The 82329-nt window shown below is 67.9% G+C and carries 69 protein-coding genes (2 of these 69 only partly in view); 33 read left to right on the top strand and 36 right to left on the bottom strand.

The genetic code is table 11. The features are described 5' to 3' along the window. Positions 1-383, bottom strand: the start of a protein-coding gene (locus tag B9N97_RS11690; protein ID WP_085086470.1) for a transketolase-like TK C-terminal-containing protein. The gene continues 2029 nt to the left of window position 1, outside the view; 383 of the gene's 2412 nt are visible here — the first part of the coding sequence; it begins with the start codon at positions 381-383; its stop codon lies off the left edge, out of view. Positions 384-516: 133 nt separating this feature from the next. On the opposite strand from B9N97_RS11690, the gene B9N97_RS11685 reads away from it, so the two are divergent. Then, the gene (locus B9N97_RS11685) at positions 517-999 is read left to right on the top strand and encodes an Lrp/AsnC family transcriptional regulator (RefSeq protein ID WP_085086468.1); all 483 of its coding nucleotides are present in this window, start codon (positions 517-519) and stop codon (positions 997-999) included. Between the two features lie 4 nt (positions 1000-1003). Here the strand turns inward: B9N97_RS11685 and B9N97_RS11680 are convergent, their stop codons facing one another. Both B9N97_RS11680 and B9N97_RS11675 read right to left on the bottom strand, forming a co-directional pair. After that, a complete protein-coding gene (locus B9N97_RS11680; protein WP_085086466.1) occupies positions 1004-2284 on the bottom strand; it encodes an MFS transporter in 1281 nt (426 codons plus the stop codon). 28 nt (positions 2285-2312) lie between these two features. Further along, positions 2313-3092: a glucose 1-dehydrogenase gene (locus B9N97_RS11675; RefSeq protein ID WP_244560681.1), complete on the bottom strand. Its 780-nt coding sequence runs from the start codon at positions 3090-3092 to the stop codon at positions 2313-2315. Between the two features lie 707 nt (positions 3093-3799). On the opposite strand from B9N97_RS11675, the gene B9N97_RS11670 reads away from it, so the two are divergent. The 7 genes from B9N97_RS11670 (at position 3800) to B9N97_RS11640 (ending at position 13522) form a co-directional block, all read left to right on the top strand. Next, positions 3800-7906: a Pls/PosA family non-ribosomal peptide synthetase gene (locus B9N97_RS11670; RefSeq protein WP_085086464.1), complete on the top strand. Its 4107-nt coding sequence runs from the start codon at positions 3800-3802 to the stop codon at positions 7904-7906. Positions 7907-8151: 245 nt separating this feature from the next. Beyond that, positions 8152-9777 (top strand): fumarate hydratase, encoded by a 1626-nt coding sequence (locus B9N97_RS11665; RefSeq protein ID WP_085086462.1) that lies wholly within the window; start codon positions 8152-8154, stop codon positions 9775-9777. Positions 9778-9902: 125 nt separating this feature from the next. Beyond that, a complete protein-coding gene (locus B9N97_RS11660; protein WP_085086460.1) occupies positions 9903-10142 on the top strand; it encodes a type II toxin-antitoxin system CcdA family antitoxin in 240 nt (79 codons plus the stop codon). Beyond that, positions 10142-10459: a CcdB family protein gene (locus B9N97_RS11655; protein ID WP_085086458.1), complete on the top strand. Its 318-nt coding sequence runs from the start codon at positions 10142-10144 to the stop codon at positions 10457-10459. Before B9N97_RS11660 ends, B9N97_RS11655 begins: the two co-directional genes overlap by 1 nt. 7 nt (positions 10460-10466) lie before the next feature. Then, a complete protein-coding gene (locus B9N97_RS11650) occupies positions 10467-11147 on the top strand; it encodes an RluA family pseudouridine synthase (RefSeq protein WP_085086456.1) in 681 nt (226 codons plus the stop codon). A gap of 108 nt (positions 11148-11255) precedes the next feature. Beyond that, the gene (locus B9N97_RS11645; RefSeq protein WP_244560680.1) at positions 11256-12704 is read left to right on the top strand and encodes an ATP-binding protein; all 1449 of its coding nucleotides are present in this window, start codon (positions 11256-11258) and stop codon (positions 12702-12704) included. Positions 12705-12823: 119 nt separating this feature from the next. Continuing rightward, on the top strand, positions 12824-13522 hold the full coding sequence (locus B9N97_RS11640) for a pirin family protein (RefSeq protein WP_085086452.1): 699 nt from the start codon (positions 12824-12826) through the stop codon (positions 13520-13522). Between the two features lie 7 nt (positions 13523-13529). Here B9N97_RS11640 and B9N97_RS11635 read toward each other — a convergent pair whose 3' ends face one another. From B9N97_RS11635 to B9N97_RS11570, 15 genes are all read right to left on the bottom strand, one after another. Further along, the gene (locus tag B9N97_RS11635) at positions 13530-14546 is read right to left on the bottom strand and encodes a TIGR01620 family protein (RefSeq protein WP_085086451.1); all 1017 of its coding nucleotides are present in this window, start codon (positions 14544-14546) and stop codon (positions 13530-13532) included. Continuing rightward, positions 14543-15925, bottom strand: coding sequence for a YcjX family GTP-binding protein (locus B9N97_RS11630; RefSeq protein ID WP_085086449.1), 1383 nt, complete (start codon positions 15923-15925; stop codon positions 14543-14545). The genes B9N97_RS11635 and B9N97_RS11630 overlap by 4 nt, the downstream gene beginning before the upstream one ends. 267 nt (positions 15926-16192) lie before the next feature. Next, on the bottom strand, positions 16193-16654 hold the full coding sequence (locus B9N97_RS11625; RefSeq protein WP_085086447.1) for a hypothetical protein: 462 nt from the start codon (positions 16652-16654) through the stop codon (positions 16193-16195). After that, positions 16651-18030 (bottom strand): exopolysaccharide Pel transporter PelG, encoded by a 1380-nt coding sequence (gene pelG, locus B9N97_RS11620; protein WP_085086445.1) that lies wholly within the window; start codon positions 18028-18030, stop codon positions 16651-16653. Before pelG ends, B9N97_RS11625 begins: the two co-directional genes overlap by 4 nt. Before the next feature lie 95 nt (positions 18031-18125). After that, the gene (locus tag B9N97_RS34920; RefSeq protein ID WP_143266613.1) at positions 18126-19448 is read right to left on the bottom strand and encodes a hypothetical protein; all 1323 of its coding nucleotides are present in this window, start codon (positions 19446-19448) and stop codon (positions 18126-18128) included. Positions 19449-19528: 80 nt separating this feature from the next. Next, positions 19529-21058, bottom strand: coding sequence for a GT4 family glycosyltransferase PelF (gene pelF, locus B9N97_RS11615; protein ID WP_244560679.1), 1530 nt, complete (start codon positions 21056-21058; stop codon positions 19529-19531). Beyond that, on the bottom strand, positions 21055-22182 hold the full coding sequence (locus B9N97_RS11610; RefSeq protein WP_244560678.1) for a hypothetical protein: 1128 nt from the start codon (positions 22180-22182) through the stop codon (positions 21055-21057). Before B9N97_RS11610 ends, pelF begins: the two co-directional genes overlap by 4 nt. A gap of 134 nt (positions 22183-22316) precedes the next feature. After that, complete coding sequence (locus tag B9N97_RS11605; protein ID WP_085086443.1) at positions 22317-23747, bottom strand: GAF domain-containing protein; 1431 nt, start codon at positions 23745-23747, stop codon at positions 22317-22319. Positions 23748-23760: 13 nt separating this feature from the next. Next, positions 23761-24393 carry a hypothetical protein gene (locus B9N97_RS11600; protein ID WP_085086441.1) on the bottom strand — a complete coding sequence of 211 codons (633 nt, stop codon included), beginning with the start codon at positions 24391-24393 and terminating at the stop codon, positions 23761-23763. Positions 24394-24434: 41 nt separating this feature from the next. Then, a complete protein-coding gene (locus tag B9N97_RS11595; RefSeq protein WP_085086439.1) occupies positions 24435-25970 on the bottom strand; it encodes a tetratricopeptide repeat protein in 1536 nt (511 codons plus the stop codon). Positions 25971-26154: 184 nt separating this feature from the next. Continuing rightward, positions 26155-29133, bottom strand: a complete 2979-nt coding sequence (locus tag B9N97_RS11590) for a tetratricopeptide repeat protein (RefSeq protein WP_085086437.1) — start codon at positions 29131-29133, stop codon at positions 26155-26157. 7 nt (positions 29134-29140) lie between these two features. Then, positions 29141-31333 (bottom strand): polysaccharide deacetylase family protein, encoded by a 2193-nt coding sequence (locus tag B9N97_RS11585; RefSeq protein ID WP_244560677.1) that lies wholly within the window; start codon positions 31331-31333, stop codon positions 29141-29143. 244 nt (positions 31334-31577) lie between these two features. Further along, a complete protein-coding gene (locus tag B9N97_RS11580; RefSeq protein WP_244560676.1) occupies positions 31578-32468 on the bottom strand; it encodes an endo alpha-1,4 polygalactosaminidase in 891 nt (296 codons plus the stop codon). A 33-nt stretch (positions 32469-32501) separates the two neighbouring features. Next, positions 32502-33428, bottom strand: a complete 927-nt coding sequence (locus B9N97_RS11575; RefSeq protein WP_085086431.1) for an NAD-dependent epimerase/dehydratase family protein — start codon at positions 33426-33428, stop codon at positions 32502-32504. A gap of 77 nt (positions 33429-33505) precedes the next feature. Beyond that, positions 33506-33892 carry a response regulator gene (locus tag B9N97_RS11570; protein WP_085086429.1) on the bottom strand — a complete coding sequence of 129 codons (387 nt, stop codon included), beginning with the start codon at positions 33890-33892 and terminating at the stop codon, positions 33506-33508. A 403-nt stretch (positions 33893-34295) separates the two neighbouring features. On the opposite strand from B9N97_RS11570, the gene B9N97_RS11565 reads away from it, so the two are divergent. From B9N97_RS11565 to kdpC, 4 genes are read left to right on the top strand one after another with little or no spacing between them, the layout of a single operon-like run. Next, positions 34296-34385 carry a K(+)-transporting ATPase subunit F gene (locus tag B9N97_RS11565; protein WP_085086427.1) on the top strand — a complete coding sequence of 30 codons (90 nt, stop codon included), beginning with the start codon at positions 34296-34298 and terminating at the stop codon, positions 34383-34385. Between the two features lie 13 nt (positions 34386-34398). Beyond that, entirely contained in the window at positions 34399-36108 is a 1710-nt protein-coding gene (kdpA, locus tag B9N97_RS11560) for a potassium-transporting ATPase subunit KdpA (protein WP_085086425.1), read from the top strand. A gap of 11 nt (positions 36109-36119) precedes the next feature. Continuing rightward, a complete protein-coding gene (kdpB, locus tag B9N97_RS11555) occupies positions 36120-38165 on the top strand; it encodes a potassium-transporting ATPase subunit KdpB (protein WP_143266611.1) in 2046 nt (681 codons plus the stop codon). A gap of 13 nt (positions 38166-38178) precedes the next feature. Further along, the gene (gene kdpC / locus B9N97_RS11550; protein ID WP_085086423.1) at positions 38179-38772 is read left to right on the top strand and encodes a potassium-transporting ATPase subunit KdpC; all 594 of its coding nucleotides are present in this window, start codon (positions 38179-38181) and stop codon (positions 38770-38772) included. Between the two features lie 87 nt (positions 38773-38859). Here the strand turns inward: kdpC and nirK are convergent, their stop codons facing one another. The 6 genes from nirK to B9N97_RS11520 form a co-directional block, all read right to left on the bottom strand. Beyond that, positions 38860-39927, bottom strand: a complete 1068-nt coding sequence (nirK, locus tag B9N97_RS11545) for a copper-containing nitrite reductase (protein ID WP_085086421.1) — start codon at positions 39925-39927, stop codon at positions 38860-38862. A gap of 147 nt (positions 39928-40074) precedes the next feature. Beyond that, entirely contained in the window at positions 40075-40623 is a 549-nt protein-coding gene (gene mog, locus B9N97_RS11540; protein WP_085086419.1) for a molybdopterin adenylyltransferase, read from the bottom strand. Positions 40624-40643: 20 nt separating this feature from the next. Next, positions 40644-42563, bottom strand: coding sequence for a nitric oxide reductase activation protein NorD (locus B9N97_RS11535; RefSeq protein WP_085086417.1), 1920 nt, complete (start codon positions 42561-42563; stop codon positions 40644-40646). Positions 42564-42670: 107 nt separating this feature from the next. Continuing rightward, positions 42671-43498, bottom strand: coding sequence for a CbbQ/NirQ/NorQ/GpvN family protein (locus B9N97_RS11530; RefSeq protein ID WP_085086415.1), 828 nt, complete (start codon positions 43496-43498; stop codon positions 42671-42673). A gap of 65 nt (positions 43499-43563) precedes the next feature. Beyond that, the gene (locus B9N97_RS11525) at positions 43564-44913 is read right to left on the bottom strand and encodes a cbb3-type cytochrome c oxidase subunit I (protein WP_085086413.1); all 1350 of its coding nucleotides are present in this window, start codon (positions 44911-44913) and stop codon (positions 43564-43566) included. A 13-nt stretch (positions 44914-44926) separates the two neighbouring features. Next, the gene (locus B9N97_RS11520; protein WP_085086411.1) at positions 44927-45379 is read right to left on the bottom strand and encodes a c-type cytochrome; all 453 of its coding nucleotides are present in this window, start codon (positions 45377-45379) and stop codon (positions 44927-44929) included. A gap of 237 nt (positions 45380-45616) precedes the next feature. Here B9N97_RS11520 and B9N97_RS11515 point away from each other — a divergent pair, with 237 nt between their 5' ends. Genes B9N97_RS11515 through B9N97_RS35600 form a run of 3 tightly spaced genes read left to right on the top strand, consistent with a single transcriptional unit; the run spans position 45617 to position 46707 of the window. Continuing rightward, a complete protein-coding gene (locus tag B9N97_RS11515) occupies positions 45617-46216 on the top strand; it encodes a cytochrome c oxidase subunit 3 (protein ID WP_085086409.1) in 600 nt (199 codons plus the stop codon). An 11-nt stretch (positions 46217-46227) separates the two neighbouring features. Next, a complete protein-coding gene (locus tag B9N97_RS11510) occupies positions 46228-46530 on the top strand; it encodes a cytochrome C oxidase subunit IV family protein (protein ID WP_244560675.1) in 303 nt (100 codons plus the stop codon). Positions 46531-46551: 21 nt separating this feature from the next. Next, positions 46552-46707 carry a hypothetical protein gene (locus tag B9N97_RS35600; RefSeq protein ID WP_167393274.1) on the top strand — a complete coding sequence of 52 codons (156 nt, stop codon included), beginning with the start codon at positions 46552-46554 and terminating at the stop codon, positions 46705-46707. A 6-nt stretch (positions 46708-46713) separates the two neighbouring features. Here B9N97_RS35600 and B9N97_RS11505 read toward each other — a convergent pair whose 3' ends face one another. The 3 genes from B9N97_RS11505 to kynU are packed head-to-tail and all read right to left on the bottom strand — an operon-like array spanning position 46714 to position 49585. Further along, positions 46714-47547: an alpha/beta hydrolase gene (locus tag B9N97_RS11505; RefSeq protein WP_085086407.1), complete on the bottom strand. Its 834-nt coding sequence runs from the start codon at positions 47545-47547 to the stop codon at positions 46714-46716. Then, on the bottom strand, positions 47544-48395 hold the full coding sequence (kynA, locus tag B9N97_RS11500; RefSeq protein WP_085086405.1) for a tryptophan 2,3-dioxygenase: 852 nt from the start codon (positions 48393-48395) through the stop codon (positions 47544-47546). The genes B9N97_RS11505 and kynA overlap by 4 nt, the downstream gene beginning before the upstream one ends. Next, complete coding sequence (gene kynU / locus B9N97_RS11495) at positions 48392-49585, bottom strand: kynureninase (protein ID WP_085086403.1); 1194 nt, start codon at positions 49583-49585, stop codon at positions 48392-48394. Before kynU ends, kynA begins: the two co-directional genes overlap by 4 nt. A gap of 183 nt (positions 49586-49768) precedes the next feature. On the opposite strand from kynU, the gene B9N97_RS11490 reads away from it, so the two are divergent. Together B9N97_RS11490 and B9N97_RS11485 are read left to right on the top strand one after the other, a co-directional pair. Continuing rightward, on the top strand, positions 49769-50941 hold the full coding sequence (locus tag B9N97_RS11490) for an amino acid aminotransferase (protein WP_085086401.1): 1173 nt from the start codon (positions 49769-49771) through the stop codon (positions 50939-50941). Positions 50942-50955: 14 nt separating this feature from the next. Continuing rightward, entirely contained in the window at positions 50956-51585 is a 630-nt protein-coding gene (locus B9N97_RS11485) for a YitT family protein (RefSeq protein ID WP_085086399.1), read from the top strand. Between the two features lie 27 nt (positions 51586-51612). Here B9N97_RS11485 and B9N97_RS11480 read toward each other — a convergent pair whose 3' ends face one another. After that, positions 51613-52086, bottom strand: coding sequence for a YchJ family protein (locus tag B9N97_RS11480; protein WP_085086397.1), 474 nt, complete (start codon positions 52084-52086; stop codon positions 51613-51615). Between the two features lie 185 nt (positions 52087-52271). On the opposite strand from B9N97_RS11480, the gene B9N97_RS11475 reads away from it, so the two are divergent. Further along, positions 52272-53663 carry an HD-GYP domain-containing protein gene (locus tag B9N97_RS11475; protein WP_244560674.1) on the top strand — a complete coding sequence of 464 codons (1392 nt, stop codon included), beginning with the start codon at positions 52272-52274 and terminating at the stop codon, positions 53661-53663. Between the two features lie 6 nt (positions 53664-53669). On the opposite strand, the gene B9N97_RS11470 is transcribed toward B9N97_RS11475, so the two are convergent. Then, positions 53670-54266 carry a TetR/AcrR family transcriptional regulator gene (locus B9N97_RS11470; RefSeq protein ID WP_244560673.1) on the bottom strand — a complete coding sequence of 199 codons (597 nt, stop codon included), beginning with the start codon at positions 54264-54266 and terminating at the stop codon, positions 53670-53672. Between the two features lie 126 nt (positions 54267-54392). Here B9N97_RS11470 and B9N97_RS11465 point away from each other — a divergent pair, with 126 nt between their 5' ends. The 3 genes from B9N97_RS11465 (at position 54393) to B9N97_RS11455 (ending at position 60918) form a co-directional block, all read left to right on the top strand. Continuing rightward, positions 54393-55511, top strand: a complete 1119-nt coding sequence (locus tag B9N97_RS11465; RefSeq protein ID WP_085086393.1) for an efflux RND transporter periplasmic adaptor subunit — start codon at positions 54393-54395, stop codon at positions 55509-55511. After that, positions 55508-58630, top strand: coding sequence for an efflux RND transporter permease subunit (locus tag B9N97_RS11460; protein WP_085086391.1), 3123 nt, complete (start codon positions 55508-55510; stop codon positions 58628-58630). The genes B9N97_RS11465 and B9N97_RS11460 overlap by 4 nt, the downstream gene beginning before the upstream one ends. A gap of 272 nt (positions 58631-58902) precedes the next feature. After that, positions 58903-60918: a protein-L-isoaspartate(D-aspartate) O-methyltransferase gene (locus tag B9N97_RS11455; RefSeq protein WP_085086389.1), complete on the top strand. Its 2016-nt coding sequence runs from the start codon at positions 58903-58905 to the stop codon at positions 60916-60918. Between the two features lie 5 nt (positions 60919-60923). Here B9N97_RS11455 and B9N97_RS11450 read toward each other — a convergent pair whose 3' ends face one another. The 5 genes from B9N97_RS11450 to B9N97_RS11430 all read right to left on the bottom strand — a co-directional run bounded on the left by B9N97_RS11450 (position 60924) and on the right by B9N97_RS11430 (position 67368). Continuing rightward, positions 60924-62078, bottom strand: coding sequence for an acyltransferase family protein (locus B9N97_RS11450; RefSeq protein ID WP_085086387.1), 1155 nt, complete (start codon positions 62076-62078; stop codon positions 60924-60926). A gap of 189 nt (positions 62079-62267) precedes the next feature. Then, on the bottom strand, positions 62268-63758 hold the full coding sequence (locus B9N97_RS11445; protein WP_085086385.1) for a sodium:proton antiporter: 1491 nt from the start codon (positions 63756-63758) through the stop codon (positions 62268-62270). 128 nt (positions 63759-63886) lie between these two features. Then, on the bottom strand, positions 63887-64264 hold the full coding sequence (locus tag B9N97_RS11440; protein WP_085086383.1) for a DUF1850 domain-containing protein: 378 nt from the start codon (positions 64262-64264) through the stop codon (positions 63887-63889). Positions 64265-64277: 13 nt separating this feature from the next. After that, positions 64278-66368: a TRAP transporter permease gene (locus B9N97_RS11435; RefSeq protein ID WP_085086381.1), complete on the bottom strand. Its 2091-nt coding sequence runs from the start codon at positions 66366-66368 to the stop codon at positions 64278-64280. A 25-nt stretch (positions 66369-66393) separates the two neighbouring features. Beyond that, positions 66394-67368 (bottom strand): TAXI family TRAP transporter solute-binding subunit, encoded by a 975-nt coding sequence (locus B9N97_RS11430; RefSeq protein WP_085086379.1) that lies wholly within the window; start codon positions 67366-67368, stop codon positions 66394-66396. 345 nt (positions 67369-67713) lie between these two features. Here B9N97_RS11430 and B9N97_RS11425 point away from each other — a divergent pair, with 345 nt between their 5' ends. From B9N97_RS11425 to B9N97_RS11390, 8 genes are all read left to right on the top strand, one after another. Then, positions 67714-68214: a (2Fe-2S)-binding protein gene (locus B9N97_RS11425; protein WP_085086376.1), complete on the top strand. Its 501-nt coding sequence runs from the start codon at positions 67714-67716 to the stop codon at positions 68212-68214. A 67-nt stretch (positions 68215-68281) separates the two neighbouring features. After that, positions 68282-70684 (top strand): xanthine dehydrogenase family protein molybdopterin-binding subunit, encoded by a 2403-nt coding sequence (locus B9N97_RS11420; RefSeq protein WP_085086374.1) that lies wholly within the window; start codon positions 68282-68284, stop codon positions 70682-70684. Positions 70685-70712: 28 nt separating this feature from the next. Continuing rightward, positions 70713-71504 carry an FAD binding domain-containing protein gene (locus B9N97_RS11415; protein WP_085086372.1) on the top strand — a complete coding sequence of 264 codons (792 nt, stop codon included), beginning with the start codon at positions 70713-70715 and terminating at the stop codon, positions 71502-71504. 189 nt (positions 71505-71693) lie between these two features. Next, the gene (locus tag B9N97_RS11410) at positions 71694-72617 is read left to right on the top strand and encodes an AAA family ATPase (protein ID WP_085086370.1); all 924 of its coding nucleotides are present in this window, start codon (positions 71694-71696) and stop codon (positions 72615-72617) included. A 7-nt stretch (positions 72618-72624) separates the two neighbouring features. Next, positions 72625-73839, top strand: a complete 1215-nt coding sequence (locus tag B9N97_RS11405) for a vWA domain-containing protein (RefSeq protein WP_085086368.1) — start codon at positions 72625-72627, stop codon at positions 73837-73839. Continuing rightward, positions 73836-74165, top strand: a complete 330-nt coding sequence (locus B9N97_RS11400; protein ID WP_167393273.1) for an XdhC family protein — start codon at positions 73836-73838, stop codon at positions 74163-74165. The genes B9N97_RS11405 and B9N97_RS11400 overlap by 4 nt, the downstream gene beginning before the upstream one ends. After that, on the top strand, positions 74162-74878 hold the full coding sequence (locus tag B9N97_RS11395) for an XdhC family protein (protein WP_085086366.1): 717 nt from the start codon (positions 74162-74164) through the stop codon (positions 74876-74878). The genes B9N97_RS11400 and B9N97_RS11395 overlap by 4 nt, the downstream gene beginning before the upstream one ends. A 233-nt stretch (positions 74879-75111) precedes the next feature. After that, complete coding sequence (locus B9N97_RS11390) at positions 75112-76779, top strand: NTP transferase domain-containing protein (protein ID WP_085086364.1); 1668 nt, start codon at positions 75112-75114, stop codon at positions 76777-76779. Here B9N97_RS11390 and B9N97_RS11385 read toward each other — a convergent pair. Continuing rightward, positions 76736-77434 carry a type 1 glutamine amidotransferase gene (locus B9N97_RS11385; RefSeq protein WP_085086362.1) on the bottom strand — a complete coding sequence of 233 codons (699 nt, stop codon included), beginning with the start codon at positions 77432-77434 and terminating at the stop codon, positions 76736-76738. The genes B9N97_RS11390 and B9N97_RS11385 overlap by 44 nt on opposite strands. Before the next feature lie 174 nt (positions 77435-77608). Here B9N97_RS11385 and B9N97_RS11380 point away from each other — a divergent pair, with 174 nt between their 5' ends. The 4 genes from B9N97_RS11380 to B9N97_RS11365 all read left to right on the top strand — a co-directional run bounded on the left by B9N97_RS11380 (position 77609) and on the right by B9N97_RS11365 (position 82095). Next, on the top strand, positions 77609-79135 hold the full coding sequence (locus B9N97_RS11380; RefSeq protein ID WP_085086360.1) for a bifunctional metallophosphatase/5'-nucleotidase: 1527 nt from the start codon (positions 77609-77611) through the stop codon (positions 79133-79135). 110 nt (positions 79136-79245) lie between these two features. Next, positions 79246-80289 (top strand): hypothetical protein, encoded by a 1044-nt coding sequence (locus B9N97_RS11375; protein WP_085086358.1) that lies wholly within the window; start codon positions 79246-79248, stop codon positions 80287-80289. 5 nt (positions 80290-80294) lie between these two features. After that, entirely contained in the window at positions 80295-81293 is a 999-nt protein-coding gene (locus tag B9N97_RS11370) for a hypothetical protein (protein WP_085086356.1), read from the top strand. Positions 81294-81372: 79 nt separating this feature from the next. Further along, positions 81373-82095 carry a protein tyrosine phosphatase family protein gene (locus B9N97_RS11365; protein WP_085086354.1) on the top strand — a complete coding sequence of 241 codons (723 nt, stop codon included), beginning with the start codon at positions 81373-81375 and terminating at the stop codon, positions 82093-82095. A gap of 17 nt (positions 82096-82112) precedes the next feature. Here B9N97_RS11365 and B9N97_RS11360 read toward each other — a convergent pair whose 3' ends face one another. Continuing rightward, on the bottom strand, positions 82113-82329 hold the final stretch of the coding sequence (locus B9N97_RS11360) for a YitT family protein (RefSeq protein ID WP_085086352.1). It continues 440 nt past the right edge of the window; the window shows 217 of its 657 coding nt (coding positions 441-657); its start codon lies beyond the right edge, outside the window — the gene reads right to left on this strand; its stop codon occupies positions 82113-82115.

Here is an 82329-nt window from a genome sequence, read left to right as displayed (position 1 = left end):
AGACCGACCGACCCGGTGGAGAAATCGACGTCGTCCACGTCCTTGGTGCGGGACGGATAGGACTGGGCGCCCTTGTAGCCGCGGAAATTCTCCAGCTTCTCCCGCGTCTGGTTGCCCAGCAAATACTGGATGGCATGGAAGATCGGACTGGCATGGGGCTTCACCGCCACCCGGTCCTCCGGCCGCAGGGCCGAGAAATAGAGCGCCGTCAGGATGGTCGACATCGAGGCGCTGGAGGCCTGATGGCCGCCAATCTTCAGCCCGTCCAGGTTGGGACGGACATGGTTGGCGTTGTGGATGGTCCAGGACGCAAGCCAGAGTACCTTGCGCTCCAGCTCGGCCAGGCAGGCGAGATCGGCGGAGGACGGCTGGATCGCGGTCATGGGTCTGCTCCCGAACGGGGTGTTATGGTTCGAAGAACTTATCATTTGTGATCCGGCAGATGCTTGCGAAGTGGCGCCGGCCGCGGTTCCGCTTTAGCATCCAATGCCAGGATTATATGGGAAACAGCATTCGATGCCAAAGCACTCCCTCGACCGCATCGACCGCAGGATTCTGGCAGCCCTTCAGCAGGACGGCCGGCTCCCCAACAATGAGCTGGCCGAGCGGGTCGGGCTGTCGCCCTCCCCTTGTCTGCGGCGGGTCAAAGCGCTGGAGGAGGCGGGGGTGATCGCCCGCTATGTGGCGCTGGTCGACCCGGCCTCCGTCGACCTGCCGGTCAACATCTTCGTCAATGTCAGCCTGGAACGGCAGGTGGAGGCACGGCTCGACGGATTCGAGGCGGCGGTGATGGCGCGGCCGGAGGTGCTGGAATGCTATCTGATGACCGGCGACGCCGATTACCTGCTGCGGGTGGTGGTGCCGGACCTTGCCAGCTACGAAAGGTTCCTGAAGGAGCACCTGACCCGCATCCCCGGCGTCGCCAGCATCCGCTCCAGCTTCGCCTTGAAGCAGGTGCGCTACCGCACCGCCCTGCCGCTGGAGCATCTGCGGGAATAGAGCATCATGCTTTGGCGGTTACCGGCTTGGCGCGGCTGCCGATCATCGGCACCAGCACTGCCGCGAGCAGGCAGAGAGCGCCGGCGGTGGCGAAGGCCGGCAGATAGCTCTGGAGAGCCGTGCGTGACAGCCCGGCGCCGAAGGCCGCGACTGCAGCGCCCAGCTGGTGACCGGCGAAAACCCAGCCGAAGACGAGGTTGGCACGCTCCCGGCCGAAGCGCTCCGCCGTCAGCCGCACCGTCGGCGGGACGGTGGCGATCCAGTCCAGGCCGTAGAAGACGGCGAAGAGCGACAGGCCATAGAGCGTAAAGTCCGAGTAGGGCAGATAGAGCAGCGACAGGCCGCGCAGACCGTAGTACCAGACCAGGAGCCAGCGGTTGTCGTAGCGGTCGGACAGCCAGCCCGACCCGACCGTGCCGATGAAGTCGAAGATTCCCATCAGCGCCAGCAGACCGGCCGCCTGGACCTCCGGCACGCTGAAATCGACGCAGAGCGGGATCAGATGGGTCTGGATCAGGCCGTTGGTGCTGGCGCCGCAGATGAAGAAGGTGGCGAACAGCACCCAGAAGGTCCGCGTGACCGCGGCCTCGCGCAGTGCCCCCAGCGCCGCCGACAGAATGGCGCCAGCCGGGGCGGCAGGCGGGGCGCCCCCGACCTCGCCGAAGGCCGACAGGCCGAGGTCGGACGGACGGTCGCGCATCAGCGCCAGCATCGCCAGGGCCGCCACCGCGATCAGGCCGCACAGCAGGGCGATGGCGCTGCGCCAGCCATAGGCTTCGGTCAGCATCGACAGCAGCGGCATGAAAACCAGTTGCCCGGTGGCGGAACTGGCGGTCAGCAGCCCGATTACCAGCCCGCGGCGGGCTACGAACCAGCGGGTGGCGATGGTGGCGCCCAGCACCATGGCGGTGAGGCCGGTGCCGAAGCCGACGACGAAGCCCCACAGCAGGATCAGTTGCCAGACTTCCCGCATCGCCAGCGAGGCGAGCAACCCGCCGCCGACCAGCGCCAGGGAGGACAGCACCATGCGGCGGACGCCGAAGCGGTTGATCATCGCTGCGGCGAAGGGGCCCATCAGTCCGAACAGCAGCAGGCGGATCGCCATGGCGAGAGAGATGTCGGCGGTGTCCCAGCCGAATTCCCGCTGGAGCGGCAGCAGAAGGACGCCGGGCGCGCCCACCGCTCCGGCGGACACCAGCATCGATAGGAAGGTGACGGCGACGACGACCCATCCATAATGGATGTCGCGGCGGGCCAGGGTGGCGGCGAGGGGGGTGGACAGCATCGGCTCGTAACTCCGGTAACCAGCCTGGTTATTGCGCGGTCACGCCGCCGTCGATGTTGATCGACTGGCCGGTGACGAAGCCGGCGGCGTCGGAGCAGAGCCAGAGCACGGCTGCCGCCACCTCTTCCGGACGGCCCACACGGCCGATGGGATGGCGGGGGCCCAGCACGGCTTCCACCCGGTCGGCACCGCCGAAGGAAGCCTGAGTCATCGGGGTCTGGATAATGGCCGGGCAAACGGCGTTGACGCGCACGCCGAAGGCCGCGACCTCGATGGCCGCGGTGCGGGTCAGCCCCTCCACCGCCGCCTTGCTGGCGGAATATGCGGCGTTGCCGGCCATTCCGATCTGCCCCAGAACCGATCCGGTGTTGACGACCGCACCGCGGCCCTGGCGGCGTATGATCGCCAACTCATGCTTCAGGCAGAGCCAGACGCCCTTCACGTTGACGGTCAATATGCGGTCGAAGGCGGCTTCCTCCATGTCGGTCAGCGGCGCCACCTGATGGATGCCGGCATTGTTGAAGGCGGCATCAAGGCGGCCATGGTCGCGCTCGATCCGCGCGAACAGTGCGGCGACTTCCGCCGCGTCGGCGACATCGGCGGCAACGAAACGGCCGGTGCCGCCTGCACGGTCGATCAGGTCCACCGTCTCCAGCCCCTCAGCCTCGCGCCGGCCGGTGACGATCACTGTCGCACCCGCTCCGGCGAAGGCCAGTACCGTCGTGCGGCCGATGCCGGACGTGCCACCGGTGACCAGGGCGACCCGCCCGTTCATGTCCGCCCCTGTGGTGTTCATTGCAATGCTCATTACCCTCTCCTGTCCCGGAACCGGTTCACAAGGCCCGCTCATGTCCGCCACTTTCATGACGATCATCATCATTGCAGTCTTTAATGATGTCCATCATGAAAAAGAAGCCGAAGCCTGGAATCCCGGAAGCTCAGCCATGCATCGGCTGAATGGCGCGGCTTCGCAGGCGACACCACATCAGCGCGGAGACGGACAAGGGCTGCGACATGCAGGCTGCCACCCGTCGTCGACCTGCCATTCCGGAGGCCTATTCTGGTCCTGGTTGCAATTCCGCCGAACCCTGGCAGCCATCACGACGCATGGCGCCCTTCACGGCGAAGGTCACGGATCCGGGGACCTTGTGGTGAGGCCGACACACGGCCCTCCCCTTCGATCCGGCACCTCGAGGATAAGCTTGACCGCTGCCGCGCAACGGATCATGAAGGCGCGAACATGCTGCTCCATGTATCCGCATGTATCGGGTGCCGTCGGGTCTTCCTCTTTCTTTCGGTCGGGCGAATGTTGCTTTCGCAGCGCTTGGGCAGCCCAAGACTTGACATCTCCCATCGGCACAGGTGCCTCCAAGCCGGATGGCAAGCATTCGTTAACCATAAAGCACCACAACTAGCGAGCGGCCCATCGCCGCGTTCAGCCGACCGCCGAGACCGTATGACGAACGGGTCCGTTTGGCGCCACCGCGCTGATTCCTTTTGGAAGGCTGACACAGCGTGACCTTGCTGACTGCGCGGGCCAACGGCCCGACCGATGTTTCCCCGGCCGGTCAATCGACGATCTCCGCTCCGTGGAACGCCACTCCCTTGGTGCCGACCCTGAGCGGCCTGATCGATCCCTCCCTTCTCCGCGACGAGCTGCTGTCCGACATTACACAGGCGACCGCCGCGGCGCATCCGGACCGCACCGCGATCGTCTATGAAGGCCGCCGCGTCAGCTATGCCGAGTTGGACGCGCGCGCCAACCGCGTGGCCCGCGGCCTGCGGGCGCGCGGGATCGGCCCCGGCTGCTTCGTCGGGCTGTGGATGGCGCGGTCGCTCGACCTGCATGTCGCGCTGCTGGGCATCCTGAAGGCCGGGGCCGCCTATCTGCCCTTCGACGCCGATGCCCCGGCGGAGCGCGTGGCGGTCAGCCTGACCGATTGCGCCGCCCCGGCGATCCTGATCGATCTGGTGACCGGAACGAAGGCGGCGACGCTGGCCGAAGCCGGCGCGAACGTCCAGGTCCTGCGCATCGGCGATGTGCTGAGCGATGATGAGCGGGCGTTCGACCTGCGCGCCGACGGTGTGACGCCGGACAGCCCGGCCTACGCCATCTACACCTCGGGCTCGACCGGCAAGCCCAAGGGCATCGTCATCAGCCACCGCAACATCTGCCACTATCTGCGTGCCGCCAACAGCGTCTATGGCATCACCGCCGACGACGTGGCCTTCCAGGGCGCGTCGGTGGCCTTCGACCTGTCGCTGGAGGAGATCTTCGTCCCCTATTTGGCCGGCGCCACCCTGTGGGTCGCCAGCCGGCAGGTGCTGGACGAGGTGGACCGGCTGGCCGACGTGCTGAACGAGGCCGGCGTCACCGTTTTGGACACCGTCCCCACCCTGCTGGCGATGCTGCCGAAGGACGTGCCGTCGCTGCGCATCGTCATCCTCGGCGGCGAGGCCTGCCCGCCCGCGGTCGCCTCGCGCTGGTGCCGGCCGGGCCGGCGCCTGTTCAACAGCTATGGCCCGACCGAGGCGACCGTCGTCGCGACGGTGGCCGAGGTGCTGCCCGACACCCCCGTCACCATTGGCCGCCCGATCCCCAACTATACCTGCTATGTGGTGGATGAGGCGCTGCAGCCGGTGGCCGCCGGCACCCAGGGCGAACTGCTGATCGGCGGTCCCGGCGTGGCCCAGGGCTATCTCGGCCGTCCGGAACTGACGGCGGAGAAGTTCATCGCCAATCCGTACCGCACCGGTGCACACGATTCGCTGCTCTACCGGTCCGGCGATGCGGTCAGCGTCGACGCCGACGGCAACCTGCGTTTCCATGGCCGCATCGACGATCAGGTGAAGATCCGCGGCTTCCGGCTGGAACTGGGCGAGATCGAGGCCAAGCTGACCGACCTGCCGGGCATTGCCCAGGCCACGGTTGTGCTGCGCAACGACAACGGGCTGGACCGGCTGGTCGCCTTCCTGGTCGCCCAACCGGGCGCTTCCCTGGAAAAGACGGCGCTCCGTGACGCTCTGCGTGCGCAGCTGCCCGCCTACATGGTGCCCGCGCATTATGAACAGGTGGCGGAGCTGCCGCGCCTGACCTCCGGCAAGGCCGACCGCAAGACCCTGCAGGCCATGGCGCTGACCGAGGATGCCGGTTCGGGCGAGCAGGAGGAGCCGCGCAGCCCGACCGAGGCCGCGCTGCTGGAGGCCGCCCGCCGCGTCTTCCCCGGCCAGTCGATCCCATTGGAGGCCGACTTCTTCCTGGATCTGGGCGGCCATTCGCTGCTGGCCGCGCGCTTCGTCTCGGCAGTGCGCGAGACTGCCGGGCTGGCCAGCTTGACCCTGCAGGACGTCTATGGCGCCCGCACGCTGCGCGCCATGGCCGAGAGGCTGGACGCCAAGGCGCCCGCCGGCCAAGGCGCCGCACCCGCCGACCTGTCCTTCGATCCGCCGCCGCTCGGCCGCCGCCTGCTGTGCGGTCTGGCCCAGGCCGCGGCTCTGCCGATCATCCTGGCGCTGATGACGGTGCAGTGGCTGGGCGTCTTCGTCAGCTACATGCTGCTGTCCGGCGAGGATGCCGGGCTGCTGGGCGAGATCACCACGCTGTTCGGCGTCTATGTCGTCATCAACATCGCCACCGTCGCCATCGCCATCGCGGCGAAGTGGCTGATCATCGGCCGGACCAAGCCGGGTCGCTATCCGCTGTGGGGCGTCTATTATTACCGCTGGTGGCTGGCCCAGCGCTTCATCGCCCTGGTCCATCTGAAGTGGTTCCAGGGATCGCCGGTGATGCGGCTGTTCCTGCGCGCCCTCGGCGCCAAGGTCGGCGCCGACGCGATGATCGGCGAGTTCGAATCCGGTGCCATCGATCTGGTCAGCATCGGTCGCGGCGCCTCCACCGGCGGCAAGGTGAAGCTGGCCAATGCCGAGGTGATCGGCAACGAGCTGGTGATCGGCACCATCGAGATCGGCGAGGACGCCTATATCGGCACCTCCTGCGTCATCGGCCATGATGCCGTGGTCGGCAAGGGCACCGAGTTGGCCGACCTGACCGCGCTGGCCGCCGGCACACGCACCGGCGACCATGAATCCTGGGACGGTTCGCCTGCCCGCAAGATCGGCACCGTCGACAGCGCCGCCCTGCCGCAGGAGCCCCGCGCCGGCATCGTCAAGCGCGCCACGCAGGGGCTGATCTATCTGGTCGCCCTGGTCGGCCTGCCGCCGGTGGCGCTGATCCCGATCTTCCCGGCCTTCTACCTGTTCGACAGGCTCGACGCCTGGATGGGCGGAGTGTTCAAGGTCAACTACCTTTACTATGTCCCCGCCATCGCCTGGCCGACCGCCATGTTCCTGGTGGCCTTCACCGTCCTGCTGATCGCCGCCATGCGCTGGATCGTGCTGCCGAAGGTGGAGGCCGGTTCCTACTCGGTCCACAGCTGGTTCTATGTCCGCAAATGGGTCGTGGCGCTGGCAACCGAGGTGATGCTGGAAACCCTCAGCTCGCTCTACGCCACCGTCTACATGCGGGCCTGGTACCGCCTGATGGGGGCCAAGATCGGCCGCGACGCCGAGATCTCGACCAACCTCGCCGGCCGCTACGATCTGGTGGAGATCGGCGAGAAGTGCTTCATCGCCGACGAGGTGGTACTGGGCGACGAGGACATCCGCCGCGGCTGGATGCATCTGCAGCCGGTGAAGACCGAGGCCCGCGTGTTCGTCGGTAACGACGCCGTGGTCCCGCCGGGTTCCTGCATTCCCACCGGCACGCTGATCGGCATCAAGTCCAAGCCGCCGGCGAATTCCGAGATGCAGGCCGGCGACACCTGGTTCGGCAGCCCGCCGATCAAGCTGCCGGTGCGCCAGAAGTTCGACAACGTGTCGGCCAACTGGACGTTCGAGCCGTCGCGCGCCCGCCGTCTCGGCCGCGCCGTGTTCGAAGCCTTCAGCCTGTCGATGCCGTCGATGCTGTTCATCACCTTCGGTACCTTCGCGGTGGAGTTCTTCGCCAAGGCCATTCTGGATCAGCGCTGGGGCGCCTTCGCCTGGCAGTTCCTGGCGGTCAGCGTCGCCATTCCCATGGCGATGGTGCTGATCGTGGCGCTGGTGAAATGGGCGATCATGGGCCGCTATGCCCCCACCATGAAGCCGATGTGGTCCTGGTGGGCCATGCGGACGGAGGCGGTGGCCGTGCTGTACTGGGGTCTGGCCGGCAAGGTCCTGCTCGACCACCTGCGCGGCACGCCGATGCTGCCCTGGGTGCTGCGCCTGTTCGGCACCAAGTTCGGCAAGGGCGTCTACATGGACACCACCGACATCACCGAGTTCGACTGCGTGTCCGTCGGCGACTATTGCGCCATCAACGCCCTGTCGGCGCTGCAGACCCACCTGTACGAGGACCGCGTGATGAAGGTCGGCCGGGTTTCGGTCGGGACCGGCGTCACCATCGGGGCCGGCGCGACGGTGCTGTACGACACCCATGTCGGCGACTTCGCCCGTCTGGGTCCGTTGACCCTGGTGATGAAGGGCGAGGAAATCCCCGCCCACGGCGACTGGGTCGGCGCACCGGCCGAGCCGGCGGTTCATGCCCATGCCACGGTCGATGGACAGGTGAAGGCGGCGGCATAAACAGCCTGCGCGCGTGACGAAAAGACGAGGCTGGTCATACCATTGCGGTGTGCCGGCCTTTTCTTTTGCCCCTACTTCGGCCGACGACAAACCGCCGCGCCGCCTTCCGCCTTGCCGATGGTTGTCTCCGCCCCGCAGCGGTGTATAAGGGGGGCCGAGCGCGGCCTGCCCCCTTCGCGCGCCCGGCCGGGCGCGTACCGCGGAGGCGAGCGGACGCCATTGGATCGCCACGAAGGAACGCCCCAATGCCCGACGACATCGCCTCAGCCCGCGGTCTCTTTCCGCTCGCCAAGGACGACACGACCTACCGCAAGCTGACCTCGGACCATGTCTCGGTCGTCGAATTCGACGGCGAGCAGATCCTGAAGGTCGAGCCGGAGGGTCTGCGCCTGCTGGCCGAGGCTGCCTTCTCCGACATCAACCATCTGCTGCGTCCGGGCCATCTGGCCCAGCTCGCCAAGATCCTGGACGATCCGGAGGCGTCGGCCAACGACCGCTTCGTGGCGCTCGACCTGCTGAAGAACGCCAACATCGCCGCCGCCGGCACCCTGCCGATGTGCCAGGACACCGGCACCGCCATCATCATGGGTAAGAAGGGCCGCCGCGTCTGGACCAAGGGCGGCGACGAGACCGCCCTGTCGGAGGGTGCGCGCGACGCCTACCTGAAGCGCAACCTGCGCTACAGCCAGCTGGCGCCGATCTCCATGTATGAGGAGAAGAACACCCGGAACAACCTGCCGGCCCAGGTCGACATCTATTCCGAGGGCGAGGACTATTACAAGTTCCTGTTCATGGCCAAGGGCGGCGGGTCGGCCAACAAGACCTTCCTGCACCAGGCCACGCCGTCGGTGCTGGCGCCCGACCGGCTGCTGAAGTTCCTGGAAGACAAGATCCGCTATCTCGGCACCTCGGCCTGCCCGCCCTACCACCTCGCCATCGTCATCGGCGGCCTGTCGGCGGAGCAGAACCTGAAGACGGTGAAGCTGGCCTCGGCCCGCTATCTCGACAACCTGCCGACCGAGGGCGGCGAGGACGCGCACGCCTTCCGCGATCTGGCGATGGAGGCAGAGGTCCACAAGTTGACGCAGAACATGGGCATCGGCGCCCAGTTCGGCGGCAAGTATTTCTGCCACGACGTCCGCGTCATCCGCCTGCCGCGCCACGGTGCCTCCATGCCAATCGGCATTGGCGTGTCCTGCTCGGCCGACCGTCAGGCGGTGGGCAAGATCACCAAGGACGGCATTTTCCTGGAGCAGCTGGAGACCGATCCGGCCCAGTATCTGCCGGAGATCGGGGACGAGCATCTGTCGGGCGAGGTCGTGAAGATCGACCTGAACCAGCCGATGGAGCAGATCCGCGCCACGCTGAGCCAGTATCCGATCCGCACCCGCCTGTCGCTGACCGGCCCGCTGATCGTCGCCCGCGACCTGGCCCATGCCAAGCTGCGCGCGCGCCTGGACGCCGGCGAGCCGCTGCCGGACTATTTCAAGAATCACCCGATCTACTATGCCGGCCCGGCCAAGACGCCGGAAGGCTACGCCTCGGGCTCCTTCGGGCCGACCACGGCGGGCCGCATGGACAGCTTCGTCGACCAGTTCCAGGCGGCGGGCGGTTCCATGGTCATGCTGGCCAAGGGCAACCGCAGCCCCGAGGTGACGGCGGCCTGCAAGCAGCATGGCGGCTTCTATCTCGGCTCGATCGGCGGCGCCGCCGCCCGTCTGGCCCAGGACTGCATCAAGAAGGTGGAATGCGTCGAGTATCCCGAACTCGGCATGGAAGCCATCTGGCGCATCGAGGTCGAGGACTTCCCGGCCTTCATCATCGTCGACGACAAGGGCAACGACTTCTTCAAGGAGTTGAAGCTCGCCTGATCCGGGCGAACCGGGCGTGAAGGGGGCGCGGCGCCTTGCGGGGGCCGCGCCCTTTTCCTGCCTGCTTGCCGGACGGCACCGGGGACGCCTATCTTCAGTGCATCGGGATCGGTGGAGGGCTTCCAATGGACGGTGTCTGTGACCGGCGCGCGCCGAAGCGGGACGTCACCTTGTCGCTGGACGAGGACATCCTGCAGCGCGCGCAGTCCCGTCCCGGCGACCTGTCCGAGCGCGTCGAGAAGCTGCTGGCCGACGAGGTGGCGAAAGCCGACCGTGAACGTCGCCTGGATGCCACGATTGCGGCGCTGAACGACTTCGACGCCAGATATGGCTCTTTCGCCGACGAACACCTCGATCATCTGTGATGGCTCAATTCGATGTGCATCGGAACCGAACCGCGACGCGCTCGGGCATTCCGTATCTGGTGATCGTCCAGTCACAACGTTTCGACGCATCTGCACGCAGGGTGGTCGCACCGCTGCTGCTGGCTGACAAGCTTCAGAGCACGGAACCCTCCTTGACCCCGAGTTTCGTGATCGAAGGCCATGACGTCGTTTTGAACCCGCTTCAGCTCGCCTCCGTTCAGATGGACCAGCTGGGCGAGAAAGTCTCTTCGCTCGCCGACGACAGCGACCGCATCATCGCCGCCATCGACCTCCCGATTTCCCGCGCCTGGGGATGAGTAGCCCGTGACACCCGCCCAAATCCAAGACCGCATCCTGTACCGCGACGGGCTGATGCTGATTCTCGACAAGCCCGCCGGACTGCCGGTCCATGCCGGCCCCGCCGGCGGGCCGAACCTGGAGCGGCATTTCGATGCGCTGCGTTTCGGCTTCCCCAAGCCGCCGTCCCTCGCCCACCGGCTGGACCGCGACACGTCGGGCTGCCTGATCCTCGGCCGCCATGCCAAGGCGCTGCGCAAGATCGGCATCCTGTTCCAGAACGGCAAGGTCGACAAAACCTATTGGGCCTTGGTCGCCGGCACTCCGCCGCAGGAGTCCGGACGGATCGAGCTGCCGCTCGCCAAGGTCTCCAACAAGACCGGCGGCTGGCGCATCGTCGGCTCGCCGGACGGGCAGGCGGCGGTCACCGACTATGTCGTGCGCGGGCAGGCGGAGGGGCTAACCTGGCTGGAGCTGACCCCGCACACCGGCCGCACCCACCAGATCCGCGTCCATTGCGCCTCCATCGGCTGTCCGCTGGTCGGCGATCCGCAATATGGCGGGCCGGAGGGCAAGCCGCTGCATCTGCACTCCCGCGCCATCTCGCTGCCGCTCTACCCGAAGCGCGATCCGGTCGGCGCGGTGGCACCGGTCCCGCCGCACATGCAGGCGGCGCTGGCGGCTTGCGGCTTTACCGAGGCTTCATAGCTTCACCGCTACCCTCCGTCCTTGCTGCAATGCGGCAGGCTGCCCCATGATCGTCGATGGAGATGGGGCGATCACGGCAGGCGGGACGAGCGCATGATACCGATCGGCATGACGGCAACCCAGCATGTGGCGACCCGCTGGATGACCCTGCGCTATGCCCTGGCGCTGACGCTGATCGCGCTGGGCACGCTCGCGGGATTCGTCATGACCGAGCGGGTCATCGGTCAGCACGAACGCATGCTGGAGGTCGTCAACGTTTCGGGCCGGCAGCGCATGCTGTCGCAGCGGACGGCCCTGCTGGTGGAGCAGTTGAAGACAGCGACCGATCCCGCGACGCGCGTCCACCTCGCCCGGCTGCTGGATGACGCCACGGACATGTTCGAAGCCGCCCATCGGCGGCTGAGCGGCCAGGCCGGACCGGAGGAAGGCCCGCCGATGGGTCCGCCGCCGCAGGATTTGTTCTACGGCGGACCCGACCCGCTGGACCCGGTGGTGACCGAACATATTGCCGCCCTGCGCCGCGTCATCGCCGCCGCATCCGCCGGTCAGTCGCCGGATCCAGCGGAGGCGGACCGCATCACCGCCCAGGCGCTCGGCCCGCTGCTGGACCGGCTGGAAGAGGTGGTGGCGCTCTATCAGGAAGAGGGGGAGGAGGGCTTCCAGACCCTGCATCGGCTGGGGCTGGCGGCGCTGCTGATCACCTTGCTGATCCTGGCGGTGGAGGCGCTGGCGATCTTCCGACCGATGACCCGGCAGGTTCGCCGCCAATTTTCCGAGATCCTGCGCATGGCGGAAGCCATCGAGCGCGCCAACGCCACGCTTGAACAGCAGGTCCGCGAACGGACAGCGGAACTGCACGCCGCCAAGACCGCCGCCGAGCAGGCCCACCGCGCCAAGTCCCGCTTCCTCGCCCATGCCAGCCATGACCTGCAGCAGCCCCTTCAGGCCATCGGCATGTTCACCGGCATTCTGGAGCGCCAACCGCAGAGCGGCAAGACGGCGGCCCTGCTGACGGATCTGAAGGCGGCGCAACGGTCGATGCGCGACCTGCTGAATGCCATTCTCGACATCTCCAAGCTGGAATCGGGGGTGGTGACACCGAAGCCGGCCGACCTGCCGCTCTCCCCCCTGCTCGACCAGTTGGAAGCGGAGTTCGCCGGGCAGGCGGAGGCGAAGGGGCTGCGCCTGCGCGCCATCCCGACCAACGCGGTGGTGCGCAGCGACCCGGCCCTGCTGGAGCGCATCCTCCGCAACCTGATCGCCAACGCCATCCGCTATACCGAAACCGGCGGCGTTCTGGTCGGCTGCCGGACCCGCGGCGACACGCTGTGGATCGAGGTCTACGACACCGGCCGCGGCATCGCCGAACCCGACCGCCGGCGCATCTTCGAGGAGTTCGTCCAGCTCGACCGCCCCGACCGCGACCGCAGCGAAGGGATCGGGTTGGGGCTCGCCATCGTCGAGCGGCTGGCAAGGCTGCTGGGCCATCCGGTGACGGTGCGTTCGGCGGAAGGACGCGGAACCGTCTTCGCGGTGGGGGTGCCGCTGGCGGGGTGAGATTGTCCCTCTTGCAGGAACGATCTGGTGCAAACGCACTGGATTGTTCCGCGAGGCGCTGGGTGCCAAATTCCCCTCCAGACAACGACACACACCCCAACGGTACGGAGGGTTCCACCATGATCACCATTCGCCATCGCGACGAGCGTGGGGTTGCCAACATGGGTTGGCTGAACAGCAACCACAGCTTCTCGTTCGGCCACTACTTCGATCCCGGCCATATGGGCTTCCGCGCCCTGCGGGTCATCAACGAGGATCGGGTGATCCCCGGCGCCGGCTTCCCCACCCATGGGCATGCCAACATGGAGATCGTCTCCTACGTGCTGAACGGCGCGTTGGAGCATAAGGACTCTATCGGCACCGGGTCGGTGATCCGTCCGGGCGAGGTCCAGGTGATGAGCGCCGGCCGCGGCATCCGCCACAGCGAGTACAACGCGTCGGACACCGAGCCGGTGCATTTCCTCCAGATCTGGATCCTGCCGGAAGCCAACAGCCTCGCCCCCGGCTACCAGCAGGCGGATTTCCCGGCCGAGCAGAAGCGCGGCACGCTGAAGCTGGTCGGATCGCGGGACGGGCGGGACGGCAGCGTCACCATCCATCAGGATGTCGACCTGTACGCCGCGCTTCTGGACGGCGAGGAAAGCGCCACCTTGCCGCTGCGCCCCGGCCGGCACGCCTGGGTCCAGGTCGCCCGCGGCCGGGTCCATCTGAACGGCACGCTGCTGAAGGCCGGCGACGGCGCCGCGCTGACGGATGAGGAGGCGGTGACGCTTGACCGGGCGGACGAGGCGGAAGTGCTGGTCTTCGACCTCGCCTAGGGTCACGTCACAGCACCTGCTTGGGCACCGACAACAGCTCCTTCCTGATGCGGTTCATGCTGGGGCGGTTGTCGGGGCCGAAGGCGATGGGGCGGCAGAGGTGCATGGCGGTCAGCCCGACCCGCGCGGTCAGCAGGCCGTTGATCACCCCCTGCCCCATCCGGGTGGAGATGGCGGCGGCCAGCGAGCCGCCCAGCGCCTCCACCGCCACATGATGGGCACTTTCGGTCACGCCCGCGACGGCGATGTTGGCGAGCATCCGGCGCAAGAGCCGGAGCGAGCCGACATAGCCGGGCCGGGCGCCATAGAGGCTGGCGATCTCCCGAACCAGCTTCAGGTTGCGCCAAAGAACCACCGCGAAATCCAGCAGCGCCGCCGGGCTCAGCGCCGTGGCGATGGCGGTGTCCCGCGACGCGCGCAGAACCCGCTGATAGGCGGCGCGGTCGAGCGGGCTCAGCACCTCGCGGTCGAGCAGCCGCACCACCTCATGCTCGTCATGGGCGTCGGTGACATGATCGCGCACGCGGGCCAGCGCCGGGGCCAGTTCCCGCCGGTCGGCATAGAGCGCCACCAGCGATCCGGCAAAGCGGTCGGCCCGGCCGCCGGGGGCGTCGACTTCCAGCCGGCCGGCCTCGGCCCGCAGTTCCTCGATCCGGCGCAGGCGGCGAAGCGACAGCAGTTCGGTCACCAGCATCGCGATTGCGGCAATGCCGGCGGTGGCGGCGAGCAGGGCGACCAGGACGCCAAGGGCCAGGCTGGTGGCGAAGGCGCGGGCCAGCAGGTCGGCGGTGTCGAAGCCAAGCGCCACCAGAACCAGCGCCGCCAGCGCCCCGAACAGCCAGCGGCCGAGCCGGCGCGTTGTCCGCACCGGCGTAGCCGGGGCCGGCAGCAGGTCGGCCGGTTCGCCGGAACCGGTCAGCAGGGCGGCTTCCTCCTCCGCCGGGACGGGTGCTGCGCGGTCGAGGTCCAGTTCCATCGGCGGAACCCAGCCCGGTGAAGCTTTGCGGGTCTCGCGCTCCGTCACGTCAGATAATCCCCGAGAAGGAATTGCAGGGCCTGATCGACGCGAATGTGCGGCAGGCCGCGCGGGTCGCGGCCGAGGTCGTCGGGCGGCCGGAAGGGCAGGAAATTATAGGGACGGTCGCGGCCGGGCGGGAAGGCCTCGGCATCCTCCGGAATCTCGCCGGGGAACAGCACAGTCGGACGGTCGCGGCCGACGGGAACGCCGCGGACACAGCGCAGTTGCCGGCCCTCATGCTCCGTCACCACGCTTTCAGTGCATTTCAGCGCGGCGATGGCCATGGTCTCGACCTGGGCGCCTTCGAAACGGATGGCGTTGCGGGCGTCGCCGACCAGCCGGTCGAGCAGTGCGCGCAGCTGGGCATGCTGGTGGGCGGCGATGTGGTCGGCCTTGGTCGCGGCGAACAGCACGCGGTCGATCTTGCTGCCGAACAGCCAGTCGAACCAGCCGGAGGCACCATGGCGGAACGGCTCCAGGCTCAGCTCCAGGGCCCGCTTCATGTCGGCCATCCCGGCGGGGCCGGCGTTCAGTGCGCCCAGCACGTCGATCAGCACGATCTGGCGGTCGAGCCGGGCGAAATGCTCGGCGAAGAATCGGCGGACGACATTGGTCTTGTAAGCCTCGTACCGCTCCTCCATCAGCGCCCACAGGCTCCCCCTGCCCCGCTGTGCCCCATGCAGCGGGCAGAAGGTCAGAAGCGGCGCGTCCTTCATGTCACCGGGTTCGACAAAGCGGCCGGGCTGGATCAGGCTGAGCAGCGTGTCGGCGCGGCGGCAGGCGTGGAGATAGTCGGTGTAGAGCGCCGCCCCGCGCCGCGCCGTCTCCTCCTCCGCCGGGGCGGCCGGATCGATGGTGGCGAGCCAGCCGCGCCAGGAGGCCGACAGCTCGTCGCGCGGCGGACGGGCGGCGAGTTCCAGGGTCTGCGCGCTCCATTCCGCGAAGCTCTGGCGGAGCAGCGGCAGGTCGAGCAGCCATTCGCCGGGGTAATCGACGAGGTCGAGGTTCAGCGTCGCCATCGGTTGCACCGTGCGCTTCAGCGCCGAATCCGGCCGGTAGCGCAAGGAGACGCGCATCTGGCCGATGCCGCGCGTCGGCTCCGGCCAATGGGGATCGGGGCCGGTCAAAGCGGCGAGATGGCCTTCGAAATCGAAGCGCGGCACGTCGGGATCGGGCTGCGGCCGCAGCCGCGCCGCCTGGAAGCGGCCCGACGACATCACGTCGAGGAAGGGCAACCGCCCGGCCTTCAGCAGATTGTCGACGAGGGCGGTGACGAACACGGTCTTGCCCGCCCGCCGCAGTCCGGTGACGCCGACGCGCACCGTCGATTCCAGAAGAAGCCGGCTGCCGGCGTCGTACAGGCTGTTCAGGTCGGGAATGCGCACGGGCGGACGTTCACCTCTGGCCGATGACCGGCCCTATATGGGGTTGAGCCGGCGCGATGCGAGGGGCCGGATGCGACGTTTGGAACAGCGTGAAACAGTTTTCGGGGGTGTGTTCACTGTTCCATCTGCAGGGCATCGGCGGGGACCTCCGCGGGTGGGGACCGGGGGTCATTCGTATCATGGATGCGGGGGAGCGGGTAACGGTGGGATGGAAAAGTCGGTGAGACACATGCGGAAACCGCCCTCTCCCGCCCCGGGAGAGGGAACCTAGCCGCCGATGTAATGCGGCATCAGCTTCGCCTGATCGCCGATCCATACACTGCAGCGGCTGTCCTGGTTGCGGAAGAAATAGGCCTTGCCGGGCTGGCGGCGGTTCTGCGGGTCGATCAGGTTGGCGCCGCCGGAAAAGGCGACGCCATAGCGGTAGTCCGGCGTCGATGCCCAATAGAGGCCGTCGATCTGCTGAAGGAAGGCGCCGCGCTGACACAGGTGCGACAGGGTGCGGTCGAAGGTCGCGAGGCCCTTCAGGCCGTCGGGCAGGCTGTAGACGGCACGGCTTTCGGTGCGGCGCAGGCGCGGCTGGTGGCCGGGCGGCGGGGGTTCGTAGGCGCGGAACAGCGGTCGCAGATGGCCGGGGTCGGTGCGGTCGGTGCGCAGAACCTCCTGCGCGCCGGCGGCGGCCGGAAGCAGGAGGGAGACCACAAACAGGATGGTAAGGCGGCGGGTCATCGCACCGACGGGTTGTTGGCGACGAAGGCGAAATAGGGCAGCCGCCGCACCGCGTCGGCCACCATCAGATAGGCGACCGCGAAGGCCAGCAGCGAACTGAGGAAATAGCCGTATCCATACCACGGAAAGCCCATCCGGCTGAACAGCAGGGTGAAGCCGGCGTTGGTCGCCAGATAGACCAGTTGCACCGTCAGGTTCCGCGCCCGCAGGTCGAAATAGGCGAGGATCACCGTGCAGAACAGGAACATCACCTGGAAGAAGGCGCCCAGCACGCCGAAGCGGAACATGCCGATCTGCTGGTACTGCAGGCCGATGGCGCCGACGATGGCCGGGGCCAGGAAGATGCAGACGGCGCAGACGGCGCCCTGGAGGATGACGAGGTTGCGGCTGCTGTCGAGCAGGGCGGCGATGATGGCGCGGTGGTTGCGGGCGATCTGGTCGAAGGTCGCGTGCTTCTGGATGTCGCGGTAGAAGGCCTGGTAATGCTCGAAGAAGCGGGTCTCGATGTTCACCGTGAACAGGGTCAGCGCCGGCAGCGTCGTCAGATAGGCGATGAACATGGCGCCGTCATAGGCGCTGTAGATCGCCATGGCGCCGGAAACCAGCTCGCGCTCCGGCGCGAACCACATGATCCACTTGTCGGTCCAGACGGCGGCATTTGCGAAGAACCCGATCAGCGCCAGATCGGCGTATTTGCGGAAGTAGGACAGGAAGTCGAACAGCCGGCCGACCGGGTAGGGATATTCGGCCAGCACCCGCGCGATCAGCCCGAACTGGATCACCGCCAGCCCGGCGGAGAATCCCCAGATCATTCCGGCGGCGCCGAAGCGGTCGCCCAGCAGCACCGCCCCCACCATGCCGGTGGTCATGCCGACGCCGAAGGCGATGGTGACCGCCAGATAGTCCTTCAACGCCGACAGGAAGATCGACACCACCCATATGCCGCAGACCAGGAAGAAGTTCGCCAGCCCGCCCAGCATGATCGGCAGCGGCAGGCCGCTGAACAGCGGGTAGAAGGGGCCGGCGGTCAGGCCGGCGATGGCATAGGCCAGCCCAAGCGTCGCCAGCAGCATGCCGGGCGCCGCCTCCACCTCCTTGGCATAGATGGCGTCGGCGAGATAGCGGGTGGCGACCAGCACCAGCGGCCCGGTGAACACCACCGAGAAGCAGAAATTGTAGATCACCACCACGCGAAACAGCGTCAACTGCTCCGGCCCCACCAGATCGCGGCCGAACAGCGTGATGCCGGCCAACGCCAGGATGGTGAACATCCAGGGACCGGAGGTGATGAAGGCGGAATGGGCATAGCCCTGCAGCACGCCCAGCAGATCGTCGCGCCGGGCCAGCCGGCGGAGCGCGAAGCCGATGCCGGCCATGTCACGTTTCCGTTCTTGTAGATAGACGCACTAAACCCCCAATTGAAACAAAACATTCCATCATTTTTACAACATAACATTGGCAAAACTTCACATCACTTTTCTAGCCTGAATTGTCTCCTCACCCCCGAAAAAGATATTGCTAGCGCAGCAATCGATATGAAGGATGTCAAGTTAATCCACAAGTGTAATACGATATTTGTCGCCCTCACCGGAGGATCTCCACCGATAATTCCGAAAGGATTTATTATGGTCTGCGCAGACAAAAAGAAAGACCTCGCCAATCCATTTAAATAATAATCGCCGCATAGCTGAGCCTGCCAACTCTCTATCACACTTGACTTTGAGCAGTCCAAGGACGTCATCGCCCAATTATTTGCATAAATCATTAAAACATTAAATATGAACAGAGAGATTGTCCACGCTAGCGGCCTGTATGGTTTACCGCCAAAATCAGAAATTGCATCGTAACAAAAGCTCACCACCTTCAAGAAAGTATCTTGCTTGATACGCTCTATCCGCATTTCATTCGAACGAACAACAGCAAGCGCAGACAACTCTCCGCGCGCTTCAAGGTGACCCCTAAAATTTCTCAATGCCTGCATATCTTCGGAATACACGCCAAAATAACCCCCATCCTCATTAATGCGTGGACTGAGAATTTGGGAGTCGTTAGAGATTGTTATCTCCCTGAATGGAGACCTATGTTCAGATCCCTTACAACGGAGATTGCATATAACAGATCGATCAATGATAAGGCTCCCCACAGATTCTGGATTAATCCTCATCATGCCAACATGGCATCCAACCAAAAACAAGCGATGCACATCAATATCAGCATCTATGGGTTCCGACTTTAATTCTATATTAACAATCCAGCAATTACGAAACGTAATAATTCCTCTAGGCGCACTTATCACCACATTTAAAATAATTAAATCAGAAAATCCCGTGAAATCGAAGCATTCTTTTATTTCAATGCAATCAACCATATACCGTCCGGCTACGAAACGCTTATTATTGGATATCGGCTTTTCCTCCGGCGCAATTCCGCTAGTTATGTGAGATGAGAAGTCATTACTATCGACTATTAATTTCGTTGACATTCCTCGCTTTAATGACTCCCTGGTCGCACCAACGATATAAGACGACGCCGACTCGAAATAACTTTGCCCATTTTCATTGAAATACTTGTAGGTCACTCCTTCCCTATCTCGATAAGCCTTTACGAAATTAGAGTATTTTATGACAACCTCATGTTCTGCTCCAAAAGAAGTCCTCATAATCCAGCAAAATTCATGAGGAACATCCTTGAGCTTAACGGCACTAGATATTCTCAACACCAACAACACCGCCGATACAATAAAAACAAGCCAGAATCCACCCTGAGCATAATCATGGAATGAATGCGTGTTCATCAGGTCCACCATTGTTTCAGAAAATACTCACGGCGTCTTTTAATCCAATCAACGGCAAGGAATACACCTTGAAATAAAATCTACCCTGCCGCTCCAATTTTGATGTGCTCGTCATAGATGGCGCGATAGACGCGGTCGATGGTGACCTTGTCGTAGGACTGGGCGACCCGCCGGGCGATGGCCTGCGCGCAGCGCTCCCGCCAGGGGCGGTCGAGCAGCAGGGCGCGCAGCTCCCGCGCGGTGTCGAGCGGACTGGCCAGCGGCGTCACCGCCCCGCCCGGCCCCAGCGGCGGAACCTCGTCCGGCCGGCCCATCAGCAGTTCCGAACAGGAGCCGACATCGGTCGCCACCGTCGGCACGCCGGACGCCCCGGCTTCCAGGATCACCAGCGGCTGCGCCTCGCTGACGCTGGTCAGCGCAATGGCGTCGATCTTGCCCAGCCAGTCGGTCAGCTTGACCCGGCCGGCGAAGATCACCGTCTGTTCCAGCCCCAGATGCTTCACGATGGTGCGGCATTCCTCGACATAGCCGGGGTCCTCCTCCAGCGGGCCGAGGATCATCGCCTTCAGGTCGGGGATGTCCTCGCGCAGGATGCCGGCGGCGCGGATGTAGGTCTTCACGTCCTTGATCGGCACGACGCGGCCGATCAGGGCGATGGTCGGCGGGCGCGGCGCGGGGTCGCGCCGGACCTGCGAATAGCCGGCATAGTCGATGCCGTTGGGCACGATCATCAGCTTGGCCGGGTCGGCGCCCTGACGGCGCTGGAACTCCTGGTTTCCGCCGTACAAGGTGATGATGCGGTCGCAGGCGTCGTAACAGGCCTTGGAGTAGCTGGCGAAGGTGTCCAACCACAGATCGCGCAGGTCGCGCTTCTTGCGGTCGAGCGCCAGGGAGGTGTCGGCCCCCTCGAACAGCCATTCGGCCATCAGGATCTCGATGCGCCGTTCGTTGGTGTAGATGCCGTGTTCGGTCAGCAATGCCGGCCGGCCAGTCTCCAGCCGCGCCCGCGCGGCGAACAGCCCGGCATAGCCGGTGGAGATGGCGTGATAGACCGACGCCTGCGGCATCGGCACCAGCAGGGTGGCGAACAGCCCGCTCATCAGCGCGCGGCTGCCCCAGAAATATTCGAGGAAGGAGGCGTCCGGCAGGGCGGCCCTGCACATGCGCACCACCATCTGGAAGGCGTCCTCGGAGTTCAGCAGCGCCCGCTTGCCGATCCGGCCGCGCCGCGGCGCCAGCAGGCGCAGAACCTCGGCGACCTCGGCCAGCCCTCCCCCCTGCTGCAGGCGGGCGAGCGGTTTTTCCAGGGCCGCCACCAGCCGCCCGGTGCCGGGCTGCCAGCGCCAGCCGGCGGGCGGGTCCTGCAGATAGACGTGGGTCAGGCCGGTGACGTTGGGCGGCAGTTCATAGGCGAGCTTGCGGGCGCCGCGGTCGGCGACCAGTGCCACGATGTGGAAGGTCAGGTCCGAATGGGAGCGGATCAGGTCGTGCGTCCAGGTCGACACGCCGCCGGCGACATAGGGATAGGATCCCTCCATCAGCAGGCAGACGTCGGCCTTGGGGGCGTGGGGCGCTTCGGGCGGCAGCGGTTGGGACGGGGAGCGGCTCATGCGGCCAGCTCCTTCGCGGCGGTCTCGGCGACGGCCGTTTCGTCGTCGCGCCACAGGGCGAAGACGTCGCGCAGCGCATCGGGCAGTGCCGCCCCGTCGCCCAGCAGGTCGGGCCGGCGCAGGGGCAGCGCCCGCAGGTCGGTGAAGCGGCCGAGCCGGAACAGGCTCTCGGCATACCAGAACAGGATGCGGCTGTCGGACGTGCGGTCGACCAGCGGTTCCAGCCGCGCCGCCGCCTCCGCCGCCAGCCCGCAGCGCAGCAGCAGCCGGCCGAGGTCGAGGCGGATGGCGTCGTCGTCGGGCGCCAGCTCCAGGCTGCGGCGGTAACCGTCCAGCGCCTTCTCGCGGATCTCCGCCTCGCGGTTGGAATCGAGCAGGCCGCAGAAGGCGTAGTCGTCGAGGTGGCGGGACAGGGCGGCCAGGGCACCGGCATCGTCCGGATGGGCGCGGGCCGCATGGTCGAGCGACTGCCAGCGCTCGTTGAACTCATGCTCCACCCGCGCGGTGGCGGTGGCGGCCTGGACGCGGACGGACGGGTCGGCATCGGCGAGACCGGCCTTCAGCGCGGGCGTGAAGGCGGGACGGAAATGGCGGGCGACCAGGGCGATCACCGCCTGCTTCTGCTGCGGCGTGCCCATCCACATCATGTCGGTGAAGGATTCGCCCGCCACCAGATGGGCGTTCTCGCGGCCCGACACGATCAGCTCGTACAGCTCCTGCGCCGGGCCGGTCTCGCTTTCGGGGAAGAGGGAGAGATACCAGTCCTGGAAGCCGGTGGCATAGCGGCTGAACAGCGCCAGCAGCGCCGCGGTCACCAGCGTGCAGGCGGCGCCCAGCGGACCCAGCGGCACCATGGTGACCAGCAGAAGCCCGGCCAACCGCAGGTCGCGGCCGCGCCGCGCCCGGCTGCGCAGCCACAGCCCGACCAGCCCGCAGAGCATCAGGTGCAGCGCCGCGGCCGACGCCGCGGCGAAGGGAACGCCGGACAGGCCGAACGCCAGCGCCCCGGCGTCGAGCAGGCCGGCGCCGAGCGTCGCCGCCACCAGTTCGGCGGTGCCGGCGGCCGGGCGGTCGCCCGCCAGTGTACCGGCAGAATCGGTCAAGTCGGGGGACAGGGCGGTCATCGTACGCCCTCCAGGACTATCTTTTCCGGCAATAGTCGCCCTCTCCCGTCCCGGGAGAGGGAGGGGACCCACGAAGTGGGGAGGGTGAGGGGCAAGGCAAGATTCCCGAACCGCATGGCTTCTTGGATCACCCCTCACCCTTCCCATGCTTCGCATGGGCCCCTTCCCTCTCCCGGGGCGGGAGAGGGAGTCGGTGCAGGCTCAGGCGGCTCGACCCGGCGGGTGACGAAGCTGATGGGGATGCTGGACAGCCCGTCGGGCAGCTCCCGGCGCACCGCGCGTTCCAGCTTCGCCTCCACCAGCTTGGCGCCCTCCAGCGGCGTGCCGGCCAGGATCACGCCGAAGGAGGCGCCCTGCTGGCCGAAGTCGCAGGCGAGGTCGGTGTCGCGCAGGCTGCCACGCACCGCCGTGCCGATGGCGGCGGCAAGGTCGGCGCGCTGGCCGACCGACAGGCGGGACAGGCCGGTGGGGCGGATGGTGATGGCCGTCGTCTCGAACCCCATGCGGCGACCGAGCAGGGCCAGGAACTCCGCCTGCCGGCCGATGTAGCTGGAGGAATAGAGCGCGTCGTCGGTGAAGACCCGCTGTTCGTTGGCGGTGCGGAACTGGCGCGCCTTGGCCAGCGCGGTGCCGATCCATTCGCACAGGATGCGGAAATTCTCGACCGTGTTGACGCTGAGATCGGTGAAGCCCAGGCTTTCCACCTTCACCATGCCGACCACCTCGCCGGTGTCGCTGCTGACCAGCGGCCCGGCCAGCACGCCCTCGCCGGCCAGGATGCGCTCGTCCTCCACCCGGTTGACGCAGAGCTGCCGCTGGCGGGCGATCACGGTCTGGAACAGCGGGGTGCCGCTGTCGAACCAGCGGGCATAGCTGTCGTGGTCGTCGTCCCACCCCTCGTTCGTCACCGATTCCAGCACGTCGTTGTTCAGCAGGAACAGCGAGAATTTCTCCGGCTTCATGACGGTGCGGACGAGGTCGGCGACGCCCAGCATCACCTCCCCCTCGTCCAGATGGTCGATGGACTTGGCGGCCTGATAGAGGGTGAAGACGGTGCGCAGCTGGCCGGCGACGCGGGTCTCAAGGCTTTCCTTCACCGATTTCAGCGCGCGGTAGGAGCGGGCGATGGCCTCCGCCTCCTGGCGGGCGGCGGCAAGGCCGGCGCGCAGTTCCTCGCGCTCGCGCAGCTGGCGCATGCGCAGTTCGCCGAACAGAACGGCGGCGACCAGCCACAGGATGGGCTCGCGCGTCAGGGTGAAGAGATGGTCGTAGAGGTCCTGGTCGATGCCGGCATCCGGCATGTTGCCGAACCGCAGCGCCACCGACGCCACCAGCGCCGCCAGCACGCCCTCGCTGGTGCCGTACTGGATCGCCAGCAGCAGGACCGGGATCCAGAAGGGATGCGGCTGCACCCCGTCGAAGCGCATCCCGGAGCCCAGCCAGCCGTCCAGCCCCAGCGCCACGCCGAAGAACAGCAGCAGTTCCAGCAGCGCGACCGGCCGCAGGCCGAACCAGCGGCGGGGGGAGGCGCCGTCGGCGGAGGCAGGGCTCGGCGGGCTGGTCATGCGGGTCCGGGCCTCAGCGATCGCCGGCGACCACCGGCCGCAGGCTGTCGATCATCCGCGTCACCACGCGCTGGGCAACGTTGTTGACGCTGTCGCGGCTGAAATAGCCGCGCCCGGCCTCCGACTGGCTGGAGGTCCAGAGAACGGCGCCGTCGGAGCTGCGGACCAGCCGGGCATTCAGGCCGACCACCGGCTCCTCGCGCAGGCCATGCTGGTAACCATATTCGGACACACTGCCGGTCAGCACCGCGTCCACCCCCAGCGTCCGGCCGGCGGCCTGGGCGTCGAGCGGGACGGTATCGGCCGGCGTATCGGTCACGGCGGTGGCGCTGGCGTCGCCGGTGGGCTTGGCGGCGGACAGGCGGCTGCGGACGCGGGCCGCATCCATGCTGCGGAGGCCCTCGACGCCGTAAAGCTCGGTGGAGACGATGTCGGCGGCGATCTGGCCGGCGTTGGGGTGGTTGGTCAGATTCTCGAAGGGCAGGACGGCGACGGTCGAGCCGGCCGGCAGCACGGCGCCCGGCTGGGCGAAGTCGCGGCTGTTGATCCGGCCGAAGCTGCAGCCCGCCAGCAGCAGCCCCGCCGCCAGCAGCGCCCCACCGGCCCGAACACCCTTGCCCATCATTCCCGCACCCTTTCGCCGCATCGCAATTCCACCTTTTTTAACCATAAAGTGTTGACACACCGTCAATAACGCCAGACCAGACTGACGCCGGCGCTGTTCACCGCGCTGGCCGTGCCGCGCGAGGTGGAGCGGGCATGGCTGGCGCGGAAATTCAGCTCCATATTGTCCGCGGGCTCCCAGCCGATGGACAACGATCCTTGCGGCCCGCTGCGGCCCCGCCGGTCATAGGCGTAGCCGACTTGCGCCGCATAGCGGACATAGTCGGTCAGATAGTCCTCTGCGCTGAGCTGCAGCGCATGAACCTCACGCGTCGCCGCCGGCAGCGGGACATAAGGCTGGCCTAGCGAATCCTGCCGCTCCTCGCGGTGGGCGACATATTCGGCGTCCAGCACATAGGCGACGCTGGTCAGCGGCCCGGCGGCGTTCAGCGTGTAGCGCAGCGATCCCTCCACCGTGGCGCTGCGCGCCAGATCGGCCTCGCCGGCAAGGCCATAGCGGTTGTAGCCGGCGCCCAGCGACAGGAACCAGCGGTCGGACAGCCGGTCCTCATGCTGGAAGAACAGGCGGTCGCGGCGGCCGCCGTCGACGATGCCCTCAAGGAAGGCGAAGCTCGGCTCGCTCCAGGCGAAGCCGGCGCGGGTCTCCGTTTCCTCGCCGCGCCAGCCGTGGGTGTAGCCGGCGCCCAGCGTCCGCGGCGCGGCGTAGAACGACAGGGTAGAGCGCTCCGCCTCAGGCCAGTCATGGACCAGCGCCGCCTCCAGACGGGAGCGGGCGCCGTGGAACGCCTCCAGCCGGCCGTCTTCGCGGCGCGCGGCGTCAACGTCGACCTCGCGGCGCTCGACGCTCCAGGTGAAGGCGGTGGAGCGGCCGAGGTCCTGCACGCCGCTGAAGCGGGCGATGCGCTGCATGTCGGCGTTGCGGACCTTCTGCCAGTCGAGGTCGAGGCGGCTGTGGTCCGCATTCTCGTGCAGCAGCAGCGCCTTGCCCTGCACCAGGGAGGGTTCGTCGGGCGTCAGCTCCAGCGCCGTATCATAGGCCCGGATCGCCTCGCGCCAGCGGCCGAGCCGCTCCTCCGCCTGGGCCAGCAGGGCGGTGGACTGGGCGTCGCTGGGGTCCTGTTCCAGCAGGTCGCGCAACAGGCTCCGCGCCGGGCGGACGTCGCCGCCCTCCATCAGCGCCAGCGCGCGGAAATAGTCCAGACGCCGGCGGGCGGCACGGTCGGCAGCCTGGGCCTCGCGGTTGGGGCCGGCGGCGGGGGCGCGGGTCAGGGCGACGGTGAGGCCGGTGGGATCGGTCGCGACCGTCGCCTCGACGCCGGTGGCGAGCACCAGGACGACGCTGTCGTAGCCGTAGAGGATGTTGTCGACCCAGGACTCCAGCCGCTCCGGCACGCGGTCGAGCGCGACGTCGCCGAGCGGGCGGTCGAAGCGCAGGACCAGCTCGCGGCCGTCGCGCTGGCTTTCGGTGGCGACCAGGCCGGGCCAATGCAGGGCGAAGCGGGCGGCGCGGTCCTCGCGCACGGCTTCCAGTTGGACAGCGGTTTGGGCGTGGGCGGGGGTGGCGGCGAGGAGGAGGGTTAGGAGGGCGAGCCGTATCACTCCCTCTCCCGCCCCGGGAGAGGGAAGGGGCCCAAGCGAAGCTTGGGAAGGGTGAGGGGTGATGCAAGGAGCCATGCGCTTCAGGATTCTTGGAATCCCCCTCACCCTCCCCGCGCCTTCGGCGCGGGTCCCCTCCCTCTCCCGGGACGGGAGAGGGATATCCTCCGCAAAGGCGCGCAAGCGATCACGGAAGGGCCAGGACACGGCGGGCCTCCGGCAGTCGTCCGTTTTCGATCAGCATCGAGGCGTAGTCGGCCCTCAGTTGGCGGTCGGCCGGGCGGCGCTTGCGCAAGGTCTCGAACAGCGCGACGGCGTCGTCGACCTTGCCCAGCCGGTTCAGCAGATTGGCCTCCGTCTGGACCGCCGCGTCGCCGCGGCCGGCACGGTGGCGCAGCTGGGACAGGGCGGTGCGGTAGAAGGGAACCGCCGCGGTCGGGCGTTTCAGCGCGGTCAGCGCCTCTCCCAGGAAATAATAGGCCTCGTAATCGTCGGGGCCGGTCGCGACATAGCGGCGCAGCAGCCGTTCGGCGTCGGCCAGGCGGTTCTCGTCATAGGCCAGCATGCCGAGCTGGCGCAGCGCATCGGCATCCTCGGGCTTGCGCGCCAGCAGGGCGGTCCAGGCCTGGGCGGCGGCGGCGCGCTGCCCGGTCTGCTCGGCGAGGCGGGCGTAGCGGCGCAAACGGTCGGGGGCGGATTCCTCGGGCACGGCGGTGCGCAGGGCCTGGGCCAGTTCCTTGCCCTTGCCGGCCGCGGCCAGCGCCTCGATGTAGGGGGTTTTCAGCGCCGGCTGGGCCGGGGCGGCGCCTTGGCCGCCGAGCCCGGCGATGACGCGGCGCCCGCCGCCATACTCGGCGAGACGGTCATACCATGCCGCCTGCTCGGCCGGGCTGGACGCCGCCTTGGCCCGCGCCTCGATCCAGTCCAGGCCGACGGCAGGCGGGCGCGGTCCCCAGAGATAGGCGAGCTGCCGGAAATCCTCGCTCTGCGGACCCTGCCCCGCCGCCAGCCGCTGCAGAACCTGCTCCGCCCCCGTTTTGTCGCCGAGCGCCAGCAGGGCGGAGACCGGTTCCCGCCGTTTGTCGGCAGGCAGACGGTCGTCGGTGGCGCGCGCCAGCAGATAGCGGCGCAGCTCGGCCTTGCGGCCCAGTTTCGTCAGCGTGTCGCGGTAGAGCGCTTCCTCCGCCTCGGCCAGCGGGGCGGCAGCGACCCGGCTCTGCAGCAGGGCGGCGAGGTCGGGCAGCGCGTTGGCCTTGGCCGCCGCATCGGCATACACACCGAGCCAGTCACCGCCCTGGCTCTCCGCCCAGCCGCGCAGCAGGGGCAGCGCCGCGCGGTAGGCCTTGTGGTCCAGCAGCATGGTGACGATGGCCTGCTGTTCGGCATCGGACAGGTTGCCCTTCGCCAGCTTGACGGTCAGGTGACGGGTCAGCTCCTCCGAGCGGCCGGCGCCGGCCAGGGCGGCGATATAGGCGGCCTCCACCTCCGTGCCGCCGTCGGCAAGCAGGGGGGACAGCAGCGGCAGCGCCTCCGCCGGCTTGCCGGTGGCGGTCAGGGCGTTGGCGAGGGCCAGACGGCTGCGCGGCGACGGGTCGAGCGCAAAGGCGCACTGCGAGGCGGCAAGGGCCAGCGCCGCCGCGGCGGGAGAGTCGGCGACACGTTCGGCGGCGCTGCCGGCGATGTCCTGCAACAGGCCGAGCGGCAGCTTGGGCTGTCCGGCCAGCCACGCGGCGACGGCGGCGGGATCGCCGGCCTTGGCGGCCAAGCGCGCCCAGCCCTGCGCGGCGGCCGGCGACGGCGTGGCCTGCCTCCGCGTCTCGAACCAGGAAAGCCCGGCCGGGGCGCGGTCGAGGTCGATGAACAGGGCGGCAAGCTCCTCCAACTGCTCGTCGGGAATGGCGCCGGATAGCGGCAGCCGGCCGAAGGCGGCGATTGCCGCGCCATGGCGCCCGGCACGGTCGAGGATGCGGATGGCCGCCAACTGGTCGCCGGGAGTGAGCGCGCCGCCGGCAAGGCCGCGCTCCGCCCAGCCCGCCGCGGCGGCTGGGTCGCCGCGGCCGAGCGCGATGTTGGCGGCCAGCAGCGGGTAATCGTCCAGGAATTCGTCGCCCAACTCGCGATAGAGACGGTCGGGAAAGCTGCGGTCGCCGTCGCGCAATGCGCCTTCCGCCAACCCGGCGAGAACCCAGCCGGGAACCAGATGCAGGTCGCGCCCCTTGGTCGCCGTCAGCGCCGCAGGGAGCATGCCGGCATTCACCTCCAGCGCCATCAGCCGGCCGAACTGGACATCCTCGACCGGGCCGGGCAGCGCCGACAGGCGGGTCCGCGCCTCCTCCCGGCGGTCGGCGGCGATCAACAGGTCGATGTAGGTCCACTCCAGCGCCAGCACAGGATTGCGCCCCTTCACCTGCGGTTCGATCAGCCGCAGGGCGAGGTCGGGGCGGGACGCCGCGGCAAGCTGGCTGGCCAGACCGATCATGTCGGCAACTGTGGGGTTCTCGCCCAGCCAGCGCCGGGCGCGGTCGAACGCCTCCTCCTCGCGGTCGAGGTCGATCAGAAGGCTCATCAGCAATTCGCGGCTGTCGGGCTGCATCTCGCCCTTGGCGCGGTCGTCGGCGCGCAGGAGCCAGTCCACCGCGCCGGCATGGTCGCCGCGCGCCGCCAGCAGCGCCGCCAGTTCCTGCGGAGCCTCGGCATCCTCGGGACGCAGGGCGCAGTAGCGGGCCAGCGCCTCAACCTTCAGCGCCATGCGGTTGCGGAAGCCGGCGGCATAGGCGAGGTCGCGGAACAGGTCGGCGCTGTGGCGCAGCTCCGCCAGGGCCTTCAGGTTTTCCAGATAGTCGCCGGGACGCTGCGCATCCTGGTAGAGGCGGTTCAGCAACTCCCGCGCCTCGACGGAAGACGGCTCGGCAGCGACGAATTCCTCGGTCAGGGCGATGGCGCGGTCGACGTCGCCCTGGGCCAGCGACAGCCGGGTCAGCGGCATCACCGTGGTGCCGCTGCGGTCGCCGGCGGCGTAGCGCTGCTCGTAGACCGCGCGGGCGCTGTCATAATCACGATCGCGGAACTTCTGCAGCGCAAGCTCGCCGCTGTGCGGGATCAGCAGCAGGCTGGCGCCGATGCCCACGAGCAGCACCAGCAGGACGACGAGGATGTTCGCGCGCATCGCCGCCCTACCCCGCCGTGGCTTCGGCCGGGCGAAGCCGCAGCAGCAGCGGCGCGATGGCGGACACCGGCACCGTCAGCGCCAGCCGGCCGTCTGCATCCGCATCGGCGCTGCCCGACCACAGCCGGCTTCCGTCGCGCTCCGCCGTGATCGTCCAGCGGCCGGGGCGCGGCACATGCCAGACCATCGCGCCCTCGCCATAGCCGGTGGCGGCGACGCGGAAGCCCTGCCCGTCCGCGGCAAGGGCGGAAAAGGTCCAGCGCCCCTGGACCAGATAGGGCGTAGCTGCGAGCGGGTCGCGGTCGGCGCGGTCGGTCTCCGTCAGCGCCACCACCGGCTCCGCCGCCGCCGGGTCGAGCGCGACATAGAGGCCGCCCTGGCTGTGGCGCTGGCCCAGCACGCCGCTGGACCGGGCGAAATCGACCGCGCTAGTGCTGGCATGGTCGAAGCGCAGCGTGTTCAGCGCCCCGCGGTCACGCACGCGCCAGCGCCGCCCGCCGTCCGATCCACCCTCTAACGGCTCGAACCGGGTGGTGTAGAAGCCCTCGGCGATGCGGGCGTAGGTGGAGGCGGCGACCGGCGCCAGTTCCTGCCCGCGGGCGGCGGTCAGCACCGAAACCAGCGCGTTCAGGCTGGCCGCCTTCTGGCCGCTATACATGTGGTAGTAGACGTTGAAGGGCTTCAGCCGGATCGGGCTGCCGGCGTGCCGCATCGTGTTGATCAGATTGCGGTAGCCGTAGAAGCGGCCGGTCCACAGCTCGGTATAGGTGTTCTCGTTGCTGCCGGCGGCGTAGATCTGACGCTCCGCCCCCACCGGCAGGCCGATGGGCGGCAGGCCGGTGATGGAAGGAAAATCGGCGTCGAAACGGGCGTCGCCGCCGTTGATGTTGACCCCGCCCGCCTTGCGCACCGCGGCCAGCGCCGCCTCGAACGGCGAGGTGTCGCCCGACCATTGCACCAGCACCGCCCGCTTTCCGGCCGGGGCCAGCCGGGTGAAGTAATCCAGCGCGCCGGCGATCTCCTGATCGAGGTCGAAGGGCTGCTGCAGATAGGCGCGCGGTACGGCGTAACGGCCGATGTCCGACACCTCCCCCGCCTCCTCCGCCGCATGCTCGTCGGCCTTGCCGGGGCGGTAGCTGCTGTCGCGGTTGAGGAAGGGCGCCTCGTTCTGCCGGCTGTAATCCTTGAAGAAGGACCATTGGAAGGGGTGGGTCCAGGTGTGGCTGGAGGGCTCCACCTGCGGCAGGGCGAACAGCTTCTTCGCGGCTTCCAGCGACTCCGGCGTGCCTTTCCAGGTCGGGTCGAGGTCGCCGACGATGGGGGCGACGCTGACCGGCAGGTCGGGAAACGGCTCGATGGCGGCGGTGCGCACCATGTCGGCGGACAGCACGCGGCGGGCGGCATAGGGGGCCACCTCCGTCACGTTGCGCCAGCCGTCGCCGTCGATGTGGCTGAAATAGATGCGCCGGCCCGACAGGGTGGTGACGTCGGGCTTCGGCAGGTCGTCGGTGGCGAAGCTGTCGCGGAAGAAGGCGAAGGGATCGACGATCCATTGCCGGCGGTTGAACTCGGCGTCGAAATAGCGGCTGTAGCCATCGGTCACCAGACCGCCGGCCGGGCCGGTGACCACCAGATGGCTGTCGCTCGCCGGGTCGTCGCCGCGCCGCATCACCAGATGGGAGGCGAAGCGCCCGTCGGTCTTGCGGAACAGCGGATAGCCCGGCAGCACCCCCGATAGCGGCCGTTCGAAGCCGATCATCCCGTCGGCCAGGACCGGCTTGGATTTGTAGGTCAGGTCGGAATAGCCGTCGTCGTCGCGCAGCCCGAAGCGGGCGAAGAAGCGGTTGGACAGCGCCAGCGGCACCGGCTTGCCGCCGCGCTCCAGCCGCACCCCCGACTGGCCAAGCACGGCGAAACGGACGCCGCGGTCCATCGCTTTGCCGGCCCAGGCGATGTAGGCGCCGACGTCGGTGAAAGGCTCCCCCGCGAACCAGGTGACGACGCCGCGCAGGTCGGGATAGCGCGACAGGTCGGGCAGCCCGTCGGCGACGTTCCAGTAGACGACCGACAGGCCGAGATGGTTCAGCGGCAGTTCCACCATCGTGTGGATGCGGCTGAGGCGGATCGTGCTTTCCTCGCGCAGGTCGACCAGCGCCAGGATGGTGCGCGGCACCGTCTGCTGGGCCGTGGCGGCTGGCACGGGCGAACTGGCGGCGAGGGCGGGAAGGACCATGGCGGGCAGGAGCAGGCCGAGGGCGAGGGCTGCTGCCTTTAATGCGCACTTGCTCCAACCCGGGAAGATCTCCCTCTCCCCCCCGGGGAGAGGGTCGGGGTGAGGGGGATGCACAGCGTGCCTATTCCGAGAATCCACGCCGCGCGACCCCCTCACCATAACCCTCTCCCCGGGGGGAGAGGGGATCTCGTCATGCGTTGTATAAAGCCCCTCACCGCGGCGGCTCCGGGATCAGGCGGTCGAGTTCGACCGTCGAGACGTAGGGGGAGAAGCCGTTGGCGCGCTGCAGGTCGTAGATCGCCCTGACGCCAGCCGCGTCGGTAGGATCCCAGTAATCCAGGGTATGGATGGACAGCCGCGGATTCAGCGCCCCGGCGACCTTCAGCGCCTCCACCTGGAACCGGTAATCCTCGGCGCTCTGGCGGTGTGGGCGTTTGGCGGCGAAGTCCCAGCCGGCATAGACGCTCTCGCCCAGCACATGGGACAGCAGCGGGGCGGTCTGCGGCAGGATTTCGTAGCCGCGGTTCTGCATCAGGCCGATGTCGGGCCAGTTGCGGCGGATGGCGCGCACCAGCGCCGCCGCGGCGTCGGTCATGCCGCGCCAGCGCTTGGCGTCGGTGCGTTCCAGATGCGGCGGGTTGTCGAGCGTGTCGAGGAAGACGCCGTGGAAACCCTGGCGCAGGATGGCGGGGACCAGTTCCTCCACCACCAGCTTGACCCAGCGGCGGTCGCGCAGGTCGACATAGAAGCTGCCGGGCCAGTTGGGGTTTTCCTGGTCGAGGATTCCCCAGCCCTTCACCCGGTCGAACCAGGGGCGGTGCGTCTCCACCTCCCCCACGCTGAGATAGCCGAGCAGAATCTTGCCGCGGTCGGCCAGCGGCGACAGCGGCGGACGGGTCCTGCTGTCCAGCACCAGAAGCCGGTAGGGCTGGAAGGCCGACAGCGGGGCCGCGTCGGCGTAATAGACCGCCCAGGGATCGGATGCAGCGGTAATTTGGCCGGCATCGGCGGCCTGCAGGGGCCTGTTGGGCAGCGCCAGCAGCGCCGCACCCGACATCAGCCCTCCGGCGACAGCCCGCCGCCCGATCAAACCACCGGTCACGCCACCCCTATCCTTTGCTCAACGCTCTCTTGCTCAGCCAAGCCACGCCAGCGTCTGGCGCAGCCCGTCCTCCAGCGGCGTGTCGCAGCTCATCCCGAAGGCGGCGACCAGTCGCGACGGATCGCCGATCGACACCCGGATGTCGCCCGGCCGCGCCGGACCATGGCGCCGGTCGAGCAGCCGGCCCGACAGCTCCGCCAGAACCTCCGCCAGCCGGTTGACCGAGGTCGGACGGCCGGTGCAGACGTTGTAGACGGGCGCGCCGGACTGCGGATGTCCCATCGCCGCGGTCAGGTATCGCACCAGATCCTTTACAAAAATAAAATCCCGCACCTGCTCGCCGTCGCCGTTGATGGTGATCGACTCCCCCCGGGCGATCTTGCCGGCGAAGATGGAGATGACGCCGGAATAGGGCGACTTCGGGTCCTGGCGCGGGCCATAGACGTTGAAGAAGCGGAAACCGGCGGTGGGCACGCCGTGGACGCCATCAGCCACCCGCGCATGCAGCTCGCAGCCCAGCTTGTCGGCGCCATAGGCCGACAGCGGGCGGGTCGCCGCATCCTCGGTCAGCGGCATGTTGGGGTTGTCGCCATAGACGGCGGCGGAGGAGGCGTAGACCACCGGGACGGGACCGGCCGGGTTGGCGCGGCGGGCGGCGTCGAAGACGGCGATGGTGCCGGACAGGTTGGCATGGTGGGTTTCCAGCCACGCTTCGCGCGAGCGGTCAACGGAAGCGACTGCGGCCAGATGGAAGCAGCCGTCAACGCCGGCCATCGCTCCCTCCACCGCGGCAGGATCGGCCACATCGCCGACGGTGACCGCCACGCCGTCCGGCAGGTTCTCGCGCTTGCCGGTCGACAGGTCGTCGAGCACCCGCACCTCGTGTCCGGCCGCCAGCAGCCGCTCGATCAGGTGCGAGCCGATGAAGCCGCAGCCGCCGGTAACAAGATAACGCGCCATCCCCGCGGCTCCTCCGCCTTTGCCTTGTGATTTTTGGTGATACGCGAAGTCAGGGCCGCCGGATCAGAATCCGCGGCTCAGGTGCCGAGGAAACCGGCGACCGCTGCCTGGAATTCCTTGGGCTTGATCGGCTTGGACACATGGCCGTCGAAGCCGGCCTCGGCCAGCCGGCGCTTGTCGGCGGGCGTCGCGAGGTTGGTGACGGCAATGACCGTCGTGGCGGCGAGATCGGCATCGGCGCGGATCTGGCGGATCAGCTCCAGCCCGGACAGACCGGGCATGACGATGTCCATCACCACCAGATCGGGCGCCATGTCGCGCATCAGGTCCAGCACCGACAAGGCGTCGGACGCCTCGACGACGGTGAAGCCGCCTTCCTCCAGGCAGCGGACGAACAGCTTGCGCATCAGCACATTGTCCTCGACCACCAGGATCGTCCGCGTCTTTTCGACCGTGTCCACCATCTCGCCATCCGACCATTGTGGCGTGAGCGGCATGGCCGGCGGCGGGTATGGCGCGACACGCGACCCTACGCTGCACATCCCCACCGGTATTCACGCATTTTTTGCTGTGTAACGCTTTCGATCGACGCGGTCAAGCCGGCCGAAGGCGCGGCGGGACAGCCGGACTCCGGGGCCATCTACAAGAACCGATATGCGAGATTTCTTTACAGGATCTTTATGCCGGGGCCGGAAATCCGCATCGACCCTTTACGCAGCCCTGCGCAATTGAAGGGGCACGCGCAACAAGGGAGGGCAACCGCGTGCTCGACATTCTATTCCTGGCCGTGGCGCTGGCTTTTTTCGGGCTGAGCGCCGCCGCCGTCCGCGCCTTCGACCGGCTGTGAGCGGGAAAGGCAGAGGGACCATGACTTTCGATCTCATCCTGGGCGGGCTGGTGGCCGTGGGGCTGCTCGGCTACCTCGGCTACGCCCTGATCCGTCCCGAGCGGTTCTGAGGAGAATTTTCCGATGGACACAGCGGACATCCTTCAAATCATCGTCTTCTGCGTGCTGCTGGTCGCGCTGACGCCGGTCGCCGGGGGCTATATGGCCCGCGTCTTCAGCGGCGAGCGGGTCCTGCTCGACCGCGTTCTCGGCCCGGTCGAACGGGGCATCTACCGGCTGTGCGGCATCCGACCAGACCAGGAACAGCATTGGACGGCCTACGCGCTTGCCATGCTGGCCTTCAACCTGCTGGGATTCCTGCTGCTGTACGCGCTGCTGCGTGCGCAGTCCTGGCTGCCGCTGAACCCGGCCGGGATGGCGCCGGTGCTGCCGGACCTCGCCTTCAACACCGCCGTCAGCTTCATGACCAACACCAACTGGCAGGCCTATGGCGGCGAGAGCACGCTGAGCTACCTGAGCCAGATGGCCGGGCTGACGGTGCAGAACTTCGTGTCGGCGGCGACCGGCATCGCCGTGCTGGTGGCGCTGATCCGCGGATTCGCGCGGCGGTCTGCCCGCACGGTCGGCAACTTCTATGTCGATATGACGCGCGCCACGCTCTATGTCCTGCTGCCCATCAGCATCGTCACCGCGCTGGTCCTGGTCAGCCAGGGCGTGCCGCAGAATCTGGACAGCTATACCGTCGCCCATACGGTGGAGGGGGGCCGGCAGGTGATCGCCCAAGGGCCGGTCGCCTCGCAGGAGGCGATCAAGCAGCTGGGGTCCAACGGCGGCGGGTTCTTCTCCGTCAATTCCGCCCATCCGTACGAGAACCCGACGCCGCTGGCGAACTTCGTCGAGATGATTTTCCTGCTGCTGCTCGCCGCCGGGCTGACCGACACCTTCGGCCGGATGGTCGGCGACCGGCGCCAGGGCTGGGCGATCTTCGCCGCCATGGGCATCCTGTTCCTCGCGGGCCTCGGCGTCGCTTATTGGGCGGAGCTGCAGGGCAATCCGGCCGCCATCGCCGCCGGGTTCGATCCCGCCGCAGGGAACATGGAGGGCAAGGAGGTCCGCTTCGGCATCGTCAATTCGGTGCTGTGGGCGGTGGCGACGACCGCCGCCTCCAACGGGTCGGTCAACGCCATGCATGACAGCTTCATGCCGTTGGGCGGCATGGTGCCGATGGTCAACATGATGCTGGGCGAGGTGGTGTTCGGCGGGGTCGGCGCCGGGCTGTACGGCATGCTGATCTTCGTCCTGCTCGCCGTCTTCATCGCCGGCCTGATGGTCGGCCGCACGCCGGAATATCTCGGCAAGAAGATCGAAGCGAAGGAGATCAAGCTGGCGATGCTCGCCACGCTGACGCTGCCGCTGGGCGTCCTTGGGTTCTCGGCGCTGACGCTGGTGCTGCCGGCCGGGCTCGCCGGCATCCAGGATCCGGGGCCGCATGGGCTGAGCGAGGTGCTGTACGCCTACAGCTCCGGCACCGGCAACAACGGGTCGGCCTTCGCCGGCTTCGGCGCCAACAGCCTGTACCACAACACCACCATCGCGCTCGCCATGCTGCTCGGCCGCTTCCTGGTGATCCTGCCGGTGCTGGCGATCGCCGGCGGGCTGGCGGGCAAGCGGGCGGTCCCGGCGTCGGCCGGTACCTTTCCGACCCATGGCGGGCTGTTCATCGGGCTGCTGGTCGGCATCGTGCTGATCGTCGGCGGACTGACCTTCTTCCCGGCGCTGGCGCTGGGGCCGGTGGTGGAGCATCTGATGCTCGGCACCGGGACCTTCTTCTGAGGATGCCACCGATGATGCACCGCACTTCGGAGATTTCCCTGTTCGACGCCCGGATCGCCGCTCAGGCCGCCGGCGTCGCCGTCCGCAAGCTGGACCCGCGCGAGCTGGTCAGGAACCCCGTCATCTTCGTCACCGCCGTGGTGGCCGTGCTGTCCACGGTTCTGGTCCTGCGCGATCTGCTTGGAACCGGCGGGTCCGGCGTCGGCGTCTCCGGCCAGATCGCCGCGTGGCTGTGGTTCACCGTGCTGTTCGCCAATTTCGCCGAGGCGGTCGCCGAGGGACGCGGCAAGGCCCAGGCCGCCAGCCTGCGCAAGACCAAGACCGAGACCGCCGCCAGGAAGGTTGCCAGTGCCGACGCCACCACCCACCAGTCGGTGCCGGCGGCCAGCCTGCGCAGCGGCGACCTCGTGCTTGTCGAAGCGGGCGACGTGATTCCCGGCGACGGCGACGTGGTGTCCGGCATCGCCACGGTGGACGAAAGCGCCATCACCGGCGAATCCGCCCCCGTCATCCGCGAGTCCGGCGGCGACCGCTCGGCGGTCACCGGCGGCACGCGGGTGGTGTCGGACCGCATCGTCGTCCGCATCACCGCCAATCCGGGCGAAAGCTTCCTCGACCGCATGATCGCGCTGGTCGAGGGCGCCAAGCGGCAGAAGACGCCGAACGAGATCGCGCTGAACATCCTGCTGGCGGGCCTGTCCATCATCTTCCTGCTGGTGGTGATGACCCTGCCCGCCTTCGCCGATTATTCCGGCGCCGCCATCCCGGTGGCCTTCCTGATCGCGCTGCTGGTGACGCTGATCCCGACCACCATCGGCGGCCTGCTGTCCGCCATCGGCATCGCCGGCATGGACCGGCTGGTCCGCTTCAGCGTCATCGCCAAGTCCGGCCGCGCGGTGGAGGCGGCGGGCGACGTCGACGTGCTGCTGCTCGACAAGACCGGCACCATCACGCTGGGCAACCGGCAGGCGGCGGAGTTCATACCGGTCGGCGGCATCGCCGAACGCGAACTGGCCGAAGCCGCCTTCCTGTCCTCGCTGGCCGACGACACGCCGGAGGGCAAGTCGATCGTGGCGCTGGCCCGTCAGCGCTTCGGCTTCGACGCCTCCTCGCTCGACCGCGGCGGCCTGACCTTCATCCCGTTCACCGCCCAGACGCGGATGAGCGGGGTGGACGTCGCCGCGACGGACACGCGGATCCGCAAGGGGGCGCCGGACACGATCATTTCGATGATTGGCAGCGCCGGCCGCGACCTGACGCTGGCGGTGGAGCGGGTGGCCAAGGCCGGCGGCACGCCGCTGGTGGTGGCGCGCGACGGCCGGGCGCTGGGCGTCGTTTATTTGAAGGACATCGTCAAGCCCGGCATCCGCGAGCGGTTCCTGACCCTGCGCAGCATGGGCATCAAGACGGTGATGGTCACCGGCGACAACCCGCTGACCGCCGCCGCCATCGCCGCCGAGGCCGGTGTGGACGATTTCCTGGCCGAGGCGACGCCGGAAAAGAAGCTGGAGCTGATCCGCACCTATCAGGCGGAGGGGCGGCTGGTCGCCATGTGCGGCGACGGCTCCAACGACGCGCCGGCCCTGGCCCAGGCCGATGTCGGCGTTGCCATGAACACCGGCACCCAGGCGGCGCGCGAGGCCGGCAACATGGTCGATCTGGAAAGCGACCCGACCAAGCTGATCGAGATCGTCATGATCGGCAAGCAGCTGCTGATGAGCCGCGGCGCGCTGACCACCTTCTCCATCGCCAACGACGTGGCGAAGTATTTCGCCATCATCCCGGCGCTGTTCATCGCCGCCTATCCGCAGCTGCAGGCGCTGAACGTCATGGGTCTCGCCAGCCCGCAGAGCGCCATCCTGTCGGCGATCATCTTCAACGCGCTGATCATCGTCGCGCTGATCCCGCTGGCGCTGAAGGGCGTCGCCTACCGCCCGGCGGATGCGGCCAGCCTCTTGCGGCGCAACCTGCTGATCTACGGCCTCGGCGGTCTGGTGGTGCCCTTTGCCGGCATCAAGCTGATCGACATGGCCATCACCACGCTCGGCCTCGTGTGAGGAGCCTCATCGCATGACCAGGGAACTTCGCCCGGCCTTCGTCCTCATCGTCGTGATGACGGTGCTGACCGGCCTTCTCTACCCGCTGGCGGTCACCGGCGCCGCGCAGCTGCTGTTTCCGGCAAAAGCCGGCGGCAGCCTGATCGAGCGCGGCGGCAGCATCGTCGGCTCCTCGCTGATCGGGCAGTCCTTCGCCGGGGAGGCCTATTTCCACCCGCGCCCGTCGGCGGCCGGCCAGGGCTATGACGCGGCGAACAGCGGCGCCGGCAATCTGGGCGCGACCAACAAGGCGCTGGTGGAGGCGCAGGCCAAGGCGATCGCGGAGCTGCGGGCGGCCAATCCCGACGCGCAGGGTCCGGTGCCGGCCGATCTCGCCACCGCGTCCGGCAGCGGCCTCGACCCGCACATCTCGCCGGCCGGCGCGGCCTTCCAGGTGGAGCGCGTCGCCAAGGCCCGCAACCTGCCGGCCGAGCGCATCCGCGCCCTGGTGGCGGAGTTCACCGAGGGCCGCCAGCTCGGCCTGTTCGGCGGGCCGCGGGTTAATGTGCTGTTGCTGAATCTGGCGCTCGACGAACGGTTTCCTGCGGGACAGTTGAGCAGCCGTTGAGCGGCGGCCGTCGCGCTTGACCACGCACGCACGAAAAAGCCGCCCTCCCCTGCGGGAGAGCGGCTTTTTTCATGGCAGACGACGTGCTCAGTGCTGCATCTCGCCCATCTGCTTGCGGCTGTCGCCGGTCTTGTCCTTGATGATGCTGTCGTCGGGCTTGCCTTCGACTTCCAGGATGCCGATCAGGCCCTTGGTGGCGCGGCTCAGCGCATGGTCGACCAGGGCGTATTTGCCGGGATAATCGACCTTGAATTCCACCATGGTGGCGCCGCCGGGGGCGACGGTGACGGTCTGGATGCCCTTCGACGGCTCGCTTTCCAGGCCGCCCAGGTTATAGACCTTGTCGAAGATCTCGCCGATGACGTGGAAGGACGAGGTCAGGTTCGGACCGCCGACGCCGAAGAACAGGCGGACCGTCTCGCCGACTTTGGCCTTCAGCGGCTTGTCCTTGGTCAGCGCACCGACGGTGCCGTTGAACACGAGGTAGCTCGGACGCTCGTTGACGAGGCCGTCATAGTCATCCTCGGCATTCGCCAGGTTCTTGGCCTTGGTGGCATAGATTTCCTGCTGCATCACATAGAATTCGTGATCGACCGGGGCCAGGCCGGCTTCGGGTTCCACCACGATCAGGCCGTACATGCCCTTGGAGATGTGGTGGGCGACCATCGGCGTGGCGCAGTGGTAAACATAGACGCCCGGGGTCAGCGCCTTGAAGCTGAAGGCCTTGGTCTGGCCCGGCTCCACCTGGGTGATCTGGCCGCCGCCGAGGAAGCCGGTCGCGGCATGGAAGTCGACGGAGTGGTTCATCGTCGATTCCGGCGCGTTGGAGATCGAGACATCCACCGTATCGCCGACCCGCACCCGCACCATCGGGCCGGGAACCGTGTTGTTGAAGGTCCAGTAGGTATAGCTGGTGCCGTCATCGAGCTTGGATTCGACCTCGGTCGTCGTCAACTGCACCTTATGGGTCTTCGGCGCCCGCTTGCCGGCCTTTTCCGGGGCCGGAACGGCGGCGGGGTCCTGGACGACGCTGAGCGTGGGCTGCTTGACCTTCGGGTCGGCATAGAGCGTGTCGGCCGCCGAAGCGGCGCCGATACCGGACAGGAGCATCAGAGCGGCGGCGCTGACGGTGACGAGGGAGAGCTTGGTCTTCATGGCGTCGTCTCGGCTGGATGTTTCTTGTGAGGGAATATTCCTCCCATCCCCGATGCCTCTGCTTGACCGTCGTCAAGTGAAGGACTTGAACGCTATTTTGTCGCAGTCCGCCTTTATTTCCTTACAAACTGTGATGACTTTGCGTTTTCAGGATTTCGGCCGAAATGCGACGCAGATCTGCGGATCGGTTTCGATCCGGCCGGCGCCGATCAGGTCCAGGCAATAGGGGATCGCCGGAAACACCGCCATCAGGCAATCATGGATCGCCGACGGTTTGCCCGGCAGATTGACGATCAGGCTGCGGCCCCGGATGCCGGCGGTCTGGCGCGACAGGATGGCGGTCGGCACGACCCGCAGGCTGACCGAGCGCATCAGTTCGCCGAAGCCCGGCATCATCTTGTCGCAGACCCGCTCCGTCGCCTCCGGCGTCACGTCACGCGGGGCGGGACCGGTGCCGCCGGTGGTCACCACCAGATCGCAGCCGGCGACGTCGCACAACTCGGTCAGGGTCGCGGCGATCAGGTCCAGCTCGTCCGGGATGACCCGCGCCTGCGCCACCCAGGGGGAGGCGATGATACGCGTCAGCTCATCCCGGATCGCCGGGCCGCCCTTGTCCTCGTAGACGCCGCGGCTGGCGCGGTCGGAGATGGTGACGATTCCGATTTTTACGGGGCCGATCTTAACCGGTTCGCTCATGGTCGATGGTCCTTTATCGCTCAGGCGGCGCAGGCGACCTGCCGGTAGAGCGCCGGCAACGCCTTGGTCAGGTGGGAAACCTGCGGGAATATGGCATAGGCGCCGCGTCCGAACAGATAGGGGATGTAGTCGCGGGCCTGCGCATCGACGGTGATGGCGAAGACCGCCAGCCCGTCGCGTCGCGCCTCACGGATCGCCTGCCGGGTGTCCTCGATGCCATAGCGGCCTTCGTAATGGTCCACGTCGTTGGGCTTGCCGTCGGTCAGCAGGACCAGCAGCCGGTGGCGGTTCGGCCGGTCGGCAAGCTGGGCGGTGACATGGCGGATCGCCGCCCCCATGCGGGTGTAATAGCCGGGCTTCAGCGCCCCGATGCGGCGGGTGACGGCGGCGCCCAGCGGTTCCTCGAAGCCCTTCAGCGTCTGCACCCGCACCCAGTCGCGTCGGCGCGAGGTGAAGGAATAGAGCGCATGGTCGTCGCCGCAGGCCGTCAGGCCGTGGGTCAGCGCCAGCAACGCCTCCTTCTCCACATCCAGGACGCGGCGGCCCTCGATCCAGCCGTCGGTGGAGAGCGAACCGTCGACCAGCACCGCCACCGCCAGATCGCGGGCGGCGCTGCGCACCTGCTGGTGCACGCGGTCGCTGCCGCAGCCGCCGGCCTGGAGATCGGCCCGGCTGCGCACCAGGGCGGCCAGATCCAGCTCGTCGCCGTCGGGCTGGCCGGTGAACAGCATGCGGCGCGGGCGCAGCGCCTCGAACTGGCGGCGGACCTGACGGATGCGGCGTTGCGCCGCGGCGTCGGGCTGCCAGGACTCGCCCTCGGCCGGCGCCGTCTCGGCGATCACCCGGCAATGGTTGGGGAGATGGGCCTGCCGGCCATGGTCCCATTCCGGATAGCTGAGGGTCGCCGCGAGCGGCGTGTCGTCCACCGCCGGCGCGCCGAGGTCGAGGTCGAGCTTCAGCGTCGTCGACGCCTTGCGCTGGTGCGCGCCGACCGCGATCTCGTCGAGGTCGTCGGCGGCCTTGCGGGCATTCTCCGCGTCGTCGTCATCGACGGCACGCGGGATGTTCAGCGCCTCGGCGAGGCTCAGCATCTTTTCGAAGCGGTTGAGGATCAGCGGATCGGTGCGCTGGATCTGGTCGGTCTGGCGGCGGGTCGCGGCGCGGCGGCGCTGGTCGCCCTCCGCCGCCTGCCCGCCTTCGCCGGGGCTGTCCACCGCGGCGGCGGCATTGTGCCCGGCACTTGGCGACACCTGCCCCCACAGCGGCACCGGCAGCATGCGGGCATAGCCGTAGGGGGCGGTGAAGTCCGACAGCGGGACGGTGGGCGCCAGCATGCGCGCGCCTTCACTGGTGACGGCGCCGGCGCCGAGCAGCGCCAGGACGGCACGCTCGACATCCGCCTCCACCGGCGGAAGGCGGCGGGCCGGCCGAGTGACGGCGACGGCACGGGACAGTTCCTCGTGCATGGCTGACAGGCCGGGCCAGCGGGCCAGCACCCGCACCGTGGTCGCCGCCGCGCTGCGCAGCGACTGCAGGTCGGCCTGCAGCGGGTCGGCGGGCACCGGCTCGGCCTCGGCGGCATGGGCGAAGAAGGCGGCGAGCCATTCATAGAGCCGCTCGTTCAGCGCCGGATCGGGGAACAGGTCGATGGTCGTCGGCAGTTGCAGCACATTGCCGTCCAGCGCCGCCCGCTCCACCCGCTCCTCCCCCAGCCCGATGCGGCCGAGCAGCGACAGCCGGTGCCCCGACACCGCCGCGGTCCCGGCGGCAAGCCGCACCCCGCGGTCGCCGCCCAGCGCCCGGAAGAACACCGCCAGCCGCGGGCGCATGGCCTCCAGCTTCACCGCGGCGTCCGGATGATGCGGGTAGCTCGACCGTCCGCCGATCAGGCGGTGCCACAAACGGCCGACGGTCTCTTCCGGTTCGAAGAACTCCAGCATGACGCGCTCCCAGATAGCGGCTTTCATCGGCCGCCGTTACATCTCCGAGCCGGCGGCAATCCCCTCTCCCCGGGGGGAGAGGGGATTCTGCGGTCCCCCGGCCGTCCCTATCCCAGCGTGACCTCGGCCACGCGCAGCAGGGCGGCGCGGATGTCCGGATCGTCGGTCAGCGGTTCGATCAGGGCGGCGCGGATGGCGCGTTCCGGCTTCATGCCGGAGCGGATCAGCGTGGCGCAGTAGATCAGCAGGCGGGTCGACACGCCCTCTTCCAGATCCTGGCCCTTCAGCGCGCGCAGCGCGTTGGCGAGGCGGACCAGCGGGGCGACGCGGTTTTCGGGCAGGCCGCTTTCGGTGGCGACGATGGGGATCTCGCGTTCGGGCGACGGGAAATCGAACTCGACGGCCAGGAAGCGCTGGCGGGTGCTGGGCTTCAGCGCCTTCAGCACATTCTGGTAGCCGGGGTTGTAGGACACCACCAGCATGAAGCCCGCGGGCGCCTCCAGCGTCTCCCCGGTGCGGTCCAGCGGCAGGATGCGGCGGTCGTCGGTCAGCGGATGCAGCACGACGGTGACGTCCTTGCGCGCCTCCACCACCTCGTCGAGATAGCAGATGGCACCCTCACGGACGGCGCGGGTCAGCGGCCCATCCGCCCAGACCGTATCGCCGCCTTTCAGCAGATAGCGGCCGGTCAGGTCGGCGGCGGTCAAATCGTCGTGGCAGGACACGGTGTAGAGCGGCCGGCCCAGCTTGGCGGCCATATGGGCGACAAAGCGGGTCTTGCCGCAGCCGGTCGGCCCCTTCAGCAGAAGCGGCAGGCGGTGGGTGTAGGCATGCTCGAACAGCGCGCACTCGTCGCCCGTCGGCTGATAGTAGGGCAGATCGGCGCCGGCGGCGGCTTCAGGCACGACGGTAAACGGGGCGGCGCTGCGGATCATATGACACTCCTGGAAAACGGACGGCCCCCGCCGCGGATGAGGGACGGGGGCCGGAGGTTCGAGGCTTACTCGGCCGCCTGCAGGTTGCCGGCGACGGCCGCCGGACGCTCCTCGCGGGCCGGGCCGAAGACGGCATAGAGGTAGACCAGCACGCCGATCCCGACGGCGACGCCGCCGCCCAGACGCAGCCAGTAGAACATGGCGATCTGCTCCTGCACCTCCATGTAGCCCAGCCCCATCACGCGCTGCAGGTGGGTCTGCACGATGCCGGCGGCGGTCAGGGCGAAGGTCATGAAGGCCATGCCGCCGCTCATCAGCCAGAAGCTCCAGATGTTGAGGGTCTGGTTGTAGGGCGCCCGGCCGCGCAGGTAGGGCATGGCGTAGGTGATGATGGCGAGGTTGATCATCGCATAGGCGCCGTAGAAGGCGAGGTGCCCGTGCGCCGCGGTCACCTGGGTACCGTGGGTGTAGTAGTTGATCGGGGCCAGCGTGTGCAGGAAGCCCCACAGCCCGGCGCCGAAGAAGGCGAAGACCGCGCAGCCCAGCGACCACAGCATCGCCGCCTTGTTTGGGTGACGACGGCCGCTCTTCCACACCATCATGAAGGCGAAGACGACCATGGTGAAGAAGGGGGCGACTTCCAGCGTGGAGAACAGCGAGCCGATCCACTGCCAGTAGCCGGGCGTGCCGATCCAGTAATAATGGTGGCCGGTGCCGAGGATGCCGCTGAACAGGGCGAGGCCGACCATGGCATAGAGCCACTTCTCGACCACTTCACGGTCGACGCCGGTCATCTTGATCATCAGGAAGGCGAGGATGGAGGCCAGGACCAGTTCCCACACGCCCTCGACCCACAGATGGACGACGTACCACCAGTACATCTTGTCCAGCGACAGGTTGGCCGGGTTGTAGAAGGAGAACAGGAAGAAGAGCGCGATGCCCCACATGCCCACCAGCAGGATGTTGGTGATGACCGTGCGGCGGCCCTTCAGCACCGTCAGCGTGACGTTGTAGAGGAACATCAGCGCCACGACGACGATGGCGGCCTTGATCCACATCGGCTGTTCCAGGAACTCGCGCCCCTCATGGATGCGGAAGACATAGCCGACGACGGCGGCCAGCGCGCCGAAGACGAACAGGCTGAGCTGGATCAGCGCCAGCTTCGGGCTGTGCAGCTCCGTCTCCGCCTCTTCCGGGATCAGGTAGTAGGCGGCGCCGAAAAAGCCGATCAGCAGCCAGACGATCAACGCGTTGGTGTGGATCATCCGGATGACGTTGAAGGGCAGCAGCTCCGACATCGTGTTGGGCAGCACATAGACGGTGCCGGCCAGGAGACCCACCAGGATCTGCACACCGAACAGTCCCATGGCCGCCGCGAAGTAATAGAGGGCGACTTTTTGCGATTCGTACTTCATGACGGAAATCTCCTCAGCCCGACAGCTTGGGCGGCCAGTTCTGGGTGTTGATGCGGCTGGTCCATTCCAGGAAGGCGGCGAGATCCTCGACCTCTTTTTCGGTCAGGTTGAACTGCGGCATCTGGCGCCGGCCCTCGATCCCGGAAGGCTGGGCCGCCATCCAGCCTTTCAGCGCCATCACGGCGCCCTCGGGGTCCTTGTCGCCGCCGTAGCGGAGCCAGACATTGCCCAGTTCGGGGGCGAAATAGGCGCCCTCGCCCAGCAGCGTGTGGCAGTTGATGCAGGAGTTCTTCTCCCACACATGCTTGCCGCGGGCGACCGCCTCGGTCAGTCCCTTCTTATCGGTGCTGGTGTTGACGATGTAATTGTGGCTGAGCGCGGTCATCGCGACGAATGTCGCGAAGAAGAACAGCGATCCGCCGTAGAAGATGTTTCGCGCGGCCGCCTTGGTGAAGCGTTCGGTCATCGCTCGGGATCCCTGGAAATCTCGATCTGTCGGTCGAGTGGGGGTCGGTTCGGGAGGCGTTGGGTGCGCGAAGCCGGAGGGTCTGAAGCCGGGCGTCGCAGCGTCTTACCGCCACGGGTCGGGCGAATAATTGACCGTGGCGGAAGGTCATTCCTTGACCGCGGTCAAGCCGGCCGGCGGTGCACGGGATTATCGTTCGCACACGTGATGACAAGGTTTGGACACGGGGACTTGGGTATGGCCGACATCGAGATGACGGGCCTGGAACTGACGCGATCCGAAGAACGGGCGGTCGGCCTCGCCGCCCTGCCCGGTAACCTGATGATGTGGATCCTGATCTTCAGCGAACTCGCGGTGTTCGGCGCCGCCTTCATCGGCTTCGCCATCGCCCGCGTGCTGGACCCGGCGATCTTCGCCGCGGGTCAGGCCCATCTGAACGGCACGGCGGGGGCGCTGAACACCATGGTGCTGGTGACCAGCGGCTATCTGGCCGCCCGCGGCGTCGCCGCCGGCCGGCGCGGCGCGGTGGCGCAGGCGCGGCGGGCGATGCTGATGGCGGCGGCGGTCGGATCGGTGTTCCTGGCGGTTAAGGCGATGGAATATTCGGCGACGCTGGGCGCCGGCCTGACCATCGACACCGACAGCTTCTTCACCCTCTATTTCCTGCTGACCGGCTTCCACGCGCTGCATGTGGTGCTGGGAATCGTCATCCTGCTGCTGGTCAGCCGGTCCGGGCGCGACACGCTGGTGGAGAATCTGGAGACCGGGGCGGCCTTCTGGCACATGGTCGATCTGGTCTGGGTGATCCTCTACCCGCTCGTCTATCTGATCCGCTGAGGAGACCGGCCATGACGCATTTCAAGAAGATCGACCGGCTGACGCTGTCCTGGCTGGTGCTGATGGGATTGACCGCCATCACCCTGCTGTTCGCCCGCCATGGCGACGCGGGCGGCAGCGTCGGCATCGCCGGCGCGGCGCTGCTGCTGGCGCTGGCCGTGGCGAAGGGACGGGAAATCCTTCTGCATTACCTGGAATTGGATCAGGCCGGCCCGGGCTGGCGGCTGGCGATGACCGGCTGGCTGGTGCTGCTGTGCGGGGCCATCCTGCTGGTCACCGCCGCCGGCGCGCTGGGCTGGATCGGCCCGCACTGATAAAGACCAGGGGATATCGCCATGACCGAAGCCAAGCTCGGACTGATCCTGACCAGCGTCGCCGTTACCGTGGTGGCGGTGGCGCTCTACCGCCAGCGCGCGCTGGGGCGCAACGGGCTGGTGACGGTGATCGCCGCCACCGCCGCCGTCTTCGCCGCAATGTTCTTTACCCAGTGATCCCGCTTACGCCGTCAGCAGGGTCTCCACCAGTTCGGAGTCCGGATCGGCGAGATCGTCGATGACGTCGAAATGGTGGCGCCCCTCGGCCAGCCGCAGCGCCGTGGCGGCGCCCAGCCCGAGCCAGATGTTGGCGAGCAGTTCCGACTGGCGGACGAACTCCGGCCGCTCGTCGGCCCCCACCCAGCAGGTGATGCCGGTGCCCGGCCGGGGACGCAGCAGCGCCGGACTTTCCGCCGCGGCCTCCGCCTCGTCCAGCCGCAGCGTGGCGTTCATGCGGGTGTTCAGCAGCGGACGCAGATCGTGCAGGCCGCTGATGGAAACGACATGCTCCACCCGCGCCCTTACCTCCTCCGACAGTGGAGCATCGGCGCAGGCGAGCCGGCTGACCAGATGGCCGCCGGCGGAATGGCCGGTCAGGCGCAGCGGCCCGGCCTCGGCCTTTGCGATGGCCTCCACCGCCCGCGCCACCTGCCGGGTGATGCCGGCGATGCGGTTCTCCGGACAGAGCGTGTAGCTTGGCATGGCAACCGCCCAGCCGCGTGCGAGCGGCCCGGCCGCCAGATGCGACCAGCGCCCCTTGTCGAAGGCCATCCAATAGCCGCCATGGACGAAGACCACCGTTCCCTTGGCTGGCCCCTCCGGCCGGAACAGGTCGTAGCGCTCCCGCTCCCCCTCGCCATAGGGCAGGTCCGGCTCCGCCCGGCCGGCGCCGGCAAGCTCCGCCCGGAAGGCGGCGGCCCGCTCCGCCCAGCGGGCGGGATAGGTGTCGCCGCCGGGGATGTAGGCGCTGTTGCTGTAGGCGTCGTCCCAATCCGCGATCCTGTGCAAACCCGTCAAAGCACTGTCCTCACCCGCCAGAGTTCCGGGAAAAGCTCCACCGCCAGCATGTTGCGCAGATAGGACACCCCGCCGGTCCCGCCGGTGCCGCGCTTGAAGCCGATCACCCGCTCCACCGTCGTGACATGGTTGAAGCGCCAGCGGCGGAAGTAATCTTCGAAATCCACCAGCTTCTCGGCCAGTTCGTAGAGCGGCCAGTGGGTTTCGGGCGACTGGTAGATGACCCGCCACGCCTCGGTCACGCCGTCATGGGGCTGGTGGGTCTGCGACACGTCACGCTCCAGCACCTCCGCCGGGACGGGAATGCCGTTGCGGGCGAGCAGGCGCAGCGCCTCGTCATACAGGCTGGGGCGGGACAGTTCCTGTTCCAGCAGCGCGTGGATCTCCGGACGGTGCGCATGGGGCCGCAGCATCGCCGGGTTGCGGTTGCCCAACAGGAATTCGATCTCCCGGTACTGGTAGGACTGGAAGCCGGATGACTGGCCGAGATCGTCGCGGAAACGGGTGTATTCGCTGGGCGTCATCGTGCGCAGCACGTCCCAGGCCGAGTTCAACTGTTCAAAGATGCGGGCGACGCGGGCCAGCATCTTGAAGGCGGGCGACAGCCGGTCCTCGCGGATCGCCTCGCGGGCGGCGCGGATCTCGTAGACGGCCAGCCGCATCCACAGCTCCGACGTCTGGTGCTGGATGATGAACAGCATCTCGTCATGGGCGGCGGAGCGCGGGAGCTGCGCCCCCAGGATGCGGTCAAGCTGCAGATAGTCGCCGTAGGACATCCGCCCGTCGAAGGCCATCTGCGCGCCCTCGGACGCCGGATCGTAGGGCCCCCTCTTGTCCTGCCCGCTCATGTCACAATCGCCTTCTTGTGGTATTCGGGCCGGTCCCAAAGTCCGCCGTCCATCACCTGCTTCAGAATCGCGACGGCGCCCTGCACCTCAGCCTCGCCGATGTAGAGCGGGGTGAAGCCGAAGCGCAGCACGTCGGGCGCGCGGAAGTCGCCGATCACGCGTCGGTCGATCAGCGCCTGCATGATGGCGTAGCCCTGCGGATGGCGGAACGACACCTGGCTGCCGCGCCGGCAGCCCTCGCGCGGGGAGACCAGTTCCAGCATCGGGCACTGCGCCTCGACCAGTTCGATGAACAGGTCGCACAGCGCGATGGAGGTGCTGCGGACATCGGCCATGTCGACATCGTCCCAGACATCCAGCGCGGCCTCGAGTGCCGCCAGCGCAATCACCGGCGGGGTGCCGACGCGCATGCGCTCCACCCCCGCACCGGGGCGGTAGGAGGGGTCGAAGGCGAAGGGCGCCTCGTGCCCCATCCAGCCGGACAGGGCCGGCCGCGCCGTCTCGGCATGTTGCGGGGCGACATAGATGAAGGCTGGCGCGCCCGGCCCGCCATTCAAATATTTGTAGGTGCAGCCGACCGCGAAATCGGCCCCGGCGCCGGCCAGATCGACCGGCAGCGCACCGGCGGAATGGGCGAGGTCCCACACCGTCACCACGCCCGCCGCATGGGCCTTGGCGGTCAGCGCCGCCATGTCGTGCAGCCGCCCGGTCCGGTAATCGACCTGGGTCAGCATCAGCACGGCGACATCCTCGCCGATGGCGCCCTCCACCTCATCCGGCGCCACCACCTTCAGGACATGGCCGCGGCCCAGCGTTTCGATCAGCCCCTCCGCCATGTAGAGGTCGGTGGGGAAGTTGCCGCTGTCGGACAGGATGACCCGGCGGTCGGGCCGCATCGCCAGTGCGGCGGCCAGCGCCTGATAGACCTTGATCGACAGGGTGTCGCCGACCACGACACTGCCCGCCGGCGCGCCGACCAGCCGGGCGATGCGGTCGCCGACCTTGCCCGGCTGCACCATCCAGCCGGCGCTGTTCCAGCCGCGGATCAGCTGGCCGCCCCACTCGTCGGCCAGGGTGCGGGCCACCCGCTCCTCCACCCCGATGGGCAGCGGCCCCAGCGAGTTGCCGTCGAGATAGATCACCCCGTCCGGAATGCGGAAGCGGGCGCGGGTCTTCTGAAAATCGGTCATCGATCTGACTGCTCCTTCCCGGTTGAGGATGCCCGGCAATCGATGGCTTTGCAAATCGTTGCGATGCTCAAGCGTATCAGACGAAACGAATTCACCATTGTCCCGGAGGCCGCGAAAGTGGAGGATCGCACCGGCCGGACCACCCGGCCGCACTCACCGCCACCAAGGACCGGACGCACCGCCATGTTCAACGCGCTTTCCCGCCAGCCCGACGACGCCCTGCTCGCCCTGATCGGCCTCTACAAGCAGGATCCGCGGCCGGGCAAGGTCGATCTCGGCGTCGGGGTCTACCGTGACGAGGAGGGGCGCACCCCGGTCTTCCGCGCGGTCAAGGCGGCGGAACGGCTGCTTCTCGACGGGCAGGACAGCAAGTCCTATCTGGGGCTGGAGGGCGACGCCGGCTATCTGGAGCGGCTGTGGTCGCTGGTCGGCGGCGAAGCCGGGACGAAGGTCACCGCCGCCGGCGTGCAGACCCCCGGCGGGTCGGGCGCCCTGCGTCTGGCCGCCGATCTGGTCCTGCGCGGCGGGTCGAAGCGCGTGCTGGTCGGCCAGCCGACCTGGCCCAACCATGTCGGCATCTTCGCCGCCGCCGGACTGGAGGTGGTGAGCCATCCCTTCTTCGACACCGCCGGCCAGACCGTGCTGTTCGACCGCATGGTCGCGGCGTTTGAGGCGGCGCAGCCCGGCGACGTCGCCCTGCTGCACGGCAGCTGCCACAACCCGACCGGCGCGCCGCTGTCGCTCGACCAGTGGAAGACGATCGCGGCGGTGCTGGAAAAGCGCGGCGTGCTGCCGCTGGTCGATCTCGCCTATCAGGGCTTCGGCCGCGGGCTGGACGAGGATGCGGAAGGCTTGCGCCACCTGATCGGCGCCGTGCCGGAAACGCTGGTCGCCGTGTCGTCTTCCAAGTCCTTCGGCCTCTACCGCGAGCGCACCGGCGCCATCTTCGCCGTCGCCGCCGCGCCGGCCGCCGCCGAGCTTGCCAAGTCCAACCTGATGGCGCTGGCCCGCACCAGCTATTCGATGCCGCCCGACCATGGCGCCGCCGTGGTCCGCACCATCCTGAGCGACGACGCCCTGACCGCCGACTGGACCGCCGAGTTGGACGCCATGCGCGCCCGCATCACCGGCATCCGCCGCAAGCTGGCCGCCGGGCTGGCCGGCGCCTTCCCCGCCCTGGCGGCGGTGGCGGAGCAGGAGGGCATGTTCTCCCTGCTGCCGCTGACCGAGGCGGAGGTGCTGCGCCTGCGCGCCGACCATGCCATCTACATGCCGACCTCCGGCCGCATCAACATCGCCGGCCTGAAGACGGCCGAGGTGGACGACGTGGTGGCGAAGTTCGCCGCCCTGCGCTGAGAGGACGGACGACGATGGCCGCGACCCTCCAGGTCCCGCCCGCCGCGGTGGAGCGCCACCAGCTGTATGAAGATGCGCTCGCCATGCTGATGGGCACGCTGTTCATCGCGCTGGGCATGCTGATCTATTCCAAGACGATGCTGCTGACGGGCAGCACCGCCGGCTTGGCACTGCTGCTGAGCTACGTCACCAAGGTACAGTTCGGCATCATCTTCTTCGTGATCAACCTGCCCTTCTACTGGCTGGCCTGGAAGCGGCTGGGCTGGAAGTTCACCGTCCGCACCTTCATCGCGGTGGCGCTGGTGACCCTGTTCTCCCGCCTGACCGACCAGTGGGTGGGCTTCACCCATCTGGACCCGGTCTATGCCACGGTGGTGGGCAGCGGCCTGTGCGGCACCGGCCTGCTGATGCTGTTCCGCCACCGCACCGGCCTGGGCGGCGTCAACATCCTGGCGATCTACCTGCAAGAGCGCTACGGCATCCGCGCCGGCTATTTCCAGCTCGGTGTCGATCTCGCCATCCTGGGCGGCGCCTTCTTCGTGCTGGCACCGGACCGGCTGCTGCTGTCGATCCTTGGGGCGGTCATCGTCAACATCACACTGGCGATCAATCACAAGCCGGGGCGTTATCTCGGCATCAGCTGAGGCGTGAAGGCTGCGGGCGCTGGACGTTCACCGCCCGCAGCAGGCCTTGTGCTTGCGCCCCGAACCGCAAGGGCAGGGGTCGTTGCGGCCGACCTTCACCACGCGGCGCGGCGGGTCCTTCGGATTCAGGACGCTGTCGACATAAAGCCAGCGCCCGTCGATCCGGCGGAAGCGCGACCGTTCGTGCAGCGGCCAGTCCTCCCCGTCGCGACGGAAGGTCAGGAAGAACTCGACCATGCCGTCGTCGCCGGTCTCTTCCGCCTTCATGACGGTCAAGGGACCCCATTCACATTCCTCCACCATCCGTACGGCGTCGGCGCGGCTGAAGGCGGCGTGGGTTTCCGGGGCGCAACTGCGCTCGATATGGTCGATGTCGTGGCGGACGAAAGCGGTGTAGCGCGAGCGCATCAGCGCTTCGGCGGAGGAGGCGGGCTGCCCGGCCAGGATCGGGCCGCAGCAGCGATCGAATTCAAGACCCGAACCGCAAGGGCAGGCGGACATCACGATACGGTTCCTTCCATAAGCATAGAATAGCGGCCGGCGGCACGCTGCCTGCCAGAACTTAACGCCGTCTCAACATCTCCCGCCGGATCCTGTGACCCGGGCCGGCGATATTGACGCTTGGCGTGGGCGTCGTCTAGATCGGCCGGTCCTCAAGCAGGATATGGCGCAAACGGGGTGTGACGATGAGCGTGCGGATCGGCAGCACGATGACGGCGACGGGCGAACGGCGTCGGCTCAGCCTGCTTTTCAGGTCCCTGTCCGGCCGCCATGCCGATGTGGCGACGATGCGGTTGCCCACCGCCCGCGCGGTCCTGCTGCGGCTGGCCGGCGCCGCCCTTTTCCTGGCGCTGGCGGTCGGCGGCATCGCCTTCCTGGTCGAGGTCGAGATCGCCGACGGCCGGGTCGTCGAACTGGCGCGGGAGGAATCGGCGGCTTTCCTGAACGAAGCCCGTTCGTCGCTCGCGGCCGGCGCGGCCGATTCGGAATTGGAGGCATCGCTGCAAATCTTCATGGCCAGTCGCAACGGGTTGCGCCTGAACCATGGCGACGGCCACTTCATCGTCGCGGAGCTTTATGCACCGGACCATCGGAAGACGGCAGACTATGTCGCACCCGGCGCGGAATGGGCGGAACAGCGCCTGTCCGCCACCCGGCACGGCTTCCCCGCCAACGGCGATGCGATCTATGACCGCTTCACGCTGGACGGGCACATCTTCATCCAGACGATGGAGCCGCTGCTCGATTCCGATGGCCGGCTGCTCGGCTATTTCGAAAGCGTCTTCCAGCTCTCGGCCCGCCGGTCGCACGAGATCCTGCGCGACACCGCCACTGTGGTCGCCGTGTCGTCGCTGTCGGTGCTGGGGACCTCGCTCGTCCTGCTGCCGATCTTCGGCGCCTACAACCGCGGCATCCTGCGGCTGTCGCGCGGCCTGCTCGACGCCAACATCGGCATGCTGACGGCGCTGGGCAGCGCCATCGCCAAGCGCGACAGCGACACCAACGCCCACAATTACCGGGTGACGGTGCTGGCCATCCGACTGGCCGAGGCGCTGGGGCTGGAGGAGGCGGCGATCCGGCAGCTGGTGAAGGGCGCCTTCCTGCACGATGTCGGCAAGATCGCCATTCCCGACAGCATCCTGCTGAAGCCCGGCAAGCTGGACGCCGAGGAATTCGCGGTGATGAAGACCCATGTCGTCCATGGGCTGGACATCGTCGGCTCGTCCGACTGGCTGGCCGATGCGGCCGACGTGGTCGGCGGCCATCACGAGAAGTTCGACGGCTCGGGCTATCCGCGCGGGCTGAAGGGTGAATCAATTCCGATCGCCGCCCGCATCTTCGCCGTCGCCGACGTGTTCGACGCGCTCACCTCCCGCCGTCCCTACAAGGAACCGATGTCCTACGCCGCCACCATGGACATCCTCGCCGACGGGGCCGGCAAGCATTTCGACCCGGTGGTGCTCGCCCGCTTCACCGCCATCGCCGCCGGCCTGCATGAACGGCTGACCGCGATGGGTGACGACGGGGTGCGGGAGGAGCTGCGCGGGCTGGTGAAGCGCTATTTCAAGCTGGCCTGAACCGGCTTAAGCGGTGAGGCCGCGCAGGAACAGGTCCACCGCCTTGTCGACGAAGGCGTGGCGCTCCTCCTCCGTCGGTGCGGGGCAGAGGCCGAGCACCAGCTGGCAATAGGCGCCGCCCTGCATGGCGGCCAGGAACTGGCGGGCGACGAAGGCGGGGTCGTCGGTGACGATCACGCCATGGTCGGCCAGCCGGGTGAACAGCGCGACGAAGTTGGCGATCCCCTGCTCCGGCCCCGCCTGGAAATAGAGTTGGGCGGCGAGCGGCATCCGCGTCGCCTCCCCCACCACCGCCTGATGGACGCGGATCGCCGCATCGGACCACAAAAGGTCGGTGAAGCGGCGGCCGACCTGGACCAGGACCTCGCGCAGCGGCATGCGATCGAACATCTCCGGCGCAAAGTGCAGGCCGCGCCGTTCGCATTCGGCGGAGATCACGGCGGTGTAAAGCTCCTCCTTCGACGGAAAACGGGTGTAGAGGGTGGTCTTGGACACCCGCGCCTGCTGCGCCACCTGATCCATCGACGTGGCGGCGTAGCCAAGCTCCAGAAACACCTCCCGCGCGGCGGCGACGATCTGCTCGGCCTTCGCGTCAAAGGACACGGGCGGATGAGACGCTTTTTGCTCCGATGACTGCACTGAACTGTACCGTTCACTCTTGACGTGGCGTTGGTGCCGGAGTAGGACGGTAGCAGTACGATACAGTCCAGTCCAGTGGGGAGACGTGGTATGGCCCAATTCCGCGAAAGGCGGCTTGCGTCCGCCGTCATGGCGACAACGGCGCTGCTGACGGTGGCGGGCCTGCTCGCCGGCTGCAACGAGACTCACTCCGCCTCCACCCCGGCGGAGGGAGAGGTGCGGCCGGTCCGCGTCGCCACCGTTGCGCTGGAACCGCTGGTCGACAGCGTGCGCTATCCGGCGGTGATCCGCCCGCGGGTGGAGGCCGATGTCGGCTTCCGCGTCGGCGGCAAGGTGACCGCCCGGCTGGTGGAGGTCGGCACCCGCATCGAACCCGGCATGCCGCTCGCCCGGCTGGACCCGACCGACCTGCAACTGCAGATCCGCGCCGCCCAGGCGCAGCTCGCCTCGGCGCAAGCCGACGCGGCCAACGCGCGCAGCGATTTTCAGCGCTATGCCAGCCTGCGCAACGGCGAATGGACCACGCGGCAGGAATACGACCGCCGCAAAACCACGCTGGACAAGGCCGACTCCAAGGTGCGGGAGGTCGAGGCGCAGTTGCGCGTCCTCACCAACTCCGCCCAATACGCCACGCTGGTGGCGGACGAGGCCGGCATCGTCACCGCCACGCTGATCGAGCCGGGACAGGTGGTGGCCGCCGGCCAGACCGCGCTCCGCGTCGCCCGGCTGGGCGCGCTGGAGGCGGTGGCGAACATTCCCGAACAGAGCGTCGCCGCACTGCCCCGCCAGAAACTGTCGGTCGAGCTGTGGTCGCACCCCGGCCAGAGCATCCCGGCCACCCTGCGCGAGGTCTCGCCCAGCGCCGACGCCGCGACCCGCACCTTCCAGGCGAAGATCGCGCTGACCGATCCGCCGCCGACGGTCCAGCTCGGCATGACCGCCACGGTCACCGCCGCTGCCGACCATGGCGCCCCGGTCGCCCGCCTGCCGCTGAGCGCGCTGACCCAGCGCGAGCAGGCGCCGGCGGTCTGGGTGCTGTCGGCGCCGGACGACCGGCTGGAACTGCGCCCGGTCACCGTCGCGGCCTATGCCGGCGACCTCGCCCTGATCGGCGGCGGGCTGAAGGACGGCGAGCGTGTCGTCACCGCCGGTGTGCACAAGCTCGACGCCGGCCAGAAGGTCCGCGTCTGGACGGAGCCGGCGCGATGACCCACTCCCGCCTCAACCTGTCGGCCTGGGCGCTGGCCCACCGCACGCTGGTGCTGTTCATGATGCTCGCCAGCGTGCTGGCCGGCGCGCTGGCCTACAAGAATCTGGGCCGGGCGGAGGATCCGTCCTTCACCTTCAAGGTGATGGTGGTCCGCACCCAATGGCCGGGCGCCACCGCCCGCGAGGTCGAGCAGTTCGTCACCGACCGTATCGAGAAGAAGCTGGAGGAGGTGCCCTATTACGACGTCGCCCGCAGCTATTCCAAGCCCGGCGAGTCGGTGGTCTTCGTCCAGCTGAAGGACTACACCCCGCCGAAGATGGTGCCGGACCTGTGGTATCAGGTGCGCAAGAAGATCGGCGACATCCGCTATACCCTGCCCGACGGCGTGGTCGGCCCCTTCTTCAATGACGAGTTCGGCGACGTCTATTCCGGCATCTACGCCTTCATGGGCGAGGACTTCACCCCCGCCCAGCTGAAGAAAGTGGCCGAACAGGCGCGCGCCCGCCTGCTGAAGCTGCCCGGCGTCGAGAAGATCGACCTGATCGCCCCGCAGGAGGAGCGCGTCTATGTCGAAATCTCCAGCCAGCGGCTCGCCAGCTTCGGCCTGCCGGTGGAATCGGTGATCCAGGCGCTGCAGCGCGAGAACGCCATCGCCGCGTCGGGCGACATCGACACCGGATCGCAGCGGGTCTATGTCCGGCTGGATCTCGGCCTCGACACCGCCGCCGCGGTGCGCGCGATCCCGGTGGAGAGCGGCGGCCGGCTGCTGACCATCGGCGACGTGGCGGAGGTCAAGCGCGGCTATGTCGAGCCGCGGCGCTACACACTGCGCTACAACGGCCGCGACGCCATCGGCATCGGCGTGGTGATGGCGAAGGGCGGCAACGTCCTGAAGCTGGGCGAGCAGCTCGACGCCGCGATGGAGAAGGTCCGGGCCGAGCTGCCGGTCGGGCTGGAAGTGGCGCAGGTCGCCGACCAGCCGAAGGTGGTCGAGCATTCGGTCGGCGAATTCATGGAATCGCTGGCAGAGGCGCTGGGCATCGTCATCCTGGTCAGCCTCGTCAGCCTGGGCTGGCGCACCGGCATCGTCGTCGCGCTGGCGGTGCCGCTGGTGCTGGCGATGACGCTGGTGGCGATGCAGCTTCTGCACATCGATCTGCAGCGCATCTCGCTGGGTGCCCTCATCATCGCGCTCGGCCTCTTGGTGGACGACGCCATCATCGCGGTGGAGATGATGGTGGTGAAGATGGAACAGGGATGGGACCGGCTGAAGGCCGGTGCCTTCGCCTACACCTCCACCGCCTTCCCGATGCTGAGCGGCACCATCGTCACCGCCGCCGGCTTCGTGCCCGTCGGCTTCGCGGCGTCGGCGGCGGGCGAATACACCAACTCGATCTTCTGGGTGGTGGCGCTGTCGCTGCTGCTGTCCTGGGTGGTGGCGGTGGTCTTCACCCCATATCTCGGCTGGCTGCTGCTGCCCAAGCCCAAGCATGTGGTGCCGGACGGGCACGAGCTGGACATCTACGACACCCGCGCCTACCGCATCCTGCGCGGCATGATCGAAGCCTGCGTGCGGGCGCGCTGGGTCACCATCGGCGTGACGGTGGCGGCCTTCGTCACCGCGCTGGTCGGCTTCGGCCATGTCCAGCAGCAGTTCTTCCCGTCGGCCAGCCGGCCGGAGCTGCTGATCGACATCCGTCTCGCCGAAGGCTCCTCCTTCGAGGCGACCGCCGCCGAGGTGAAGCGGATGGAGGCGGTGCTGGCAAAGGACCCGGACGTCGAGTATTGGGTCGCCTACACCGGCGGCGGCTCGCCGCGCTTCTACCTGCCGCTCGACCAGCAGTTGGAGACCGCCAACTTCGCCCAGTTCATGGTGATGACCAAGGGGTTAGAGGAACGCGAGCATTTCATGCAGCGGCTGGAGCCGACGCTGGAATCCGACTTCCCCGCCGCCCGCGTCCGCATCAGCCGGCTGGAGAACGGCCCACCGGTCGGCTATCCCGTGCAGTTCCGCGTCACCGGCGAGGATCCGGCGACCATCCGCAAGATCGCCTATCAGGTGCGCGACACCATGCGCGCCCATCCCAACACCGCCAATGTCCATCTGGATTGGGACGAGCTGTCGAAGCGCGTCCGGCTGGAGGTGGACACCGCCAAGGCGCGCGCGCTGGGCGTGTCGAAGCAGGATCTGTCCAACGCCCTGCAACTGCTGCTGAACGGCATGTCCGTCACCCAGTACCGCGAGGGCACGGAGCTGATCGGCGTCCTGCTGCGCACCACGCCGGAGGAGCGGATGGACCTGTCGCGCCTGGGCGAACTGAACATCCGCACCAGCCGCGGCACCACCGTGCCCCTGAGCCAGGTCGCCAGCGTCCGCTACGAGCTTGAGGAGCCGGTGCTGTGGCGGCGGGCGCGCGAGACGACGATGACGGTCAAGGGCGACGTGACCGGCGGCCTGCAGGCCCCGGTGGTCAGCACCCAGCTGAACGCCCAGTTGAACGCGCTGCGCGCCACCCTGCCCGACGGCTACGCCATCACCATGGGCGGCGCCATCGAGGAAAGCGCCAAGGGCCAGGACTCGATCAACGCCATGATGCCGGTGATGCTGCTGATCATGGTCACCACGCTGATGCTGCAATTGCAGAGCTTCTCGCGCGTGTTCCTGGTGCTGCTGACGGCGCCCTTGGGGCTGATCGGCGTCACCGCGTCGCTTCTGCTGTTCAACCTGCCCTTCGGCTTCGTCGCCATGCTGGGCGTCATCGCGCTGGCCGGCATCATCATGCGCAACTCGGTCATCCTGGTCGACCAGATCGAGCAGGACATCCGCAGCGGCCGCTCACGCTGGGACAGCATTGTCGAGGCGACGGTGCGCCGCGCCCGCCCCATCGCGCTGACCGCCGCCGCGGCGATCCTCGCCATGATCCCGCTGACGCAGAGCGTCTTCTGGGGCCCGATGGCGGTCGCCATCATGGGCGGTCTGGCCGGCGCCACCGTGCTGACGATCTTCTTCCTGCCGGCCCTCTATGCAGCATGGTTCCGCGTGCCCCGGCCGGAGACGGAGGAGGTGGAGGACCATGGGATGGGCGGTGCGCTGCCGAGGCCCGCGCTGGGGGATTGATAACCAACTCTCTCGCTCAAGCTTGACCACGGTCAAGGGACGCTTGCCCACCCCGTGACAGGGTGGCGCCACAATCGATCTCCCGATTGCATCATCATTGCTGATGATCCTCTTTCGTACTGTGCCTTTGCGCCCGGCGACATAGCTCCCCGGGCGCATTTTTTTGGCTCGCGGCTCCCCATTCGAACCTGGGGGCGACTTGGAACGACAGGGCCGCAAACCTGTTGGGCGGTCAATGGCGGCCCTCGCCAGCCCAGCCCGGGGAGAAGACCGTGGCCAACTTCAATCGCCAGCGCCAACGGATGGTGGACGTGCAGATCGCCCGCCGCGGCATCCGTGCCGAACCAGTCCTCAACGCCATGCGCGCCGTCCCGCGCGAGCATTTCGTCAGCCCGGAAATGGCGGAGTTCGCCTATGAGGACTCGCCACTGCCCGTCGGAGAGGAGCAGACGATCTCCCAGCCCAGCCTCGTCGCCGCGATGATAGAAGCGGCGGAGGTCGGCGCCGACGACCGGGTGCTGGAGGTCGGAGCCGGCTCCGGCTATGTCGCGGCACTTCTCGGCAACATCGTGCAGCAGGGGAATGGCCGGGTCTTCGCCGTGGAACGGCTCGCCGGCTTGGCACAATCGGCGCGGCGGCGCCTGCAGGATTTGGGCTTCGACACCGTGACCGTGCGCACCGGCGACGGCACCGAAGGCTGGCCGGAGGAAGCCCCCTTCGACGTCATCCTGGTGTCGGCCGGCGGACCGGAGGTGCCGAAGGCGCTGATGGACCAACTCGCCATCGGTGGCCGCATGGTGATCCCGGTTGGGACGCGCCGTGACCAGACCCTGGTGAAGGTCGTCCGCCATTCCGAAACCGAGTTTGAGCGCGAGGAGCGCGAACGGGTGTCCTTCGTGCCGCTGATCGGCGCCCAAGGTTGGGCGGAGGACGGTTCCCGGTCGGCCAGCAATCACAGTCCGGGACGACGGCCGGGAGAAGTGCCGGCGACCCTGCCGGAGATGATCGCCGACGCCGCCGAACTCTTGCCGGACTTCGACGACCCCGCTTTCGGGCGGCTGTTCGACCGCTGGGGCGGCCGTCGCGTGGTCCTGCTGGGCGAGGCGAGCCATGGGACGGCGGAGTTCTTTCGCGCCCGCGCCGCCATCACCAAGCGGCTGATCGAGGAGCATGGCTTCACCATCGTTGCGGTGGAGGCCGACTGGCCCGATGCCGCGGCGGTCGACCGCTACGTCCGCCATCGCCCCGCGACGCGGACGGAAGACCCGCCCTTCCAGCGCTTCCCGACCTGGATGTGGCGCAACACGGACGTCGCCGCTTTCCTCGACTGGCTGCACGACCGCAACCGCGACCGGCCGCCGGAGAGCCGCGCCGGCTTTTACGGGCTGGACATGTACAACATGAGCGGCTCCATCGCGGCAGTGCTGGACTATCTCGACCGCGTCGATCCGGAGGCGGCCGCGGTTGCGCGGGAACGATACGGTTGCCTGACGCCTTGGCAGCGCGATCCCGCCACCTACGGGCGTGCCGCGCTATCCGGCGGCTTTCGCAAATGCGAGACCGCGGTGATCGAACAGTGCCGGGCCCTGTTGGAAAAGCGGCTGGACTATACGGGGGAGGATGGCGACCGCTTCCTCGACGCCGCCCAGAATGCCCGTCTGATCGCGTCCGCCGAGCGCTATTACCGCATCATGTATTACGGCGGAGCGGAGAGCTGGAACCTGCGCGACACCCATATGTTCGAAACCCTCGCCAACCTCCTGGAGGCTAAGGGTCCGGACGCCAAGGCGGTGGTGTGGGCCCACAACTCCCACATCGGCGACGCGCGCCAGACCGACATGGGCATCACCCGCGACGAGTTGAACATCGGCCAGCTCTGCCGCGAGCGCTTCGGAGACGAGGCGGCGCTGATCGGCTTCGGCACCCATACCGGCACGGTCGCCGCCGCCACCGACTGGGATGGCGACATGGAGGTGAAGCGGGTGCGCCCATCGCGCAGCGACAGCTATGAACGGCTATGCCACGACGCCGGCCCGGATCGCTTCCTGCTCGACCTCCGTGCGGAGCGGAACGAGGCCCTTCGCCGCGCCCTGCTGACGCCGCGCCTGGAACGCTTCATCGGCGTCATCTACCGTCCCGAGACGGAGTTGTGGAGCCACTATTCGGAAGCCAGCCTGCCGGGCCAGTTCGACGCCTTCGTCTGGTTCGACGAGACGACGGCGGTCACCCCGCTCGGACCGGAATACGTCCGCGAGGGTATGCCCGACACCTATCCCTTCGGGGTTTGACGGCCTCAGTCGGCCCGCCGGCCCGCCGTCGCCAGCGTCAGCCGGCCGAAGTTCGGCCCCTCCCGCAGAAGGCGCCGGCCGCCCACCTCGATCCGGCGATAGGCCGGGCCAGCCATCAGCAGACAGGCCGTCACCATCGCCACCAGCAGCGCCAACGACCAGCCGCCGGGCAGCGCCTTGCGGTCGTGGATGCCTAGGCCCAGCCACAGCAGGCGGGTGGTGGCATATTCGACAAAGCCGTGGATCAGGTAGAGCGAATAGGACACGTCGCCCAACCACACCAGCGGCCGGACGTTCAAGGCACCCGCGGCCCGGCCCCGGTTGGCGACCGCCGCCAGGATCAGCAGGGCGAACAGCGGAACCGCCAGCAGGTCGGGTCCGCCCGTGTGCAGAAGCAGCAGGATCGCCAGAACGATTCCGGCCATCGTCAGGTCGCTGGACAGCAGCGACGCGGCAAGCCCGCTGCGGAAAGCGCTGTAGAGCAGCGTGCCCAGCAGGAATTCCGGCAGGCAACGCAGCAGGGTCTGCGGCCCGTCCCACTGGTTCAGATTGTCCTGTGTCGCCCAGGCCAGCAGGCAGAGCGTCGCCAGCGCACCGGCCGCCATCAGCGCCTGCGCCCGCCCGCCGGCCCGCCAGACCAGGGGCAGCGCAAAGGGGAAGACCAGATAGGCCATGAATTCCAGGCTGATCGACCAGGCCGGATAATTCCAGCTCAGCATGCTGGCATAGAGGCCCTGGAGCATGAACAGGTTGGCGACCAACGCACCGACCGATTCCGCCCCCTTCAGCGGGATCGCCGGGAAGCTGCCGGTGGCGGCGTATTCCACCGTGCGGACGGCCAGCGCCGTCGCCACGAACAGCAGCAGGACCGCCAGATGCAGCGGATAGAGCCGGGCGACGCGCGCCCTCAGGAAACTCCAGTATTTGTCGCCGACCGACCGGCTGAAGGTGTCGTGATAGACATGGGTCAGCACGAAACCGCTGAGCATGAAGAACAGGTCGACCGCCAGATAGCCCTTCTGCACCAGATGCGTGTAGCTGTCCGGGTGCAGGTTGGGGAAATACTGGAAGCTGTAATGGTACAGCACCACCCACAGGGCCGCGATGCCGCGCAGCGGGGTCAGGGAGTGCAGGTGGCGGGGGGTGGACTGCGTGCTCATGACGCAGCCATCGACCGCCCTGCCATGTCCCCCGCCCAAGGATTCCCGCCGATATCCTTCGAAACCACATCGCCCTCCAGCCGTTGCGCAGCGCGCCCGTGCCTTTGCAAGCGGACAGGCGGGCCTGTCGCGGGTTAACGGCTGATGTGACGATTGGTTTCGTGGGGGGCTGTTACCGAAATAGGACCGTCACAGGAAGAAGACAAGCGTGGCCAGGCCCAGCAGTGGCACAAGAATGCCGAAGGACCAGGCCATATAGCCGAAGAAGCTGGGCATGGCGACGCCGCGTTCCTCCGCGATCGCCTTGACCATGAAGTTGGGGGCATTGCCAATATAGCTGTTGGCGCCCATGAAGACCGCACCGGCGGAAATCGCGGTCAGCGTCAGCGACAGGTCGGTCATCAGCGTGTGCGCATCGCCGCCCGCCGTGTTGAAGAAGATCAGGTAGGTCGGGGCGTTGTCGAGGAAGCTGGACAGGATGCCGGTCGCCCAGAAATAGGCGGCCGGGTTGGGCTTCCCGCCCTCGTTCACCGCGGAGATGATGGCTCCAAGCGCGCCGTCGGTGCCGGCCTTCAGGATGGCTATGGCCGGGATGATGGTCAGGAAGATGGCGGCGAACAGCTTCGCCACCTCCAGGATCGGACCCCAGCTGAAGCCGTTCAGGCGGCGGCTCTGCTTGCTGGTCAGGGTCAAAGACAGGCCGGTGATGCCCAGCAGCAGCAGGTTCGACACGATGGACTCCAGCGGCACCGTCACATGGTACAGCGTGACGCCGACGCCGGGATGCCAGACGCCGCTCAGCAGCACCGCCCCGATAATGGCGACCAGCAGCAGCAGGTTGACGCTGCCCTCGATGCGGATCGGCTCGCGCTCGTGAACGCCCTCGATCAGCGGGTGCTTGCCGGGGTCGCGGGTGTGCAGGACGAGATCCAGCACGAAATAGATCACCAGCAGCAGCCCCGACAGGAAGCACATCGGCGCCAGCAGATGGACCGTCGGCCAGAAGAAGTCGACCCCCTTCAGGAAGCCGAGGAACAGCGGCGGATCGCCCAGCGGCGTCAGCGAGCCGCCGACATTCGACACCAGGAAGATGAAGAAGACGATGGTGTGGACCTTGTGGCGCCGATGCTCGTTCGCCCGCAGCAGCGGACGGATCAGCAGCATCGAGGCGCCGGTGGTGCCCATCAGGCTCGCCAGCACCGTGCCCAGCGCCAGCCCGACCGTGTTGGCCGCCGGCGTCCCCACCAGCGACCCGGTCAGCCGCACGCCGCCCGCCACCGTGAACAGCGCGGTCAGCAGCACGATGAAGGGGATGTATTCCAGCAGGACCGTGTGCAGCAACTCGTAGGTCGCGAGGTCGACCCCGAAGGTGGCGGCGAAGGGCACCAGGAAGGCCAGCGCCCACACGGCCGAGATCTTGCCGAAATGATGGTGCCAGACCATCGGCGCCAGCAGCGGGAACAGCGCGATCGACAGCAGGATGCCGGCGAAGGGCACGACCCAGGCGGCACTCAGCAGCCGTCCGTCCAGATGCGGCACGCCGCCATGGGCAACCTCAGCAGCCACCTCCGCCGCCTGGACGCCGTGCGTGCCCAGCAGAACGCCGCCGACCGCGAGCGCCGCGCCGAGAACGGCCGGAAGAAGGGATGAACGGCGTTGGTGCGTGGGTGAATTGATCATCGGTCCGGATGGTAGGCTGACGAAAGGAACGGGAGTATGCGGATTGACGCAGCGTAAGCCAAGCCGGAAGGGGCGTTGACTGCACGAACTTTCGTAGGCGGGGGCCTGGGGCGGGGGGCGGGTACGGCCTATGGGCAGGCCCGCATCGCCACGGCTTGATCCTTCACCCCGGTCCAGCCCGACAGCGACCGGCAGTCCGCTCCCGCGCACAGCCGGTGCTCGCCGGTGAAGCCGGATGCCGCCAGCGTGACGCTGTCCTGCGGCGGCAGGCCGGGCGTCCAGACCATCCAGCCGTCGGCGGTCAGCCGGGCATCGGGACCGGGCTCCATCCCGGCGCCGGTGCCGCGGATGCGGGCCTCGGTCGGACGCAGCCGGCCGGCTTCGACCCTCCAGGCCTCCCGCCACTCGGTCTTCTCGATCGAGTGGGTCCAGGACAGGGTGAACTGCGTCCCCGGCAGCGACGCCAGCAGCGCGCCGCCGAGGGCGAACAGGCAGAGACCGGCCATGCCAGGCCGCGTCCTATGCCGGGGCGGCGGCCAGGACGCTGCGGCGGCGGTGCTGCCACAGCAGGAACAGGCCGGTCATGACGAAGGCGATCTCGTCGGTGACCGGTAGGGCGACCACGAACAGGAAGGCCGTCGCCGCGGCATAGATCCGGGCCGCGAACGGCAGGTTGGTCCAGAAGTAGCCGATGGTGGCCGCTCCCCACAGCGCGATGGCGACGCAGGCCTTCAGGAAGATGTAGGCGACCGCCAGCCAGCTTTCGGTCTGCAGCACCAGCGCCGGGTCGTAGACCGCCATGAAGGGCACGACATAGCCGGCCATGGCGATGCGGGTGGCGATGAAGCCGATCTTCATGTGCCCGACCCGCGCGATGGAGGATGCGGCCAGCGCCGCCAGCGCCACCGGCGGGGTCAAGTCGGCCATGATGCCGAAATAGAAGACGAACATGTGGCTGACGATCAGCGGCACGCCCATGGTCAGCAGCGCCGGGGCGGCGATGGATGCCGTGATGATGTAGTTGGCGGTGGTCGGCAGCCCGGTGCCGAGCACGATGCAGGTCACCATCGTCAGCACCAGCGCCGCAAGCAGGTTGCCGCCCGACAGGTTGACGATGGTGGTGGCGAAGCTGGAGGCCAGTCCGGTCAGCGTCATCATGCCGATCAGCACGCCGACCAGGGCGCAGGCGACGCCGACGCCGATGGCGTTCTTCGCGCCGTCGGCAACCGCGTTCACCACCAGCACCAGCGTCTCCCGTCCGCCCTTGAACAGCAGGCAGGGAACGACCAGCAGCCCGACGATGGCGAAGGCCAGATGCTCCGTCCGCAGCCCCATCCGCCACAGGCCGGCGGCGATCAGGCCGAGCAGGACCCAGAATCCGACGCGCAGCAGCGTCGGGCCGACGGCGGATACGACGGTCATGCCCAGAATCAGCGCGGCGGTGGCTGCGATACCGATCACGCCGGCGAACAGCGGCGTGAAGCCGGAGAACAGCAGATAGACCAGCGCCGCCAGCGGCAGGATCAGGTACCAGCCATCCTTCAGGGCCAGCAGCGCGCTCGGGCATTCCTCGCGCGGCAGACCGACCAGATTGCGCTTGCCGGCCTCCAGATGGACCATCCAGAAGGCGCTGCCGAAATAGAGGATGGCGGGAATGGCGGCGGCCAGTGCGACCTCGCTGTAGGGCACGCCGATGGTCTCCGCCATGATGAAGGCGGCGGCGCCCATCACCGGTGGCATCAGCTGCCCGCCCATGCTGGCCGTTGCCTCCACCGCGCCGGCGAAAGCTGGGCGATAGCCGAAGCGCATCATCAGCGGGATGGTGAACTGGCCGGTGGTCAGCACGTTGGCGACGCCCGACCCGTTGATCGTCCCCATGAAGCCGGAGGAGAAGACAGCCACCTTCGCCGGCCCGCCCTTGGAATGGCCGACGAGGCCGAGCGAGACGTCGTTGAACAGCTTGATCATCCCGGCCCGCTCCAGGAAGGCGCCGAACAGAATGAACAGGAAGATGTAGGTCGCCGACACGAAAGTCGGCGTGCCGTAGATGCCCTCAGTCGACAGGAACAGCGTGTCGATCACCTGATCGAAGCCATAGCCGCGATGGGCCAGTCCGAAGGGCAGCTCCCGTCCGAACAGGGCATAGGGGATGAACACGCCGCACAGGATCGGCAGGGCCAGCCCCATGATCCGGCGGGCCGCCTCGAACACCAGCGCGACGGCGATGGTGCCGACGATGATGTCGGTGCTGTTGGGATCGCCGGCCCGCAGGATCAGATCGCCCTCGAAGACGTAGTGATAGAGGCCGATGGCGAAGCCGGTCAGGCCGAGCAGCCAGTCATACCAGGGCACCCGCTTGCGCGCGGCGGTCTGGCGCGCGCCGAACAGGGTGAAGGTCATCAGCACCAGGAATCCGACATGGACCGACCGCACCACGGTGGTGGACAGCGGATTGAAGGCGGCGGTCCAGATCTGGAAGATCGAAAAGGCCACGGCGATCGCAAACACCGCCCGCCCGTCGAAGCCTTCGAAGGCCGCGACATGGGCGGGATTCTCCCGGTCGATCGCCTGGCGGACTTGTGCGTCCGCCTCATTGTTATGAGTATTCACGTCTGCGTTCCCCGCGGCCCGTCCCTTACATCAGCCCCTTTTCCTTGTAGAACTTGACGGCGCCGGGGTGGAACGGCACCGGCGACTGGGTGGCCGACTTGTCGAACTTGATCTGCTTGGCGGCGACATGGGCGGCGGCCAGCGCGTCCAGATTCTCGAACAGCGTCTTGGTCATCGCATAGGCCGCGTCGTCCGACACGCCGGAGTGGCTGACCAGCAGGTTGCGGACGGCGGCGGTCGGCACATCGGCGTCCTGGCCCGGATAGGTGCCGGCCGGGATCGTCTCGGTGATGTAGGCGGCGTCGCCGACCTTCTGCACCACGTCCGCCGGGATGCTGACGACGGTGATCTCCTGGGACGACGACAGATCCTTGATCGCCGCCACGCCGAGACCGGCTGAGATCAGCGTCGCGTCCAGCTGGCGGTTCTTGATGAGGTCGACCGATTCGCCGAAGGGCAGATATTCGGTCTTTGCGAAATCCTTGTAGGCCAGACCGGCCGCGTTGAAGATGGCGCGCGCGTTCAGCTCCGTCCCCGACTTCGGCGCGCCGACCGACACCCGCTTGCCCTTCAGGTCGGCCAGCGTCTTGATGCCCGACTCTTTGCTGGCGACCACCTGGATGTAGTTGGGATAGATCGCGGCGATGGTGCGCAGCTTGTCCAGCTTCTGCTTGAAGCCGACCTCCTCGTTGCCCTTCCAGGCATCGCTCAGCGAATCACCGAGCGTGAAGCCGATCTCGCCGCGGCCGGCCTGCAGCAGGTTCAGGTTCTCCACCGACGCCTTGGTCGCCTGCGCCGTCACCTTGGCCCCCGGCAGCGCCTTGCCGTACACGTTCGACAGCGCCACGCCGAGCGGATAGTAGACCCCGCTGGTGCCGCCGGTCAGAACGGTGATGAAGGTCTCCGCCTTGGCCGGCAGGGCGGCGAGTCCAAGGCTGACGCCAAGGCCGGCGGCCGTGCACAGGGCCAGAAGGTGACGCTTCACGGATGGGCGATTCATAGTGGCTCTCCCCGTTATCGTTGCTGCACCCGGATCGTTGCCGGGTGGATTCATTTGCACACCCATATGCATGGGCAGCCCCAACCCACTGTAACGCGCCACAAAATTGCGCGCCAGTACGTACAATCCGACATAAGGACCGTTCACATGCCATTCTTTCGGCCAAGGCATGCACAGGCTCCTTGACCTCGACGGCCAGACACCCCCTATCCTTGTGGCGGAAGACCGCCGGCCGAAGCGGACACCACCACGGCTCCGGCTCAAGGCGCGTCATACGACAGTCACAAGTCCCAACTGCACGCCAAACGACTGCAAGCCAGACTTCAGCCAGCGGGAGGAAAACCGATGTCCTGTACCGTATCGATGACCGTCAATGGCAAGACGGTCTCGCGCGAGGTGGAGGAGCGCACCCTGCTCGTCGCCTTCCTGCGCGAGCATCTCGGCCTGACGGGCACCCATGTCGGCTGCGACACCAGCCAGTGCGGCGCCTGCGTCGTCCATGTCGACGGCCGGTCGGTGAAGTCCTGCACCACGCTGGCCGTCCAGGCCAATGGGGCGGAGGTGACGACGATCGAAGGTCTGGCGGCGGCCGACGGCACGCTGCACCCGATGCAGGCCGCCTTCCGCGAGCATCACGGCCTGCAATGCGGCTTCTGCACGCCGGGCATGGTGATGAGCGCCGTCGATCTGGTCCGCGAGAACCCGAACCCGACCGAGGCCGAGATCCGCGAGGGGCTGGAGGGCAACATCTGCCGCTGCACCGGCTATCACAACATCGTCAAGGCGGTGAAGGCGGGTGCCGAGGCGATGGCGGGGGCGCAACCGGCGCCGGTCGCGGCCGAATAAGGGCGATAAGCCCAGCAAGAAGCAGGCATTTCCGCATCTTCAGCGTTCCTGTGGGAGGAAACACGAGATGGCGAACCCCAATGGCATCGGCGCCTCGGTGCGCCGGCGCGAAGACCAGCGCTTTCTGACCGGCCGCGGCAACTACACCGACGATTTCAAGCGCCCGAACATGACCCATGCGGTCCATGTGCGCTCCCCCTACGCCCATGCCCGAATCCTGGGCATCGACTTCGCCGACGCGGCGGCGATGCCGGGCGTGGTCGCCGTGCTGACCGGCGCCGACATGGAGGCCGACAAGGTTGGCAGTCTGCCCTGCGGCTGGCAAATCCATTCCAAGGACGGCTCGCCGATGAAGGAGCCGCCGCATTATCCGCTGGCGCGCGACCGCGTGCGCTATGTCGGCGACGCGGTGGCGGTGGTCATCGCCGAAACCCGCGAGCAGGCGCGCGACGCCGCCGAGATGGTGGTGGTCGATTACGAGGAACTGCCGGCGGTGGGCTCCTCCACCCGCGCCATCGACGGCGGCGCGCCGCTGGTCCATGACGATGCGCCGGACAATGTCTGCTACGACTGGCATCTGGGCGATCAGGCCGCGGTGGATGCCGCCTTCGCCAACGCGGCCCACGTCGCCAAGATCGATCTGGTCAACCAGCGTCTGGTCCCGAACGCCATGGAGCCGCGGGCGGCGATGGGCGAATACGACCAGTCCAGCGGCGAATACACCCTGACCACCACCAGCCAGAACCCGCACGTCACCCGCCTGCTGATGGGCGCCTTCGTGCTGGGCATTCCGGAGCACAAGCTGCGGGTGGTGGCGCCGGACGTCGGCGGTGGGTTCGGGTCGAAGATCTTCCATTACGGCGAGGAGGCCGTCGTCACCTGGGCGGCGCGCAAGGTCGGCCGGCCGGTGAAATGGACCGCCGACCGCTCCGAGAGCTTCCTGACCGACGCCCACGGCCGCGACCATGTCAGCCATGCCGAGCTGGCGATGGATGCCGACGGCAATTTCCTGGCACTGCGCGTCTCGACGCTGGCCAATCTCGGCGCCTATCTGTCGACCTTCGCGCCGTCGATCCCGACCTACCTCTACGCCACCCTGCTGGCCGGCCAGTACAAGACCCCGGCGATCTATGCCGAGGTGAAGGCGGTCTTCACCAACACCGCTCCCGTCGACGCCTATCGCGGCGCCGGCCGTCCGGAGGCCTGCTATCTGATCGAACGGCTGGTCGATGTCGCCGCCGGCGTGATGGGCATGGACAAGACCGAGATCCGCCGCCGGAACTTCGTGCCGAAGGAGGCGATGCCCTACCAGACGCCGGTGGCATTGCAATACGACACCGGCGACTTCGCCAAGAACCTGGACATCGCCCTGCCGCTGGTCGACTACCCCGGCTTCCAGCAGCGCCGCGCCGAATCGAAGGCGCGCGGCAAGCTGCGCGGCATCGGATTCGCCACCTACATCGAAGCCTGCGGCATTGCCCCCAGCAATGTCGCCGGTGCGCTCGGCGCTCGCGCAGGACTTTATGAATGCGCGGAAGTCCGTTTCCATCCAACGGGTTCGGTGACGGTCTTCACCGGATCTCACAGCCACGGCCAGGGCCATGAGACCACCTTCGCCCAGATCGTGGCGGAGCGGTTCGGCATCCCGATCGAGAATGTCGAGATCGTCCACGGCGACACCAACAAGATCCCCTTCGGCATGGGCACCTACGGCTCGCGCTCTCTCGCGGTCGGCGGCTCCGCCCTGGTGAAGGCGATGGACAAGGTGGAGCGCAAGGCGAAGAAGATCGCCGCCCACATGCTGGAGGCCGCCGAAACCGACATCGAGGTGAAGGACGGCCGCTTCACCGTCGCCGGCACCGACAAGAGCCTGGGCATCGGCGACATCGCCCTGCAGGCCTATGTCCCGCACAACTTCCCGCTCGACGAGTTGGAGCCGGGGCTGGACGAGCAGGCCTTCTACGATCCGAAGAACTTCACCTATCCCAACGGCTGCCATGTCTGCGAGGTGGAAATCGATCCCGACACCGGCGTCACCACCATCGTCAGCTTCGCCGCGGTGGACGATTTCGGCAACGTCATCAACCCGCTGATCGTCGAGGGGCAGGTGCATGGCGGCCTCGTCCAGGGCATCGGGCAGGCGTTGTACGAGAACTGCGTCTATGACGAGGAGTCGGGCCAGCTCGTCACCGGCTCCTACATGGACTATTGCATGCCGCGGGCGGACGATGTCCCATCCTTCACCGTGTGCTATCACGAGGACCAGCCCTGCACCCACAATCCGCTGGGTGTGAAGGGCTGCGGTGAGGCCGGGACCATCGGCGCCGCCGCCGCCGTGATGAACGCGGTGGTGGACGCGCTGTCGGACTATGGCGTCACCCACATGGACATGCCGGCGACACCGGAGAAGGTCTGGCGGACCATCCGCGACGCTGCCCCCGCCCCCACCCCGGCGATGGCGGCGGAATAAGACGGCCGAAGAAGAAGGAGGCTAAAGAATGTACGCGTTCACGTACCAACGGCCGACATCGCTTGCCGACGCGGCGGCCGCCATCCAGGCGGAAGAGGCCAAGCTGCTGGGCGGCGGGCAGACCCTGCTGCCGACGCTGAAACAGCGGCTCGCCCGCCCGACCGACCTGATCGACCTCGGCGCCATTCCGGAGCTGAAGGGCATCCGCGAGGCGGATGGCGGCCTGGAGATCGGCGCCTTCACCCGCCATGCGGAGGTCGCCCACTCCGACCTCGTCAAGCGGGTGATCCCGTCGCTTGCCAGCCTTGCAGAGGGCATCGGCGACCGGCAGGTCCGCAACATGGGCACGATAGGCGGCTCCATCGCCAACGCCGACCCGTCGGCTGACTATCCGTCGGCGGTGGTGGCGTTGAAGGCCACGGTCACCACCGACCGCCGCAGCATCGCCGGCGACGATTTCTTCACCGGCATGTTCGAAACCGCGCTGGAGCCGGGCGAGATCGTCAAGTCGGTGCGCTTCGCCCGACCGGACAAGGCGGCCTACGCCAAGTTCCGCAATCCGGCCAGCCGCTACGCCATCGTCGGCGTCTTCGTCGCCAAGTTCGGCGCCGAGGTGCGGGTGGCGGTGACCGGCGCCGCCGGTTCGGTCTTCCGCGCCGAGGCGTTCGAGACGGCGCTCTCCGCCGATTTCCGGGCGGAGGCGCTGAACGGCCTGTCTGTGGAGGCCGATGGCCTGAACGCCGACATCCACGCCAGCGCCGACTACCGCGCCCACCTCGTCACCGTGATGGCGAAGCGAGCGGTCGAAGCGGCGGGGTGATCTAACTCCCTCTCCCGCCCCGGGAGAGGGAAGGGGCCCGCCGCGAAGCGGTGGGAAGGGTGAGGGGTGATCCAAGGAACCACGCGGTCCGGGAGTCTTGCCTCACCCCTCACCCTCCCCACCTTCGGTGGGTCCCCTCCCTCTCCCGGGGCGGGAGAGGGCATTCGTTGTCCATCCCCAAGGCCGTCCATGACCACCCCCCTCCCCGCCTCCGTCGATGACACGCTGGCGCTTCTCACCCGCGGCTCCTACGTCGCCGACCGCTCACTGGCGACCGCGCTGTTCCTGGCGCTGAAGCTGAAGCGCCCGCTGTTCCTGGAGGGCGAGGCCGGCGTCGGCAAGACCGAGATCGCCAAGGTCCTGTCGGCGACGCTCGGCCGCAAGCTGCTGCGGCTGCAATGCTATGAAGGATTGGACGCCTCATCCGCCGTCTATGAGTGGAACTATGCCCGCCAGATGATGGAGATCCGGCTGGCCGAGGCGTCGGGCGGGCAGGACCGCGAATCACTCGCCTCCGACCTGTTTTCCGAACGCTTCCTGGTCAAGCGCCCGCTGCTCCAGGCTCTGGAGCCGGACCTCGCCGGGCCGCCGGTGCTGCTGATCGACGAGCTGGACCGCACCGACGAACCGTTCGAGGCTTATCTGCTGGAGATCCTGTCCGACTATCAGGTCTCGATCCCGGAATTCGGCACCGTCCATGCGCCGGAACCGCCCATCGTCATCCTCACCTCCAACCGCACCCGCGAGATCCACGATGCGCTGAAGCGGCGCTGCTTCTACCATTGGGTCGATTATCCCAACGCCGCGCGGGAGCGGGAGATCCTGTCGGTCAAGGCGCCGCAGGCCGACGCCCGGCTGGCCGCACAGGTGGTGGGCTTCGTCCAGACCCTGCGCGGCATGGACCTCTACAAGGCGCCGGGCGTGGCGGAGACGCTGGACTGGGCGCAGGCCCTGGTCGAACTGAACCAGCTGGAGCTTGAGCCCTCCGTCATCAACGACACGCTGGGCACGCTGCTGAAATACCAGGACGACATCGCCCGCATCCAGGGCAGCGAGGCGGCGCGCATCCTGACCCAGGTCAAGACCGAGCTGGCCGCCACCACCGCACGCTGAGGCCGCCATGACGGACGACGCGCCGGCCGGCCGCCTCACCCTCAACCTGATGCATTTCGCCCGCGCGCTGCGCGCCGCCGGCCTGCCGGTCGGGCCGGGCAAGGTGCTGCAGGCGGTCGAGGCGGTCGAGGCGGTCGGCCTGTCCAACCGCACCGACTTCTATTGGGCCCTGCACGCCATCTTCGTGAACCGCCACGACCAGAGCGAGCTGTTCGATCAGGCCTTCCACGTCTTCTGGCGCAACCCGGACATCCTGAAGAAGATGATGTCGCTGATGCTGCCGAAGGTGCGGACGGAGGCGCCCGACCAGCCGGAGATGGCCCAACGCCTTGCCGAGGCCCTGCATGGCAGCGGTGCCGAGCAGGAGGAGCCGGAGAAGACCGAGATCGAGGTCGACGCCTCCTTCACCGTGTCCGCCGCCGAACGGCTGCAGGACAAGGATTTCGAGAAGATGACGGGGGAGGAGATGGCGCAGGCCAAACGGCTGCTGGCCCGTCTCGCCCTGCCGCTGGCGGAGGTCACCACACGGCGTTACCGCCCCGACCCGATGGGGCCGCGCGTCGATCCGCGCGCCACGCTGCGGCGGATGCTGCGCACCGGCGGCGACCTGTCGGACCTTGCCCGCAAGCGCCGCCGCACCCGGCCGCCGCCGCTGGTGGTGCTGTGCGACATCTCCGGCTCGATGACCCGCTATTCGCGGATGCTGCTACATTTCATGCATGCGGTGACCAACGACCGCGATCGGGTTTACAGCTTCGTCTTCGGCACCCGGCTGACCAACATCACCCGCCATCTGCGGCACAAGGACGTGGACGTGGCGCTGGACGCCGTGTCGGGGGCGGTCGCCGACTGGTCGGGCGGCACGCGGATCGGCACTGCGCTGCACGCCTTCAACCGGACCTGGGCGCGCCGGGTGCTGGGCCAGGGCGCGGTCGTGCTTCTCATTACCGACGGGCTGGACAGGGATGCAGGGGAAGGGCTTGCGGCAGAGGCCGATCGGTTGCACAAAAGCTGTCGGCGGCTCGTCTGGCTGAATCCTTTGTTGCGCTGGGAAGGCTTCGCGCCGAAATCCTCGGGCATCCGGGCGCTGCTGCCGCATGTGGACGATTTTCTTGCGGCCCACAGCCTGAACAGCCTCGCGGATCTGGCCGGCGTCCTGTCGTCCGAGGGTCCGCGTCGTAGCCCGGGCTTGCGCCGCTGGTTGAAGGAGGCGGCGGGATGAACGACACCCTGATGGCGGACAACATCGTGGAGCAGGCTGCCGCATGGCGGGCCGCCGGCCGCAGGGTGGCCCTGGCGACCGTCGTGTCGACCTGGGGCTCCTCGCCGCGGCCTGTCGGCAGCCAGATGGCGGTCGACGACAGCGGCGCAATGGCCGGGTCCGTATCCGGCGGCTGCATCGAAAGCGCCGTTGCGCACGAGGCCGCCAAGTCGATGAAGGACGGCGAGCCGCGCCTGCTGTCCTTCGGCATCACCAACGAAATGGCCTGGGAAGTCGGGCTGGCCTGCGGCGGACAGGTGCAGGTCTATGTCGAGGCCGTGGAATGAAACGCGATATTCTTGACCGTCTGCTCGCGGCGAAGGCCGCCGCGATCCCGGCCGCCCTGGTGACCGACCTCAACACCGGCCTCCAGACCCTGGTTTACGAGGACACCGTCCATGGCGGTTTCGGGCTGGAGCCCGACCTGCTGGACGAGGTGCGCCGACGCATCCGCCAGGACCGCTCCGGCCTGCTGGTCGACCCGCAGGACGAGGACGGTTTCCGCCTGTTCGTGCATGTCCACAATCCGGCCATGCGGCTGCTGATCGTCGGCGCCGTGCACATCGCCCAGGCGCTGGCCCCGGTGGCGGCGCTGACCGGCTACGACGTGACGGTGATCGACCCGCGCGGCGCCTTCGCGACCGAGGCGCGCTTCCCCGGCGTCAAGCTGAACCATCTGTGGCCGGACGAGGCGCTGGCGGAGCTGAAGCCCGACGCCCGCACTGCCGTCGTCACCCTGACGCACGACCCGAAGCTGGACGACCCGGCGCTGGTGGCGGCGCTGCGCTCTCCCGCCTTCTATGTCGGCGCGCTGGGCAGCAAGCGCACCCACGCCCTGCGCCTGGACCGCCTGCGCGACGAGGGGCTGAGCGAGGCCGAGGTGAAGTGCATCCGCGGCCCGGTCGGCCTGTCGATCGGTGCGGTCACCCCGGCGGAGATCGCGATCTCGATCATGGGGCAGATCACCTGCGTGCGGCGGGGGGAGAACCATCCCTGTTGAGGGGAGTGGTTGCAGCGGGTGCCCCCACCTAGCCTCCCCCGCTGGGCGGGGGAGGGACTGCCGCAGCCTGTTCGAGCAAGCGCTTATCCCCTCCCCCGCCCAGCGGGGGAGGGTCAGGGTGGGGGCATCGCCAGTCGACACCTCGGCACCCCACACCTTCCGCCGATTGCCCATTTCCGTCCGGGCCGCCATATCCGTGGGCATACATCGTCCGTGCCCATCCGGAGCCCCCCATGTTCTTCGGCCCGCTTCCCCTGTCCGATGCCGAGGGCGCGATCCTCGCCCATTCGCTGCGCCTGAGCGGGCTCGCCTTCAAGAAGGGCCGCCGGCTTTCGGCCGATGACGTCGCCGCGCTGCGCGAGGCCGGCATTTCGGAGGTGATCGCTGCCAAGCTGTCGGACAGCGACATCGCCGAGGACGCCGCCGCCACCCGCATCGCCGCCGCCGTGGCGGGCGGCTCCGTCCAGATCGCCGCGGCCTTCACCGGGCGCGTCAACCTGTTCGCCGAGGCACACGGGCTTCTGCGCCTCGACCCCGCCTGCATCGACGCCATCAACGAAATCGACGAGAGCGTCACCATCGCCACCCTGCCCGACTTCGCCCCGGTCCAGCCCGGTCAGATGCTGGCGACCGTCAAGATCATCCCCTTCGCCGCCCCCGCCGCCGCGGTGGAGCAGGCCGAACAGCTCGCCGCCGACGGGCCGCCGCCGCTGGCCGTCCTGCCTTATCGGCCGCTGTCGGTGGCGCTGATCCAGACGCGGTTGCCGGGGGTGAAGGACAGCGTGCTCGACAAGACCGTCATGGTGACGCGGGAGCGGATCGAGGCGCTCGGCGGCACGCTGATTGATGAATCGCGCTGCGCCCATGACGAGGCGGCGCTGGCAGCGGAGATTGCGGCGATGCCGCCGGCCGACCTGCTGCTGATCGCCGGCGCGTCGGCCATCACCGACCGGCGCGACGTGCTGCCGGCGGCCATCGAGCGGGCCGGCGGCGTGGTGGAGCATTTCGGCATGCCGGTCGATCCCGGCAACCTGCTGCTGCTGGCCCGTCGCGACGGCAAACCGGTGCTGGGGCTGCCAGGCTGTGCGCGCTCACCCAAGCTGAACGGCTTCGACTGGGTGCTGCAGCGCATCGCCGCCGGCATTCCGCCGAGCCGGTCCGAGGTGATGCGGATGGGTGTCGGCGGGCTGCTGGCCGAGATTCCGACTAGGCCGCTGCCGCGTGCCGGCGTCTCGACCGAGACGCCCCGCGCGCCGCGCGTCACCGCCCTGGTGCTGGCCGCCGGCCGCTCCAGCCGCATGGGGCCGACCAACAAGCTGCTGGCGGAGGTCAACGGCGCGCCGCTGGTCGCCCGCGCGGTGGATGCGGCGCTGGCCTCGCAGGCGGCCAACGTCATCGTCGTCACCGGCCACCAGGGGGAAAGCGTGGCACGGGCGCTGGCCGACCGGCCCGTCACCTTCGTCCACAATCCGGCCTTCGCCGAGGGGCTGAGCAGTTCGCTGCGCGCCGGTCTGGCGGCGGTGCCCAGCGAATCCGATGCGGTGGTGGTGTGCCTGGGCGACATGCCGCGGGTGGCGTCCGCCGTGATCGACCGGCTGATCGCCGCCTACAGCCCGGTGGAGGGCCGCGCCATCTGCATTCCCACCACCCACGGCAAGCAGGGCAACCCGGTGCTGTGGGACCGCGCCTTCTTCACGGAGATGGCGGCGCTGACGGGGGACGCCGGGGCGAAGCGGCTGATCGGCCAGCATGCCGACCGGCTGTGCGAGGTGCCGGTGGACGACGCCGGCATCCTCTACGACGTCGACACCCCCGAGTTGCTGGCCCGCTTCACCGAGACGGCCGACGGCAGAAAGATTAGCGCGCCAGATCCAGCCAGCGCCGGGTCATCGCGCGGGTGAAGCGCTCCGCCACCGGCAGATGGGTGGCGATGGAATCCTCCAGACCGTGCAGCATCTCCGCGTTGCTTTCCCGCGCCTCCTCCCGAATGCGCGACGCCCAGCCGCGCAGGATGTCGCCGGTGGCCTCGGGGTGGAACTGGAAGGCGTAGGTGGCGCGGCCGAGGCGGAAGGCCTGACGGTCGCAAGCCGCGCTGTAGGCCAGCGGCACCGCGCCCTCGGGAAACTCGAAGGTGTCGTAGTGCCACTGGGCGAGGTTCAGCTCCGGACCGAACCCTTCAAGAAGCGGGTCGTCCTGCGCGCCGTCGGTCAGGCTGACGCGATGGATGCCCAGTTCCGGCGTGGTGTGGCGGTAGACCTTGGCGCCATAGGCGCGGGCCGCCAGCTGCGCCCCCAGGCAGATGCCCATCACCGGCCGGTCGGCGTCGGTGAAGTCGCGGATCGTCTCCATCACCCGGCCGAAATGCGGCCCCTTCTCGTCGTTCCAGGCATCCTGCGGACCGCCCAGCACGACGAGGCCGGCGTAACCGTCCTTGTCCGGGATTGCCTCCCCCTCGTTGGCGGCGACGGTGTGGAGGGTGGCGCCGTCGTCGGTCAGCGCATCGCCCACCAGACCGATGGGAGCGGTTCGGCTGTTCTGAACGACCAGGATGCGCATGGGTCTGCTCGGCTCGCGTCGTTGGCAATCTTGTCATCAAGTTGTGAGACCGTCGCAGGCGGAGTTCAAGCCGCAGCCGCTCCAGATCGCATGCTCCACGCCGCAAAGCCGCTATGCGTGGCAGGGCAAAGCTGATCTAGAATACGCGGGCATGCCACCGGAGGTCCGCTCTCCATGCTGTTCCGTTTCCGCCTGATCGCCGCGCCGCTGTTCGCCGTCATTCTGGGGGCCGCCCTGCCCGCCCTAGCACAGAATGGGGCACAAACCGGCACGCTGACCTTCCTGCACGTCAACGACGTGTACGAGATCGCGCCGGTGAAGGGACAGGGCGGGTTCGGGCCGCTGATGACCCTGCTGAAGCGCGAACGCGCGGCGGCCCCCGATGCGATCACCACCGTCGGCGGCGACTTCCTGTCGCCGTCGCTGCTGTCGGGCACCACGCGGGGCGCGCAGATGATCGCGCTGTTCAACGCCATCGGCGTCGACGCGGTGACCTTCGGCAACCATGAATTCGACTTCGGCCCCGATACGCTGAAACAGCGCATGGCCGAATCGAAATTTCCCTGGATCGGCAGCAATGTGCGGTCGGCGGACGGCTCTGCCTTCGCCGGCACGGTGCCGAGTTGGACCCGGACCATCGACGGCATCACCGTCGGCTTCCTCGGCCTGATCACCCCCGAAACCGCCCGCCTGTCCAGTGCCGGGCCGAGCCTCAGCTTCTCTCCGGTCCTGGAGACGGCGGCGGCAACGGTAAAGGATCTGCGGGCCAAGGGAGCCACGGTCGTGGTGGCGCTGACCCACCTGACCATCGCGGAGGACCGCGAGTTGGCGTCCAAGGTCAAGGGCATCGACCTGATCCTGGGCGGCCACGACCACGACCCGATCAGCTTCTACGAGGGCTCCACCCTGATCCTGAAGGCCGGACACGATGCGCAGTATCTCGGCGTCGTAAAGCTGGCGGTCGAGACCAAGGATGCCGGAAAGGGGCCGGCGACAACCACCGTGCCGACCGAATGGCGCTTCGTCACCACCGCCGGCGTCGCGCCCGATCCGTCGGTGGAGTCGGTGGTGGACGGCTATACCAAGCGGCTCGACAGCGATCTGGCCGCGGTGATCGGCACCACGACGACCGAACTGGACAGCCGCAAGGACGTGGTGCGCAGCCGCGAATCCAGCATGGGCAACCTGATCGCCGACGCCCTGCGCGACGCGTTGAAGGCCGATGTCGCCATCACCAACGGCGGCGGCATCCGCGCCGACGCGCTGCATCCCGCCGGCTCCACGCTGACCCGCAAGGACATCTTCGCCGAGTTGCCCTTCGGCAATGTCGGCGTGCTGGTGGAGATGTCCGGGCAGGATCTGATCTCCACCCTCGAACATGGCGTCGGCAAGGTGGAGGAGAAGGCCGGCCGCTTCCCCCAGGTCTCCGGGCTGACCATGACCTACGATCCCAAGGCGCCGGCCGGGCGGCGGGTGACGTCGGTGAATGTGGGCGGCAAGCCGCTGGACCCGCAGGCGACCTACCGCGTCGCCACCAACGATTACATGCTGAAGGGCGGCGACGGCTATGCCGCCTTCCCGCGCGCCAAAGTCATCGTCGACGCCTCGGGCGCGGTGTTGCTGGCGACCATCGTGATGAATTATGTCGAATCCAAGAAAACGGTCGCGCCCGCGGTGGAAGGTCGGATCGTGGCAAAATAACGCAGCGGCCGGGACATTATAGAGCCCGGAGGCGACACTCCGTTGCGCGCGGCCGGCAGTTCCCTTTAGGGTAACCCGTCCGCTCTACATCCGCGCCGAAGGCCGCACGCATGTCCGACACCCTGACCGCCCGCTCCAACGACTTCGCCCAGAGCTTCAACACCGCCCATGGCGAGGCGGGGCTGGGCCGGGTGTCGATCGCCCATATCCTGCAGCGCATCCAGTCCGACCCGAACTTCCTGTTCAGCGAGGAATTCCGCCAGGGCGCCGGCCAGTGCCCCTTCCATTCCGGCAAGGCCGAGGGGGCGCAGGCCGGCGCGGCCCCGATCCCGCAGGACGACGCCGACAAGGTTGCGGTCAACAGCCTGCTGGCCCTGCTGTTCAACCGCCTGCGCGACCACATCGCGGCAAAGCTGCCCTTCGATGCCGACGGCCGGCCGATGCTGCCGATCCCGCCGCGCTCTCCGCACGGGCTCGATCCGGCCGACCGCGCCGCCATGGCGGCGGCGGAGCCGGACGTCTTCTGCTCCGTCCTGCGCGACGCCACCTGCCACCTGCTGGACGGGCTGATCACCGGCTGGGCCGTCGATCTGGTGCACGAGGAGGAATATTTCCGCTCCCAGGGCTCCGGCGCAATTTCGCTGGAGGCGGCGGCGACCTTCGTCTTGCGCTCGCTGCTGGAGCATTCGCCGCTGTACCAGCGCGCCGGCTACGACATGCTGTCGATCACCAAGACCGGCAGCCACACCGCCATCCACATCTGCTGGGCGATGGTGGAGGCGGCGCCGCTGCTGGTGCCGGGGCGCGATGCCGCCTTCTACGACGACTTGGTCCACCGCAGCCTGAAGCAGATCGTGCCGCTGTCGATGGCCAGCCTGGGCATGCTGGTCCATTACATGGAGGAAAGCGGAATCGAGCCGGCCGACGGGCTGGCCGTGCACCGGCTGCCCAAGAACCAGACGGCTTTTGTGCTGGATGCCAACGGGCTGATCCGGCTGAACGCCGATCCCATCGTCACCTTCGCCAAGCCGGGCGAGCGCTATTACACCGGCTGCCCGGCCTTCTACACCACCAACCTGATCAAGCTGTATCTCGACATCGTCGCCGGGCTGGCGCTCGACTACGGCGTCTACGACCGCCTGCAGGAGGGCTGAGCCCGATGGCCCGCACCAACGACTTCGCCCTGACCTATGCCAGCGCGCATGAGGAGGCCGGGATGACCCGGATCAACCTCGCGCCCATCCTGCACCGCATCGCCGAGGAGCCGGACTATCTGCTCAGCGAGGAACTGCTGACGCTGGCCGGCCACTGCCCGGCCCATGCCGACACCCGCAAGGAGGATTTCGAGAAGGTCGCCATCAACACGCTGCTGGGATTCCTCTATGCCGACCTGCGGGAGCACATCATCGCCCGCATTCCGCTGGACGAATCCGGGCATCTGGTGCTGTCGACCCCGCCGGAGTCGCCGCACGGGCTGGACTTCGCCGATCCCGACGGCATGGCCGCCGCCGACCCTGACCGCATGGTCGGCTTCCTGCGCGATTCCGTCTGCCATCTGCTGGACGCCATCATCAAGGATTGGGCGATCAAGGTGATGGTGGAGGAGGACCGCTGCCGAACCGAAGGCACCATCACCGACATGGCCGCCGCCGGCTATGTGCTGGGGCGCGAATTGCAGAAGTCGGTGCTGCACGGGCCGTCCGGCTACGACATGCTGTCGATCACCAAGACCGGCAGCCACACCGCGCTGCATGTCTGCTGGAATCTGGTGGAGGCGGCGCCGCTGCTGCGTCCGGGGCTGGAGGCCGCCGCCTATGACGACCTCGCCCGCCGCAGCCTGAAACAGGTTCTGCCGCTCGCCATGGGTAGCCTGGGCATGCTGTGCCAGTTCATGGCGGCGGGCAGGATCGAGGCCGACGACCATCAGGCCATCCATCCGCTGCGCCCCGACCAGTCGGCCTTCCTCTATGATCCGGATAAGGACCTGATCGTCCTGAACACCGACCTGATCGAACCGACCGCGATGGCGGGGGAGCGTCATTACACCGGCTGCCCGGCCTTCTACGCCAACGGCCTGATCAACCTCTACATGGAAATCGTGCTGACGCTGGCGGCGCAGTACGGCATGTATGTGCGGCTGCAGGACAGGGTGGCTTGACGCTTCGATGTGATGGCGGTTCTTGACGGAACGTCTGTCATGCCTATGTTGGCGTTCCGTCAGAGTCGGAAGGTTTGAGTTGGCGAAGAAAAGCACCCTGCGGGCGGTCACCACCACCGCGTTGGCCGACGCGATCAAGCGCAGCCGCAGCCGCATGGCGACGCCGTGGCAGCGGGCGCTCGGCCATCTGGAAAGCGTGTTCATCGACCATGCCTGCTTCCGGCTGATCTATTCCAACACCTACCGCATCTCCCCCAACATGTACCGGGCGAGCCAGCCCTCGCCTTCGCACATTGCGATGGCGAAGCGCAACGGGGTGAAGACGATCCTGAACCTGCGCGGCTCGCGCGACTGCGCCTCCTACATCCTGGAGGCGGAGGCCTGCCGCGCCCATGGGCTGGAACTGGTCGATTTCCCGGTGAACTCCCGCGACATGCCGAAGAAGGAAACCCTTCTGAAGGCGCGCGAGCTGTTCAAGACCATGACCTATCCGGCGCTGATGCACTGCAAGTCGGGCGCCGACCGCGCCGGCTTCATGGCGACGCTGTACCTGTTCGCCCATGAAGGCCAGCCGCTCGAGCAGGCGATGAAGCAGCTGTCTTGGAAATACGGCCACTTCAAGCAGGCGAAGACCGGCATCCTCGACTACTTCTTCGAGCTGTACGCCGCCTACAACCAGAAGCGCCCGATCGCCTTCTGGGATTGGGTCGAGCGCGTCTATGACCCGGTGGAGGCCAAGGCGAGCTTCCGGTCGCGCGAATGGGCCGACACCGTGGTCGACCGGGTGCTGGGCCGCGAATAGCGCGGCCCATTCCCCTCTCAGCGGGCGACGTACCAGTCGGCGCGGTGGTTGAAGGCGACGAAGGCGTTCAGCACCGCCGCCCCCAGGATCGACGCCAGCAGCGCCGGCCACTCCAGCACGAAGGCGGCGGCCGAGAACACCGCCAGATCGAACAGCGCCTGCAGCCAGCCGGCGCGGAAGCCGGTCTTCTCCTGCAGGTAATAGGCGAGGATGCCGACACCGCCGCCGCTGGCA

Origin of the sequence: Azospirillum oryzae (assembly GCF_900177515.1) — a bacterium.
In the GTDB taxonomy this organism is placed as follows: Bacteria; Pseudomonadota; Alphaproteobacteria; order Azospirillales; family Azospirillaceae; genus Azospirillum; species Azospirillum oryzae_A.
Note: the sequence above shows the minus strand (reverse complement) of the source record. Positions and strands in the feature narration are given on the sequence as shown.

Bases quoted from the DNA above. Each gene is read 5' to 3' on its own strand.
- B9N97_RS11450 (WP_085086387.1), bottom strand. From the start codon at position 62,078: ATGAGCACGCAGTCCACCCCCCGCCACCTGCACTCCCTGACCCCGCTG.
- B9N97_RS11600 (WP_085086441.1), bottom strand. From the start codon at position 24,393: ATGCGGCGAAAGGGTGCGGGAATGATGGGCAAGGGTGTTCGGGCCGGT.
- B9N97_RS11520 (WP_085086411.1), bottom strand. From the start codon at position 45,379: ATGACCGAACGCTTCACCAAGGCGGCCGCGCGAAACATCTTCTACGGC.
- kdpB (WP_143266611.1), top strand. From the start codon at position 36,120: ATGATGCACCGCACTTCGGAGATTTCCCTGTTCGACGCCCGGATCGCC.
- B9N97_RS11460 (WP_085086391.1), top strand. From the start codon at position 55,508: ATGACCCACTCCCGCCTCAACCTGTCGGCCTGGGCGCTGGCCCACCGC.
- B9N97_RS35600 (WP_167393274.1), top strand. From the start codon at position 46,552: ATGACCGAAGCCAAGCTCGGACTGATCCTGACCAGCGTCGCCGTTACC.
- B9N97_RS11515 (WP_085086409.1), top strand. From the start codon at position 45,617: ATGGCCGACATCGAGATGACGGGCCTGGAACTGACGCGATCCGAAGAA.
- nirK (WP_085086421.1), bottom strand. From the start codon at position 39,927: ATGAAGACCAAGCTCTCCCTCGTCACCGTCAGCGCCGCCGCTCTGATG.
- B9N97_RS11380 (WP_085086360.1), top strand. From the start codon at position 77,609: ATGCTGTTCCGTTTCCGCCTGATCGCCGCGCCGCTGTTCGCCGTCATT.
- B9N97_RS11665 (WP_085086462.1), top strand. From the start codon at position 8,152: ATGCCCGACGACATCGCCTCAGCCCGCGGTCTCTTTCCGCTCGCCAAG.
- B9N97_RS11485 (WP_085086399.1), top strand. From the start codon at position 50,956: ATGGCCGCGACCCTCCAGGTCCCGCCCGCCGCGGTGGAGCGCCACCAG.
- B9N97_RS34920 (WP_143266613.1), bottom strand. From the start codon at position 19,448: ATGAACACGCATTCATTCCATGATTATGCTCAGGGTGGATTCTGGCTT.
- B9N97_RS11370 (WP_085086356.1), top strand. From the start codon at position 80,295: ATGGCCCGCACCAACGACTTCGCCCTGACCTATGCCAGCGCGCATGAG.
- B9N97_RS11640 (WP_085086452.1), top strand. From the start codon at position 12,824: ATGATCACCATTCGCCATCGCGACGAGCGTGGGGTTGCCAACATGGGT.
- kdpC (WP_085086423.1), top strand. From the start codon at position 38,179: ATGACCAGGGAACTTCGCCCGGCCTTCGTCCTCATCGTCGTGATGACG.
- pelG (WP_085086445.1), bottom strand. From the start codon at position 18,030: ATGGCCGGCATCGGCTTCGCGCTCCGCCGGCTGGCCCGGCGCGACGAT.
- B9N97_RS11440 (WP_085086383.1), bottom strand. From the start codon at position 64,264: ATGGCCGGTCTCTGCCTGTTCGCCCTCGGCGGCGCGCTGCTGGCGTCG.
- pelF (WP_244560679.1), bottom strand. From the start codon at position 21,058: ATGAGCCGCTCCCCGTCCCAACCGCTGCCGCCCGAAGCGCCCCACGCC.
- B9N97_RS11390 (WP_085086364.1), top strand. From the start codon at position 75,112: ATGTTCTTCGGCCCGCTTCCCCTGTCCGATGCCGAGGGCGCGATCCTC.
- B9N97_RS11415 (WP_085086372.1), top strand. From the start codon at position 70,713: ATGTACGCGTTCACGTACCAACGGCCGACATCGCTTGCCGACGCGGCG.
- B9N97_RS11475 (WP_244560674.1), top strand. From the start codon at position 52,272: ATGAGCGTGCGGATCGGCAGCACGATGACGGCGACGGGCGAACGGCGT.
- B9N97_RS11565 (WP_085086427.1), top strand. From the start codon at position 34,296: ATGACTTTCGATCTCATCCTGGGCGGGCTGGTGGCCGTGGGGCTGCTC.
- B9N97_RS11405 (WP_085086368.1), top strand. From the start codon at position 72,625: ATGACGGACGACGCGCCGGCCGGCCGCCTCACCCTCAACCTGATGCAT.
- B9N97_RS11420 (WP_085086374.1), top strand. From the start codon at position 68,282: ATGGCGAACCCCAATGGCATCGGCGCCTCGGTGCGCCGGCGCGAAGAC.
- B9N97_RS11625 (WP_085086447.1), bottom strand. From the start codon at position 16,654: ATGACCCGCCGCCTTACCATCCTGTTTGTGGTCTCCCTCCTGCTTCCG.
- B9N97_RS11655 (WP_085086458.1), top strand. From the start codon at position 10,142: ATGGCTCAATTCGATGTGCATCGGAACCGAACCGCGACGCGCTCGGGC.
- B9N97_RS11570 (WP_085086429.1), bottom strand. From the start codon at position 33,892: ATGGTGGACACGGTCGAAAAGACGCGGACGATCCTGGTGGTCGAGGAC.
- B9N97_RS11445 (WP_085086385.1), bottom strand. From the start codon at position 63,758: ATGATCAATTCACCCACGCACCAACGCCGTTCATCCCTTCTTCCGGCC.
- B9N97_RS11645 (WP_244560680.1), top strand. From the start codon at position 11,256: ATGACGGCAACCCAGCATGTGGCGACCCGCTGGATGACCCTGCGCTAT.
- B9N97_RS11685 (WP_085086468.1), top strand. From the start codon at position 517: ATGCCAAAGCACTCCCTCGACCGCATCGACCGCAGGATTCTGGCAGCC.
- B9N97_RS11480 (WP_085086397.1), bottom strand. From the start codon at position 52,086: ATGTCCGCCTGCCCTTGCGGTTCGGGTCTTGAATTCGATCGCTGCTGC.
- B9N97_RS11675 (WP_244560681.1), bottom strand. From the start codon at position 3,092: ATGAGCATTGCAATGAACACCACAGGGGCGGACATGAACGGGCGGGTC.
- B9N97_RS11575 (WP_085086431.1), bottom strand. From the start codon at position 33,428: ATGGCGCGTTATCTTGTTACCGGCGGCTGCGGCTTCATCGGCTCGCAC.
- B9N97_RS11605 (WP_085086443.1), bottom strand. From the start codon at position 23,747: ATGACCAGCCCGCCGAGCCCTGCCTCCGCCGACGGCGCCTCCCCCCGC.
- B9N97_RS11530 (WP_085086415.1), bottom strand. From the start codon at position 43,498: ATGATCCGCAGCGCCGCCCCGTTTACCGTCGTGCCTGAAGCCGCCGCC.
- B9N97_RS11610 (WP_244560678.1), bottom strand. From the start codon at position 22,182: ATGACCGCCCTGTCCCCCGACTTGACCGATTCTGCCGGTACACTGGCG.
- B9N97_RS11430 (WP_085086379.1), bottom strand. From the start codon at position 67,368: ATGAATCGCCCATCCGTGAAGCGTCACCTTCTGGCCCTGTGCACGGCC.
- B9N97_RS11525 (WP_085086413.1), bottom strand. From the start codon at position 44,913: ATGAAGTACGAATCGCAAAAAGTCGCCCTCTATTACTTCGCGGCGGCC.
- B9N97_RS11410 (WP_085086370.1), top strand. From the start codon at position 71,694: ATGACCACCCCCCTCCCCGCCTCCGTCGATGACACGCTGGCGCTTCTC.
- B9N97_RS11680 (WP_085086466.1), bottom strand. From the start codon at position 2,284: ATGCTGTCCACCCCCCTCGCCGCCACCCTGGCCCGCCGCGACATCCAT.
- B9N97_RS11465 (WP_085086393.1), top strand. From the start codon at position 54,393: ATGGCCCAATTCCGCGAAAGGCGGCTTGCGTCCGCCGTCATGGCGACA.
- kynA (WP_085086405.1), bottom strand. From the start codon at position 48,395: ATGAGCGGGCAGGACAAGAGGGGGCCCTACGATCCGGCGTCCGAGGGC.
- B9N97_RS11375 (WP_085086358.1), top strand. From the start codon at position 79,246: ATGTCCGACACCCTGACCGCCCGCTCCAACGACTTCGCCCAGAGCTTC.
- B9N97_RS11660 (WP_085086460.1), top strand. From the start codon at position 9,903: ATGGACGGTGTCTGTGACCGGCGCGCGCCGAAGCGGGACGTCACCTTG.
- B9N97_RS11385 (WP_085086362.1), bottom strand. From the start codon at position 77,434: ATGCGCATCCTGGTCGTTCAGAACAGCCGAACCGCTCCCATCGGTCTG.
- B9N97_RS11395 (WP_085086366.1), top strand. From the start codon at position 74,162: ATGAAACGCGATATTCTTGACCGTCTGCTCGCGGCGAAGGCCGCCGCG.
- mog (WP_085086419.1), bottom strand. From the start codon at position 40,623: ATGAGCGAACCGGTTAAGATCGGCCCCGTAAAAATCGGAATCGTCACC.
- B9N97_RS11590 (WP_085086437.1), bottom strand. From the start codon at position 29,133: ATGCGCGCGAACATCCTCGTCGTCCTGCTGGTGCTGCTCGTGGGCATC.
- B9N97_RS11400 (WP_167393273.1), top strand. From the start codon at position 73,836: ATGAACGACACCCTGATGGCGGACAACATCGTGGAGCAGGCTGCCGCA.
- B9N97_RS11535 (WP_085086417.1), bottom strand. From the start codon at position 42,563: ATGCTGGAGTTCTTCGAACCGGAAGAGACCGTCGGCCGTTTGTGGCAC.
- B9N97_RS11510 (WP_244560675.1), top strand. From the start codon at position 46,228: ATGACGCATTTCAAGAAGATCGACCGGCTGACGCTGTCCTGGCTGGTG.
- B9N97_RS11490 (WP_085086401.1), top strand. From the start codon at position 49,769: ATGTTCAACGCGCTTTCCCGCCAGCCCGACGACGCCCTGCTCGCCCTG.
- B9N97_RS11425 (WP_085086376.1), top strand. From the start codon at position 67,714: ATGTCCTGTACCGTATCGATGACCGTCAATGGCAAGACGGTCTCGCGC.
- kdpA (WP_085086425.1), top strand. From the start codon at position 34,399: ATGGACACAGCGGACATCCTTCAAATCATCGTCTTCTGCGTGCTGCTG.
- kynU (WP_085086403.1), bottom strand. From the start codon at position 49,585: ATGACCGATTTTCAGAAGACCCGCGCCCGCTTCCGCATTCCGGACGGG.